Origin of the sequence: Bradyrhizobium sp. S3.3.6, from assembly GCF_040546905.1 — a bacterium.
Classification (GTDB): Bacteria; Pseudomonadota; Alphaproteobacteria; order Rhizobiales; family Xanthobacteraceae; genus Bradyrhizobium; species Bradyrhizobium cytisi.
Window position 1 is genome coordinate 340,744 of record NZ_JBEPOT010000003.1, and the last position, 115,343, is coordinate 456,086.

Here is a 115,343-nt window from a genome sequence, read left to right on the forward strand (position 1 = left end):
AAAGATTTCATGCCGGTTCGACGGCCCCTTCCCTGTAATCATGTCCATCTGGTTATAGCCGTCCAGATGGCACTTGTAGGTGGTGTCACCGATCTGTTTGCCCTTCTTCAGCTCTTCGGGATGTTCGGGTTACCGGCCGCCGCGAGAAACGTCGGAAACCAGTCCAGACCGGAGATGATACCGTTCTCAACCTTGCCCGCCGGCACCTTGCCGGGCCAGCGGATCATGCACGGCACACGGAACCCGCCTTCCAAAACCGTGCCCTTGCTCTGAGCGAATGGCGTCTGTCCGCCGTCCGGCCAAGTGAAGACCTCGGTGCCGTTGTCAGTGGTGAACACCACGATGGTGTTGTCGTCGACGCCCAGGTCTTTGAGTTTCTGCATGACGATTCCGACGTCGTCGTCGAGCTGCGCCATGCCGGCTTCATGGATGGTCCACCCGTTCTTGGAATTGCGCAACGCTTCGTATTTCGGCGACAGATGCGTGACGATGTGCATGCGAGTCGGATTGAGCCACACGAAGAACGGCTTGTTATCGGTCTTGGCCTTGTCGATGAACTTTAGCGCGAGGTCGCGGATTTTATCGTCCACGGTTTCCATTCGTTTGGGATAGAGCGTGCCCGCGTCCTCGATCTTCTGCTTGCCAATTTTGCCCCAGCGCGGATCCACGGTGGGATCGTCAACATTGGTCGCATACGAATGGATCATGTTGCGTGGACCTACGGAATTCAGCAGCTCCTGCGGATAGGCGGGATGTGCTGGGTCCTCCATCGCGTCGAGGTGATAAAGGTAGCCAAAAACTTCATCGAAGCCGTGCACGGTCGGCAGAAATTCGTTTTTGTCGCCAAGATGGTTCTTGCCGAACTGGCCGGTAGCATAGCCCATATCTTTCAGGGCGGTGGCGATGGTCGCGGCCTGTGCGGGTATGCCTGTGGGAGCGCCAGCCTGTCCAACCGTCGTCATGCCAGTGCGGATCGGCAGCTCGCCGGTAATGAAATTGGCGCGGCCCGCCGTGCAGCTGGCTTCGGCATAGTAGTCGGTGAACAGCATGCCCTCGGCCGCGAGCTTATCGAGATTCGGCGTTCGGCCCGCCATCATGCCGCGGTGGTAGGCGCCGAGATTCCACATGCCGATGTCGTCACCCATGATGACAACGATGTTGGGCCGTTGCCCGCCCGACGCGGCCGCCGTTGCTGGTTGCTGTGCTTGTGCAAGACTTGTCAGTCCGGCAGCCGAAAGCGCCGAAGCTGCAACGAGAGAACTACCGCTCAGGAGCAGATCGCGGCGCTTTCAACCCTGAGCTGGATGGCGCAGTGCCGGTGTCGGACTTTTCTGAACTCTTGTCGCTGCCCATGACGCACTCCTTTTTCTGACGATGCAACGGAAACCGACGTGGCTGGCCGACGTATCGATCGGTTCGGCGTGACGCGCGGCCGGACGATAGCGGCGGCAATAGTTTGGAGCGCAAAGATGCGAGCCGCCCTTAAGCACCTTGCGTGGAATCCTGATTTTCGAATCTCGGGGGTCGTAACTTGCCGCCTCGGGACCACCGCGGGGATTTTCCGGAATGCAACACGCCTTCGGCGCATCGGCCTCGTGTCTCGGCGAGTACCAATCGTCGGTCCACTCCCAAACATTGCCGATCATATCGTGCACGCCGTATTGGTTGGCCGGGAACGCTGTAACCGGCGACGTCCGCTCGTATCCGTCAGTGACCAAATTTTCGTGCGGAAAATTGCCTTGCCAGGTGTTCGCCATATGCATGCCACCGGGCATCAGTTCGTCGCCCCACGCGAACTCCGCGCCGTCCAAGCCATTGCGCGCAGCGAATTCCCACTCGGCCTCGGTCGGCATTTCCTTGCCAGCCCATTTTGCGTACGCTTCGACGTCGCAATAGGCGACGTGCACGACCGGATGGTCGTCGAGCCCACGAAGGTTACTGTGCGGTCCGTAGGGACGGCGCCAATTCGCGCCAAATTTGAACGTCCACCATTCGTGCGAGTGGCGCAAATCCACGAAATGCCCCGGCGGCATAAAGACAAGTGAGCCGGCCTTGAGCATGTGGGGCAACGCTCCAGGATAGTCCTTCGCGTCGGGCGTCAGTTCGGCAAAAGTGACATAGCCGGTCGCGTTGATGAACTCACGGAACTGGCGATTCGTGACGGACGTCCGGTCCATCCAGAAGCCGTCCACGGTAACCCGGTGAACCGGCGCCTCCTCCGGATAGTGCTTGTCCGATCCCATGCGAAAGGTCCCGCCGGGAATATAAACCATGCCCTCGTCTGCCGGATGGTCGACGATCGGCTTTGGAAAGCATTTCATGCTGTCGAAGTTCATCTGAGATCTCGGCCGGCTAAGGGAAGTCGTTGTCGCTATCCTGCCGAGTTGCAGGATTTCGCACTATGCAATTTCGGCAAAACTACCTTCCGGGAAAAATGGTTGGCTCAGGCCCGTCGATTTTCGTCCTCACTCGAAGCAAAAATTCGTTTCCAGTCATTCTTCATATCGACCACCGTCCATCCGTTCACTGCCGCGGCGTCCAGCGCCACGTCCAGTTTCCCGAAATGTGATTGCCGGTCGTAGGCATATTCGCGCTCGGCGTCGGTATAGTGGACGATCAGGCCGAACCGGGCGCCGGAGGCGAGCGTCGTCCATTGCAGCATTTCGAGATCTCCATCAGAGTTGCCGAAGGCTGCTATTGGGCGAAGACCGATATGCTCGTTGATATCAATCGGCTTACCGGCTTTGTCATTGACGAAGTTAACTTCGGAAGGCGGAATAGAACAGGGGCGCCGTCACGCATCTCATATCGGGTCTTGATCGAAGATCCGACCACCTGTTCCGGGAGGAACGCCGTAAACGGCCTCCGTCCACGGCCGCATGAACTCGATGCCACCACCTGACACGATAAAAGTCTTGAAGCCGTTCGCCCGCAAGAAGGCGAGCAATTCCAGCATCGGCTGGTACACTAACTCGGTGTAAAGCCGTTTAAAGCGCCGGTCTCGCGCGTTGGCGAGCCAGTCAGTAACGATCTTCTCAAACTCCGCCGTCGTCATGCCGGCATGCGTGACCGCGACCAGTTCGGCCACGCCCTTCTCACCGGAAGCAGCGAGCGCATTCAGATCACCGTCCAGCACTGCTGCGAAGGGCTGCTTGTCCTTCCATTCCGGATGCATCGGAGCCAGGCTTTTCACGCGGTCGAGCACAAAGGCGAGTTGCACATACATTGGTTGCTCGACCCAAAGCGAGCCATCATTGTCAAAGGTTGCAATACGCTGTTGGGGCGGCACGAAATGCGGACCGTCATGATCTGTGACGCGCTTCACGAAATCGAGGATAGATAACTTTGTCGGGCCGTCATTCCAGGATGGCAGGGCATCGAGCTGCGCTTGTGCCAATGCTGGCCCGAAGTGAAGTGAAGCCGAAACCAACGGGAGCGCCGCCAGAGACGAGAGAATGGCGCGGCGATCCAGTCGAAGGGATCCGGTGAAAGGCTTCATGAGCGTCTCCATTTGTTCAGCAAGAACTGGAAGCTCGACCGTTCGCCTTGGAAAAGCATCCGGTGCTGTCGAACAAACCCCGGTCAGCTTGATGGGAGCATGTGACAACGATTGTGCTGGGTAGCGGGCCTGTGCGCTATGCGCTTTCGGCAGCAATCTTTTGTGCTCATCACATTTTGGTTCGGGCGCGGCGCAATGTTGATGACGGCATTTCATGAAATACGGCCCGGTAAGCTACGGCGAAGCGTCCGAGTTCGAGAAAATGATGGTCTCGCGCGATTGCCGCGACACTGGCCGTTTCCGGATCGGCCCGCCGCAACGCCGCGCGCGACCTATTCAAGCGTCGCACGAGGTGATATCGTGTCGGGCTCATGCCTAGAAATTCGGTACAGCATTGTCGCAATGTCCGCTCCGGCACGCCGATCGCTGCGCAGAGCTCAGACAAATTCAGGTGGGGCTCGTTTCGTGCGGCCAAAGCCTCCTCGAACCGGGCCATGACATCGGTGTGACGGCGTATTCGCCTCGGACTATCGCTGATATTGTCGACTGTCAGACAGTTGACAAGCGCATACAAGAGTTCTTGCTCGAGGGCGCGCGCAACCTCCTGATTGCCTATCAGCTCGCGTTTGCTCTCGACGAGACGACCGGCCTTGGAAAAAGCAAGTGTTTTGCGACCCCCAGCGGGGGCCGTATCACCTGACCTTCCAAAGGCGGTCTGATGCTTTGCCCGGTCAGGGCGTTGCTGCAGGCCGCAAGCAGCTCGGGCGGAAGCGATATGAGCCCCCAAATGCCTTCCCCATCTGTCCTTACATGCACCCGCTCGCCGAGACCATGGAAGACGAGATCGCCGAAACGCATGCGAACTCCACAGTATGTCAATGACGCTTCCCTGTTCGCCGCGAACGAGATGATCGCCTGAGCCGGCGGCAGCGCGAGAAAGCCGATACGCGGCAGATTCTCATGGCCGCAAAGCACATGCAGCCCGCCTAAATTCAACCATGTCAACCGCCCGTTGAAGTCTCCGCCAGCCGTGATGAAGAGATCGATTCTCGCAGCTCCGATTGCGGCGCTGAAGTCATCGGGACTAGCAAACGTGGCTGTGCCCTGCTCCGCCATCAAAGCCTACCTCATGTGCTGCACGCCGAAACACGAACAGCTATGACCCAAGACGCAGGTTGGAGGATCGAGGACGAGCCGGCTATGCAACTTCGGAAGCCGGATGGGCGACTGTTGGTATTTGCGGAGGCTCTCTTGTCGCTCCCGGTCCTCGGGGAGCCTTTGCCAATCAGTCGTCTGAACGACTCCAGCATCTCACTGGCACCCTAAGGACCGAAGTGGAAGGGAAGCGGATCCCGGGAGCGGTCATCGCCGTCGCCCACTGGTGCCAACTGGCGTGTTTCGAGGCGGTGGGCTTTCTTGACCCGGACGCCAAAACGCCGATGCCTCGAAATGCGATATTCTGCATTGCTTCGATGACAAAGCCGATGGTTTCCGTCGCCGTCATGATGCTCCACGACGAGGGCAAGCTCTTCATTTCCGATCCGGTCGGCAAATATTTGCCGGCTCAGGCCAAGATGAAGGTCGCCGCAGTCGAGACCGACGGCGCCGGCGAGAAGCGGCTGGCATAAGATCAAATCGCCGATCATCATGGCAAAGCTCGACTATCTCAGTCGCGATGTGCATTTTTATCGGTGGCCCGATGGCGTATAAAACACCGTTCATCGGCGCGGAGTGGGTGCCGACGCGGACCCCGTTCATGCTGCATCTCTACGCTGCCCTGGCGGAGAAGAACGCGCCACGATATCCTGCCGCGCCAACGACGCCTTGGCAGCCCAAGAAGGGTCGAAGCCGTCACGTTAGACGGGCTCAGGGGCTACGCTGCGTAAGCTCTAGCTAGGGCAGAGCGCGCAGCAATTGTGACCCGTGCCCAACGAACTGGCCGGCAAATCTGCGCGGAAGGCTGTCGGGGTGCTCAACGAGCGCAAAATTCCCCCGCTCACCGAAGGGGCTTGGCGTGCCGCGACGGTTATCCGTCTAATGAAGCGGCTTGGGCTGGCCTAATCGATCGGTACCGGCTCATAATCAGCCTTCTCCGACGCCCACTATACCATCGCTCTGGGAACGTCGCTGGTCGCCAACGGCGGATCTACCCTCCGCCAAGCGTTATTGATCTTGCTTCGAAATTCGGTGGATCGGGTGTTTCATCCACGACGTATTCCACGTTGCTTTGCGCGGCTACCCACGAAGCCATTTCGCAGGGCGGCGAAGCACCATCGATACAATCCGCGCTTAGCCTCCTTGCCAATCAATAACGGGGACGGCGATCATGTTGAAAATGCTTTTGGACGCGATTTACGGGGGCGCCATTTCGGCTTCGATTCCGGGCATGAATACCCAGGGCGCAAACAACAGTGCACCCACGAGCACCGCCGTCACGAGTGCTCCTTGGCTACCAGAATTGATTGAAGCGCTGGATAACGTCGCTGCGCTTCCCGCGCCCGGTCAATTCGAGATCGATGCATGTCATGGTCGGTTACGTCGTCAAAGCGCACCCGCTCAGTAAACACTGCATTGAGAGCGGCGAACGCATGCGAGTGTGAACCGGCGGGATTTCTGACAAACAAACGCTCTTGGCCCGGCACGGTTCTCGTGCGGTGATCGCGCGCCGGGCCTAACCATTCCCCGCTTCCCCCGTGAGGTTCGGCTGAGCTGAAGATAACAAGATTCTCGGCGCACCTTATACTTGTTTGTGCAAGCCCCAGAATGCAATCAGCAGAAGGGCGACGGCCCCTATCCCGAGCAACAAGAGAACGGTTTCCAGCATGACGAATCAAGCTCCGTTCGCGCGGAGGGTATACCGGAGGAAACTCGCATCATAGCCGCTCGCGGCGCTCAACGAATTCGGCGAGGGCGAGCCGTAATGGTGCGCCGCACCGGCAGAGGAGCTTGGCGCCGCAGCGAATACGCAATGCGAGCTGGCAGGCAGATAGTATACCGTGTCCACACCGGTGTGCTGCAACGATAGATACCGGTTGTATCGAGATTCACGAAGCCATTCGCACGGCAACTGTCTCCGGAAGCGATCTATTAGCATCACAAACGACGAGGGGCACGCTCATGTCATTGATGTCCATCACGACGGGAGCCGCCGACACTGCGGCGGTGCCCAAGGTCAAATCCCGAAACCCTTCGCTTGATCGCGCCCGGACCTTTCTGACGCTGGTGGTGCTGCTGCACCACGCCGTCATCCCCTATACTTATTACGGTCACACCGACCCGAAGGAATTCTTCGGCTTCGACATGATCGTGCTCGCCACCGACAGTTTCTTCATGGCGATGTTCTTTTTCCTGTCGGGGCTTTTTGTATGGCCGGGTATCGCCCGGAAGGGTCAGCTGAACTATTTGTCAGATCGCCTGCTACGGCTTGGCCTGCCATTCGTGATCTGCGCCTTCACGTTGATTCCGCTTGCTTACTACGCCATCTCGCTGCGGCAGCATCCCGAAATCGGCTTTTCTGAATTCTGGTGGACCACGATCACGAAAGGTCCGTGGCCGAGCGGACCAATCTGGTTCCTCTGGGTCTTGTTCGCTTTCGACCTCATTGCCTGCATGCTGTACCGGCTGTCGCCCAACATGCTCGATCCGATCAATCGCCTCTCGCTGCACGGTCGCCGCCGACCCGCGGTGTTCTTCGCGGTCATGCTTGCTGTCACCGCCGCGTTCTACATTCCGGGACGGATTCACTTCGGAGCAGGCAGCTGGTTCGAGTTCGGGCCGTTCTCGGTGCAGCACGGCCGCGTGTTTCTCTACGCGTCCTACTTTTTCTTCGGCGCCGGCATAGGTGTTCAGCAACTGGATCGCGGATTGCTGGCTGCAGACGGCCGCATGGCAAAGGTCAGTTGGGATTGGATGCTGCTGGCGATCGTCCCTTATTACCTCATGTGGGTGTTGATCTCGATCAAGCGCGACAATCTGGGCAATCCGGAGAGTTTGCCCGACTGGTATGAAGCGACCTATGCCCTCTGCTTCACTGTCTTCAGCGTAGCCATCCTATTCCTGATACTGGCCTACTTCCTAAGGTTCGCCAATTCGGGCAAGAGCATACTCGATTCGATGCAACCTGATGCCTTCGGCATATTCCTGGTGCACTACCCGATCTCGCTATGGCTGCAGTATTGGCTGTTCGACTTCAATGTGCCGGCTACCGTGAAAGCACCCATCGGATTCGTATTGACGGTCGCTTTCAGCTGGGCGCTGACGCGCGCGTTGCGGCGAATCCCGGGCGCGAAGCGCGTGTTGTGAGCAGCAGTGTGGACGGAAGATCGAGACAAACTCGGATGCTCACATTCCGGACTTCCATCACGTTTGCGGTAATGACGTTTATTATCGCGCTGACGGGACTGCTGATCGCCATTCAGCTCCATTCTCGTGGTGGAGGCTCTGGTTGACCAACTGCTGGTAAAACCCAAGAGATACCGTTCAGGATGCGCCGGTCGTCAACACAGGGAACGTCCCGCGGCTTGTCGGAAGTAACGACCTGATGGTAACGCCATCGCCAAAGTTATCATTGTCGTCAAGCATGATATTATCGACATGGATGCCGATGCGAAATTCCATCCTGTCATCGGGCGAAACATCGGCGTTCTTAACCGCAACCCGCGCTGGACTTCCACGGCACAACGGGCCCGCATCTGCGACACTGGCAAGCTCAACCAGCATTCCATCGCCAGTAGTCTTGACGACGCGTCCACGATTAACAGCTATTGTAGGATCGATGAGAATCGTATCCATTCGGCGTAGGCTGCAGGGTTACCGCCTGAGCAGTTCAGGGTTCTCTTTGTAGAACCTGATCATCTCGATGAGACGTTCGATGCCGAAGTCGGTGAACGCCTGGATGCCGTCTTCGCCGACGCCATAGACCCAGATGGCTCCGTCCTCGATCTCCATTTCATTGGCGACGTCTCGCAGCCAATCTTCGTCTTCGCCGAGGTCCCTCGCGACCTGGGTGATGGTGGTGACGTGATGGACCTTGTTGAGGTGGGTGGTCATGCCGCTCGAGCGGAGATTGCTGATGCTGGCGTCCAATTCCAGGGCAGAAGCTCGTTCAGACGGTGAGCCGGATGGGCGGCGATCCGGGCGACGATATCCGCAAGCCACGCCTGCGGGTCGATGCCGTTCATTTTTGCCGTGACTATCAGGCTGTACATCGTCGCGGCACGGTCGCCACCACCGTCTGAGCCGCAGAACAGCCAGGATTTCCGGCCAAGAGCCGTTTACCGTTCATTCTGCCCATGTCGGGGAGGATTTCGAAGTCCACTATCGTTGGCATCCCTATTTTGGCCGGATGGTGAACGTGCGTCGTGTGGAGCAACGCGCGACAGGTCAGTTTTTGCGGATCCGAACCGCATTGGGCACGGTCATCACGATTCCCGGCTGGATGGTAGATCCAATCGCATGCGCGGAGATGACCTCCGGGCCACCACAAGTTGATCTTGCCGCATTGTCAGAGCTGAAGAGACTGGTCACAGCGCTCGCCATTTCCACAAACTCCCCGAGCGATCGAGTCGCATGGGAGAACGCCGATGAAGCAGGAGCGCGTAGCTGTACGGATTTCAGACGGGCAACTGAGCCTGATATTCGCAGGCTGGACAGGATGAACGAGGCGGCGCGGTTGAAGGCGTTACTGACGCTCGCCCAAATCCTCATGCAGGCCGCCGGCCTGGTAGTCGAGGAGCTCGGTGATGCCCGACACTGACCAGATCCCGGAAGCGCTCTTGAAGCGCAAAGCCGTCGTCTATGTGCGGCAGTCAACGCAATCCCAGGTGATGGCCAATCTGGAGAGCCAACGGCGACAGTACGATCTTGTGGATATTGCGCGACGGCACGGCTTCTCCGACGTGGAAGTCATTGATGATGACCCCGGCCGTTCGGCGAGTGGAACGGTGGCCCGGCCCGGCTTTGATCGGCTGGTCGCATGGTTGTGCGCAGGAGCCGTTGGCGCCTTGATTTGCTTCGATGCATCGCGGCTCGCGCGCAACGGCCGCGATTGGCATCATCTGCTTGAGTTATGCGGGCTTGTCGAAGCGAGGGTGATTGATCACGACGCCGCGCCGAACGCTCTGACCGTTGGCCGTAGATTTGATGCTTCAGCTTAGCGATCCGCAGCTTCTGCTGGGCGATCAGCGCCTCGTCGTCCGACGCTTTCGCGCGGGCGACCGCGAGTTCAGCCGCGATCTCCAAACCCTTCGCGCGCTCGGCTGCCAGCGCCGCTTTCAGGGCGGTAACGTCATCCGGAACAGCGTCGCGGTCGGCATCCATGCGACGCAGTGAATCACAGATTGGGCGCGATGTGACTCCCCAAAATGCCCGCAGCCGCAGTTTCTTCGCTCAACCCGCGCTCTGCGGCCGCCAACTCAGTTGCGGATTCCGCCAGTCGATGCCCTCGAGCATGTAAGCCATCTGCGCCGCAGAGATCGACACCGCGTCAGCCGACGCCGACGGCCAGATGAACTTGCCGCGATCCAGACGCTTGGCGTAGAGCGACATGCCCAATCCGTCATGCCAGAGGATCTTGACCAGATCGCCGCGGCGGCCCCGAAAGATGTAGAGATCGCCAGCATGCGCATCGCGCTTTAGAATCTCCTGAATTGTAAGAGCCAGGCTTCGCATGCCGCGACGCATGTCGGTGTGGCCAGTGGCGATCCAAACCCTGACGCCGCTCGGAATCGGGATCATCGTCGCCGCAGCAGCTCAAGAACTCGCTGCAGCGCCTCAACGTCCACGTCACGGTCAACGCGAACGCGACAGCCGCCGCCAAGTTCGATCTCGATGATCCCAGCCCTTGCACGCTGCGCAGGCGGGGAAGACGCCGGTAGTGGCGCGTCGCTCGAGATCGGAGCAGCCACCGGCGTGATCTCGACGGGAACGAGAGCCGGCACGGAGTCTCCGCCCAGTCGACCCTGGCGCGCTTGTCGACGCCAAGTAAAAAGCAAGCTGTGAGCCATCCCGTGCCGGCGCGCGACGCCGCAGACTGTCTCACCAGCCCGCAAGGTCTCTTCGATAAGGCGGACCTTCTCGTCGTAACCCCATCGCCGCCGACGTTCGGCGCCCAACACATTGACCTGCATTCGCCACGCGACCTTAAAGCTAGACTTAAGGTCAAATCCTCGGGCCGCCCCTCAAACTACACAAGGCGGCCGCCGCCGGAGGGATACTGAGAATCTGACGGATTATTCTAAGTTGAGCCAGCGTGCCTTCTTCGTCACAGCCATACCCTGCGATGTCAGCCGCAAGCACCGCCGCGAAGCGAAGGACTTGCATCGACGATGGCCGACCAAGTTGCCCGCGTTACGTCTGGACCGAAAGAAAGAAATCCGTAAGACGGCGCAGATCATCACTAACTTGCGTCAATAAAGCGCTTCATACTGGGGCAGGTAAATTGGCGCGCCAACTGAGCTACGCCTTGTTCTTTCTCATGGCGATGTTCTCCTGGAGATACACCTGAACCCGACATGGCTGGCCGACGTGTCGATCGGCTCGGCATGACGCGCCGCCGGCCGATAACGACGGCAATAGTTGGGCGCGCACAGATGCGAGCCGCCCTTGAGCACCTTCCGGGGAAATCTTGATCTTCGGGTCACGCGGATCATAGCTCGCGCCCTCCGGGCCACCGCGGGGGTTCTCCGGAATGCAACAGGCCTTCGGCGCATCCGCTTCATGCTTCGGCGAATACCAATCGGTCGTCCACTCCCAGACGTTGCCAATCATATCGTACAGACCATAGCCGTTGGCCGGAAATACCGTGACCGGCGAGGTTCGCTCGAAACCGTCGGCCGCGAGATTCTCATGCGGGAAATTGCCCTGCCAGGTGTTCGCCATGTGTTTGCCGGCAGGCGTTAGTTCGTCACCCCATGCGAATTCAGCGTCGTTCAATCCGCCACGCGCGGCGAACTCCCATTCGGCTTCGGTCGGCAATTCCTTGCCGGCCCATCTGGCATAAGCTTCCACGTCACGGTAAGCGACGTGAGCGACGGGATGGTCGTCGAGCTCGCGGATGTTGCTGTGGCGGCCATAAGGCCGGCGCCAGTTGGCGCCGAATGCGAACGTCCACCATTCGCCCCAGTAACGCAGGTCAACAGCCTCCTTGGGCGGAGTGAAGACAAGCGAGCCGGCCTTGAGCATGTGGGGCAAAGCGTTGGTATAATCCTTCGCGTCGGGCGTCACCTCGGCAAAGGTGATGTAGCTGGTCGCAGTGATGAACTCGCGGAACTGGCGGTTGGCGACGGGCGTCCGGTCTATCGAGAAGCCATCTACCGTGACTCGATGGACCGGCGCTTCCTCCGGGTAGTGCCTGTCCGAGCCCATGCGAAACGTGCCGCCCGGCACGTATACCATCCCCGCATCCGCGGGACGCGTGAGCGATTGACCCGGATGGAATTTCGTATCGGTGAAATTCATTTCAAACTCCGGCCGCCCTTTCCAATAAGCGCTTATAATTTCGACGACGATACTGCCCGAGCGGCGGCCCTCGTCACTATGCGAATTCGGCAGAAACGCCGATGGCGCGCTATCGTAGTCGTTTCCCGGGCCCCTGCAAATTATCGATAGAGTCAATTGGTGCCCAGGATGGACTGGGGGGGTGGGTCGCGAGCATCAGACCCGGGATCACTCCGGCAAAATCTTGAAGGAGAAGCCACCAGGTGCTCGACTGCCGAGGCAGCAACGCGATGTTGGTCGTGACGAGAGTCTCCCCCTGCTAGTTATTGACCGGCGGCAATCGCAGCTTTTCTATCGCCTGCTCAACGGAAAACGAGCCTGGTCTTTGCTGCGGCGGAAATTGCACGAAACTCGCAAGGTGCTGGCCCACGGTCGCCTGCGCGGGAACGACTACGAAGGCATGCTCAATGAAGTCGCCGGACTCATGCTGGGCGCGCTCAAACGGATCAGATTTCAGATTGTACAGGATCGGCAAGCGGAGCTGAATCATCGGCTGCTGCCAGACACTCAAGCCCTCAGAATTTTGTTCCAAGAACACCGCCTTCCACGCATCATAGCGCAGGCCGGCGAGATTGCCGTCGTCGGTCCAGTAGAAGAATTCGCGGCGTTTGTCCGGTCCCCTGCGGCTGAGAAGATCGCGCTGGTCATACCCGTCGAGGTGAACCTTGAAAGTCTGCCCGGCTGCATCATAACCCTGCAGAAGCTTCTCCTTGACAGCTGGCTCGCCGGCCGCCGCGACCAGTGTCGTTGCCCAGTCCTCCGCGGAGAAGACGTCGTTGATCTCGGTGTGCGCTGGCACCAGTCCGGGCCAGCGTATCATCGCAGGCATTTCTGCTTTCCCCATGCGCCAAACCGGGCGTCGTCACCGGGCGTGTCGGTGGTGGTCGCGACGCATTTCAAGACCCCACGCGGGCCGAACTGGGCTCTATAAAGGCAGAATTCTTCGGATAATCAGGGTGCTCCGGCTCGTCCTCGGCATTCAAATGGTAGAGGTTGCCAAAGAACTCATCGAAACCGTGGACGGTCGGCAGAAATTCGTTTCGATCGCCGAGATGGTTCTTGCCGAACTGAGCAGTCGCATATCCCTGCCGCTTGAGCAGCTCAGCGATGGTCGGATCTTTGCCCGACAATCCTTCCTTTGCTCCAGGCAGGCCCACTTTCAGAAGCCCCGTCCGCAACGGACTTTGGCCGGTGATGAAAGCAGCCCGGCCGGCGGTGCAGGACTGCTGTCCATAATAATCGGTGAAAATCGCACCTTCGTTGGCAATGAGATCGATGTTGGGCGTCCGGTATCCCATCATCCCACGATTGTAGGCGCTGATGTTCCAATAGCCGATGTCGTCCGCCATAATGACGAGAATGTTCGGCTTCTGCGGCTGTTGCGCCAAAGCGGTGCCGGCGGTCATTGACCCGATCGTGGTCAGTGCGGTCAGACTGAGCAGATCCGATCGAAGCTTGCTTACAAAGCTCATGGAGTGTTCTCCCCTGGATTCCTCACAAGATCGGGATCGTTTCGAGCGTGCATTGTCGAGCGTCACTCGATGCGCAAAAGCCGGCCCGCTACATCTTGCTAAAAGTGGCCGGCCTTTGGGCCGGCCACTGACGTTGGATGTCTGCAGGCGTTCAGTTACTCGCTCTGATGACCGGACTTCTTCATCTCTGCAAGGATACCGTCGAGGTTATAGGTCTCCGGCGCCTGCATCGGAGGGAAGTCCTTGTACGAGAAGAGCTCCTTTTCCCAGAGCAGTTGGCCGAGCGGCAGAATATTCCAGTCATATAGGTAGGCGGTGCTCGGCGAACCAATCGAACCGGCATAGCCCAGCAACGATTTGGCATCGGAGCCGACCGTCTGTTCGAATGGGTCCCGCTTGATGTTGGCAACCTGCGTCCAATGGAAGCTCTGCGCTCCGAACAACCCGCCGGTCCCGGTGTCCGGCACCATAGTGTAGTACATCTTCCAGTTCTTGTAGCGTACAGCCGATGGCTGCGCGCCGGTGTAGTAGAAGAAGACTTCGCGCGCGGATTTATCCGTGCCTTCGAGATAGGCGCGCTGATCGACGCCATCGAGTGTCGTCTTGACGATGCCGGGATAGCTTCCGGCTTCGATCTGCTTCTTCAAGGCGTCGCCCTTCGGGCCGCCGGCGATGTCGACGAGTGTCGGCAGCCAATCAAGTGCCGACATCATCTCGCTCTTGACCGTGCCGGGCTTGATGTGGCCCGGCCAGCGAACGACCAGGGGAGCGCGCATGCCGCCTTCCCAGGTGGTCAGCTTGCCCCCCTTGAAGAGGGTGGTCCCGCCGTCGGGGAAAGTGATGTTCTCGGCGCCGTTGTCGGTCGTGAAGACGATAATGGTATTGTCGAGCTGGCCCATGTCCTCGAGTTTCTTGATGACATAGCCGATATTGTCGTCCATCTGCTTCATGCCGGCCTCGTTGAGGCCCCAGTCCTTGCCACCCGGCTCGCCGATCATCGCCTCGTATTTCGGGGGCAGCACGGTGGTAATGTGCATGCGCGCCGGGTTGTACCAGACGAAGAACGGCTTGTTGGTCTTCTTGGGATCGTTGCGATCAAGATAGTCGATGACCTTGGCCGAGATTTCCTCGTCCACGCCTCGTGATCGGTCGAGCGTCAAGGGACCTTCGTCCCTGCAGGTCTGGTTTGCTTGCGAGCCGTCCGATGATTTGCACGCAAGCACCGGTCGCGGCGGCGTCAGACACGTCGTTGTTCGAGGATCCACGGCACCGGGGACATCGGTGAGGCCCGGGACCGGGGTTGCCCTGCACGGGGGCGCAATGCCTTGCACGGTCGGGCTCTTGTTGATGTCAGGAAAACTCACCCCCTGCATCGCGTCGAGGTGATACAAATAGCCCCAGAACTCCTGGAAACCATGCGCGGTTGGTAGCGCCTCGGGATTGTCACCAAGGTGATTCTTGCCGAACTCGCCGGTGTTATAACCGAGGTCGAGCAAGAACTTGGCAACGGCGGGGGTACCGGGCCGCAGCCAGGACGGGCTGCCCGGCAGCTGCGGAGGTATCATGCCCGTGCGAAGCGGATGCATGCCGGTGAAGAAGGCGTTGCGCCCGGCGGTGCAGCTCTGCTCGGCATAATATGTCATGAAGAGCGCACCATCGTTTCCGATGCGATCGATGTTCGGAGTCTCTCCGACCATCAGACCGCGATGGTAGATGCTCGGTTGCATGATGCCGATGTCGTCACCCATGATGAAAAGAATGTTGGGCTTGCCAGACGCCCCTTGTGCAACGGCTGGCAAAGTAATCGCCGGCAAACTGGCCGCGGCCAGGGCAGCGGTTGAAAACAGCTTATTTCTTAGACTTTTACTCATCTTCATCGCTTCAGCTCCTATCTTCAAAATCGTGATGGGTGAACAGACAGACTTTCGAAGTCCGGCAGGCTGCTGCAAAAAAGAGATGTCATTGGCCGGTAGCCGCGGTTGAGCTCCCCACGATATCAACCTTCCCAAGCTCGCTTTGGGTGCGCTATGCGAATTCGGCAGACCGTCTCCCAACTATTCCGTTTCGATTGAAACGCGGCGCAGTGTTGATGACGGGGTTTCACCAAAAAAGACGCGGTAAGCCACGGCGAAGCGCCCAAGCTCGGTGAACTGATGACCCCGCGCAATCTCGGAAACACTTGCCGTGCTCGGATTGGCGCGCCTCAACGCCGACCGCGCCCTGTTCAACCGCCGCAACAAATGATACCGGCCCGGGCTCACACCCAGAAATTCGGCGCAGCAAAGTCGCAAGGTCCGCTCCGGGACGTCGATCGTGGCGCAGAGTTCCGACAGATTCAAATGGGTCTCACCTCGTACCGCCAGGGCCTCTTCGAAGCGCACCATGATGTCGGCATGGCGTCGCCTCCACTTCAAGGGTCTATCGGCGCTCTCCGTGGATAAGCAATTCACCAACGCATTCAGAAGTTCTTGCTCGAGTGATCGCTCAACTTGAGGGCTCGCAATCAGCTCCTGTTTGGCTTCGGCGAGACGACATGCCTTTGAAAGCAGGCTCAGCAACAATCTGGCTGTGCCGCGTGCCGGCACTATTGCGCAGCTCTCTGATGGCGCCTTGATACTTTTGCCGGTCAATGTCCTGCTGCATGCGGCCAGTTCCTCGGGTGCCAGCGATATGACGCACCAGTCCCCTTCCCCAGCTGTCCGCTGATGCGCTCGCTCGCCGAGCGAATGGAAAATCAGGTCGCCCGGATTCAAACCGATCCCGCAATATATCAAGCCGGGTCGCCCGCTCACCGGAAGCGAGACATGCACATGAGCGGGGGACAATGCAACGAAGGCAATGCGCGGCAGATTCTCCCGTCCCCTCAGCAGATGCAGCCCGCCTAACTTCAACCGGGTAAGGCGTCCTTTGAAGTCTCCGCCTGAAGTGACAAAGAGATCGACCTTCGCGGCCTCAATTGCAGCGCGGTACTCGTCGGGACTGGCAAACGTGGCCGTGCCGTTCTCCACCATCCAAATGTTCTCATTTGAGGCGCGCCGCCGTCGTTGTCGGCCATGCCAAGCACGCAGCATGAAAGATCGGCCACGATCTGCCTATGCAACTTCGGAAGCTGGAGCCCTTCAGACGTCTTGTCGCATCCGGACGGCCCCACGCGGCTCGCCCGGTACACCCTAAGTGTTGCGCGGACACATCAGAGGCGAACAGTTGGAGCCTTTTGCCGTTTTTGCATAGCATCTTCCAGAACTACAGATAGCATGGGGACCGAATTTACCGGGGAGCGGGCAGATGCAACGTGATCGTCTGAACTGGAGCGGCTTGCGGCTTGGCGCCGGCGCGATCGGTACGCTGCTGATCCTCGTTCCCCAGGTTTCTCGCGCCGACGAAAGTGGCGTTTCGTTCTGGCTGCCTGGACAGGTCAGCAGTCTACCAGCAGCCCCACAATCGGCGTCAGGCTGGTCCATGGGTACTGTCTATTATCACACCAGCGTAGCAGCATCCGGCTCCGTCGCTGCGGCGCGAGAGATTCAGATCGGCAGGTTCGCACCGAACGTCAACGTCAGCTTCAACGCAAGCTTGAATGCGCAAGCCGATCTCCTGCTGCTGAACCCGACCTACACATTCGGCACCCCGGTCCTCGGCGGCCAATTGGCGATCGGCGTTACCGGAATATTCGGCCGTTCGGCCGCGACCATCGACGGAACGCTGACAGCCAATGTCGGAGGATTTGCCGCAACCCGGATGGGAAGTATCGGAGATTCGATTACATCCGTCGGCGATCTCTATCCGATGATCACCCTGAAATGGAATTCGGGCGTGAACAACTACATGACCTACGTGACGGGTGATATTCCAGTCGGCGCTTATGATCCGAGCCGTATCGCCAATCTCGGCATCGGCCACGGCGCGATCGATACGGGCGGCGGCTACACTTACTTGAACCCCGCTACGGGCGTAACACTGTCCGGCGTTGCGGGACTCACCTACAATTTCAAGAATCCCGACACGCAAGTTCAAAGCGGGATCGATTTCCATTTTGACTGGAGTGTGGCCCAGTTTCTTTCGAAACAGACCTTCGTTGGTTTCGTCGGATACGCCTATCAGCAGATTTCGGACGACACAGGCGGACATCCTCTCCTCGGCGGCTTCAGATCCCGTGTCTTCGGCATAGGCCCGCAGTTCGGCTATCTCTTTCCCATCGGGGGCATGCAGGGATATCTTAACGTGAAGGCATACGGGGAGTTCAACGCGGCAAATCGGCCGTCCGGTTGGAATACGTGGCTGACATTTGCGATTTCCCCAACCGCAGAAACGGATGCGAAGCCGACCCGGCATCTTGTGACGAAATAGCATTGACGTCCACCGGCTGTGTTCCAGCACCGGGAATGCTTTGCTCATTGTCGAACTGCCCACTTCGAGCATCAGCTGAGTTTGAACGCGCCGGTTAGCCAGGCAAATGCCTCGAACCGGCTGAACTCTATCTCCCCTTTGCCGAAGTTGCATAGCCGGCATCCGGCAATGGTCTAGCATAAACTGTGATGCGCCGCCGAATGGCCGGCCAACTGGCAACGCGGGAGAAACAAATGAAGCCCAGAGCGTGCGTCCTCATTCCGATTCTGGTCGCTAGTTGGATTGCCCTCGAGGTTCCAGCGAATGCGCTCGAAGTAAATGGCCCATGGGCCACTTCTCCTTCCTCCTGCGGCCAAGTGTTCATCAAGAAGGATGGCGCGATTTCTTTCAGGCAGGATTCTGACCAGTACGGCGGGGGGTTCATCCTGGAGGGAGACAAGATTCGGGGACAGATGCAGACCTGTACCATCAACAGGCGAAGGGAAGACGGGAATGTCGTTCATATGATCGCGAAGTGTGCGGATGACATCATGACATCGAATGTTCAATTCAGCGCGAAAATCATCGATGAGAACACTATCGCACGAATTTTTCCGGGAATGCCGGAGTTCACGCTCAGCTATTCGCGCTGCCCAATGTGATTGATTGATTCGAAAGTTGCCTCGCTATTCGAGCGGAGACAATCAGCAGCTCGGAGTGCCCGTCGGTAACTCGCAATTGCGGCAATGGGTGACGTCAGATACCTTCGAGATATCGGCGCAGGGCTGACGCAGTGAATCCGACGGCGACTCGTCAAAGAGGGCTCGATAGGCCACAGAGAAACGCCCAAGCTCCCAGAAACCGTGATCGATCGCAACTCGGGTAACGGTCGTCTTCGAGGGGTCCGCCTGTCGAAGTGCGCGACGGACAAGGTGGAGCCGCCGTATCGCGAGAAAGCGGATCGGCGCTATCCCCAAATGTTTTTCGCAGACGACCCGCAGGGTCCGCTCGGCTACGCCGATCTCCGCGCAAATCTCCGTCAGGTATAATGGCCGGTCAGGATGACGCTCGAGAAATTCCTCGAACCGAGCCATGATCAGGTCATGACGTTGGTCTCCCGCAGTCATCTTCGGTGCTTCACCCTCGGTGATGCACCGGATTAAGGTTAGGGTGATGTCCTCCTCCAACGCACGGACTACGTCGGGGAAAGAAAGAATGTCAGGTGTGGTTCTCGCAAGTTGGACAATCATTGCATGAAGGTTTAGCAGGTGAGACATCAGCTCAGAAGGTGGTCTTACGGGATGTTTCCTCGCTGGTGCGATAAACTCGCGGCCCATGATCGCGTTGTAAAGAGCGCCGAGATCATCCCACGACATCGACATCGCCCCCCAATTGCAGTCGACCTCTGTCCGCCGAAACATCAAGTCGGTGTCGTCAATGACAATGTCGCCCGGCAAAACCTTCATGCCGCAATGCTGCATCGCCGGCTGGTTCGACCTGGTAAGAAAGCCGAAGGCGGCACGACGCAGCTTGGCCGCGCCTATACAGATGCGCGGCAGATCCTCATGCGCCGCGTGAACCCACAGCTTGTTCATGCTGACTTGTGTCAACTCCGCGTAGAAATTGCCTTTCCCGGCAGGAATTAGATCGATATCGATTGATTGAAATGCCGACTGGTACGAAGTGGGGTCGGTAAAGCTAAGTACCCTGCTCCAAGGCATTATCCCCCTCCAGGATTTGCCGACAACAACGATCTGTCGGACGTCAAACAACGCGGGAGCCCCCGTCAAATGGGATTCCCCAACCACCGTCTAGTTGCGTGATGCCAGTTGTGCGACTTGACGTGGGCGGAGCTTGATCTATCTCAAGGAGCCGCGCAACTAAAGAGTTTTCCGGGGAGTAGAGGCATCATCTGCGCTCGCCAACTGGTCCCATAACACATCGTGTGGAAACTTAGCGCAGATCGAATGGAAAGATCACTTTCCAATCTTTCTTCATATCGATCACGGTCCATCTGTTGGTAACGGCCGCATCCAATGCAACGTCGAGACGTCCGAAATGGGACTGCCGATCGTAGGCATATTCGCGCTCGGCGTCCGTGTGATGAACGATAGCACCGAAACGCGCGCCATCGCTGATGGTCGTCCACTGGAGCATATCGAGATCACCGTCAGAGTTTCCGAACGCCGCAATCGGACGGCGGCCGATTGCCTCGTTAATGCCAGCCGGCTTACCGGCCTTGTCGTCGATAAAATTCAAATACGGCACCCGGAATAGAGTGGGGATGCCATCCCGCATCCGGAATTCGGTCTTGATCGACGATCCAATCACCTGCTCAGGGTCAACGCCGTATACTTTCTCGGTCCATGGACGCATGAACTCGACACCGCCACCCGACACAATGAAGGTTTTGAAACCGTTTGCCCGCAGGTAGGAGAGCAATTCGAGCATCGGTTGATAGACCAATTCGGTATAGGGCCGCTTGAAGCGCAGATCGCGTGCCGTGGTGAGCCAGTCCGTCACGATCTTTGAGAATTCATCGTTAGTCATGCCGGCATGGGTCATCATGATCAATTGAACGATATCGTGCTCGTCCATTTTGGCCGAGGCTTCGACGTCACCCTCTAGGACCGATTGAAACGGCTCCATGTACGCCCAGTCAGGATGCAGAGGTGCCATTGCCCTCACCCGATCGAGTGCAAAAGCCAGTTGGACATACATCGGCTGTTCAACCCAAAGTGTGCCATCATTATCGAATGTCGCGATCCGTTCCGTGGGTGCGACAAAATCAGGCCCGCCGGCTGTAGTTACGCGTCCGACGAATTCGACGATGGCTTGCTTCGTCGGCGTGGCATTCCATGAAGGCAAAGGATCGACTTCGGCGAGCGCAGAAAACGAGCAAGTCAAACCCAGCGCCAGCCCAAGGGTCCCGCCAGCTATCATGCTCAGAGATTTGCACTTCATTGCCTAACTCCAGGCGCTACACCAGTTGCTTTCGAACGGTGCTTTCGAACCCGCCGAAAGCGAAGCTTTAACGAATGGGCAGTTAGCGTCTATGCAAATCCGGCAGATTTGGCCCGACGATCGAACGACAGGGATCCGTCATCCGCGCGACGAACAGGCCGGCGTCTCTCGATTTTTCGGCGGTTCTGGCCGTTCTTGCATAGTCAGCACTTTGGTCACTATTTAGAACGGATAACGTCAGTTTCGTCGTATTGGGGCGGTGATGCTTGCCTACTGGCACCACCACGCCGCCGCCGAACCTCTGTCTTTGAAAAGGCCGCGGGGAACAGTTGGATGAATTTGTCTGCGAGAGGTCGGCGATGGCTCATCGGTCTCGGGGCCGCTGCAATCGCCTATCTCTCGCTGGCTTACGTCCTGGCGCCCGCTTTGTGGACGCACCATGAACACGAACCCGGCCTTGCCGATTTGCCCATGGTGACGCGTACCGCTGATGGCATTCCCGGTGATGCGCTTAACGTGGGGTTGGTCGGCGACAAGGAAGACATCACCCGCGCGATGCATGCTGCCGAATGGTTTCCCGCAGACGCCATTACCTTGCGGACCAGCATCGACATCATTGGCAGCGTCGTACTCGATCGACCGTACCACGACGCGCCGGTCAGCCCGCTCTATTACGATGGAAAAAAGCAAGAGCTCGCGTTCGAAAAACCAATTGGTACCAGTGCTGATCGCCGACACCATGTCCGCTTATGGCAGGTCCTTGAAAAAGGAGCGAGTGGCCGACCGGTTTGGCTCGGCTCGATAACATTCGACCGGGGGGTCGGGCTCAGCCGCGACACCGGGCAAGTCACCCATCACATTGGGCCTGATATTGACGCCGAACGCGACTTGCTGATGCATGACTTACGCGCTGCCGATATGGTCGAGGCGTTTTTCACGATATCAGGGATAGGGCCAACCCTGTTCGCGCGGAATGGCGAGGGCGATCCTTACTATACTGATGGAGAAATCGACGTCGCACGTCTTGTCGTCGATGGCACCAAGAGAATCGATCCGCCAGTAACTCTGCCAGCACCACCGCTGATCGCTCTCAAGGATCGGGGCTGGCACAGCGTCAGTTCCGTCATCGCGCAGTGAGATCGGTTGCTCTATAAGAAGCATCCCTTGCCCGTCCGTACGAAGAAGGCAAGCCATTCATGGAAAGCTGACACATTATCCCGTACTGGTATTCGCGGTGGCCTTTGTGTCGCTGTCACTTGCTTCAGTGACAAGCGCACGGGTGCGCAGGCGCCATCTATCATGACCGATGAGCAGAAGGACGATCTGAGCCTCGTCCTTGCAGCATCCCTGACACTGCTCGCCTTGATTATTGGCTTCAGCTTCTCGATGGCGACCAACCGTTACGACCAACGCAAAAATTTCGAGGAGGCGGAAGCCAATGCGATCGGAACCGAATATTTGCGTGCCGACTTTCTGCCACCGGCAGATACCGCAAGGGTGCGGGCGCTTCTGAGCGACTACACAAAGCAACGGATCCTGTTCTTTATCAATGCCGATGACGCGCCGCGACACGAATAGACGAACGGACCAATCAAGAAGAGGCCGATCTCTGGGCTGCGGTCCGAGGACCGGCTGCGGTCCTTCCGGGGCCCGTTGCTTCCCTTGTGCTCGCCGGCATGAACGACGTCATCAACTCGCAAGGCTATACGTAGGCGGCTTACTGGAATCGGATTCCCAAAGCCGCCTGGTATTTACTGGCGGCGATTGCGCTGTGCTGCAACGTGCTGTTCGGTTACCGGATGCAGACCACCGGCAAGCTCGCTCTCGTGCTGCCCCTGGTCGTTTCGATTTCCCTGCTCCTGATTGCCGACATCGATGCGCCGCGACATGGGTTAATACACGTCAGGCCGCAGAACCTGGAAAGCTTGTCGAGATCGTTGGGGCATTGACGTATATCGCTCTCCGATGCGACGGCGGCTCGGGATGGCACGATCCATGCTGACGATCACCCTCAGGCATATTTCTTCGTGCCGGAATCGCATAGCCTCTGTTCAACTCTTCGGGCATTATCGGCGCAGAGACCAACAACGCGCCCGCGGAGATGATTCCCATGACCAGGCGTAGCAAGCCCATCATACTTTTCGTCTTTGCAGCGATGCTCCCGACATTCGCTTCAGCCGAGGCCCCTCGTCGCCCGGTCGGGGCGGCTCACGATACGTACCGCAAGCCATTGCCGGACGTCGGCAGGAAGGGCCAATTAATCCTGCGCCAGGATTTGTTCGACCGCCAGAATCCAACCAACCTGCGGTCAGACTGGCCAAGCCCGCCTGCCCAACCCGGCCAGATCTGAGCGGACGATGCGGTCGGCGGGTCAGGTAACCTGGTCCAACAACGGAGCGTGAGATGAGTATGATCGAAGGCGTCCGGTTCAGCTCGTTGGCGTCGCTTGTCGTGATGACAGTCGCCTTTTCGCCAGTGTTGGCGCAACAGCCAAGGAAGCCCAATATTGTCGTCATGCTCATGGACAATCTGGGCTATGGGGAATTGGGTGTTTACGGCGGTGGCCTTCTTCGCGGTGCGGCCACGCCGCGTATCGACGCACTTGCCGGTGAGGGAACGCGCCTGCTCAACTTCAACGTCGAGGCGCAGTGCACCCCGTCCCGTTCCGCGCTCATGACCGGCCGCTTCGCGATCCGCTCCGGCACCTACGAAGTCCCCATCGGCGGCGTCCCCGACGGATTGACCCAGTGGGAAGTCACGATCGCTCAGTTGTTGTCGGGGCAAGGCTACGCCACCGGCATGTGGGGCAAGTGGCATCTCGGCAGCGCTCAGGCCCGGCTGCCGACCAATCGAGGATTCGACGAGTGGTATGGCATCCCGCGCACTTACGACGAGGCGATGTGGCCGTCGCTGGACGAGACCCGGAGCATGTGGCCATCGGTCGGCAACAAGCAGGGCTGGAGCGCCAGGTTGGTCGAGCCGGAGCCGATTTACGAAGCGCGCAGCGGTGAGACACCCCGGGTTGTCGCGACTCTCAATGTCGACAATCGCCGAACTATGGAAGCCGAGATCACAAGGCGCGCCGTCGATTTTATCAAACGTAACGCAAGCGCCGGCAAGCCGTTCTTTGCCTACGTTCCATTTTCGCTGATGCACATGCCAACACTGCCGAATCCGGAGTTCGCAGGCAAGACCGGCAACGGCGATTGGGCGGACTGCCTCGCCGAGATGGACTACCGAACCGGACAGGTCCTGGATGCCATCAAGCAGGCCGGCGTTGAAGACGATACGCTCGTCATTTTCACCAGCGACAATGGCCCGGAAGCCACCAACCCCTGGGATGGTGATAGCGGGCCCTGGCGCGGGACCTACTTCACCGCGATGGAAGGCTCGCTGCGTGCCCCCTTCATTATTCGGTGGCCGGGCAAGGTGCCCGCAGGCCGTGTGAGCAACGAGATCGTTCACATCGTCGACCTCTTCACGACGATCGCTCACGTCAGCGGCGCAGACGTTCCGAAGGACCGTCCGATTGATGGCGTGGATCAGCTCGACTTTTTCTTCGGCAAGCAGGAGGCCTCCAACCGCGAAGGCTTTCCCGCCTATGTAGCCGACCGGCTCTCGGCTGTGAAATGGCGCAACTGGAAAGTGCACCTGGTCTGGCAGGAGAATATGTATGCGCCGCCACAGAAATTGCCTTTGCCAAAAGTCATCAATCTGCTTACCGACCGAAAGGAGGCGCGCGATGTTGCCGCTTACAACTCGTGGGTCGCTGACCCGGCGATGAAAATCATCGGCGGATTGGAGGAGAGCTTCAAGACATACCCTCCGATCAAACTCGGCAGCCCCGACCCCTACACACCGCCATCGCGGTGACGTCCTTGGGAGACTATATCATCCATGCCGAGACAGTCGCCAGGCTTGTCCGTGGAACGAGGACTTCATCGCGGAAATGGACCGCGCCGGAGGCGAGCGGATTTGATCCGCAAACGCTGAAGCCCTCTAGGCAGCTACCACACTCCGCGATGCGGCGAGCCGCATAGAGCGACCAGCGATGTGGGCCGTCACAGGTTCTGAGCGATGGCAGCGAAATAGACGCGCGACGACGCCGTCTCATTTCGGTTCGTTAAATTGAAATCCGGGTCTGCCGAAATCGCATAGTCTGCCGCCTTCTGCGCAAGTATTGCTACCTTCGAACCGCGTTATGCAGCGGTCAGGGCTTGAAACCAAATGTGGCGGCAGCGGTTCGGGCCGTTTTCGATTCCAGCACGGCGCCTGATGCTCTACCTACTTCTTTTTTGGCGCCGGCATCGGCCTTGCAAATATGGATCGCGGGCTGTTGGCCGCAGACGGCCGGATGGCGAAGATCAGCTGGGATGCAGTCCGATGCCTACGGCATGTTCCTGGTCCACTATCCGATCACGCTGTGGTTGCAGTATTGTGTGTTTGACTTTGACATGCCAGCTACCGTGAAAGTCCCATCGTATTCGTGCTGACGGTCGCATTCAGTTGGGCGCTGACGCGAGCGCTGCGGCAAATCCCGGGCGCGAAGCGGGTGCTTTAGTCCGATGAGCCACCAGCGTGGAACGCGCGCATGATCACCCGATCCAGCTGAGAGAGGTGATGCTGGTCGCTTTTACTTGCGGAACTGATCTGGAATGCAATTGGTCCATCGCTGACTATGTTAGTCTGAAGGACAGCGTATCGACCGATCCGACGAGGGATTTTCGGTACGAGATCGGGCTGGAGGACGTTTCCGGATGATCGCACTATCGATCCGACGAAAGATCATGGGTATCGCCATAGTCCTGATCGTGCTGATGGCGGTGACCGCCCTGCTATCGATGGTGTCTGCGATCCAGCTTGGCAACCAGTTGGCTGAACTTGCACGAAGCTACGTTCCCGCCTACGGCCACCTTGCCCGCGCCGACATTCGTTCGGTGGAACGCGCGCTCGAACTGCGGCGAATCGTATTGTTAAAGTCCGATCGCCCTCGAATGACGTCGCTGTCATTCGCGCCAGCTTTGACGCAAAGGGTGATGAATTCGAGAACGAAATCGGATCGGCGCGCAAGCTTATCGGCGCCCTCGTGCAAAAGCAGGCCGCCGGCGATACGGTTTCGCTGGTGCGACTATAAACCCGGCTGGATGCGGCCGTCGACGATTCCCGGCGCCATCTTAACGATGACATTGGTCGCCTGCTGGATCAGCTCGACACCGGCAACACAGCGGCGATTGACGATAGCCTGACCCGGGTGGATGTCCTCCGCAACGAACTCAACGGCAAGCTGGACGCAATCCGGGCAGAGATGCTGACACTTCTGCGCGCCGATGCGGACTTCGTGACCCAAATGCAACATCGCGTGACATTGATAGCCGCGTTCCTGACGCTGCTTGCTGCGATCCTGGGACTGGTATTTGCGCTGATGGTGAGCGCTGCTGCAATCACTGTTGCTCATCTGCCGAAACCGCATAGCCGGCAGGATCGACTGAATTGATTATGGACCGCATTGAGACCGTGATGCGTGACTTCTCATGGTCATCATCCGCAAGTTGCGCCGCGACGAGACTTACCGGCTGCACCCTTAACGATTGAGGAGCGCACGCGGAATGTTGACATTTCGAACCTCGCTCACCTTCGCGGTGATGGCTTTTATCGTCGCTCTTGCTGTTTTGCTGATCGCCATTCAGGTCCGGGCGCTTCGTTGGGCAACGAAGGAAGCTGCGTCCGCCTATATGGACGCAACCAGCTCGAAGGCCTTGGGACGTCTTCAGACGGAGATCACCGCGATAGCTTCGTTGGCGCATGTGCTGGCGACCAGTTCCAGCGTAGCCGATTCAAATGAGAGAACCGAGACGGGCCCCGCGATCCCCCTGTTCAAGGCCGCACTGCAGGAACTGCCCCAAATGGACAGTATCTATGCCGGTTTCAAAAATGGCGCCTGGTTGCAGGTGCGGCGCATTGGCGACCTCAACGATGAGCAACGCGAGAGGCTACGTGCGACGCCTGGGGCCACCGTTGCGATCAATTTGATCCGCCCTGCGCAGAGTGGCGAACTTCCAATGCGACGAATCTTTGAAGATCGGCAAGGCAACGAAGTCGGACAGCTTGATCTATGGAAATACGGATACGACGCGCGCAAGCGGCCCTGGTATCGCGAGACGATGAAAGCCGACCGTCCGCTGGTCTCGTCGCCGTACCTTGCGTTTAGCATCGGTGCACCCGTGATCACGATCAGCGCACCCTTGCGAGGGAAAGTGCCCGGCGTCCTTGCCGCGGATCTCAAGCTCGACGCCTTCAGCGATTTCGTCCAGGCGCAACGGCCTGGGGAGCACGGTATCGTGCTGATTTTCGACTCAATGGGTTCGCTCATAGCCCATCCCGATTTCGCGCAGTTCGTTGTCGATGCGATGACACATCCGTCCCAACGACAATTGCCAAACGTCAAGGAGATCAACACCGGGGTCGTGGCGGCAGCCTTACGAACGTCGCGCGGTCGCGACCGCTATGAAGGAAGCGTCCGCGACGACCAGGGGCGGGACTATCTGTTCAGGATGGCAAAATTCACTGTGGGCGAGCAGTACAACGCCAACATCTTGCTGCTCGCGGTCCAGGATGACTTTGCTCAAAATGTCCGGAGCCTGCAGTTTACCGGGCTATTGCTCGCAACTATCGTTGGCGCCGCCTTCGTTCCCGTCGTTTGGATATTTAGCAGCAGAATGTCGCGATCCCTGAAAAACATAACGGCTCAGGCGGTCAAGCTTCAGACGCTGGCTGCGCCCGCCCCCTTGCCAGTCGCATCGCGCATTAAGGAAATTCACGAGCTCGGCGGCGCCATGGAGCTCGCGCAGCGCGCCATATGGTCGTTCGCGCACTTCATCCCCAAGGAAATCGTCCGGGGGATCATCGACAATTCCATCTCCACCGAGCTTGGCGGAGTCCGAGCGGAGATTACCGTCGTTTTCACCGACGTTCGGGATTTCACGGCGATCGCAGAGTCCGCCGATCCGGACGTTCTCATGCACCAGATGTCACGTTATTTCTCCGTGCTTACAGAGGCGTTCCTCGCCGAAGCCGGAACGGTCGACAAATTCATTGGTGATGCGGTAATGGTGTTCTGGAACGCACCCAATCCGCAGCCTGACCACGTTGAGCGGGCCTGTCGGGCCGCCCTTGCGGGCGGAGCGGCGTGTGACAAACTCAACTCTCATTTTGAAGCTGAAGGTCTAAAACCATTCTTCACGCGGTTTGGCATTCACGTCGGGGACGCCGTCGTCGGCAATCTTGGCTCGATGGAGCGCATGAACTACACAGCCCTGGGCAATACGGTGAATCTGGCGGCACGCCTCGAAGGCCTGAACAAGCAGTTTGGGACCAATATCCTTGTGAGCGAAGGCGTCTATTTGCGGGCTCAACATTGTTTCCAGTTCAGAGCTTTGGAGTCGGTCCTGGCCAAGGGCATGACCAAGGAAACACGCGTTTTCGAGCTCGTCGGGGCATCGACATGAAGTCAGCTCCGGTCCCGCGAGTTGTCGTTCTTGGATTGCTCGTCTTGCGGTTCCTGCTCGTCGGTCCGACGGTTCGCGCAGACGAAGCCACTATCAAAATCGGCATTTTGCATTCTCTGTCCGGCACCATGGCAATCAGCGAGTCAGTACTTAAAGACACGGTTCTGATGCTGATAGCCGACCAGAACGGGAAAGGTGGGCTGCTCGGACGGAAATTGGAACCGGTCGTCGTTGATCCGGCGTCCGATTGGGATGCCTTTGCCAAGAAAGCTCGGGAATTGCTCACGAAGGAAAAGGTTGCAGTCGTGTTCGGCTGCTGGACTTCCGCCTCCCGCAAATCCGTTCTGCCAATCTTCGAGCAGTTGAACGGCCTGCTCTTCTACCCCGTGCAATACGAGGGCGAAGAGAGCTCGCGCAACATCTTCTACACGGGAGCCGCGCCCAATCAGCAGGCAATTCCGGCGGTTCGATATCTGATGAGCAAGGAAGGAGGCGAAGTTCGCAGGTGGGTTCTGCTTGGTACTGACTACGTTTATCCGCGCACAACAAACCGGATCTTGAGCGCGTATTTGACCGCCGAGGGCGTATCGCCAGAGGATATCACGACGATTTATACGCCGTTCGGCTACTCCGAATGGCGAGGAATCGTCGAGCGGATCAGAGCCATCGGCTTGCAGGGAAAAAGGACCGCGGTCATATCAACCATCAACGGAGATGCAAACACGTACTTCTATAGGGAACTCGCAGCCCAACACGTAGATGCCAAGGTAATTCCAGTCATGGCCTTCTCGATCGGCGAGCGAGAATTACTCGGTGCTGACAATTTCCCCGTCGGGCATCTGGCTGCCTGGAATTACTTCCGGTCTATCCAGTCACCAGAGAACGAGGCTTTCGTGAAAATGTGGGCGGATTTCAACGAGCAACGAGACAAAACTACGAATGATCCGATGGAAGCCACCTTCATTGGCTTCAGGATGTGGGCGCAAGCCGTTGTCCAAGCGGGTACCACCGACGTCGATGCGGTTCGCCAGGCCATGTATGGTCAGAGAATCAAGGCGCCGAGCGGCTTCGAGGTCGTGATGAACACTAATCATCATCTTTCCAAGCCGGTCGTGATAGGCAAAATAAATTCTTCCGGGGCATTTGACATCATTTGGCAGTCACTCAACCCAGTGCGCGCGGACGCCTGGAGCAGGTACCTCCCCGAAAGCGCCAAGCGTACGGCTGATTGGACCTTTCCCTGGGTCTGCGGGGGGTGCACCGAACCGACATTCAAGGAATGGTGAGGGGTCTTTTCGGGCTACCGGACATCAAGCGACAACAATCACGACCTTCTATCAGATTCAGAGGTAGAATTTATGGATGTCTACCGACGACTCGACACCCAGTTTGACGAAGTGTTTCGCGAGCCAGTCGCCCGCACATTTTCGCCCCTGGTCGCGAAGATAAATGAGAAAGTCCCAATCGGCGTTGTACTTGCTTGTGGGACTAAGTGCACCCATGAATTCGTCGTCGGCGATGCTGTGGATCAGCACATGTTTCAGCCCTTCACCGACGAGGCGTTTCTGCGTGGCAAGATTGGTGACGAAACTGACCGCCCGCATCTCCCGCATCAGCGACGAATTGAAGCTGATTTCGTTGATGCGGTTCAAAATATCGACAGCGGTGCGCGGCACCTCATCACGAAACAGCGGATTGATATGAACGATGACAATGTCGGTGCTCTTGCAGTCGTAGATCAGCGGGAAGAGCGCCGGGTTTCCCATATAGCCACCGTCCCAATAAGCTTCGCCGTCGATCTCGACCGCCTGAAACACCGTGGGAAGACATGCCGAAGCCATCACGGCAGAGATTGAAATTTCCTTTCCGGCGAAGACCTTCACCTTGCCAGTACGAACGTTCGTCGCAGAGAGGAAGAGCTTGACCGGGCAGTCCGGGCGCCCCAACACGCCAAAATCGATCGATTGCTCGACCACTTCACGAAGCGGGTTATAGTCTGAAGGGTTGAACTCATATGGCGATAGGACACGTGTCACGAACCCCATAAGGGAGAAAACGGGCGACCAGGTCAGCTTGTGATCCCCCAGCATTTGGTCGATAAAACTTGGCTGCAACGGCCCCGACCTGGCCGCATCGCTCACCCGCTTCCAATAGTCGGTAAGCGCTTTGCGTGCCCCTTCGCGACCGCCGATCGCAAGCCCATAGGCAAAGACCGCCGCATTCATCGCTCCGGCGCTGGTCGCACTGAGCCCCTCGAAGGCGAGGCCTTTCTCGTCCAGAAGTCGGTCGAGTACACCCCAGGTAAACGCACCGTGCGCTCCGCCCCCTTGGAGAGCCAGATTGATGGTCCTGGAGAATGCCGGTTCGTGACCGGCTCTCCCAGTTGCCTCGGGCGTTTCCGCCGACTTCCGCTCTGAAGTAGCCATTGCCGAACCGCAACCCTGGTCGCCCGCATGCACAAGGCATTCAATAACAACGATAGGAATATTCGCAGATGCAGTCCCCACATGTCACTGGGAGAACCTACCGCAGGGTCTTTCCTCGGGCTATGCAAAAACGGCAAACGGCTGCCGCTTGGTATCAGAACGCCGCACTTCCGAATCTGGCCCTTCGCGATAGTTTGCGCAGCGCAGGGGAAAGTCGGGAGTCGAGAGGCAAGCGGAAATCACTCGCCAAGCCTCAGACCGTCACTTTTGACCCAACCGAGACATTGCAAACGAGCAACCGCTTGCGATGCTAAACCCGCAAAAAAGCCCCGGCGAGCCGGGGCTTTGGTTTGCGCAGACTGGCGCGATCAGTATCTCGCCGCGATCGGGGCACCAAAGCCGCCGAAGCGATAGTTCAACCGAACGGTGACCATGTCCACATCCTGGCTAACCCGGTCGCCGAGGATGGTAACGCCACCGGGCGAGACCACGCCTGCGCCTGCGAAGGTGCGGTTGTCATTCCCCATCCAGAGGTGGTCGTATTCCACACCGACCGACCAATTCGGCGTGAAGCCATACTCCCAGCCAACGCCCAAGGCACCTCCCCAACGCGTGTGGCTGGCCGAGTCCAGGCCGACTCCTGTGAGGTTGTTAAAGACATCAAGACGATTATGCGTCACGGCCGCACCACCCTTCACATACAGCAGTGACGCGTTCCACGCCCAACCGAGTTGGGCGGTGAAAAGACCGATGCCGTCGGTTTTGCCTGTGGTCGAAAGCAGCGGATCGATCAGGCTGACGCGCGTGTTCTTAATGTCGGCCCAATCGCCCTGCGCTTCCAATCCCAACACAAACTGATTGGTTTGCCAGCGATACCCGATCTGTCCGCCGACAAGACCACCGGAGCGAGAAGCGCAACCACCCGCGGCTGTTCCTGCGGGCGTGACGAAATCCACGCAACCGCGACTTTGGCCCCATCCGCCGTTGGCGCCGATGTAAAAACCAGTCCAGTCATAGATCGGAGCGGCAATCGGCGGTGGCGCCTTGGTGTACGGACGAGCCGCCAAATCGGCTGCCGACGCGGGGGCGGATAAACCCACTGCCGTCGCACCGGCCGCGACAATCAGAAGCTTTTTCATACGAGGAATCTCCCGGAAAGAATTTCAAAAAGGCACGACGTCCACCTGTGTAGTAAACGCTATCCCGTTCGCCGGCAGGTTGATGTAGCAAAGCCGCAACACTCGGCTCAGATGTTGAACGACAATTCTTCAAAGCTTTTAATCGCTTACGCGGAACAAAGTGCCCGCCAACGTGCATATTGCTGAAGCTGAAAAACTTGACCGCGCCAGTTTGGTTCGTAGATCGCGCTTTAGGTGATGCCCCGATAAGTCCGCCACTTCGCAAGTCGCGCGGCTGTCTAAGTACTTGAAATAATGGTCGGAGTGGCAGGATTCGAACCTGCGACCCCTGCGTCCCGAACGTAAGTAGCAAGCGAAAAGATCAACGAAAACAATAGAGTTTGCTCGCGATTAACCACCTGTATCGCCGCTTGTTCACGCGGTTTCGGTGGTCAATCGGTGGTCAGCTAACCGGGCAAATCTCGGGGCTGTGGTTCGCGGTACTATATAGAGGCGTGAAGTCATTGGCCGCCTTCGCGCCTCCACCCTCCCCACATACTCGCCGCACGACTAACGACAACGGCCCCTACGTAACCCGTCTTAACGCAGGTGGAGGTGCTCGCACGTGAATGTCTACAACCGGTCAATCGCGTCGATTTGCCCCCTGACGTGATGATTTCCGGTCTGACCGGATAAGCGGATAATGTCAGGTCGAACCGGGATCTCTCGAACGGGGCAAGCATAGAGGCTCCCCCGTTTGCAAGATTATGCGGTGGCTTCCGGGGCCACGAGTGATGATGGGCGATTGAGGTGGATCGCAATCTGCTTCGCGGGGCACTTCAAGGTCTGGGACGGCGACTCTCCGAACACGGCGCGATAGGTCACCGCAAAACGGCCAAGCTCGCAAAAGCCATGGTCGGTAGCTATCCGAGTAACGGTTGACGTCGAGGGAACCGCGCTCAGCAACGCCCGATGTACGAGGTGCATTCGACGGAGAGTGAGAAAACGGATCGGTCCCATGCCCAGATGCTCTTCGCAGCAGGCGCGAAGCGTTCGCTCGGCGACCCCTATAGCTGCACAGATCTCGGCAAGATAGAGCGGCCGGTCGGAATTCGCTTCCAGAAACTCTTCGAACCGCGCGATGGTTGCATCTCGGCATCGGCTGCGAGTGCTGGTCTTCTCGTCGGCGGCGTCAGCGAGGCACCTGACCATGATGTACAGAAATTCATTCTCCAGGGCGCGAAGCACCTCCGGCAGTTGCAAAAGATCCGGAGTGTCGTGCGCGAGCTGTCCGATCGTCCGATGTAGCTTCAGCAGTCGTAACATCGAGGTAGGGCGCGGACGAAAAAGGTGCCGTTCTGAGTTTTGCATCGGCTCGCAGCCAGCTATCGCTTCAACTGCAGTATCAAGCTCGTCGATTGGGATGGACATCGCGCCGTAGTCAAGACCAGGGCCGCATCGGCGATGCTCAGCTTCAAGCGTGTTGTCAATGATGTCGCCAGGGATGACCTCAATGCCACAGTGATGGTACGGTGACAAATTGGACTCGGTAAGAAAGCCGATGGATCGCCAACCGGGCTTGCTTGTGGCGGTGCTGACCGTCGGCGAGGATACGTGAGTGCGTTGCAACCAGAGCCGGCTCATGGCGACCTGGGTCAGCTCGATCCGAAAATCTTTCGTAATCGGAAGTATTTCAACGTCAGAATGCGGGAAGGCTGCTTGGCACGCCAGCGGATCGGTAAAGCAAAGAACTCTACTCCACGCCACTTCTTTCTCTCCCCCAAAAAACAAGACTACGATTTGGCGGGCAACAAGCGTGATTGGTCGGACAAAAAGTGTACTGCAACGAGTCTTCGGATCGCAAAGGCGGCGGAGGTGCCGGTGTCCTGGTTGAAATGTAGATCTTAGAACAACCTCAGATCAATGCACTATTTTGTCATAGCGCAATATTGCCGAGCGACGCTCGGTCGCATCTACGTTCTTGGGGGCATTCGTGCGCGAGCTATGCACCGCCTCGCAGCACCGCTGATGTCTCAGATAGGTCCAAAAGCAGACCTGTTCGATTAGTTTCCGTGTGGGAGAAATCAATTTACCTTGCGAAGCACTAGGCGCTTCATAATGGCAAGCGCGCGATAGGCCTCCGCGAGCTTCAATAAGTTCTCTTTGTTGGGTCCGTTTGGGAAGGATGCAGCATCTTGGCATAGCGCTTCTGCCAATTCCTCGCACTCGTCCACGTTTAGCCGGTCTTCGTCTGGCACTATGGCCCCCAAGGCGGTTCAGTTCGTGATCACAACCAACCTTGGGTCCCGGCGTTCCTAATTGTTTGTTGTCGCGCCTCGATTTTCTAAACAACTGACCGGCCGCAGCTAGGTTGTTCCTAGTATTTTCTGACGATGGGTTTTGTTGTTGGAGGCGGTCCGGGCGCGGGCGGCGAGATAGAAAAGGTGACCCAAGTATTCCAGCCTGATGGGCGGTTTTCCGCAGCAAACTCTCCATAAGCCTTGAAATTGAGATAGCCCTGCATGTCGCCGACCGGAAATAAGAAACCGATTTGCGGGCCGATGCCAGCTACCTGCGACTGGAAGCAACCGGCACGATCACCCGAACCGCTGTCACAGCCAAGTTCCCTGTAGACGTAGCCCACGAGGCCAACCATGACCTGCTTCGACAGGAATTGCGATGCACCCCAGTCGAAGTGCATGTCGACGCCGTTTTGATACTGCGTGGCAGTATTTTTGAAGTTGTAGGTGAAGCCGAGCACGCCGGATAATTCGTGTCCGGTCTGCGGATTGAAATAGGTGTAGCCGCCGCCAGCGTCGATCGCGCCGTGTCCGATGCCCAGGTTCGACAAGCGATCAGATTGGTAAGCGCCAACCGGGATGTCACCCGTGATATAGGTCATGTAGTTGTGGACGCCGGCGTTCCAGCGCAACGCGAACTGCGGCGCCAGATCTCCAAAGCCCCACGTCGTGTCGCTGATGGTGTCGGACCGCGCGAAGGGAACATTGCCGAACGGCGTCGTGAGCACGCCCGACAGGGTCCCCGCCAGGCTGGTGCCGACGACTCCATAAGCTGCCAGGAGGGACACTGACGCCTGGCCGCCGAGCACTGGCGTTGCAAATACATAGCTCGGAAGCACAAGGCCAAGATCGCCCGTGGCGTTGACATTCAGATTGAGAGTTGCATTCACGGTAAGGTTGGCCGGAACCCTGCCGAGCGTGAATTCACGCGCCCGCGCGACGTCGGCGCCGGCGGATACGGAGGTGTGGTAGTAGATATTTGCCAGGGACCAACCCGGTTGCTGCGGCGTGGCCGCGAGGCTTCCGAAGAGGCCGGGGATCCAGAAACTGATGCCGTTTTCATCGGCGAACGCAGATTGGGAAAAAAACATCATCGCGGGCGCCACGATTGCTGCAACGGCAAGTCTGCGTCGATGTGCTGAGATTGGCCGCCCGCTTTCCGCCCTGGCCAGTGCAATTGTCGGTGTCATAATTATTCTCCGTAAGGTGTGTCGCCTCCTAATACAACTCGGCGACACTGTATCCCCGGAGCAAGCAGGACTCAGTACGCAAAGTTCGTTCAGGATTGATTTGCCAGAAAAAAGGTGAAAACTGCGACCAAAGAGCAACAGACGCTACACCACGGAAATCGCTGGAGCCTAGGAATGTGCCGCTACTGCTCGAGCATAGCGAAGAGCAAAATCGCTCGACCATGAAGCTCAAGCGCGCTATCTCCACTATCGTTCTACTGAATGCCTTTGCTGCACCTGTCGCCGCTGGCACATTCGAGGATGCGGTTGTTGCGCATGCCAGAGGTGACTACGCAAAGGCCCTGCGTCTTGTTCGTCCGCTGGCCAATGATGGTGACGCTGCAGCCCAATTCAATCTGGGACTTATGTATGTGACGGGCCAGGGCGTGCAGCAGGACAATGCTGCGGCAGCATTGTGGTTTCGGAAAGCTGCGGAGAAAGGCTTGGCCCCTGCCCAAACCAATCTCGCGGTCCTATATCGCGACGGCCGCGGAGTGGCGGAGGACGTTACCGAGGCAGTCATGTTTCAAGGCTGCAGAGCAAGGCGACGCCGTCGCCGAGTTTCTACTCGGAAATCAATACGCATTCGGAAAAGGGGTACCGCAGGACCATAGGGAGGCAATGATCTGGTTTCGGAAGGCTGCGGAGCAAAGCCAAGCTCTTTCTCGGGGGCATGTACGCCGAAGGCCGGGGCGTGCCGCAGGACTATGTCCGTGCCTATATGTGGTTCAGTCTAGTGGCGGCAGGGGTAAGCAAAGCGCGGTCAAGACTCTAGAAATGGCCGAACGGAGGATGACCCCAGCTCAGATAGGAGAAGCGCAGAAGGTCGCACGCGACTGGAAGCCGGCTTCGCAGCCATCTCCTCTTTGGCGGAGCCTGTGGCAGTACTGATGACCGTAAGGGTCATTCGCGCCAGTTTTCTACCCCGGTGAAGGGACATTCTCAGGATAGGCGGGCGTGTCTCAAACGGGCACAGATTCGGACATCGTACAACGCGCATATTGATCAATTCGAAAAAGCCGCTGCAGCAGTCGCGACGACCGCAATAGCAGTCGGCCCTGCTCCGACCGCAACCCCGATCATGCGAATGGGTTAGGGACTGAGCGGCGTGAGAGCGTTGCGAAGTGGCGCGCTGGAAATTTGCATCAAACCCGCAAACGGCTGACCAAGCTCCAAGACCATGTAGATCGCCCCCGCGACCGACAGTGCAAAAACGAACAGCGCGCTGAAAAGGGTTGTGCTGGGTTTGGCAAACAGGCCGAAGCTTCCAAAGATGATGGTGAGCCAGAAGATCAGCACCACCAGGAACGGCATGGGGATCGAGTTGCTCGTCTGTGCGAACAGCAGCAGGCGGCTTTGCGCAATGTCGGTGGCGATCTGCACGGCCCTGGCCTGCAGGGAGCGCTGGGCATCGTTCTGCGGCGAAAGCTGCTGAAGCTTCGTGAAGAATGCCTCGCTTGCGGCGCTCGCCGCGAAGGGGGTGCCGTTGGCGGCCTCGGAACTATTCTCGCGCCACATTCGATTGGCCAAAACAGCGACGCTACGCCGTAACAGATTGCGCACGTCGTTCGTCTCCGGTCCGTACTGCGCCAGCAGATTGTCGAGCACCACCACGCTACTCGTCATATGCGTCACTTGAGTGCTCTGCGTGTCGTAGGAGCCCTTCGCCGAGGCAATCAGCAGGCCGAGGACAAGCGCGGCTATCGTCCCGATGAGGCCCGTGCCCAGCCTGACCACATCCTTCTCATCGGTGCTCAGGTGATGCCCAGGAAGGAACATACCGAACAGGGCGCCGCCTGAGATGCATACAAACGTGATGCCCGATAACGCGATTGCTTTCATGATTCACCAGTGTTGCGAGGCAGCGGGGTCACTCCGTCCATTTTGGGTTCCTGCAATCGCCGTACACGGCATGCCGCGACGTTGCGGTGTCGCCTAGGCTGCGGAAGCAACTGCGGGCCTCTTCGCGAGTAAGGCTCGTCGGTCGTGGATCAAGCCCTCCAGCCGGTGGGCTGCCACGTTCAATGTGGCATCATCCACCGCGCGCTCGTCTCCACCAGCGGATTTGGCGCACTCCGCTCTTAGAATGCCGTCGATTTCTTCTTCGATATCCGAAAGCTCAGCCTCTGTATCGACTTTCCGAATTCGACGCGCCAGGGTGTAGAGAGAGTCGAGCGGGCCTTCAGGTGCGCGGCTGCCGAGCCCCAGGAATTTCCACGCCGCCGCAAGCATAGTGGCGGCGCCACCGAGCACCATCGGCGTTAAATAGATCCAGTTGCCGTATTCATCCATGAAGCTCTGCGTGGTGCTGTTGTAGACAGCGGCCGCACCGGGGTGAAGCGGAAGGTAGGCATCCTGGTCGGTGCTGGGCGCGGTAATCTGGGCGAAAATCGGCTGCTCGCGCAGAAGGCTCCTGCGCGCGCTCATGATCGCCTGCGTGAGTCTGGTCACCAGATCGGTGCCGAGCTTCTTTTGCGCAACCAGGTACAACGACGTCCTCAAGGTCGTCAGATCATCTTCCGGGACCGGCGGCGATCCCCGCAGCGTGCCCTTCGGCACGTCGAAGCTTTCGAAGGCGCGTTCAGTCTCTGCAATTGCCCCCGCTGAATCGACCGGGATCAATACCGGGACCTTTTTATGGTCGAGCTGAAAGAATCCGCGAACGAGTGAGAGGTATTTTTCGGCGAGCGGAATCACGACCAGCAGGGCACTGACCTGTTTTGACTGAATGGCTTGCCGGACGTCCGCCGAAGAAAGATTTTTGAACACAACTTTTGCGTTCGCCAAATCATATTCCTTGGTCAGCACATCGACTATTTTGGCGTTCGCCACCCCACCGACCACACCGACCGCGCGTCCCTTGAGGTTTTCAATGCTGTCAATGCCCGATCCCGGCGGCGCGATGACCAGTACGACCATATGGCTGACGACGACGACGGCTTGCGCCTGCGACAAATCGCCGAGATCGCCGCGAACCACGGCGAGGTCGACCTTACCCGTGGAGAACGCGGCAGCGGCCTCAAGCGCTGTGCCGCTGTCGATGACCTTGAGCCGGACCGGCGCGTTCGTCGAAACGAGTTCGCTCGCCATCGCCGACATTGCCATGGCTGCCTCGCCGTCGATCGAGCCGACCGCCACGGTCAGCGTGACCGGGCGAGCGTAGTAGCGATAGGCAAGGAGACCTGCGCCTGTTGCAAAGATCACGACGCCGATAAGCGCGAAGAAGCGAAGCCAGAGCGGTAATTTCCTCGACATCACTCGCCACTCCAGACGCGTCGTCCGATGGACATCGCTGCACGCCTTAGTTGCAGCGCCCCCGCTCGGTGGCCAGCGCGAAATCCTCAAGTCCTTCGCGCTGCCGCGCAGCGTCATTCGGTCAGATGGCCGACGCCTGTCAGCAGGGTCGGGCAGCAAAGGGTACGGCGATCATCCCGGTCCTGAACCGGTACAAGAGTATCGCGTGCAGTCCTGGTAAACACCGCGACACTGGAACGACGACAAGTTGTTCAAATGACGACAGTCGCGATAGCGTGCACGACAGGTATTTATGCATTGCTGTTTGGCGGTCCGAGCCGCGGCGAGAGTGAGAGTGGAGAGATCGGCGTCGCGCGCATTGAGTGTTCCGGTGCTCGATGACAGAAGCACTGCGAAGAGTACGGAGACGACGGAAAACGACCACTTGCTACATTTCATGGCCCAGCCCCTTTAGGTTAAAAAACACGGCGAACTGTGTAGCGGCGAGCCACAGTGACTGACCCGCCGCTGTCGCCATAGGACCGACTCCCGGTCAGGAAGCTTCTCACTCGCCCTGGTGGCCCTTGATCTTTTCCTCAACCTCCCTTTTTACGGCCTCGAGGTTGAAGCTCGCAGGCGCTTGCATTGGAGGAAATTCGATAGCCGTTTGCGCCAATCTGCCGACCTCCTGTTGAACAACGACGAACCGCCAGAATTCGCGGCCCATGAAATCGTTCATGTAGCCTCCGCCTGCGTTGTTCAGGCTTTCTCCGCGGGTTATCGGCGTCCGCTCAAAGGGGTCCTGTCGGATGTTGATGATGGTCGGCATGTCCGTGGTGTCCTTTTCGCCAGGCCACCCGTATGGCTGCTGGAAGAACTGAAACTTGAAGTCATCGTAGCGAAGGGCACCGAGATGGGGACCGGCGAAATAGAAGATCTCATGGCGAGCGGTGGGCCCCTTGCCCGTCAGAAGATCCATCTGGTTGTAACCATCGAGGTGATTCTTGTAGGTGCGGCCTTCCAAGCTCACGCCCTTGAGAAGTTGCTCGGTAATGTTCGGGTTTCCGGCGGCAGCGGTTAGTGTCGGGAGCCAATCGAGCCCTGAGAAGAGGCCGTTTTCGACCGAGCCCGGTTTGATGCGGCCCGGCCAGCGAATGATGGCCGGTACGCGGAAGCCGCCTTCATAGCTGGTCCCTTTGGTGGCCTTGAACGGGGTCATGCCACCATCCGGCCAGGTGAACACCTCGGCACCGTTGTCCGTCGTGAAGATGACGATGGTGTTGTTGGTCTCGCCGATGTCATCGATATGTTTGAGCAGGGCGCCGACGCTGTCGTCGAGTTGGGCCATGCCGGCTTCCTCAAGACCGTAGTTCGTGTCGTGATTCTGCATCGCGCTGTACTTCTTCTGCAGGAAGGTCCAGACGTGCATGCGCGTCGTGTTGTGCCAGACGAAGAAAGGTTTGCCGTCGCGCTTGGCCTTATCCATGAAGTCGCTGGACGTCTTGACCAACACTTCGTCGAAGGTGGTCATATCGTACTTCGCCTTCAGGAACGGCAGATCGTGCATATTCGGCACGTTCAACATATCGGGAAATGGTGGTAGCGGGCCCTCGTCGACGATCCTTTGCTTGCCGATCCTGCCCCAGCGCGGCATCTCGGTCGGATCGTCCTTGTCCGCCGCGTAACTGTGGATCAGGCTGCGCGGACCGTACTTGTTGTAATAGTCCTGGCTGGTCGGGAACGAGTACCAGTACGGATCAGACATCGCGTCGAGGTGGTATAGATAGCCGAAGAATTCGTCGAACCCGTGCACCGTCGGCAGATATTTATTGAGATCGCCGAGGTGGTTCTTGCCGAACTGTCCCGTTGCATAGCCGAGCGATTTGAGCACGGTGGCAATTGTCACGGCTTGGTCGGGTAAGCCAACATCGGCACCAGCCTGACCGACAGTCGTCAATCCCGTGCGGATCGGCAACTCGCCCGTTATAAAGTTAGCGCGCCCCGCCGTGCAGCTGGCTTCGGCGTAATAGTCGGTGAACATCATTCCTTCAGACGCCAGCTTGTCGAGGTTTGGCGTCTTGCCGGACATCATTCCGCGATGGTAGGCGCCGATGTTGAACCAGCCGACATCGTCTCCCATGATGACGAGGATGTTGGGTCGTTGCGCGGCCGGCGCCGGTGCTGGCTGTTGCGCTTGCGCGGTGCTTGTCAGCCCGACGGCCGAGAGTGCTGAAGCGGCAACGAGAGAGCTACCACTTAACAGCAAATCACGGCGTTTCAACCCAGCGCCGGTTGGCGCCGTGCCGATCTCAGGCTTTTCCGAGATCCTATCATTACTCATGACGTGCTCCTCCTCCTGCTGACGCACCTGAAGCCGACATGGCTTGTCGAGGTGTCGATCGGCTCGGCATGGCGCGCGGCCGGGCGATAGCGGCGGCAATAGTTGGGCGCGCAGAGGTGCGAGCCGCCTTTAAGCACCTTGCGCGGAATCCTGATGTTTGGCTGACACACGTCGTAGCTCGCGGCCTCCGGTCCGCCGCGCGGATTTTCCGGAATGCAACACGCCTTTGGTGCATCGGCTTCGTGCTTCTGCGAATACCAATCGGCCGTCCATTCCCAGACATTGCCGATCATGTCGTGCAGGCCGTAGCCATTAGCAGGGAATGCGGTAACCGGCGACGTGCGCTCGAATCCGTCTGCGCAAAGGTTCTGGCGTGGAAATTCGCCCTGCCAAGTATTGGCCATGTGCTTGCCGCTGGGCGTAAACTCGTCACCCCAGGCGAACTCCGCGCCATCGAGCCCGCCGCGCGCAGCGAATTCCCACTCGGCCTCGGTCGGCAATTGCTTCCCGGCCCATGTCGCAAAGGCTTCGGCGTCCTGGTAAGCGACGTGAACGACCGGGTGATCGTCGAGCCCGTTAATATCGCTGTTCGGCCCGTAGGGGTGGCGCCAGTCCGCGCCCTTGAGGAAGGTCCACCATTCACTCCAGTTGCGCAGATCGACCGGCCGCGCCGGTGGAGAGAAGACGAGCGATCCGGCATAGAGCATGTGCGGTAGCGCGCCCGGATAGTCTCTCGGATCGGGCGGAATTTCGGCAAAGGTGACATAGCCGGTCGAATTGACGAACTCGCAGAATTGGCGATTGGTGACCGGCGTACTATCCATCCAGAACGGATCCACGGTGACGCGGTGGACTGGCGCTTCCTCCGGATAATGCCGATCCGAACCCATGCCAAAGGTGCCACCCGGCACATACAGCATTTCCTCACCTGCTGGATGATCGAACGATTGGCCGTAGTCAGACGAAGATTGCGTTACCGCGAGATTCATCACGATCTCCGGACCACTCATCAATAAATCTGCATTGATTGATGAATCACACCCTTGAAGGGCAGTGCACTATGCGATTTCGGCACAAATGGTTTTCATCAAGTGTTTTTGATCAGGGTGCGCCGCAGCGTGGACGAAGGCATTTCCCCGAAGATGGCGCGGTAGGTCACGGCGAAGCGCCCCGGCTCCAGGAATTGATGCTCTCGGGCAACCTCTGCGACGCTCCCCGTTGCAGGGTCGGCGCGCCGCAAGGCCGAGCGCGCCATGTTCAATCGTCGCAGCAAAAGGTACCGGGTAGGACTCATGCCCAAGAATTCGGTGCAGCACAATCGCAAGGTTCGTTCCGGCACACCCACCGCCGAGCAAAGCGCGAGCATGTTCGACTGTCGTCCACTATGCGCGGCCAATGCATCCTCGAACCGTACCATGTTCTCGGCGTGACGCAGCTGCGTTTTTCGATTGCCGTTGGCACCGTCGGCCGTCAGGCAATTGACAAGCGCATGCAGTAATTCCTGCTCGAGTGCCCGCGCGACTTCCGGATTCGCTATCAGTTCATGTCTCTTTTCGGCCAGACGACAGGCCTTTGAATGTAGCCGTAGCAAGCGCGTTGCGGCACTCCGCGACGGTCGCAGCGCTCGCCCGGCAGGCGGCGAAGTTATCTTCCGTCCAATCAGGGCCGTACCGCAGGCCGCGAGCTGCTCGGGCGGCAACGATATGAGGCCCCACTGGCTTTCGCCATTGGCCCGCTGATGCATTCGCTCGCCGCGGCTGTGGAACACGACGTCACCGAACTGCACTCCAAGTCCGCCATATGTTAAGGGTGGACTCTCGCTCGATGGAAAGGAAATAAACACCCGCGCCGGCGAGAACGAGATAAAGGCAATGCGTGGCAGATTTTCAGAAGCACGAAGCACGCGCAAACGGCGCAAGTTCAACCACGTCAAGCACGCATTGAACTCTCCGCCGCCGGTGACGATGAAATTCACACTCGCGTCTCGAATACCGGCTTGGTAGTCGTCCGGATTGGCAAACCTGGCGGTGCCGTTCTCCACCATCCGCTCCATCTCATTGGACGGCCGACGCCATTGGAACCGCAATAGCTAACAGGCAGGATCGGGCACCGGCTCCGACTTCGCTATGCGACTCCGGCAGCTGGCGAACAATTTCGGTTCCGAATTCCCACTTTGTTGGACGGGGAACGGGATGGGCCGCGCCGCACCATCGCAATTGCCAGTGATTTCGCGCCATCCATTCTGCGCTGCTTGGCGCAGCGCGAATGTAGATTTTACTTGGTTGAAATCACGGCGCGCTATCCGCCATCAGTCCCCACCATACTCTCCTGGCCAGAAGTGCCTGCCTGAGATGCTGGACAGCCGAACTGTGAAGCCTCCGCTCCGCCTGAACCGAGCCAATGCGACGTGCGGCTACGGTTGGCTGGCCGGGCCGATAAGCGGTGTGCGCACCGGTTTCGCCATGCCGTAAAACACCACTACGCCTTGACCCGCACCGAGCGTCGAGAGTGCCTCTGGGTATCCGGGGAACACTGCTTTCAGTCCTGCCAATTGTTGGTGATACAAACATCTCCGGCTGGACCGATGCCTACATCGACCTGGTACTGCATTCCCCCGCCCACGTAGCCGCCCGGTGGTGAGATCGCGTCACCCGTCTTCACTCCAGGCGGACAGTTTTCCGTTTGGAAACCACCCATATGAATGCCACGGGCCACAGCAATCCCGCAGTCGCGATCCCGACCCAGCTCATGGCGTTGATCGCGCCGGCCTGCGGATGATTCCATTTGTGCGCGAGCTGACCTGGAAGTTTGCCCAGGTTGACCACGACGATGATGGCAACAAAGATCAGAACAGCGAACACGACAAACGCGAACGCATCCAACGCGCCGAATGAAGAATCCACCGCCAGCACTCCATCTAAAGCTGCGCGTTCTTATTTCGCGCAGGTTCCCGCAGCTCAGTCAATTCCATCTGGGGGTGAACCCTTTTGCCTGGCAAATTAATTCGCCCCCCGCGAGAACTGACATTCGCCGGCCATCGCGCGCGGGCCATTGCGGCATGTCCGTTTCGGCCAAAGGCGACATCCACCGCACCCGATGCGCCGGTCATCGCCGATGTTTCTCAATCCCTCGCTCTTTCAAGTGCGTGACGCATCGCCTTCTGCTCGTCGCTCGAGACCTGCGTCGGTCCGAGGTTGAAGGTCAGCTTGTCGATGCTCCCAGTGAACTGGAACGGCAGTTTGTAGCTGTCGTCCACCCCGGTGCGGCTGTCGAGGCCGACATCGAAGGACTCGTCGATCGCCATCAGGAACGCGATCGAGTGCGGGATCGACTGGCGGGAAACCTCCTTACCGTCCGCCGAGAGCACGCCGGTGCCGCCTTTGCCGAAGCCGGGTCCGTCATATTTGAAATCGAACACGATGGTGTGCTTGCCGGGCTTGAGCGCAGAGCCCAACCAGTCGCGCGCCCCCACGCCGGCTTCCCAGCGGTAGCGTTTCAGATCAAGCATGTTGTAGACGAAGACCGGCTTGCCTTTCAGCAGATAGAGGCCATAGCCGCTGAAGCGGCCGCCGAGCGTTGCGATCATCCCCTCAGCCCCGCCCTGCGGGACCGTTATTTCGGCGGTGATCTTGTAGTCCTTATTCATTATGCTGGGCGCGTTCTCGGCGGGAATACCGGGATTAATGCCGGTATAGGTGAAAACAGTTCGCCCGGCAGTCGCACTCGGCCGGGACGTGACGAGCCGCGGCAGGACGGAATTGTCCAGCGGTAAGACCTGGTATTTGGCCGCTTCGCTCAGGAACAGCTTCTGCAGCTCCTTCAGCTTGTCGGGATTGCTGGCCGCGAGGTCGTTGGCCTGGGAGAAGTCTTCGGCGATGTTGTAAAGCTCCCATTTGTACTCGCTTATTTCGGGCAGTTTGGCCGTTCCGAGCAGCCAGGGAGGCGCTGGCGGCGTCGTACATGCATACCAGCCATCGTGATAGATGCCGCGGTTGGCGAACATCTCGAAATACTGCGTATCGCGCTTAGACGGCGCGTTGGCGTTGGCCTGGTCAAACGTATAGGCCATGCTGACGCCCTCGATGGGCTTTTGCGCTATTCCACTCACCGTCGCGGGCGCCGGGATGCCCGTGGCCTCCAGGATCGTCGGCACGATGTCGATGATGTGGTGGAATTGGCTGCGGATGCCGCCGACGTCCTTGATGTGGCCGGGCCATGACATGACCATGCCTTGCCGGGTGCCGCCGAAGTGCGACGCCACCTGCTTGGTCCACTTGAATGGCGTATCGAAGGCCCACGACCACGCCACTGACATGTGCGGGTAGGTTTTATCGGAACCCCAATTCTCATAGTGCAGCATCAGCTCGGCTTCGGGAAGTTTTAGGACGCCGTTGTAGGCCGTCATTTGGTTCGGGGTGCCCTCCAGCGTGCCTTCGGCGCTGGTGCCGTTGTCGCCGCTGATATAGATGATCAGCGTATTGTCGAGTTTGCCCATGTCCCTAACCGACTGCACGACGCGGCCGATCTCATAGTCGGTGTAGGCCGCGTAAGCGGCAAACACCTCCGCCTCCCGCGCATAGAGTTTCTTTTGCACGAATGAAAGCGAGTCCCACTTCGGCAGGGTATCTGGCCATAGGGTGAGCTGGGTGTTCGCCGGAACGACCCCGAGCCGCTTCTGGTTAGCGAAGATCTGCTCGCGCAGCTTCTCCCAGCCCATGTCGAACTTGCCCTTGAACTTGTCGATCCATTCCTTCTTCGGCTGGTGCGGTGAATGGGTGCCACCCGGCACGTAATAGACGAAGAAAGGCTTTTCCGGCGCGGCCGCGTTCAGACTGTTCATGTACCTGATGGCGTCGTCCGCCATATCGGTAATGAGGTTATAGCCGGGCTTGCCAATCCACGGAGAAACCTGCGTCGTGTTGCGGAAGAGATACGGCGTCCACTGGTCGGTCTCGCCGCCCATAAATCCATAGAAATATTGAAATCCCATGCCGACCGGCCATTGATCGAAGGGGCCCGCGGAGCTGTACAGGTAGCTCGGGGTGTTGTGGTTCTTGCCAAACCAGGAGGTGGCATATCCGTTGTCGCGGAGAATGGTCCCGATCGTCGCACTCTCGGGACCAATGATGGAGTCATAGCCCGGATAGCCCGTGGACATTTCGCCGATGACGCCAAATCCGACCGAATGGTGGTTCCGGCCGGTGATCAGTGCGGCCCGTGTGGGCGAGCAAAGTGCGGTGGAGTGAAACTGGGTATAGCGCAACCCCGTCTCGGCGAGGCGATCCATGGTCGGAGTCGGAATAACACCACCAAAGGTGCCGGATACGCCGTAACCCTGGTCGTCGGTCATGATCAGCAGCACGTTTGGTGCACCTTTGGGGGGCACGACGGAAGGTGGCCAGTACGCCTCGGAATCCTTGGCATCTTCCTTGATCACGCCGCCGAATTTTGGAGGCTGGGGCGGTAGCTGCTTGCCATCAATTGTCGTCGTAGCGGCGGGCGTACCGGGCGCGCCTGTGATCTGCTGGGCCAATGCGCCCGATGCGACAGACATGTAGAGAAGGATGCTGGATGATGATAGCAGGCGCTTAACGTTGGCCATGATCTCTCCTGCAGTCGCGGGGAAGGCTTTACCAAGCCGTTCCTTCGAGACAAGCCTCGGGGTTCGTCAGGATGGCGGTGGTTGTTTAGCCTTGGCTATGCAATTTCGGCCGACCTGATAAAAAATCGCCGCGTTCTAAGAGCTAATTTCCGTTTTGGGTCTTGGTTGTGTGGAAACGGGTAGCTCAGAGGCGGCCGTGGTCGACGATCGTTCCAGGCCGCCAGTGTTTTCGCGTTGGAACGTCTAAGTAGCCGGCCAAGGTGGTTATAGACGCGCGGCGTCGCCTTTGGACGCACTTTCCCCGCTGTTAAGTGGCGCGGATGGCTGCAATCAGGCCCGGTTTGCCGACGATGTTCATCGCCCTTGTGAGGTTATAGGCGAGAACATGCAGCGCCATCTCAGCGGCGACATTCCCTAGGCGCTTCATCAGGAAGTGTGTCGCACCCATACGGGCTTTGATCGTGCCGAAGGGATGCTGGACCGTCTCGCGCCGCGTCCGCATGGCATCGGGATTGGAATCGAGCCGTCTCTGGACCTCCTCGACCACATGCTCATGCTCCCAGCGCGTGATGCGGCGTTCCTTTGACGGCGTGCATTGGCTCTTGATCGCGCAGCCTTGGCACGCTGCTGTGAGCGCAGGCCCCGGCTGATGTAATCCCGGGAGATCACGAGATCGGCCCCATCCTTATCGACGCCCCGAACGAGAAGTTGGACGTGAGGGTTGTCCGTGTTCCAGTGATCGACGGCCACCCAGTCGAGCCGCGTGCCAAGATCAGCCTCCATCTGCCTGGCGAGATCTCGGCTGAAAGCTTTGAGGTCGGTCATGTCGCCGGCATCCTCTGGTGAGACGATGAACCTGAAATGATGCCGGTCGTCCTTGCACCGCTCTACAAAGGCCGCGCTATCGGCGCGGTCGCAGCCCTCATCGAACATCTCGGCTCTCTCACCGCTTCGAGTCACGCCGTCGCGCTTCAGATATGAAAGGTGGGCGGTCAGGGGGGCTGAACAGAAGGCTCGCCCTTTGTGCCGAACCACGCGCGCCTTCATCACAACGCGCCGTGTCGGGCTGAACAATCTGGCGCGCCTGAAACCGAGTCTGCCGCGGCCAAAGGTCGAGCGCCCGTAGACCGCAGAGCGCCTACCAACCGCAGAGAGACTCGAGGTGTGCCCGGCTTTTTTCGCGGCGCGCAGCACCTGGTTGATGAAGCTCTTGGGCTTCGGCGCGCGGGTGTTGCGGATGCGCCCGGGCCGAATACGCAGATCGTTGTCGCCCGCGGTCACAGCCGGACCTCCAAACGGGTGAAGGCGCGTACAGTGCCGAAAGCATCCTTGATCTCATTGTTTAAAATCCAAGGCGCGGCACGCGCCCCGACCGACCGGCACGCCCGAACCCAAGCCATGCCAATGGCTTGCGGTTCGACCGGCGAGCCCCTTTTATCTCGCCTTCCTAATCGGGCGGGCGTAAGCGTCCGGTTTCTGCACATCTTCCTCCTCGTGCGATGTCGTTCCATTTCGGGTTCTCTGCTGCTGTGGAGATTCTCCGGTGGGACCGAAACACTTCCAGAACAAAGCGCGACGTGAATGGTGGTCGCTGCACATCGAGGCATGGCGCCGAAGCGATCTCGGAATCCGTAATTATTGCCTTCAGCAACGCCTCACCGAGAACACGTTTCGGCGCTGGCTGAAGCGGCTCGCCGGCGACGCGACTGCGCTTAAGCTCGAGAAATATCAGACGGAATTGCGTCGCGAGCGCTGCCGGGACGAACGCGAAAAGGCGCTGCGAAAGCAGAAGCAGCGCAGGTTCATGGTCACCGCGGACGTCCGCAATCGGGCCTCTCAGGCGTTCTGGGCAATGCATGTGGAGGCGATGAATTGGAGCGGAATGGGCCTGCGCGCCTACGCCGCCGCAATGCAGCTGTCGCCGCATTCGTTGCGCAAATGGCGTGACCGACTGGACGCCGGCGAACTCGCAATCGACTGGCGCGCGCATCTTCACCCCTCCGCTCGCCCGGCCGTTAGCACTAGTGCTAGGAACTCGGCCCCCGAACGTCGCTTGACAGCCGCGGAAATCGGCGATCCGACGGCGCCTCGAGCACCCGTTCGGCGCTTCTTCAGCGATGAGGAGAAGCTCGCGATCGCGAAGGAAACCGAGCAGCCGGGCGCCAAGGTCTCTGCCGTTGCGCGCAAGCACGGGATCGTCACCGGGCTGCTGTTCCGCTGGCGTTCGCAATTTGGCATCGCGCAAAAGACGCGCTCGAAGCTCGCCCGAGTGGTGATCACCGACGACTCTCCAGCAGCGCATGTTCTGCGCGATCTCGTGCGTCCGCCGGAGGGCATGATGGTCGTTGGTCTCGCCGATGGAAGTCGCATCTTCGCTCCGGCCGGAATCGATCCGGATGCCGTGCGAGCACAGATCGAAAGCGGAGAAATGGCGCCATGATGTTGGTTCCAGCAGGCGTGAAAGTGCACCTGGCGCTCGGTTACACCGACATGCGGAAAGGCATGGACGGGCTCGCGATGCTGGTTCAGGACGTGCTGAAGAAGGACCCGTTCTCCGGTCATCTCTTTGCCTTCCGAGGCAAAAAGGCATCGGTGCTGAAGGTCCTGTTCTGGGACGGCAACGGGCTCTGCCTGTTCACCAAACGCATCGACCAGGGCGGCTTCGTGTGGCCGGTGATGGCAGGCTACGACGGTTCGATCACACTCACACCGGCGCAGCTCGCGATGCTGATCGAAGGCATCGATTGGCGCGCGCCAGAGCGTGTTTGGAAGCCTGCAATTGCAGGCTGATCCGCAAAAACAAGTGCTGAACTGAGTTGTGATTCTTCTTCGAATCAGCGTGTTCGAGTACCATTTGACATGCGGTTCGATCTCAACAATCTGCCTGCCGATCCAGAGCTTTTGCGGTGTCTGGTGCGCGACATCGCCACCACCATCGACCACCGCGACAGTGAGATCGAGCGCCTCAAATCGATCATCAAACAGCTGCAACGAATGCAGTTCGGACGCCGCTCCGAGCGCATCGATCCCGACCAGCTGGCGCTGGGATTGGAAGATGTCGACGGCGACATTGCGCGCATCGAGGAAGAGCACCCAACCGGCTCCTCGGAGGCCGCGGCAACGCAGCCGCGACGCAGAGCTTTGCCAGACCACCTGCCGCGTGAAGACGTTCTGCTCGACGTCCAAGGCGACGTTTGCAGCTGCTGTGGAAGCGCTCTTCACCTGGTCGGCGAGAGCGTCAGTGAGATGTTGGACTGGGTGCCAGCTCAGCTCCGTGTCATCCGAACCACCCGTCCTAAATACGCTTGCCGATCCTGCAACAAGGTGATGCAGGTGGCCGCGCCGGAACGAGTGATAGCCGGTGGCCTGGCAACACCGGCGCTGCTCGCGCACGTACTGATCAGTAAATATTGCGATCACACTCCGCTCTATCGGCAGTCGCAGATCTTTGCTCGCCACGACGTCGATCTCTCCCGCTCGACACTCGCGAGCTGGGTCGGCGGCGCCTGCTGGTGGCTCGAAGCATTGCACGAACGGCTGTGCAAAAACGTGTTCGCCTCCGACCATCTGTTTGCAGATGACACGCCGGTCCCGGTGCTCGATCCCGGTCGAGGTCGTACCAAAACTGGACGGCTCTGGGTCTACGCCCGTGAGCAGCGGCCGTGGGCTGGACCTGAGCCTCCGGCTGCAGTCTATCTGTTCGAGCCGGATCGCAAGGCCGTGCGCCCAGCCACACATCTGGCGAACTTCAAAGGCATCCTGCACGTCGACGGCTACGCCGGCTTTGAGCAGCTCGGCGACAGAGACGGCGTTGTTCTCGCTGCCTGCTGGAGCCACTCGCGGCGCAAATTTTATGAGGTTGCCGAGGCCACCGATTCGCCTGTGGCAACAGAAGCTTTGCGTCGGATCGGCGAACTCTACGCGATCGAAGCGCGTGTTCGCGGACAATCGTCCGCTCACCGGCTTGCTGAGCGCAGATCGTTCTCGAAGCCGATTGTTGAGGCTCTGCATGCATGGCTCGAGTTGCAGCTTCCGCTCGTCTCCGGCCGCAGCACCCTTGCTGAAGCAACCCGCTATATGCTCTCGCGCTGGCATGGACTGACGCGCTTCCTTCATGATGGCCGCATTGAGCTCGACACCAACCCGGTTGAACGCGCGATCCGGCCCGTTGCTCTTGGCAGGAAAAACCATCTGTTCGCCGGTAGCGATGGCGGCGGGCATCGTTGGGCAATCGCCTGTTCCCTGATCACGACGTGCAAGCTCAATGACGTCGAACCCTACGCCTACCTGCGTGACGTGCTGCAGCGAATGGTCGACGGACACCCCGTCAACCGCCTCGACGAACTGCTGCCCTGGAGCTGGAAACCAGTCGATCATGTCAAGACCTGACCTCACGTGCACCGGCCGGACGCTTACGGGCGGGCAAAGTCAACGTAAGCGTCCGAATCCTGCACGACTTTCCGAAAGTGCGTTGTCGTTCCATATCGGGTTCCTTGCTGCATTGGAGGATCTCCGGTGGGTACGGAATATTTCAAGAACGAAGCGCGCCGTTCTTTTTGGTCGGTGCACGTTGAAGCGTGGCGACGGAGCGGTCTCAGCAAACGCAAATATTGTCGTCAGCATCGTCTCTCCGGCGGCACATTCGATCGCTGGCTGCGACATCTGATTGACGCCGAAGCTCTGAAAACACGTGCGGAATTGCGTCGAGAGGAACGTCGGGAGCGGCTCCGCAAAAAGCGGAGTCCGGTGTCGACGGACCAGCGCTGCAGAGCCGTGCAAGCGTTCTGGGCGATGCACGTCGAAGCGATGAGATGGTGCGGAATGAACATGCAAGCGTATGCTAGGGCACATGGCATCTCGCAGCACAGCCTGAGGCGGTGGCGCGATCTGATCGACGCCAATGAAGCGGAAATCGACTGGCGGACCCATCTTCATCCGAGTGCCCGCCCCCTGGTAAGCACTAGTGCTAGCAGCGCTGCTAAAGAGTCCGTCGCGGGAACGCGCTTGACAGATGCACCGACAGCGGATCCGCCGAGCGATGGACGTGCCAATCGACGTTGCTTCAGTGACGAGGAAAAGCGGCGATCGTGCACGAGTCCGAGCACCCCGGCGCCAGTTCCGCCGAGGTTTGCCGGCGCCACGGCATCGTCAGCAGCATGCTGTTCCGATGGCGGGTACCGTTTGGGTTTGGCAAACGAGCACGGGCGAAGTTGGTGGCTGTGAAAGTTACCGGAGCGCAATCGGGAACGCTCGTCCTGAACGATCTGTTGCAGCCGCCCGACGGCATGGCGGTTGTCCAATTGGACGATGGGCGACGTGTCTTTGCACCGATGGGCAGCGATCCAGATGCAGTCCGTCGACACGTCATCGAGCAGGAGACGGCGCGATGATGATCGTGCCGACCGGGGTGAAGGTGCATCTGGCCTTGGGATATACCGACATGCGCAAGGGCCTGGATGGGCTGGCTACGCTGGTTCAGGAACACCTCAAGAAGGATCCGTTCTCCGGCCATCTGTTTGCCTTCCGCGGCAGGAATGCGAGCAGACTGAAGATCCTGTTCTGCTCTGCTTGTTCACCAAGCGCATCGATCAAGGTGGCTTCATCTGGCCCAGAATGAGCGAACCAGGTGGCACCGTGACGCTGTCTCCAGCGCAACTTGCGATGCTGATCGAAGGCATCGATTGGCGCACACCCGAGCGTCGATGGCGCCCCGCGATCGCGGGCTGACTCGCAGAAACCCGCATAGAATAAAGCGAAGTTGCTTCTTCGAATCGGCATGTTCGAGTAGAATCGGACATGCAGCTCGATCTCAACAATCTGCCGTCGGACACGACACTTCTGCAAAGCTTGGTGCGCGACATCGCCACGACAATTGAGCATCGAGACAGCGAGATCGAGCGTCTTCAGGCAATCATCAAGCAGCTTCAGCGCGCGCAGTTCGGACGTCGCTCCGAACGCCTTGATCCCGACCAGCTCGCGCTCACCCTGGAAGATATCGACAGCGATATCGGCAGCACTCAGGAAAGCCGGCCGGCCATTGTAACGGAGCCGCCCGAGGCACCATCGCGGCGCAAGGCGCTTCCCGATCACCTGCCGCGCGAGGACATTCTGCTTGACGTCGATGGTGAGGCTTACAGCTGCTGCGGTGGCGCGCTGCATGCGATCGGCGAGAGCGTCAGCGAGATGCTGGACTGGGTACCGGCGCAGCTTCGCGTGGTACGCATCACGCGCCCTAAATACGGCTGCCGAGCCTGCGGTAAGGTTGCCCAGGTACCTGCGCCGGAGCGGCCGATCGCCGGTGGATTGGCGACTCCAACCCTGCTCGCCCACGTGCTGGTCAGCAAGTATTGCGATCACATGCCGCTCTATCGGCAGTCGCAAATCTTCGCCCGGCACGGCGTCGATCTCGGCCGCTCGACGCTGGCCGGATGGGTCGGCGGCGCATGCTGGTGGTTGGAAGTTCTGCACGAGCGATTGTGCAAGAACGTGTTTGCCTCCAACCATCTGTTCGCCGACGACACGCCGATCCCGATCCTCGATCCGGGAAGAGGACGCACCAAGACCGGACGCCTGTGGGTCTACGCCCGCGAGCAGCGGCCCTGGAGCGGACCTGAACCGCCAGCGGCGGTCTATTTGTTCGCACCCGACCGAAAGGCCGAACGTCCGGTATCTCACCTGGTGGGCTTCAAAGGTGTCCTGCATGTCGACGGCTATGCGGGCGTCGAGCAGCTGACCAGCAACGGCGACGTCATGCTCGCGGCATGTTGGGCCCATACAAGACGCAAGTTCTACGAGGTTGCCGAGGCCACCGGTTCGCCCATAGCGACGGAAGCGTTGCGCCGGATCGGCGAACTCTATGCCATTGAAGCTCGCGTCCGTGGGCAGTCGTCCGCACATCGGCTCGCTGAGCGGCGCTCCTTCTCCAAGCCGGTCGCGCAGGCCCTCCATACCTGGTTCGAGGTGCAGCTCGCTCGCGTGCCCGGCAGCAGCACGCTTGCCGAGGCGATCCGTTACGCGCTCTCGCGGTGGGACGGCCTGACACGCTTCCTGCAGGATGGCCGTATTGAACTCGACACCAACCCGGTGGAGCGCGCGATTAGGCCGGTAGCGCTCGGCCGCAAGAACCACCTCTTCGCCGGCAGTGATGGCGGCGGACATCGTTGGGCAGTCACCTGCTCTCTCATCGAGACCTGCAAGCTCAACGACGTCGAACCCTATGCCTATCTGCGTGACGTGCTGCAGCGGATGGTCAAGGGACAACCAGTCAATCGTCTCGATGAACTGCTGCCGTGGAACTGGAGCTCCGCAGGGCCTGCCACAGCCTGAGCAAAGCCAGACTCTAGCCAAGCGGCGAACATGAGACCGCGGGCAATTGCAATAGTCGTCCTTTGTAGTGATACTACTTGACGGTCCATAATTGCGATGTGATGGGGATAAAGAGGTGCAGTCTTCCCAAACGGAGCGGATGCCGTGTTGCTCTCCGAGGCCATTGCGGCGCTTCGTGAGTTGGTCTCACGCGCGCAAGACGCCACAGACGAGTCGTTCGACGACGGCCATTCGGTTGATACTTGGAAGAGCGAGGAATTCCGTGCCGCGATAGAGCGTGCTGAAGCGGTGATCGCGAAGGCGGAAGCTGCCATAGCTGAGCCCGGTAGAGAGTAGGAGCTCGTTGCTGTCGGCGCTCTCACATGCCGGCTATGCGGAAGAAAAGCATGACCTATGTTTTGATTGTCGTCAGCTGGCTCGGCGTTGCCAATGGCGCCGTGATATCGACGCAAGAATTTTCGAGCGCGGAGCGTTGCGAAACAGCCCGGACGGCTCTGATGGAATACGCGAAGGCACGCAGCACCGACGAGACGCTGAGGCCCCTCTGCGTGCAGAAGTAAAAGAGCCGAGCGGACTGACGCGCGTGCCCGAATTCGGCTGAAAGCGTCTTCGCGTTTAGCCCACGCTTACCAGCTGCACGATTTTTTTCGGTTCTTTGACCTTGATCAATGGTCCGAGCACCGGTCCATGGAGCGATCTAAATTCACTCTCACAGGACGGAGACTATCATGAAGTGCGACATGCTCACAAAAATATCACTCGCGGTTGCCGTGGTCGCCGTCGGAGTGTCTGGTTCAATTGGCTGGTCGGCCGACGAAGGCCTTTCGCTCTCGCTACGCCGGGCAGAAGCACGGGTCGGGCGCCCCTTGACACCCGTGTCAGTCGCCGGCGTTGCACGCCGCACCACCAGACGCGCGGTCGTGGGAGGCGCCGCCGTCGGCGCGGCCGCAGTCGGCACGGCGTGTGTCCGCGTGCTGGTCAACGGCAGTTATGTCTGCCGCTGATAGCGGTCATTCCGGCTTAACACGACATCCTGCAGCAATCCGCAGGCGCGGTTCCGGATCGCGTGCTGTTGGTTGAGGCCAACTATGTACGACCGAGCCGGGATCACAGCCTACAGCGGCTCTGGCTTTGCTTGAGCCGCAACGGGGCGATTGTGGAGACCGGAACGGTATCGGCTCTGCCAGCTGCCGAGGAGCCTGCTGTTTTATTTTTGCGAGCTAATACCGAGCGTCATCTTGTTGGTATTTCTGTTGGTATCGGCAGCAATTGGCGACAGAAATTATTTCAAATTCAATTAGTTATGGCATTATGCGATTGTCGGCCAGGGACAGCTCTCGGCATAAGAGCCAAGACAATTCCAGGAGCTGGTTCGAGATAAGTGCGACCGGAATCGAACCGCCGACGCTCGCTCGAATCGAATAGCAATGCCCGGCGGTGATCGCCCACCGTCCGAACCGGCAACCGCACCAGTTTCGCACCAGAAACGACCTCACCGAAGCGTAACAAACACGATCGAAGGGAGCTGAAACCGGAGCAAAATCAACGAAGCTGATCGGTAGTCTGCCGCTCATAACGGTCTGGTTGCCGGTTCGAGTCCTGCCCCACATATCGGGACATCGCCCGCGCTAGATCTTTGACTAGTCTCCTTCACCCTGCGGCTCTGAAGGCGCCATTACTTCGTACGTTGAACGCCGCGCAATTGCTCGCAACTGGGTGGGCTTCTTTCCTGCTCAACCTTCGAGGAGGTTCTTTTAGTCATCCGCCAACTGCGGCTGCCCAGCTGGAGTCATAATGAGCGCTCAGAAACTTCATTGCGACGACAGCGACGAGAACGCAGATGATTTGCAACAACGTTCTGGTCGAGAACACTTTATTGAAGAGCGTCATGATGCCGCCTTCTAGCGCTGGTGACCGAGCCGGATTCCAAGCTTGAGCGCCTTTTGGCGGAGCGAGCCTTCGGAGCGTTTTATGAGCTTCGCAATTTCTGCAACCGGGGTCTTCGCTTTCGAATGAGCGCGCAGTTCCTTCACGTCAGCCTTTGTGTTTTCGCGTCGCACAGGTTTCTTCTTCGTCGCCGTCTTCTTTACCGTCTTCGCCACTTTTCGCTCCTCAAATCGAGAGTGGGCGTACTAGCACAGCCGCATTGAGGCGCAACCGATCAGTTGGCTCTATCTACTGGTCCGATGTGTGTGCCTCTCTCAGCAGATGCGGTCGATATTTCCAGCCGCCGAATTCTGAGAGGGCACGATGATGCGGTGGTGGCAGGACGAGTTCGATCGCCCGAGGGAGCGCTGTCGTGCCATCAAAATGAGCGCCTGAGGGAAAGCGTTCGAAGTGGGTTATCTGGCTAACAATTGCCTTCGCCAACGTGCTTTTGCCGAGCTCATTCGGCACGATACTTGATATTCAGCGCCCCTTCGGCGATTTCGATTGTTGCGTTGTCGATCCTGTTGCAGTTCGATATCTTGACTAACAATCCGGATAGATCAGCGCTCTACAGAGGGAGAGGCTTTCCGGTCCGAGTCTCAGACGGATACCAAGGCGTTACCTAGACTCTTCGAGCCCTTAGGTCGCTATTCTTGCGGTGGGCGCACCAGGGCTCGGACCTGGGACCCGCTGATTAAGAGACGGCTCCCAGCCATTACCGCTTCACCACTGCTCGCACGGCTCCGAGGTCATAGCCAGCCCGTCGCCGCTACCGCGCAGATACTGCGAGCAACACGTTATCGATCAGACGCGTCGAGCCGATGTAGGCTGCGGCGCACAAGGCGGCAGGCCGATGTAGCAGACTTTCAGCTGGCTCGAGCGTATCGGCGTCGACAAGCTCAAGATATTGCAGCCGGTCAACGTCCTCCAAATGCCGCTTGGCGATCGCAAGCAGCTCTTTCGCATTGCGCGCTCCCGCCTGAAACTCAGCCACCGCGGCGAAGAGACCACGACTGATGGCAAGGGCGCGCCGACGTTCTTCCTCGCTGAGATAGCGGTTGCGACTACTCATCGCCAGTCCGTCGCTTTCGCGAATCGTAGGGACCGTGACGATCTCAATCGGAAAATTGAGATCAATCACCATGCGACGCACGACCGCACATTGCTGAAAATCCTTCTGTCCAAAAACGGCCACGTCAGGCTGCACCATGTTGAACAGCTTGGACACCACAGTCGCTACACCACGAAAATGACCCGGCCTGAAGGAGCCGCACAGAGGTTTCGCGAGCTCGCCAAGTTCGACAAAAGTGTGGAATCCCGGCGGATAGACCTCCTGCGCTTCCGGTGCGAAGAGGATCGCGGCACGGCATCGTGGCACAGCTTCTCATCTCGCGGGAAGTCGCGCGGGTAGACGCTGAGGTCTTCATTTGGGCCGAACTGGGGGGGATTGACGAAAATGCTTACGACTGTGATATCGCATTGCATCTGGCTTGCTCGGACAAGCGTCAGATGGCCATCGTGCAGATAACCCATTGTTGGCACGAAACCGAAGCGCTTTCCACCTGAGCGCGCCTCGTTGATGGCGCGGCGAAGCTCAGCGACTTTTGTGATCGTTTGCATCGTTGCTTCAGGCCTTCACGCTGGGCGGCGCCCAATTTGCGATTGGTTCGGCAAGGGCCTCGGGAAGACGGTAAGATTCCTGCGATCTCGGGAATGCTCCGCTACGCACATCTGCTGCCCAGTGTGAGAGCGCGTCCTGCAACAATTGAAACCCGTCGGTATAGGCACGAACGAATTTGGGACGATGCACCCGAGTTAGCCCCAGCACATCATGGAATACGAGCACCTGGCCCGAGCAGCCAGAACCTGCGCCGATCCCGATGGTCGGTATTTCGAGGGTCTCGGTCGCCCGCGCGGCGAGCTCGGCAGGAATACCCTCCAGAACCAAAGCGAAGCATCCCGCTTCCTGCAGTCGGTAAGCGTCATCGAGCAGGCGTAGAGCGTCATCGGCGCTCCGTCCCTGCACTTTGAAACCACCCATAACATTGACGCTTTGGGGGGTAAGACCCAGATGGCCCATCACAGGAATTTCGCAATCGACCAGGGCGCGCACTATTTCGATGCGTTTGGCGCCGCCCTCGAGTTTGACCGCAGCTGCGCCACGCTGCAGGAATCCGCCGGCATTGCGTATCGTTTCCTCGATACCGAGGTGAAAACTGAGAAACGGCATATCGGCGACCAGCAAAGTACGTGGCCTAGTGCGGGCAACCGCTTCTAGGTGATGGTTCATCATCGCCATGCTGACCGGCAGCGTGTTGTCGAATCCAAGGCAAACGTTGCCGACACTGTCGCCGACTAGAGTGATATCGACGACGGAATCGGCAATGCGTGCTGTTACCGCATCATAGGCGGTGGTCATGACGAGACGCCGCCCCTCCCGCCTCCACCGCTGCAGCATTGGAATCGTCACGCACTCAACAGGCTGGCCGGAAACGTGGCTCACTTTAGATCTCCGATCTGCTGACGACCTCAATTCGATTCTGCGGCGCGAAGCGGTATGGCTTTGATATCGCCTGAGTCGCCCACGATCTCGAAGCGGTAACGCCCCGAAGGCTCTGGAGTGACCACGTATGTCAGGCGATCGGTAATCTGGTTGCTGCGATCAAAAGTGAGAATCTTCGGCCTGAGCTGAACCATCCGCGTCTCGTCCAGGTAAGTTGAACTACAGACGATGATCTGGTCGCCTTCTTGGCAGGTGCGTGCGGCGGCCCCGTTCAGGATGCAACAACGCGAGCCGCGTGGCCCAAGAATCACATAGGTCGATATACGTGCCCCGGAATTCTTGTTCCAAATCTCCACGAATTCCATCGGCAGAATGCCAGCTTCATGACAATGATCCGGATCGAGTGTGATTGAACCGTGATAGTGAAGATTGGCTTCCGTAACATGGATACCATGCAGCTTGGCCGCGAGCACTTTCCTCATTTGAGAATACCCATTGAGCTTGCACGCATCGGCAGGAAACGACGCCCTCTAAAAGGGCGGCAAGCAAACGCTGTCAACATGTCGCAGAAAAAAGAAACGTTCGGCTAGAGAATGGCGTTTCGACGCATCGAAATCTCTAATGATCGCGCCATCATTAATTGGAATCCCTCGGCGGCAAAATCCATCATGGGAAAGCTGAGCAAGGGCCCCGTTTGCTCCCTTCCCGGCCCATCAAGTACGGCGACAAGCGCTGACAGCCCACATCTCGCTGTTGTACGCTGGGCTATGCTCTTTCACGACTTGACTGCTGTTGTCGTTCCGCTGCCTTGAGGCATTTTATCGCGCCTGTCTCGGATTGTTCCGTTGCGGGAGACAGGACTTGATCCAGGGACGTTAAGTTTATGGGTCTGAACGTCGAGCCTCACCCATACCAGCTTCTCACCAGAAACAGCGCGAACGAAACGCACTAGCTAATCGATAGCCCCTGATTGGGGTCTGGTTGCAGGCTTGCAGAAAGCGGGCAAAGATGCCTCTTTCATCCCATTTGCGCTCCAGGCTAGCCGAATCTTCTATGAGGGGCACATGCCCTATTCACCTTTGATTTCGTCTGCTCCCATACCAACGACATCGGTGAAAGGAGCAAGAAGCGATGCGGCGTTGCGCGATGCCAAATAGTTCAAGGGAGATGCTTGCACCCTACTCCTCGACAGAGGTTGCATTCGCGATAGGCGTCTCACTGGACGTATTCTATCGCACACGCCAAATTCGGCACGAGCGCGACGGCTTGCCAGCACCGATCAGCGAACGTGGGCCCCTCAAATGGGAACGTACTGGGTTCGATGCGTGGTTGACACGCCATCACCCCATGCGCCCCAAGACGATCGCCAATGACGCATTCCTGCCACCGCCGGCGGCAAGCGACCAAGAACATCGCGAGCGGCTGAGAATGGCCTACGGAGATCATGGCGCTTGACATTCAATATGGTGCTGATTCCAATGCGTGTCTTCCCCCACTTCGGCACCGAGGCTTTCTATGGCCGATCCGAAATTTCCCTATGTCAAGTGGCGTGACGGCCGGCCGCGCTCGTCGCATGGCGCTTACGCCAGGGCGCTCGGCTTTGTCGATTCCGACCTGCGCCATCTGCCGCACGACGAAAAGGGCCGCCCGGTCGGCGCGTGGTTCAATCTTCAGGAGGCCTCCGATTTTTCTGACAAGCGAAGGGCAGAGATCGAAGCGGCGCGGCGCGCTGGCAAGCTTCCGAAAAAGGTTACCGTTCGGAAGCGTACCACGATCGAGGACCTTCTGGACGACTGGAGCAAATCGGCCGAGTTCAAAGCGCTGTCGGCGGCCTCGCAATCATCCTATCGCAAATCGATCTCTGCCATCCTGTACCGGCCGCAGACGCGCGAGGCCGCTGCGAAAATGCGCGCCAAGATACGCGCCGCTAAGCTGCTCGGATTAGCCGAGCCCGCGCGCGAACTCGAACCGATTGCCACCGCCACGCCATCGTCAATTGGCAAGCCGGAGCTACGTGCGTTTTATAACTACGCAAAATCGGCGCGGGGGCACCACATGGCGCTGGCGATGATCGCCACGCTTTCGTCCGCGTTCACGTGGGGACAGGAAAGCATCCTTTGGCGTCTCGGATCCAACCCTCGGGAGGGCATGGAGTTTGATCATCCGGAGGGCCGGATCGTACTCGTCACGATGCCGGAGTTCTCTGCGTGGGTTGCCGCTGCCGATGCAATCGAACGTTCTTCGATCGGCGACAGCTTCTATCTCGCACTATTCACCGGGCAACGTCAGACAGATCGCCTGATCATGCGCAACGAAAGCGACGTCGAAGGACGACATGCCTTCCGGCAGAGCAAGACTGGCGAACTCGTCGATATTAAGGAGGCTCCTCAGCTTACTACACGGCTAAATGCGGCGCGGGCGCGGGTGAAGGCGCTCAAGCTTCGGCTTCAACTTGATGCGGTTCCGGCCGAACTCGTCGTCAACGAGGATAATGGCGAGCCATATGACGAGAGTACCTATCGACATTGGGCGTCGACGGCACGTGCCGTTGCCGTATTCGGCTTCCTTTCACGTGATACCGTACGCCAAGCGATCGTTCGCTCGGAGCGATTGACCACCGAACTGAGCAGAATCGTCGAAGGACTATTCGCACCTTTCCCGCTTGATGAAGGGAACAAGGCGCAGCGCGCACGCGCGGTCGATCAGCGCGCGCGAGTGCTGGCGGAATGGTTGGATGCGCAGGCAACGCGCGACTGCAAGGGTGACGATACGGCCTGGTTTCTGAAGCCATGCCCATCGCTCATGTTCATCAATGGTGCCGGCGAGCTCGATCAAAAGCATGATCAGGACCTGCGCGATACCTGCGTTATGTTACTCGATCGTGCCGGCTGCGACCTGCTGACGATCTGCGACATCACCGGGCACTCGTACCGAAGCGCGCAGACTATTGTGAAGCATTACCGTGCCCGGAATGCCAAGCGCGCCGATGCTGGCATCGACCGGCTCGAGTTGCAGGTGCGCAAAGAAGGGATGAAGGGCTGATCGCAGAAGTGCCGAATCTTCGTTCGTACAGTCTGGATGGCTCAGCGTAGTCGATACCGCCCGCCGTTCTGGCGATCGGCTGCCGAGCGTTGCAGCGCGGTTCTATTTCTAGTTAGCTATAGTGGTTGAGAAGAACATCGAAGACTCGTCGCACGCCGTGCGACGTTCGACCACAAGAAACGTCGCACGAGACCCATTTTGTTCTCGGCGACTTCTCCGCGAAGGGCTTAGAAAATAAGGGTTTTCCAATGGTGGGCGCACCAGGGCTCGAACCTGGGACCCGCTGATTAAGAGTCAGCTGCTCTACCAACTGAGCTATGCGCCCGAAAGGCGGTCAATGCCTTGCGAGGCCGGTCGTTTAGCAAAGCGATCCGGGTCTGGCAAGCGATGTGGCGCATGTTTTCCAAGGTTCTTCCACAGCCCCGGAAATGCGAAAAGCCGCCGGATTCCAGCGGCTTCTCAGAGGTTAATACCCGGGGAATCCCGGTGCGCTCACAGGCGCCCTTCCCGATCCGGGCCGCCGTCGCGGTCGCCGCCGCGGAAGTGGTCCATGCCACGCTCCATCATGCGGTCCATGCCGCGTTCCATGAAGCGGTGGGGCGGGCCGTCCTCGCCGCCGCCGAACGGGCCGCGGTGGCGGGTCAGCAGGGCGAGGCGCCGCTTCTGGCCGTCATCCAGGGTCTTGTAGAGCGGATCGGCGGCATCGGCGATCTTCTTCAGGGCCGCGGAGGTGGCGCCCATGTCCTCGGCGCGCTGGCGCAGGCGGGCGACCGGATCCTCCGGCTTGTCGGCATCCTTCGAAGCATCGCCGGGGCCGGCATTCATCCGCGCATTGGCGCGGTCGATGCGCAGCTTGGCGAAGTCGCGCACGGCGGCCTCGACTGGCGGCCACAGCTTCTCCTGGTCGGCGTTGAGCTTCAGCCCGGCATGGACGGCGGCGATCCGCGCGTCGACGAAGGCGGCGCGGTCTTCGGGGTTCATGCGGATGTGGCGGAAGTGCTCCATCCACGGGCGATGAAATTGGGCATAGACCGCGCCCGACCCGGCGATGCTGAGCACGGCGATGGCGGCGATGGTGAACTTCCTCATGACGTACCTCCTCTGGAAGGATGTCCCGAAGATGAGGGTCGCGAGGCCAAGGTGCAACTTACAACTTGGACAGGGAGGGCGTTCTTTCAGAGGTATAATTCACTTGAACGTCCGTTCAGCCACCGCCGGACATCATTCGCAACAAAAAAGGGCCTCCGTGCAGCCCGCACGGAGGCCCACCTTCATATTTCGTTTGGATTCGCTCGACGTGCGCTCGGTTCGTCGTGCTAGTTCGTCGTGCTCTTCGATTCCTTCAGGAACTCATCGATCAGCGGCTGGCCGACGCGGCTCGCCGCATCCTTGTAGACCGGCTCCATCGCCTTGCGCATCGCCTCGTCCTGCTCCGGCGTCAGCTTGATGATCTCGCTCTTGCCGCTCTTCTTGATCTCGGCGAACGCGTCATCGTTCTCCTTCTGCGACTGCGCGTTGTTGAAGTCGGTCGCTTCCTTCATCGCCTTCGACAGCTGGTCGCGGATGTCGGCCGGCAGATCGTCCCAGAACTTCTTGTTCACGATCACGACGTAGCCGATGTAGCCGTGATTGGTCTCGGTGATGTACTTCTGCACCTCGTGCATCTTCTGGGTATAGATGTTCGACCAGGTGTTCTCCTGGCCGTCGACCACGCCGGTCTGCAGTGCCTGGTAGACTTCCGAGAACGCCATCACCTGCGGTAGCGAGCCGAGCGCCTTGAACTGCGCCTGCAGCACGCGCGAGGACTGGATGCGGAACTTGACGCCCTGATAATCGGCCGGCGTCACCAGCTTCTTGTTGGCGCTCATCTGCTTGAAGCCGTTGTCCCAATAGGCAAGGCCGGTGATGCCCTTGGAGTCCAGCAGCTTGAGCAGTCTTGCGCCGAGCGGGCCTTCCGTCACCTTCCGCAGCGTCTTCAGGTCGGGAAGGATGTACGGGAGATCGAACACCTCGAACTCACGGATGCCGAGCGGGCCGAACTTGGAGTTGGACGGCGCCAGCATCTGCACGCTGCCGAGCTGAAGCGCCTCGAGCTCTTCCTTGTCCTTGTAGAGCGACGAGTTCGGATAGACCTCGATCTTGACCTTGCCGCCGGTGTACTTCTCGGCGAGCTCCTTGAATTTCTCGGACGCCTTGCCCTTCGGGGTGTCGGTCGCGACGACATGGCTGAACTTGATGATGATCGGGTCGGCGCTGGCGGGGCCGGCAAAGGTCAAGGCCAATGCCGCGACGGATGCCGCGATCGCGAAGGTGCGCATAATCTCTCCCTGTTGTTTTTGGGCCGCCCGGCGCGCGGGTGGCCTGTCCTCATGCCGGGAGCATCAATACAGGCCGCCGCCCATGCGTGCTATTGGCCGTTAGCAGGGCAGCTATTCATAGAGAACGCCGTAAGCGCCGCTGTGCTCCCTCTCCCGCTTGCGGGAGAGGGGCGGGGAGAGGGTGTCTCCGCGAGCGAGAGCCCCCAAGAGGAGAGAACCCCCACCCGCCACGCTTCGCGTGTCGGCCTCTCCCGCAAGCGGGAGAGGCGAAGACAGCAGCATCAGCTTGCCGCGGCCGTCGTCACGGTGTCGCGCTGGCGCTTCATGACGATCTTGTTGAGCGCGCCGAGATAGGCTTTTGCGGACGCCACCAGCGTATCCGGATCCGCCGCCCGCGCCGTCATCGCACGTCCCTCATGCGACAGCCGCACCGACACTTCCGCCTGCGCGTCGGTGCCTTCGGTCACCGCGTGGACCTGGTACAGCTCGAGCTTGGCTTCGTGCGGCACCAGGCGCTTGATGCAGTTGAACACGGCATCGACAGGACCGTTGCCCTCGGCCTCCTCGATCTTGATCTGGCCGTCGACGTCGAGCTTCATGGTCGCGCGCTGCGGGCCATGGGTGCCGGCGATCACGGTCAGCGAGGTCAGCTTAATGCGGTCGTGCGACGCCGCCATCTCCTCGTCGACCAGCGCCTCGATGTCCTCGTCGTAGATGTCCTTCTTGCGGTCGGCGAGCGCCTTCATCCGCGTGAACGCATCTTCCAGCTGGTTCGGACCGAGCTTGTAGCCCATCTCCTCCAGCTTGTGCACGAAGGCATGGCGTCCGGAATGCTTGCCGAGCACCAGCGAGGATTGCTTCAGGCCGACCATTTCGGGCCGCATGATCTCGTAGGTCGAGGCGTCCTTCAGCACGCCGTCCTGGTGAATGCCGCTCTCATGCGCGAACGCGTTCCGGCCGACGATGGCCTTGTTGTACTGCACCGGGAACGAGGTCGCCGCCGACACCACCTTCGAGGCGCGGGTCAGCTGCGTAGTGTCGATCTTGTTCCAGAACGGGAATTTGTCGTTGCGGACGTTGATCGCCATCACGATCTCTTCGAGCGCCGCGTTGCCGGCGCGCTCGCCGATGCCGTTGATGGTGCACTCGACCTGGCGCGCGCCGCCGACCACGCCGGCCAGCGAGTTCGCCACGGCCATGCCGAGGTCGTTATGGCAGTGCACGGAGAACACCGCCTTGTCGGAGTTCGGCACGCGCTCGATCAGCGTCTTCATGAAGTGGGTGTATTCGTCGGGCGTGGTGTAACCGACGGTATCGGGGATGTTCACCGTGGTGGCGCCGGCCTTGATGACGGCTTCGACGATGCGGCACAGATAATCCATCTCGCTGCGGGTGCCGTCCTCGGCCGACCATTCGACGTCGTCGATCTGGTTGCGGGCGCGCGCGACCATCGCGACCGAGGTCTCGAGCACCTGCTCCGGGGTCTTGTTCAACTTCACCCGCATATGCAAAGGCGAGGTCGCGATCACGGTGTGAACGCGGCCGCGTTTCGCAAATTTCACGGCTTCAGCGCAGCGGTCGATGTCGGCCGGGTGCGCACGCGACAGGCCGGCGATCACGGCGTTCTTGGAGCGGCGGGCGATCTCGCTCACCGCCTGGAAGTCGCCTTCGGAGGTGATGGGGAAGCCGGCTTCGATGACGTCGACGCCCATATCATCCAGCAGCTCCGCGACCTCGAGCTTCTCCTCGAAGGTCATGGTGGCGCCGGGGCACTGCTCGCCGTCGCGCAGTGTGGTGTCGAAAATGATGACGCGGTCCTTATCGGACTTGTTCGCGGGGGCCATTATCAAATTTCCTTTTGAGCTTTCGCGCCGACAGTCTGCTGGGCGCTTGAGGTGTCCGGTGATCTCGACCAACCCCTGAGCGCCCAGGCGCGTGGCGCCCAGCCGGCCCTCAGGGGCAAGTAAGAAGAAGCCCGCCGATCAGGAGGGTGGGCAGCAGCGCGGCCGGGATCGTGGCGGCGGCCAGAGCCACCTCCCTCGAAATCCCATCGATTTGGCCGCGAATCAGCATTGCCAGACCCTTTTGAGCCCCAAATCCTCGGGCAAAACCGTTGACGGTTGGTTGCCGGGAGGCTCAGTGCGTCGTTTCTAGACGAGAAATGACCGCAACTGCAACGCCAAAAGATGGTCAGCATGGGTGACCCACCGCTTCACGGTGTCATCCCGGCGAAAGCCAGGAACATGCCGCGAAGGTCTATCGATGGCTGACGGTCTGAACGACCGGTCTTCACCAAACTTCTGCCTTGGATAGTCAGTCCTGCTTTCGGGAGGACGACGATAGGAGGTGTTGCGCGCAACTTCCTCAACGTCATTGCGAGCGAAGCGAAGCAATCCAGAGTCTTTCCGCGACGGGCGGTCTGGATTGCCTCGCTTCGCTCGCAATGCCGGAATTGCTTTTGTGAGTGCGGGCCATGCTCACCATCATCGTTAGGGCGCATACCTCCAGCGACAACCGCGTCGCGGTCACGCAAGGATGACGGTCGAGCTTGTTGTCTCTGGAAAGCTACCCCGTACGACGCGAGCGGGCCCTGCTTTCCCAGCGATCCAGCATCTGGCCGAGTTCACCGAGGGCGGGGGACGGAGTTTCGTTGGTGTTGGCGGGAACGGTGGGGCTAAGCCAGTCCGGTTGCCTATAGCCGCCCGAGCGGCGAGCCGATGCACGCCGTTTGCGGGACTGGAAATCGCGCGTGAAATAGCCGGCCGCATACGCGATCCCGAGCAACACGATCAATGTAATGATACCCTGCACCATTTGCTGCGGCCTTTCTCCCAAGGTTTTCTGCGCAGCAATAGAGGCGACGTCAAGGCTTGACGGGGCCCAAACTGGGGCTCGGTTAATTCCCCGAAGGCACGCGAATTGTCGCGTCACACCGGGCCGAACAGCGGTTCACACATATTCCTGGCCGCCCTCGCAACCGGGGATGAATGGGACTAACCTTGCACTTGCTCGGCCGGATCAACCGGCTAGCTGAACATGACCCGGGAGGACGCGAATGACACGCCAACAGCAGCGTGAGCAGGATGTTGCGCTTTCACGACGAACGCTGGTGCAGGGACTTGCGCTCGGTGCCGCGGCCACGATCGCCGGAACGGGCGCCGCGCTGGCCCAGACCGGACCTGCCGCCCCGCCGACGACGATCACCACACCGCCGCGCGACTTCGGCCCCCGCGGCGCACCGACCACCTATTTCTGGGACCCCGATATCATCGCGGTCGATCCGTCCTTCAACGATCTCGCGCAACCCAACACCGCGATCAAGCGGCTCTACACCGGCGTGCTCTGGGCTGAAGGTCCGGCATGGAGCGCGCAAGGCCGCTATCTGCTCTGGAGCGACATTCCCAACAACAGGCAGATGCGCTGGAGCGAGGACGACGGCCGCGTCAGCGTATTCCGGGCGCCCTCCAACAATTCCAACGGCAACTCGTTCGACTTCCAGGGCCGTCAGCTCTCCTGCGAGCATCTGACCCGGCGGGTGACGCGCTACGAGCATGACGGCACCGCCACCGTGCTGTGCGACAATTACAACGGCAAGAGGCTGAACTCGCCGAACGATGTCGTCGCGCATCCCGACGGCAGCTACTGGTTCACCGATCCGCCCTATGGCGGCCAGCTCTATGAAGGTGAGCCCGATGCGGCGGGCGGACCGAGCAATGCGCCCGGCAAGCTCAACCCGCGGATCGGACAGCCGGCCGGCTTTACACCTGGCAAGCGCGAGCTGCCGACCAATTGCTATCGCATCGATCCAAGCGGCCGTGTCGATCTCGTCGTCACCGAGGAGCAGGTGCCCGATCCGAACGGCCTGTGCTTCTCGCCCGACTTCAAGAAGCTCTACGTCGTGTCGACCGGCAAGGGACCGGGCGACACCGGCCCCGGCGGCAAGGGCGAGATTTTCGTGTTCGATGTCGGCAGCGACAACAAGCTGTCCAACCTGAAGAGCTTCTCCGATTGCGTGATCGACGGCGTGAAGTGCGGACCCGACGGCGTGCGGTGCGACGTCAACGGCAATGTCTGGGCTTCCAGCAATGCCGGTCGCGCGGTCGGCTATAACGGCGTGACGGTGTGGTCGCCGGAGGGCAAGCTGCTCGGCCGCATTCGACTGCCGGAAGTCTGCGGCAACATCTGCTTCGGCGGACCGAAGCGCAACCGCCTGTTCATGGCCGCGAGCCAGTCGCTCTACGCGGTGTTCACCGCGACGCAAGGTGCGGGGCCGGGCTGAGCAGGCGTGAGCTGAATTGCGACGAGGCGCCAGCGTGCCCGCTGGCGCCTCAAACATGCGCGCTACGTTGCCCATTCAGGAAGCGGAAGGTTTCGATGCGTCCGATCGTGATCATACCCACCCGGCTCGGTTCGACCAGGCTCCCAGGCAAGGCGCTGACGGATATCAACGGTCAGCCAATGATCGTCCACGTCTGGCGAAGAGGTCTCGAGGCCGATATCGGCCCCGTCGTCGTTGCCTGCGGCGATCAAGCCATCCTGGAGGTCATCGACGATTTGGGCGGCCGGGCCGTCCTGACCGACCCAACCCTCCCGACGGGGTCGGATCGTGCGCACGCGGCACTGCAGTTGATCGACGCGGAAGCGGCATACGATGTCGTCGTTGTCCTTCAGGGTGACCTGCCGACCATTGATCCGGCGACGATACGTGCGACCATGGAGCCGTTGGCCCGGCATGCCGATTGTTCAATTGCCACGCTGGCCACCGAGATCGAGGATCCGATCGAGCTTCAGGCACCGAGCGTTGTGAAGATCGCCCTTGCGATCCACCCGGGAGAAACCATCGGTCGCGCGGTTTACTTCAGCCGGGCCGTGATCCCCTCAGGAGCGGGGAAGCACTATCATCACGTCGGCATGTACACCTATCGACGCGAGGCGCTGACGAAATATGTCAGCCTCGCACGCGGCGCCCTCGAGCAGCGCGAAAGCCTTGAACAGCTCAGAGCGATCGAGCACGGCATGCGGATGGATGCGAAGGTGATCCAGACGGAGCCGTTGGGTGTGGACACGCTGGCCGATCTCGATCGCGCCCGAGAACTTTTGGCATCCAGGTCGATCTAGTCTCCGCAGGCAACACGTGACTTCCAGACAGGGCGCGTGATAATTGAGCCATGGCAGACAAAATTCGCGTCGTTGTTCTCTATGGCGGCAGGTCCGGTGAGCATGAGGTCTCGCTGAAATCGGCGGCCTCCGTGCTCAGGCATCTCGACCGCGCGCGCTTCGAGGTGATCCCGGTCTCCATCGACAAGACCGGCCGGTGGCAGTGGAACGATCTTGCTGGAATCGATCCGGCGCAGGCGGCCTTGCCGATCCTGCCCGATGCGCCCGAGATGCGGCTCGCCCGAGGAGCCGATGGACGCGGCGTTCTCATGCCGATTGCCGAAGGCGCAACCGGCCCGATCGAGATCGACGTCGTGTTTCCGGTCATGCACGGTCCGCTTTGCGAGGACGGCACCATGCAGGGCCTTTTGGAGCTGGCCGAGGTCGCCTATGTCGGGTCGGGCGTTCTCGCCTCCGCCGTCAGCATGGACAAGGACGTCGCCAAGCGGCTCGCGGAATTCGCCGGCGTTCCGGTCGCGCCCTATCGCGTGCTCACCCGCAGGGCCTTCGCTGCGGACCGCGCGGCGTCTCTCGCCAAGGCGGTCGAGGGGCTGAGCCTCCCGGTGTTCGTCAAGCCGTGCAACATGGGCTCCAGTGTCGGCATTCACAAGGTCAAGACCTGGGATGAACTCGGCACGGCGCTCGATGATGCGTTTCGCTATGACGTCAAGGTGCTGGTCGAACAGGGCATCGACGCGCGCGAAATCGAGGTCGCGGTGCTCGATGGCGAGACGCTGTTTGCGAGCGTCGCCAGCGAGCTCAATCCGAACGCCCATCACGAATTCTATTCGTACGAGGCCAAATATCTCGACCCCGACGGCGCCCGCGTCGATCTTCCGGCCAGGCTCGACCCGGCGCAGATGGAGCGCGTGCGCGCGCTCGCGGTGCAAGTGTTCGCGGCCCTCGAATGCAGCGACCTCGCGCGGGTCGATTTCTTTCTCGACCGGCAAACCGGCGAATTCTGCTTCAACGAGATCAACACCCTGCCCGGCTTCACGTCGATCAGCATGTATCCGAAGATGATGGAGGCCTCGGGCGTGCCGTATGGAGAGCTGCTGACGCGCCTCGTCCATCTGGCGCTGGAGCGATACCAGCAGTGTCATGCCCTGGAACGCGGCTATTCGAGCTAGGTTGTCTCCTCAACGGTAGGCCCCAGGTCAGGGATAAAGCCATGCGCGTTGTGATCTGCGGCGGCGGCGTGATCGGGGTCTGCACAGCTTATTTCCTCCGCCGCCTCGGCGTCGATGTCATCGTCGTCGAACGGACGGAAGTGGCGGCCGCGGCCTCCGGCAAGGCCGGCGGTTTTCTGGCATGTGACTGGTGTGCGGGCACGCCGCTCGATGCGCTGGCGCGGCGCAGCTTTGCGCTTCACGCGCAACTGCCGGAAGAGATCGCGGGCGATTGGGGCTACCGCCCGATGAGCGCATATGGCGGCTACGTGGCGTCCGATGGCGATCCGCGGCGGACTGCGCCATCCGCACTCGGCTGGCTCAGCGATGGCGTCGTGATCGCACAGCGCATCGGCACGACCGAGACGACCGCGATCGTTCACCCGCAAAAGTTCACGTCGGCCGTGATGACGGCGGCGCTCGCGCAAGGCGCCGAGCTTCGCCCCGGCCGCGTCACCGGCATCGTTCGCGATCCGCATGGGACGCGCGCGAAAGGTGTCGAGGTCGAAGGCAGCATCATCGAAGCGGATGCCGTCGTGATCGCGATGGGACCATGGTCGCTGCTCGCGGCGCAATGGATGAGCCTGCCCGCTGTCTATGGCCAGCGCAGCCCGAGCATCGTCTACGACCTCGGCTCCAACGTGCCGGCCGATGCGTTGTTCCTGGAATGCGAGACGGATGGCGGCGCCGTGTCGATCGAGGTCTTTCCACGCGCCGACGGCAGCACGCATATCACGGCGCTGTCCGACATCGCGCCGCTGCCGCTCGATCCGGCGGCCGTGACGCCGGACCGCGATGCGATTGCGCGCCTGCAAGCCATGTCGGAGCGGCTGTCGCCGCTGTTTCGCCCTGACAAGATCATCGCTCAGCAGGCCTGCTTCCGTCCGGTGACCGAGGACGGCCTTCCGCTGATCGGCCCAGTGCCGCAGAGCGACGGTCTCTACGTCGCGACCGGACATAATGTGTGGGGCATCCTGAATGCGCCCGCGACCGCCGAGGCCATGGCGCAGCTCATCGCCGAAGGCGGAACGCGTCAGGTGGATCTCGCGCCGTTCGATCCCGCCCGGCTCGTGCCGCTCGATCCATCGCTGCTGCAAGCGCGCTAAGCAGCTCAGCTACCCTTTCTTGTAGCCTCGAATGCTCATGCATGCCCGCCGCCGAAATCTGCATGCCTGCGTGCGGAATATCGATCCGCTCTGCCCGATATTTGCGCAAGCGCTAGACTTTAGTCCCCAACGTACAATCCTGAATACAGTTTCACTTGCCGGGGATTCTCTCGTCGTTATAGTCCCGCCCAATAGCTCAAAGAAGCTTGGTTCAAGGGAGAGAACAACATGAATAAAGCACTCTCTGGTGCATTGCGAAGTGCACTTGGTGCGGTCGCCATCGGCGCATTATTGGCAGCGTCAGGCCCGGCTTTTGCGGCCGATCCGATCAGGATCGGCGTGATCGCGGAAGCGCAGGCGATCGCCGGCGCATCGATCCCGCAGGCGGCGCAGCTCGCCGCCGACGAGATCAACGCCAATGGCGGCGTCGACGGCCGCAAGATCGAGATCATCGGCTACGACAATCACTCCTCCTCGGCAGATTCGGTGCGCGCGTTCCAGCGCGCGGTGAACGAGGACAAGGTCAACGCGGTCATCGCCAGCTATATCAGCGAAGTGGTGCTGGCGCTGGAGCCCTGGGCTTCGCGGCTGAAGACGCCGTTCGTCACGCCGGGTGCCGCCTCCAACGAGATCAGCAAGAGCGTCCACGCCGACTACGAGAAGAACAAGTACACCTTCCACGGCTATCTGACCTCGGCGGCATTGGCGCTCTCGGTCTGCGACGGCGCCAAGGACCTGCTCGTCGACAAGATGCACATGAAGACGGCGGTCATCATGAGCGAGGACGCCGCCTGGACCAAGCCGCTCGATGTCGGCTACGAGGAATGCCTGCCCAAGATCGGGCTGAAGGTGCTCGACCACATCCGCTTCTCGCCCGATACCACCGACTTCACGCCGATCTTCAACAAGATCGAGGGCGCCAAGCCCGACGTGATCATCACCGGCATCTCGCATGTCGGGGTGCAGCCGACGGTGCAATGGAAGAATCAGCAGGTGCCGATCCCGATGTTCGGCATCTCCTCGCAGGCGACCAACGAAACCTTCGGCAAGGACACCAACCAGGCCGCCGAAGGCGTGCTCTATCAGGGTGTCTCCGGGCCCGGCGTCGCGGTGACGCCGAAGTCGGTGCCGTTCGCGGAGAACTTCAAGAAGAAGTTCGGCAACTATCCCTCCTATGCCGGCTACACCGCCTATGACGAGGTCTATTACATCGCCGACGCCGTGAAGCGCGCCGGCTCGACCGATGCCGACAAGCTGGTCGAGGCGCTGGAGAAGACCGACTGGGAAGGTACGATCGGCCGCGTCCAGTTCTACGGCAAGGACGATCCGTTCACGCATTCGATCAAATACGGCAAGGGCCTTATCACCGGTCTGATGCTGCAATGGCAGGACGGCAAGCAGAGCGCGGTCTGGCCCAAGGACGTCGCCAAGGTCGACATCAAGTTCCCGAGCTTCATCAAGCTCAGCAACTGATCCGACATGCTCCCGGGATCACTTCCCGGGAGCTTCCACTTGCGGCCCTCCGCAGCACCTTTTCCTCTAGTGAGACTCCTGGCCAATCATAGATGCGAGCTTTCCAGATTCTGATCGATGGCTTTGCCATCAGCGCTCTCTACGCTCTCGGCGCCACCGGCTTCACACTGATCTTCGGCGTCTCGGGCGTGCTCAATCTCTCCCACGGTGCCATCATGGTGGCGGCAGCGGTGGCGGCCTGGGCCGCCGCCAGCGTGCTCAATGTCGGCACCTATGCCGGCGCGCTGATCGGGGTGGGCGTCGCCCTGCTCGCGGCGTTCGCCACCTACTTTGCGGTGGTGAAGCCGATCCAGGATTCCCGGCGCATCCCGAACGAGGAGAAGGAGATCTTCGTCCTCACGGGAACGCTGCTCTGGGGCATCATGATCCAGGAGCTGATCGCCTATTTCTTCACCAACAACGCCAAGACCGTGCTGCCGATCGTCGAGGGCGTCGTCGAGATCCTCGGCGTCCGCACGCCGAAGAACGAGATCTTTACCGCGATCGTGTGCTGCCTCGTCATCGCGCTGCTGTGGCTGCTGGTGAACCGCACCCGCACTGGCAAGGCGGTGCTGGCGGCCTCGATGAACCCGCGCGGCGTCACCCTGCTCGGGCTCGAGCTCACCAACATCTACATCGTGGTGTGGGCGATCTACGGCATCCTCGCCGGCATCGCCGGCGTGCTGCTAGGCATGTTCTTAGGGGTGAGCTCCTACAGCGTGGGTCCGCTGACCGCGAGCGCATTCTCGATCGTCGTGCTCGGCGGCCTCGGCAGCGTCTCCGGCTCGCTGATCGCGGCCTTCGTGGTCGGCTATCTCGAGACGCTGACGGCCTATCTGGTCTCGCCGGCCTACCGCACCATTCCGGCGCTGCTGCTGCTCGTGTTCGTGATGTATATCCGGCCCCAGGGCCTGCTGGGGAGGCGCTGAGATGGCGGGCTTCTTTACCTCGCGCCTGTTCTTCGTCTCGCTGGCGCTCGTGATCATCGCAGCCACGCTGCCGCTCTATGTCTCCGGCTACGTGCTCGGGCTCCTCACCGTCGCATTTTATTTCGGGGTGTTCGCGATGGCCTGGGACCTGCTGTTCGGCTTCGCGGGCGAGGTCAATTTCGGACCGACCTTCCTGATCGGCGTCGGCGCCTACACTGCCGGCATCCTCAATGCCCAGTTCGGCTGGTCGGTCTATCTCTGCATCGTGCTGGGCGCGCTCGCCTCCGTCATCGCCGGCCTCGTGCTGGCGCTGCCGGCGCTGCGCGTGCGCGGGCCGTATTTCGGCCTGACCACGCTGGTCGCGGTCCTGATGCTGCAGAACTTCATCGTCGTGTTCGCCGACCTCACCGGCGGCGAGATCGGGCTGACCATCCCCGACGTCATCACCATCAGCGCCGGCGCCAATTACTGGATCGCGCTCGGCTTCATGACGATCTCGGCGGCGATCCTCTATGGCCTGTCGCAATCGCCGGTTGGGCTCGTGCTGCAAGCCAGCGGTCAGGATCCGGTGCAGGCCGGCGCGCTCGGTTTCAACATCGTCAAGCACAAGCTCGCCGCCTTCATCGTCAGCGCGTTCTTCTCAGGCCTGTCAGGCGCGTTGCTGGTGTTCTACTTCGGCACCGCCTCGGTCGGCACCGTCGTCGACGTCGCGGTCGGCGTCAACGTGATCGTGTCGGCTGTGCTCGGCGGCCGCCGCACCGTGCTCGGCGCCGCACTCGGCGCGATCTTCCTGATCGTCGCCGGCGAATTCCTGCGCCCGACCGGCGAGCTCGCGACCTTCATCGTCTCGGCGGTGGCGCTGCTCGTCGTGCTGTTCTTCCCCGGCGGCTTCCTCGGAGCAGCCCTCTCGCGCGAGGCTCGCTCGTAATGGACCAGAGGCTTTCAAACCGGCCCGTGCTCGAAGTCCGCGGCCTGACCAAACGCTTCGGCGGATTGACGGCGGTGAAGAACCTCGGCTTCGAGGTCAACAGCGGCGAGATCTTTGGCCTGATCGGGCCGAACGGCTCGGGCAAATCCACCGCGATGAAGAGCGTGATGGGCATCGAGCGCCCGACCGCGGGCGAAGTCGTGTTCGAGGGCGAGAATGTCGCCGGCCTGCCCGCGCACAGGATCGCGCGCAAAGGCTTCGGCATGGTGTTCCAGCATTCGCGGCCGCTGAACCGGCAGACGGTGCTGGAGAACATCATGGTGGCGCTGTTGCCGGACAGCCTGTTCATGCTGTTTCCGGACAAGGCGCTGCTCGATCGCGCCAAATGGATCGCCGATCGCGTCGGGCTCGGCAACGTCATGAACCGCCGGCCGCCGACGCTGCCCTTCGCCGATTTGCGCCGGCTCGAACTCGCCAAGGCAATCGCGCGTGACCCAAAAGTGGTGCTGGTCGACGAGCCCTTCGCCGGATTGACCCGCGCCGAGGTCGATGTCTTCTCCGACCTGATCCGCAGCTTTCGCGACGAGGGCCGCGCGGTGATGCTGGTCGACCACAACGTCAAGAGCGTCGCGGCGCTGGTCGACCGCGTGCTCGCGATGTATCTCGGCGAGGAAATCGTCACCGGCAAGGCCGACGACGTCATGAAGAATGAGACCGTGCGCCGGGTCTATCTCGGCGGCGCCATCGCGACCCATGCACGGCCCGAGACCGGCTTCAAGGACAAGGTGCCGCTGCTCCAGGTCGAGAATGTCAGCGTCCATTACGGCAAGGCGCAGGCGCTGGAGAATGTCTCGATCCACATCCATGAAGGCGAGTTCGTCTCGGTTGTCGGCCTCAACGGCGCCGGCAAGACCACGCTGTTCAACACCATCTCCGGCTTCTTGCCCTATAGCGGCGAGATCATCCGCGGCGGCGAAAAGCTCCGCGGCACCAGCCCGGCCAAGATCGCCCGCAGCGGCCTCGTGCAATGTCCGGAATCACGCGAACTGTTCGGCGAGATGAGTGTGCGCGAAAACCTCGATCTCGGCGGGCAACATCTCACCGATGACAAGCGCGCCGCGCAGCTCGCCTGGCTGTTCGAGCTATTCCCGATCCTGAAGGAGCGCCAGGGCCAGCTGGCGCAGACGCTGTCCGGCGGCGAGCAGCAGATGCTCGCGATCGGACGCGCGCTGATGATGCAGCCGCAGATCCTGATCCTGGACGAGCCGACGCTGGGCCTCGCACCCGTCATCCTCGAGCTGTTGTCCAAGGCGCTGGAAAAGCTGCGGCAGACCACGTCGATCACGGTGCTGCTCGGTGAGCAGAATGTGACCTTCGCGCTGCCTCATGCCGACCGCGTCTATGTGCTGGAGCACGCAAGGATCGTCTGGGAGGGCGATCCCGGCCGCTTCGCCGCCGAGGCCGGCGCCGATTTTCTTTAGCTCGCGCATATCAACAACAAACAAGCGAAAGGGAAACGACCATGCGATCATCGAGCATCTTGAGCTCTGGCCTCCTCACCTCCACGCTGGCGCTCTGCCTCGCCGCCCCCGCCTATGCGCAATCGGGCGACCCGATCAAGATTGGCGTCATCGCCGAGGTGCAGTCGATCGCGGGTGCTGCGACACCGGGCGGCGCGCAGATCGCCGCCGACGAGATCAACGCCAAGGGTGGCATCCTCGGCCGCAAGGTCGAGATCGTCACCTATGACAACAAGAGCTCCTCGGCCGACTCGGTACGAGCCTTCCAGCGCGCGGTGAGCGAGGACAAGGTCTCCGCGGTGATCGCGAGCTATATCAGCGAGGTCGTGCTGGCGCTCGAGCCCTGGGCGGCGCGCCTGAAGATGCCGCTGATCACGCCCGGCGCCGCCTCGAACGAGATCACCAAGGCGATCCACAACGACTATGAGAAGAACAAGTACACCTTCCATGGTTATCTGACCTCGGCCGCGCAAGCGCAGATCGTCTGCGACGCGGCGAAGGATCTCCTCGTCGACAAGCTCAAGTTCAAGACGGTCGCGATCATGAGCGAGGACGCCGCCTGGACCAAGCCGCTCGATGTCGGCTACGAGGCCTGCCTGCCCAAGGCCGGGCTGAAGGTGGTCGAGCATGTGCGCTTCTCGCCCGATACCACCGACTTCACGCCGATCTTCAACAACATCGAAGGCAAGAAGCCTGATGTGATCGTCACCGGCATCTCGCATGTCGGCGTGCAGCCGACGGTGCAGTGGAAGAACCAGCAGGTGCCGATCCCGATGTTCGGCATCAGCGCGCAGGCGCTGAGCCCGACCTTCTGGAAGGATACCAATGGTGCTGCCGACGGCGTGCCGTCACTGGCCGTCGCAACGCCCGATGTTGCCGTCACATCCAAGACGAAGCCGTTCGCGGCGGCCTTCGCCGCCAAGTTCGGCACGCCGCCGGCCTATACCGGCTACACCGCCTATGACGAGGTCTACATCATCACCGACGCCATCAAGCGCGCCGGCTCGACCGATCCCGACAAGATGGTCGCCGAGATGGAGAAGACCGACTTCGAGGGCACGATCGGCCAGATCAAGTTCTACGGCAAGGACGACGAGTTCACCCACGGTATCAAGTCCGGCGCGGGCGCCGTGACCGGCCTCGTCTTCCAATGGCAGGACCAGAAGCAGGTCGTGGTCTGGCCGGAGAAGATCGCGGAAGGCAAGCTGAAGTTTCCGAATTTTGTGAAGCTGTCGCAGTAAGAAAGCGGAACAAGGCCACCGCAACGATGTGATGCCCGGGCAGAAGCGCGTCTTCGCGCTAGATGTCCCGGGCATTTCATCTCTCGCTCGATGCGCCCCTGAAGTGAAGCCCGCTTGCAAATTCGGCAGGGTCGCTCACAGTAAGGGTGCACGCAGGCAACTCCAAGAATCTGCGGCCATCAAGGAGGACCCATGCTCCCTTATGTCGCGCACGACCTTCGCTTCGAGCGGCTCGTCATCGGCCATGTCAATCTCGAGAAACTCACCAGCGGTTGCCGCTGGGCCGAAGGCCCCGCCTATTTTCCGGCCGGGCGCTACCTGATCTGGTCCGACATTCCGAACAACCGGATGATGCGTTTCGACGAGACCGACGGATCGGTGTCGGTGTTCCGCGCGCCGAGCTTCAATTCAAACGGCAACACCACCGATCGCCAGGGGCGGCTGGTCAGTTGCGAGCATTTCATGCGGCGCGTCACCCGCACCGAGCACGATGGCTCGATCACCGTGCTGGCGGATGCGTTCGAGGGCCGCCGGCTGAATTCGCCCAACGACGTCGTGGTGAAGTCAGATCATTCGATCTGGTTCTCCGATCCGACTTACGGCATCGACAGCGACTATGAAGGGCAGCAAAGTCCGTCCGAGATCGGCGCCTCCAACGTCTACCGGATCGACGGCAGCTCCGGCGTCATCACGCGCGTCGTCTCCGACCGGGTGCAGCCCAACGGGCTAGCCTTCTCGCCGGACGAAACCCGACTCTATGTCGCCGACACCGGCGCGACTCATGTCCGCGGGCTGCCGCCGACGATCTGGTCTTATCAGGTCAAGGGGCAAACAGTCGGGGAAGCCTCGCTGTTTGCCACCTGCCCGGACGGGCTCTATGACGGCTTCCGCTGCGACATCCATGGCAACATCTGGACGTCGGCGGGGCGCAGCGTGTTCTGCTATGCGCCGGATGGCACGCATCTCGGTACGGTCCCGATCGGCGAGATCGTCGCCAATGTCTGCTTCGGCGGCCCGCGCCGCAACCGCCTCTACATCTGCGGACAGACCTCGCTGTATTCGATCTACCTCAATACACGGGCGGCGGTGTAGGGGCGCGATCGCAACCAAAGAGGCGCGCCGCGTCAACTCGTAACGCGTTCGCCGCGCCCATAGACCAGCAGCATGAAGATGATGACGAGGCCGTAGATCACCTGGCGGCCGGCCTCGGGCATGTCCATGATCGACAGCACGCTGTTGAGAAGCACGATCAGCACGACGCCGATCAGCGTCCCGAGATAGCGGCCGCGGCCGCCGAGGATGTTGGTGCCGCCGATCACGACCGCCGCGATCGACGGCAGCAAATAGGCATCCCCCATGCCCTGATACGCCTTGGTGGAGTAGCCGGCGAGCAGAACGCCGGCGAGCGCGGCTGCGACACCGCACAGAACGAAGCAGATCACGGTGATGCGGCGGGTGTCGACGCCGGCCAGATACGCGGCCGCCTCCTTGTTGCCGATGGCATAGACGTAGCGGCCGAGCGTCGTGCGCTGCAGAACAATCGTGACGAGCACCGACACGGCGATCCAGACGAACAAGGCGTTGGGAATGCCGAGCGTGCGGTCGCCGGCGAGCATCCGCATCAGGTCGGTGGCGCCGGTCTGCGGCGCGTAGCCGCCGGTATGGGCGACCATCAGGCCGCGCATCACCGCGTTGACGCCAAGCGTGAAGATCATCGAGGGCACGCGCAGGTAAGCAACCCCGATGCCGTTGACGAGACCGACCACGAGTCCGACCCCGAGCCCGACCGGAATTGCGAGCGGCCCGCCGATCGTTGTCGCCATCATCGCGGCCGCGGCGAGCGTCCACGGCACCGACAGGTCGATCTGGGCGATCAGGATCACCAGCATCATCCCGGCGGCCACGATGCCGAGGAAGGCGCCGATCTGGAGCTGCTGCAGCAAATAGGCCGGTGACAGCAGCGGCGCACTGCCGAAGCGCGCAAAAGTATAGATCGTCCCCGCCACCAGGATGACGAGGATGAACAGCGCCGCGATCAGGATCGGGCGGTCATCGCGAGAGAGACTGAGGGAGGCCGAACTCATCGGAACAGCTCCAGCGTATTCTTGACGCGCAGGACGCCGAGCGCGCCGATGCTGACCGCCGCCAGCAGGATCAGGCCCTCGAACAGCGGTTGCAACAGCGGGGCGATGTCGAAGATGCGGAAGAAGAACGAGATGACGCGCAGCACCATCGCACCGAAGATCGAGCCGATCGCGCTGCCGGTCCCGCCGAGCAGCGAGGTCCCTCCGATAACGACGGAGGCGATCGAGTTGAGCGTGTAGGCGCCGGCCTGCGGGATGTCGGCATTGCCTGAGGACGTCTGGATGGCGAGGAACAGGCCGCCACAGCCAGCGAAGAAGCCGGCGAGCGTGAAGGCCGCGATCTTGGCACGCTCGATCGGAAGGCCGGACATGTAGGCTGCGCCTTCGGCCGAGCCGACCGCATAGACGGCCCGGCCAAGCACGGAGCGGCGGAACGGCACCCAGACCAGGAGCGCGATCAGGACGAGCAGCACGAACGGCACCGGGATCCAAGCCACCGGCGCAAACCAGCCGGCTCCGCCATCATCGAAGATATGGACGGTCGCGGCGAAATCCCCGAGCGAGTTGGTCAGCGCCCAGTTGAGATCCTCGTCGATCTTGCCGCCCGGCGTCGGCCGCAGGAACAGCGCGATGCCGATATAGACCGCCCCGGTCGCAAGCGTCGCAATGATCGGCTGGATGCGCCCATAAACGACGACGCAGCCATTGACGAAGCCGGCCAGTGCGCCGGTCGCAAGGCAGATGACGATCCCGAGCAGGATGCCGCTCACGCCGCCGGGAAAGATACCAAGGCCGAGATGCAGGCCGAAGATCTCGAGATGCAACGGGCTGCCGCCCGCAGCCCCCGTGAGCAGATAGCTCGCGAAACACCCCACCATGGTCATGACGGCGCCCACGGAGAGATCCAGCCCCGACGCCAGCACCGGCACGGTCTGCGCCATCGCCAGCATGGCGAGTGCAAAGATCTCGTCGCCGTTCTGCACCAGAACCGCCGACGAGAAGCCCTTGGGGTGGGCGAGGTTGTAGAGCAGATAAAGGATGGAGAACAACAGGACGGCGGTGACGATGCCGATGTTCTGGCGAATCCTGATGGCGACATCGTCAAGCATGGACGGCTCCGGATGTGTCCGGCGTCGCGGCGTCGATGTTCAACGCGCTGGCAATGATGTTGGTCTCGGTGAGCTCATCACCTTCAAGCTCGCGCACGATGCGCCCGTCATACATGATCGCCACCCGGTCGCAGCAGCCGATGAGCTCGTCATAGTCGGTCGAGTAGAACAGGATGGCAGCGCCCTGGTCGGCGAGCTCGCGCATCAGCCGGTAAAGCTCCTGCTTGGTGCCGACGTCGATGCCGCGCGTGGGATCATTGAGCAGGATGAGCTTGGGATCGGTCATCAGCCATTTGGCGAGAACGACCTTCTGCTGGTTGCCGCCGGAGAGCGTGGCGACGGCGTCGCCGGGCGCGCCGATCTTGATCTGCAGCCGCGCGATGGCGCGCTTGATCGCATCGGTCTCGCGCGCGCGGTCGACCAGAGGTCCGGTCGAGATCGCGTCGAGCGAGGCGATCACCAGATTGTCCGATATCGACATCGGCAGCATCAGGCCTTCGGTCTTGCGGTCCTCCGGCACGAGCGCGATGCCGACCGACTTCGCCGCCGCCGGCGAGCCCGGACGCACCTCGCGGCCTTCGACGGTGATTTGCCCGGAGACGCCACGCAGCACGCCGAACAGCGCGAGCAGCAAGGATTTTTGCCCTTGGCCATCCAGCCCGCCGAGGCCGATGATCTCGCCGGCGCCGACGCGGAGCGAGATGCGATCCAGGCGCTTGTCCCAGCTCAGGTTCTCGATGGTCAGCACCGGCTTCGTCGATCCGCGTGCGGGCTTGGGCGGATACTGGGTGGCGATGTCGCGCCCGATCATGAGCTGAACGATATCGGCGGTCGACCTCCTGCCCTGGTCGAAGGTCTCGATATGACGACCGTTGCGGAACACGGAAGCACGGTCGGCCAGCGCCTCGACCTCGTGCATCCGGTGCGAGATGTAGAGAATGGCAACGCCCTCGGCCTTGAGCCGTGCCAGCATGGCATACACCTTCTCGACGTCGGCACTGGTGAGGGCCGATGTGGCTTCGTCGAGGATCAAGAGCTGCGGCTTCTTGCCGAGCGCCTTGGCGATCTCCACCACCTGGCGGCGCGACAGCGGCAGGTCGCGCACGCGCATCAGGGGATTGACGTCCTCGCATCCGATCTCGGCCAGCAGCTCCTCGGCGCGGCGGCGCTGCGCCCGCGCGTCGATGAGGCCGAAGCGGCGCGGCGGCGACGCGATCGAGATGTTGTCCGCGACCGAGAGGTCGGGCATCAGCGACAATTCCTGGAAGATGCAGACGACGCCGGCTGCATTGGCGGCGGACGGTGTCGCGAAGCTCACATCGTGTCCGCCGAGCCGCATAGTGCCGGTGTCGGGCTGGACGACGCCGGCGATGATCTTGATCAGCGTCGACTTGCCGGCGCCGTTCTCGCCCAGCACCGCGTGGATCTTGCCGCGCTCGCATGCGAAGTCGACGCCTTCGAGCGCCCGCACACCGGCGTAGCGCTTGGAGATTCCGGACAGGGTGAGGAAGGCGGATTGGCTTAGAGTAGCGTCCGGCATGGCGGGCTCACGCAGCAGCGGCCCGGCCAAGGCCGGGCCGCAACCGGAACATCTCCGGTGCGCTCACTGGGTGTTCTTCTCGCTCTGCGACATGATCTCCGGCGCCGTGAAATTGACGCCGCAGGGCGCGAACTGGTTCGGTGCGAAGAAGTTTGCGTTGAGGTCCGGCCAGTAGTTGGTGCCGGGCTTCAGATCCTTGTAGGTCGCGACCGGGATCGGGATCGAGATGAGCTGCGGCATCACATTGCCCTGCAGCGCTGAGATCGCCGCCTTGGTGGCAATGGCGACCAGCGCCGGAGACTGGCCATAGGACATGCCTTTGAGCCCGTCCTTGGCGTGATCGGCGATCTGCTTGCGGTACTCGTTCTCGCCCTCGCCCGACATCGGGACGAACGGGTGCTTTGCCGACATCATCGCCTGCACGGTGCCGTCGGAGCCGCCTTGCGTGAACACGCCGTCGAAATGGCCGTGCACCGCGAGCGCGTCCGCCGTCACCTTCTGCGAGGTGCCGGTATCCCAATTGCCGACCACTTCGGTGATCTTGAAGCTGTTGCCCGGCGCTTCCATGACCTCGCGGAAGCCGAGATGGCGGTCCCGGTCGACCGAATTGCCCGGCAGGCCGCGGACCTCGAGGATGTCGCCCGCCTTCTTGCCGCTCTCATCGATGAGCCACTTCGCCGACATGCGGCCCATTTCCTTCTGGTCCTCGTTGACCATCATCACCTTGTCGGTGTCGAGGACGTTGTCGAAGGGCACCACGACCACATTGTTCTTGTCGGCGAGGCGGATAATACGGTCGAAGCCATCGGGGGCCACCGCGATGGTGACGATGGCGTCAAAACCCTGATTGATGAAGTCCTCCATCGCGCCGAGTTGCGCTGCAACATCGGTTCCGGTCGAGACGACCTTGAACTCCTTGATGTTCTCCTTGATGCCCGGCTGCGAGGCGAAGGCCTTTGCAGTCTTCACCATCTGGATGCGCCAGGTGTTGCCGACGAAGCCGTTGACGAGCGCGATCTTGTAGGGACCAGGCTTCTTGTCCCACTGGAAGAACTTGGTTTGGGCGGACCAGGGCTTGAAGCAACCCGGATCGGCGCCCGGACCGGACACGACCTTCGGCCCTGCCAAGGCACTGACCGGGGACAGCAACAGGCCAACGCAAGCGAGCCCCGCAAAACGAAGCGTCCACACCATGTCTCTTCTCCCTGAGCTTTTGTTTCGACCCTTAACGCGGCACGATGGCCAAGCCGGGAATTGGGCTTCCCGTGCACTTTACCCCGCTAGGATGGCACGCAATCTCCGATGCGCACAAGCCGAATGCCGGTCGTAAGCCTGGCCTGCGGCGAGCGCGCGGGAGCGAGACCATCACGATTGCGGGAGACGACGTCGCGTCGGGCCGAAGCTGAAAGCACACGCGCGACAAGCGGATGTTCGCGTCCGCGCATGATGCAGGCAACGGAACGATCCGTGGTGAGGGACAGCGGAGCGGTCTCTTCCTGAGCGCTCCACAAAAAGAATGATACTCAGGGAAAAATGCCGATCTGATCCACGCACGGCCGCGATCTGCCTGGTGCGGTGCATGTTGACTTTCACGAGCGCCCTCCAAATACTCGCCAAAAAACATAAAACCAGTCGCAAACGACGGTTCGGAGGGAGGGATAGGATGCCGACTTCACGCAGGCAGCTGCTGAAGGGTACGGCGGCTGCCGCCGCCACACTCAGCCTCGATTGGACCCGGGCCCAGGCGCAAGCCGAGAATTTGCGCATCGGCCTGATCTACGATCTTACCGGACCATTTGCCGCCGGCGGCTCGGTCGCCTCCTCGGTCGGCGCCCAGATCGCCATCGATCTCGTCAACGAGAAGGGCGGCATCGGCGGCAAGACCAAGATCGTGCCGGTTGCGGCCGACTCCCAGAGCAAGGCTGATGTCGCCATCAACGAAGCCGAACGGCTGATCAGCCAGGAGAAGATCGACATCATCAACGGCGTCTATTCCAGCGCGCATGCGGTGCCAATGGCCGCGAAGGTCGAGCAGCAGAAGAAAATCCTCTGGATCACAACCGCGGTCTCGACGGCCGTGTTCAAGGACAAGAACCTGCAATATGTGTTTCGCGCGCAAATCCACTCGGACCAGTACGGCCAGGCCTTTGCCGGCTTCATGAGCGAGCACGCCAAGGCGAAGCTCGGCATGGAGCCGAAGGACGTCCGGATCGCACTGATCCACGAGGATGGCCCTTACGGCGTCGGAGTCGCCGCCGCGGACGAGGCCTATGCCAGGGAGGCCGGGCTCCAGATCGTGTTGAAGGAAGGCTATTCGGCCGCGGCGCCCGATCTCTCGGTGCTCGTGACCAAGATCAAGCGCGCCAAAGCCGACGTGATCTCGCATGCCGGCTACAACCCTGACATCACCCTGTTCCTGCGCCAGGCGCGCGAGAGCGGTCTGCGCTTCAAGATGCTGTTCGGCGCCGGCGCCGGTTACAGCCAGCTGGACAAGCTGCGCGCGACCTTCGGCGCCGACATCGACAATTTCTGCAACATCGATCCGGTGCCGGCACAACTGCTCGATCCGTCGAAGCTCGCGCCTGGCATAGGCGATCTCATCAAGACCATGGTTACGCGCTACCAGGCCAAGACCGGCGCGACCGACGTGCCGCCGCACTGCTCGATGGGCTTCAACCAGACCTGGGTGCTGCTCAACAACGTGCTGCCGGTGGCGAAAGAGAAGTACGGCAGCTTCGAGCCCGAAGCGATCCGCAAGGCCGCGCTCGACGTCGACATCCCCGCCGGCGGCACTATCCAGGGATACGGCGTCAAGTTCTTCCCGCCGGGCACGCCGCTCTCCGGCCAGAACGAACGCTCAACGCCGGTGGTGATGCAGAACGCGGGCGAGCACATCTCGGTGGTGTGGCCGACCAACATCCGCACCCAGGATCCGGTGTTTCCGCTGCCGAAGGGCTCGACCTACGGGACGTAGCACTGAATGTGCTGAAACAGCTCGCGGCACTTCGGCGCCGTCTTCCCCTCTCCCCTTGTGGGAGAGGGTGGCTCGCCGCGATAGCGGCGAGACGGGTGAGGGGTCTCTCTCCGCACGTGAATCTCTCACGCTCGAATTCGCGGAGACAACCCCTCATCCGGCATCGCGCCACCTTCTCCCACAAGGGGAGAAGGATCGCAGTGTACATTGCAGCTAGTTCAGCGAACCAATCGCTACAACACCACGCGCCGTCCCTCTTCCGCCGCCCAATAGCCGGCATAGTTCACCTTGATCGTCTCATAGGCCAGCGCGAGGTCCGACAGCGGCTGGCGTCCCGTGGCGGCGCATTCCATGAAATCCTGAATCTCCTGGAGATAGCCACGCGTCCATTCCTCCTCGAGGCAGACATACTGCCAGCCGGTTTTGCGGTCGACCTTCTCGGTGATGTAGACGCCTGCGAGTTTCTCCTCGGAGGTCTGGTAACTCATCAGATGCGTGTTGGGGGTGATGTTGGCGAACAACGAGCCGCCGCTGGTGTAGGTCTCGATCAGATTGCGCACGCCGCCCATGATCATGTCGCCGGAGAACACCGTGGCCTTGGTTCCGTCGGAGAAGGTCGCCGTCAGCGTGCCCCAATCCTCGACATCGACCGGATTGGCCTTGATGTAGGTCCGCTCCTCCGGCTTGAGACCAGCCGTGACGTTGCCGACATCGCCGGTGACGCTTGCAACCTTGATGGTCTCGCCACGCGCCTTCGCTTCGACCTGCTTGAGATAGAGCACGGCCGAGAGCGGATGGCAGCCCATCCGGATCAGCGAGCCGCCGCCGGTCATCGCCCATTGCGCGGCATGCGCCGCGTGCGAGCCGGAATGGCTCTCCTCGCCCTTCATGAACAGGATCTTGTCCTTGGTCGCCTTGAGAATCTCGGCGGTCTTGGTCACGGCCGGCGCGTAGATCCAGTCCTCGGCATACATGAAGAGCTTTCCGGTGCGCTCGATCGCGGCCCGGGTGGCGTCCATCTCCTCCAGCACGCGTTCGTACATCAGCGCCTTCGGCACGTGCTTGCCGATCGGCTGCTGGTCGCCCTCACGGCCGAAATAGCCGGCAAACGGCTTTTCGCAGATGACGTGCTTGCCGGCTTGCATGCTGGCGACGATCATCTCGGCATGAAGATTGGGCGGCGTGCAGATGTCGATGACTTCGAGCGCGCGATCAGCGATCAATTCCGCGAAACTGCGATAGGCCCGCGGGATGTTATGACGCCGGGCAAACTCGACGACGCGATCGCCGCGCGCGGCGACCGCCGCAACCTCGACGTCGACGCCGTAGACGCGCCGGAACGCATGCATATGCAGCTCCGACACGAAGCCGCAGCCGACGAGTCCGACCTTGATCCTTGCCATAGCGCTCCCCGCCCCTTGCTTTGGGCGGCACTATAGCGCGCTTGCAAGCCTATTCCACCGAGACCCGCACCACGCCTGCGCTCATCATGCCGAGCGCGCGGGCGGCGGGCACCGAGAGATCGACGATGCGGCCGCGGATGAAGGGACCGCGATCATTGACGCGGCATTGAATCGTCCGCCCGCTGTAGGACACCCTGAGCACGCTGCCGAACGGACGCGTCCGGTGCGCGCAGGTCAGCTCGCCATTCCTCGCGGCCTTCCCGTATCCGTAATATGAGGCAAGTCCGCTTTCGGCGTGGGCGATGGAAAATGCAGAAAGCGAGAAAGTGGTCAGACAATACAATAGTGTCGGCTGCGCTCGCACGGCACCGCTCCCGATTGGCCCTGGCCCGCGCGCCAACGCCGCCCGGTTCCACTTGGTTCCGGGAACTGCCGGGCGATGCCCGGCAGTGCCATCACACATTGTTACTGTTTGTGAAAGACCAGCGTGCGCACCTCGATGCTCTCGCGGGGCGCAGCATCGGCCGGCGTGGTCGGATCGACGAAGGCGGTGTGCGGAGCGAAACGGGTGCGGCCGTCGGTTGCTGAATCATAGCATTTGAGCAGCAGCGCCTCATCCGCCGTCATCTCCGGAAAATAGAACCAGCGATGGTTCGGATTGTATTTTACCGAATAGGTTTCGCCGCGACGATTGGGATAGATCAGGTCTGAGGCGACGAGATCGTCGGGAGAAACCGTGGTGCCATCGACCATCGCGAGCGGTGAATCGCGCAAGGGACCGCGGATCGGCCGCCAGAGATTGATCACCTGGACGCGGCCCTTGAGCAGCTCCTCGGCTTCGTCGGGCAGATGCTCGCGTACACGGTTGGCGCCGGAGACGGCGGTCTGGTCGACATGGACGCGCGTCGCGGGCTGGCGTGGGCCACCGTCGCGAATATCCGGAGCACCCTCGACGCGCTTGCGCACGGTGTGGTCGAAGATGAAAACGCGATCGGCCTTCAGTGTCGCGCGCAGGAAGGCCTCGACGGCGGGGTAGTAGACGGTGCGGATTTCCTCGTCGTTGTAAAAGTCCTTCACCTGGTTGGGATGGCGTACCAGCGCAAAACCTTCGCGATCGAGCGAGACATTGTCCGCAATCAGCCGCGCATCGAAAATCGGGACCTGATGCGGCTCCGGCAGCGAGGTGCTCTTCGGCTCGCCCGGCGGCGGATCGAAGGCATAAGTGCGCGGCTTGCCGGATACCGGCGCGAGGTAGTTGAGTTCAGCTGTGACGAAGGGAAGCGATTCGATTTTTGTTTCTTGCAGGCCCATGGCCGGTCTCCCGATGTGGTCGTCTGAGTGATTTTTGACGGAGTGGGGCGCGGCGCAAGGGAGGTGGTGCAAATAGAAATGTCGATGTTGCTGCGTCTGTGAAATGCAGAACGAACATTTCGAGGAAGGCTCTGCGTGCGTTGCTTCCCTTCTCCCCTTTTGGGAGAAGGTGGAGCGCCGGATGAGGGGTATGCATCCGCGAGTTCAAGATGTCAGAAACGTGATTGCGGACAGAACCCCTCACCCGTCTCGCCGCTGCGCGGCGAGCCACCCTCTCCCACAAGGGGAGAGGGAAAGTGCTCGCTACAACCCCGCCTTCGCGATGGCATCCGCAAAAGATCGGTCGACGATCTCGGCAGCAACGAGCTTCTGCTTGATCAGGCCCCAGCGGAAGTAGAGATCAATCGTGCTCTGCTCGTCCGCGACCACGCCGTCGTCGATCGGCGCGATGCGGATCTTTGCGCGCGAGAGCCAGTTCTGCGGGACCGCGGTCGGGATGTTCATCAGCTTGCCCCAGGTCTCGGCATAACCGTTGGCATTGGTCAGCGACCACGCCCGCGCTACGGTGAGGCGGCGGATGAAGTCGGTCAGCTCTGCGCGCTTGTCGCGGATCGCGTCGGGCCGCGCCACCTGGAAGCTCAGGCCCGGCGTCAGGCCTTCCGCCGTGATGACGCGGCGTGACTTGAACAGCACCTCCTCCTGGCTGACGTAAGGCTCCCAGGTCGACCACGCATCGACGGAGCCTTGCGTGTAGGCGATCTTGGCGTCCGACGGCGCCAGGAACGCGATCTGCACGTCGCTCGCAGCCCAGCCGTTCTTTTCGAGCGCGGCCAAAATCAGCTGATGCCCGATCGAGCCGCGTCCGGTTGCTATCTTCTCGCCGCGGAGATCGGCGAAGCTCTTGATCGGCGAATTTTCGGGCACGAGAATCGCGAGCCCCTCGCGCGTCTGCCGGATCGCGGCGATCGCCTTCACGGGCGCGCCGGAGGCGGCGGCGAAGGTGAAGGGAGCATCGCCCACGAGCCCGGTCTCGATCGCACCGGCGCTGAGCGCTTCCAGCAGCGGCGCGGCCGCCGGAAATTCCTTCCACTCGATCTTGTAGGGCACATCCTTCAATACGCCTGCCGCTTCCATCACGGCCTGCGAATTGCCCTTCTGGTCGCCAACGCGCAGCGTGGTCTGCGCAGCTGCGAGATCGGCACCCGCAAATGCGAGCGCTGCAGCAATGATGAACCGGATCATTCCGCCGCGATCCCCCGCTGCTGGTCGCGTTCGGCGATCAGCTTGCGCGTCAGCGGGATCAGCTCGCGGCCATAGTCGATGGCATCGGGAAGCGGATCGAAGCCGCGGATCAGGAAATGGCTGACGCCGAGATCGTAATAGTCGGCGAAGACCTCGGCGACCTGCTCGGGCGTGCCGACCAGCGCGGTGGTGTTGCTGTTGGCACCGGTGAGTTTTGCGATCTCGGTCCACAGCCGCTTGTCGATGCGCGCGCCCTGGTCGGCCGCTGCCAGCAGCCGCTTGGCGCCCTCGGTGGCGTGATTGGGCCGGCGATAGCCGGTCTGGTCCTGCAGCGCGGTGGCGCGATCGAGAATCGCCTCGGCCTTCTGCCAGGCCTTTTCCTCGGTGTCGGCGAGGATCGGCCGTACCGAGAGGCTGAAGCGGGGGCTCGGCCGCCCGTGCTTCGCGGCTGCCGCACGCACGCGCGCAGTGACGTCGCGCACCTGCGCATAGGATTCACCCCACAACGCAAAAGTGTCGGCATGCTTGCCCGAGACCTCGATCGCGGCATCGGAGCCGCCGCCGACGAAGGTGTAGATGCCGCCCTTCTGCAGCGGCTTCACCTGCGAAAAGCCGTTCTCGACGGCGTAGTACTTGCCGCTGTAGTTGAACGGCTTCTCGCTGGTCCATTCCAGCCGCACGACGTCGAGGAATTCGCTGGTGCGGGCATAGCGCTCGTCCTTGTCGTCGAGCGTGTTGCCGTCCTGCCTGAGCTCGATCGCGTTGCCGCCGGTGATGACGTGCAGCGAGACGCGGCCGCCATAGAGCTGATCGAGCGTGGCAAGCTGGCGCGCCAGCAGCGTCGGCGCGGTGAAGCCCGGGCGCTGCGCGATCATCACCTTGAGATTCTTGGTGATGGTCAGCACGTGCTGGGCGATCTGGAGCGCGTCAGGCGTGGTCGAATGAAACGCGAGCAGCGCGCGGTCGAAACCGGCAAGCTCATGCGCCTTCGCCACCGTCTCGATATAATGCGGATCGAGCACCGGCCCCTGGCGCACGATGGTCTCGGAAGCGTTGCTGTTTGCGACAAAGCCGATGAACTCGACCGACATCAGGGAACTCCATATGTTGATTGAACAGGTTGATTGGTCAGATGCCGAGCGCGATGCGCCCGGCGGAGCTTTTCGTGCTGTCGTCCTGTGGCGTGTGGACGCGGCCGCAGAGCACGTCACGGTAATGCCGCTCCAGCGGATTTTTGCGCGACAGGCCATGATTGCTGGTCAGCGACAAGGCGTCCTCCACTGCGGCCACGGCATTATTGGTCACCGTCAGCTTGATGATGTTGGACTCGACCGCGCTGACCTGCAAGCCGTCGTCGAAATCGGAGGCGAAACTCCCGATCAAACGTGCGTTGACCGCAAGCCGCGCCTCGATGCCGCCGAGGATCTCCTGGGCGCGCGGCAAGGTCGCCAGCGCTGCGCCGAGACTGGCCGGCGCCCGCGTCTTCAGGAAGGTCACCAGCCAGTCGCGCGCCGCACGCGCAATGCCGTCATAGATCGCGGCAACGAAGATGGTGTGGACGGTCGCCTGCGCAACGTCCGGCGCGCGCCAGTCTGCGGGCTTGCGGACATCGACCTCGGCATCGAGCGGGATCACGACGTCGTCGAAGATGACGTCATGGCTGCCACTGGCGCGCAGCCCGTGGTGATCCCAGGTCTCGACGATGCGGGTGCCCGGCAGGCCCGCCGGCACCAGGAACTGGCCGACACGCGGCTCGGCCTCGTCGGTCCGGGCCCAGACCAGATACCATTTCAGGATCGGCGAGCCGGTCGAATAGATCTTGTGGCCGGTGAGGCGCCAACCGGTCTCGGTGCGCCGCGCGATCGTCGCCGGCAAGCCGCCGCGCGCGGGTGAGCCAAGCTCGGGCTCGACGCGGAGCGCATTGACGAGCGCGAGCCCTTCGACGGTTTCCTGTGCGAGCTTGCGCGACAGCCGTATCGGCCAGGTCGGGCTTCGCGCCATCACCAGATGATTGATGTAATGCATCGACAGCACCAGCGCCGTCGACGAACAGGCTTTGCCGACGATGCCGAGCACGCGCGCGGTATATCGCGCGCCCGCGCCGGCACCGCCGAACGCCGCAGGCACGGTCAGCGACAGCAGGCCTGCTTCCGAGAGCTCGCGAAAGTTCTCGAACGGAAAACTGCCGGTGCGGTCATGCTCGGCCGCACGCGCAGCAAAGCCTTCGGCCAGGGCCTCAGCACGCGCGATGTAGTCGGGTTCGCTATGGGCTGTGCGCCCTTTGGCTGCGGACGTCACCATGTGGCATCCAATCCCAGGAGGCCAAGAATCTGGCGGCGCAGATCGGCCAGATACGGGTCGCCGCGATGACGCGGATAGGGCCGGTCGACGCGGATGTCGGCCTTCACGCGCGCGGGACGCTCGCTGAAGACGATGACGCGGTTGGCGAGCACCAGCGCCTCCTCGGCATCATGCGTGACAAGGAGCGTGGTAAAACCCTTGCGCTGCCACAGCGACACCAGCTCGGCCTGCATGGTGATGCGGGTCAGCGAGTCCAATTTTCCCAGCGGCTCGTCCAGGATCAGGATTTTGGGATCGTTGACCAGCGCACGCGCCAGCGCGACGCGCTGCGCCATGCCGCCGGAGAGCTGATGCGGATAGGCGGTGCGGAAGTCCGATAGCCCGACGAGATCGAGCGCGGCATCGACGCGGTGGCGCTGGCTCTTCAAAATGCCCTGGGCATCCAGCCCCAGCGCCACATTGTCCCAGACCGTGCGCCAGGGAAACAGCGTCGGGTCCTGGAACACAACGACGCGTGACGGATGCGGACTTCTGATGCGGACCTCGTCCTCGCGCAGCGTTCCCGCTTTGGGTTTGTCCAGGCCGGCGACAAGCCGCAGCAAGGTCGACTTGCCGCAGCCGGACGGCCCGAGCAGCGCGACGAACTCGCCGGGCTCGACGGCGATGCTGACCTCGCTGAGCACGGGGAGCTCGGCGCCGTCGATGTCGAAGGCGTGGCTGACCTGCTCGATGTCGAGGGCGGCGCCTGCGGCCGCATGCGCGATCGCTTCGGCGAAAGCAGCTTCTACCATTTCACGGTCCCCTTCTGCCAGACCAGCAGGCGGTCGCGGATCGCAAACAGCAGCGTGATCGCGCCGGAGCAGAGCAGCGACATCACGATCAGCGCCGCATACATGTTGGCGTAGGCCGCCCAGCCCTGCGCCCATTGCAGGTACCAGCCGAGCCCGGCCTTGACGCCGATCATCTCGGCAACGACCAGCACGGCAAAGGACGCGCCGAGCCCCATGAACAGACCGACGAAGACATGCGGCAGCGCCGCGGGGATCGCGACCTTCAGCACCAGGAAGGACGGTTTTGCGCCGAGCGTGCGCGCGACGTCGTAATAGGCCGTGCTGACGCTCGCGACGCCCGACCAGGTCAGCACCGTGACGGGGAATCCGGTGGCCAGCGCGATCAGGAAGGTCGAAGCACTCCAGCTCGACGGAAAGGTGAAGAAGGCAATCGGCAGCCAGGCGGTCGCCGGCAGCGGGCCGATGAAGCGCAGCACCGGATGCACCCAATAGCCGACAGCACGCGACCAGCCGATCGAGACGCCGGTCAAAAAGCCGATTGTGGCGCCGATGAGATAACCGCCGAGCTGAAGCTTGACCGAGGCGAACACGCTGTCGAGCAGCTTTGGCAGATCGTCGGTATAGACCTCGATGATGGATTGCGGCGGCGGAAAGAACGGCAGCGGCAGCCACGCCAATTTGGCGGTCGCGACCTCCCACAAGGTCAGGAAAGCTCCGAGCGCGATAAGCCACGGCGCGCGCTGGCGCAGGGCCCGGCCGGCCGGGCCGAGATAGTCCGCGCCGACGGTCCCGAACAGGGCGATGGCGGCGATGACGAAGGCGGCGATGCCGAGCGAATGCGTGCGCGACCAGTCGCCGACGTCCTTCCACCACAGGCAGGAGAGACCGAAGGCGATCCAGGCGGCGCTGGCGGCCACGCCCGCACCGGATTCCTGGACCCAGGTCGCAAGCCACGGCGCGTGCGAGGTGCGCGGCGCGCCGGACGCGAGCCCGTCAGACAGAGAATACGTCGACATAGATGCGCTCCGCAAATTTGGTCGTGTCGGTGCTCTGCTTGAAGACCTGCACGCTCTTGAGATCGTCGGCATAGGCCTTGAGCTCGCGCTTCAGCACCTCCCCCGTGGGGTGATGATGATGCGTGTGGTAGCGCACCATGCCCTCGATGTCGGCGAGCGTTGCCGCCTTCGGTGCGTAGGGCTGGAACGACTTGGCCGCCAGCGACGGGTTCTGCGAGGTGAACATCGCGGCGTCGAGCAGCGCCTGGGTGATGGCGCGGGCGACCTGCGGCTCCTCGCGCACCAGGCTGCCGCGCAGGCCCACGATGCAGCAGCTCTTGTCGCGATAGTCGCCGTCGAGATTGGAGGCGACCTCCTTGTACTGGGTGTCCTTCAGCCAGAGATAGGCCAGCGGATCGCCTGACAGGAAGGCCTGCACCTCGCCCTTCTCCACCGCGACGTTGAGGAGGTTGCCGGGATAGGCACGCCAGTCGACGTCCTTGTTCGGGTCGATGCCGAGTTTTGCAAGCTGGATCGAGAAGAAATTCTTGTCGGGCCCGGCGAGATCGCCGACGGCGACGCTTCTGCCCTTGAGATCGGCAAGCTTGGTCACGCCGGAATCGGCGCGGCTCAGCACGCGCATGCAGCCGCCATGGGTGCCGGCGGCGATCTTGACGTCAAAGCCCTGCTCCAGCGGCTTCAGCCAGCGCAGCGCCATGCCGAGACCGGCGTCGCTCTTTCCGGTGGCGATCGCCTCGAGCAGCTGATCGGTCGAGCCGGAATAGTTGACGAGCTCGACGTCGAGATTCTGCTTCTGGAAGAAGCCGTGCTCGATCGCGACCGGCAGCGGCGCGAGGCAGACCGCGCCGGCATTCCACGACAGTTTCAGCTTGCGCGGCGCGCCTGACAGCACCGGGCCATCCGACGCCGTCCGGCACAGCGGGAACTCCGAGAAGTCGACGCCGGATCCGATCGCCTGCGGCGCAAAGGCCTGCGCGCCTAGCGCACCGAGCGGCGCGGCGAAGGCCGCCGCAAGCCCCGCCTGGAGCAAGTGGCGCCGGTCGAGCCTCGATCCGCCGCGCTTGTTGTCGTTGTTCATCGGCCTCTGGCTCCTGCGCTGGCATGGCTCCGCCGCATGTACAACGGTTCGCGTTGCGCACATTTCCTGCGGAGCTGCGTTGAGAGAAAATCTTTCCGTCGGCGCTTCGCGCGCCGCGTTGATGCGATGCGCAAATCATGCGGCGCGTTCCTCGCACCGTCAATGAAATGGAATTTCGAATGTTGCGCGAAGCGAAGACATTCTCTCCACCGGCGCGCGCGAGAACGATGAAACGATTTTCGCCGAAGCACCGGCCCGCGCTTCGTATCACGACTCCGTCACCCGCATCATTTTCGCGCGATTTCGTGCGCGTGCACGGCGTGTTCTCGAAAGCGGTCATTCGCTGAAACGTCCTTGCCCGGCGCGCGCGCAATACGGTTGGCCATTTCATTGACTGCGCATCGCGCGCTCATAGACTTGATCGTCCAGCTGCATCGTTCGCTCGCGCGTCGTGAGCAGGGCAAAAAAGACAGATCAACAAGACAGGCCACATGAGCATCAATTCCCACGATCGTTCCATCACGCGCCGGTTGGCATTCTCGCTGTTTGCTGCCGCCGTCACCTTGTCGACGGCGGCGTCGTCGTTCGCGGCCGACAGGGCCGTGCTCCGCGTCGGCGACCAGAAGGGCGGCAACCGCTCGCTGCTGGAGATTTCAGGCTTTGCGAAAGACCTGCCCTACAAGATCGAATGGTCGGAATTCCCGGCGGCCGCGCCGATACTGGAAGCGCTCAACGCCGGCGCGCTCGACGTCGGCTACACCGGCGATCTCTCGTTCCTGACGGTCTATGCCGCCGGTGCGCCGATCAAGGCGATCGGCGGCACCAGGTCGGACGCGAAAACGCAAGCGATCCTGGTGCGCCAGGATTCACCGATCAAATCGGCCGCCGACCTCAAGGGAAAACGCCTCGCCGGCACGCGCGGCGGCTGGGGACAGTTCCTGATCGACGCGACGCTGGAGAAAGCACAGATCAGGATCGAGGATGCGACCTTCGCGCCGCTCGGCCCCGTCGATGCCAAGGTCGCGCTGGTGGCCGGCTCGATCGACGCATGGGCGGTGTGGGAGCCCTATGTCTCGTTCGCAACGCTAAAGGACAAGGCGCGCGTGATAGCCGACGGCGAAGGCCTGACGCCGACCATCACCTTCATCGTCGCCTCCGACAGCGCCATCGCCACCAAGCGCGCGGCGGTGCAGGACCTCGTGCAGCGGCTGAACAAGGCGCGGCTCTGGTCGCTGGATCACCTCGACGAATATGCCAGGAGCACGGCCGAGCTGACCAAGCTGCCCGAGGACGTGCTACTGTCGGCCTACGCTGCACAGCGCACCAGCCCGATTCCGATCGACGAAAACGTCGTGAAGGAGGTGCAGGAAGCATCCGACCGTTCGACGCGCTACGGCATCCTGCCGAAGACGCTCGACGTCAGCAAAGCCGTCGACCGCAGCTTCACCGCCGCGGCCGCAGGATCGAACTAGCGCGGAGGCGGCGAGATGCGCAGGCTGCGTCTCAAAGCCGGCCCGCTGCATCTCGCCGCAATCGTGCTCGCCCATCTCGCCTGCATGAGCTTGATCGTGTGGCTGTCGCTCTAGAGCATGATCCGGAAGACTGTGAAGCGGTTTTCCGAACGATCATATGCTCAAGCAAAAAGCTCTTACCAGTACCCGCCGTAATACGGGCGCGGCCGGTAGTAGCCGTAATACGAACGGTAGGGGCGATAGTATCGCGGGTAGGCCGGCCCGTAGCCGTAACCGTAATAGGCCGGCGCATAGCCGTAGCCCGGTCCCGGATATCCATAGCCATAGTACGGCCCGCCGCCGTAATAGCCGTAGGGACCGCCGCTGGCGATGGCGCCGCCGATGATCGCGCCGGCAGCGAGGCCGCCGAGCCCCCATCCAAAGCCTCGGCCACGCCAGTAGACCGGCGTGACGTCATCGCCGGCCGCGGCCTTCATGGTCGCGACATTGGTCGGCAGCGGGGCCGCTGTCGCCTGCCCCAAATGGCCAGCCACGACCGCAGCCGTGAGCGAACAGGCAATTGCCGTTTTCCAGATCGTCATCGTCTCACCTCCTGACTGACGTTTCGGTTTGGAAAGTGATCCGGGCGCCATGATTCAGGCATCCCAGCGTTAAGTCAAAGCCTCGAGCTTGCGTGCAGCGCACAAGATGCCGCACCTGCCTGAAATGTGATCATCCGCGATGCCGAGATGACACCGGGACGACGGCGCGGGAGAGTTGAGATCGGCGGCAAAGCGTTAAGCTTTCCATGTGTTCGCAACCAACAAGCACCTTCCCGATTTACTATTCGTACCGTTACTATCGGTTCCAATGGTGCGCGGCCGGAAGGCACTTCGCGAGAGCCCGAGCTTGCGCCGGACGAGTGGGAGGATGACATGAGTGCCGCCGGAAATGAGCCGCTTGCCCGCCAGGCTTTGGCGTTTGTCCTGGCCGGTGGTCGCGGCAGCCGGCTGCTGGAATTGACCGACCGGCGCGCCAAGCCCGCGGTCTATTTCGGCGGCAAATCCCGCATCATCGATTTCGCGCTGTCGAATGCGGTCAACTCCGGCATCCGCCGCATCGCGGTCGCCACCCAGTACAAGGCGCACAGCCTGATCCGGCATCTTCAGATGGGCTGGAACTTCTTCCGTCCCGAGCGCAACGAGAGTTTTGACATCCTGCCTGCGAGCCAGCGCGTCTCGGAGAGCATGTGGTATGTCGGCACGGCGGACGCGATCTACCAGAACATCGACATCATCGAGTCGCACAACGCTCGCTTCATCGTGGTGCTCGCCGGCGATCATATCTATAAGATGGATTACGAGGTGATGCTGCGGCAGCATGTCGACAGCGGCGCCGACGTCACGGTCGGCTGCCTCGAAATGCCCCGCGCGGAATCAAGCGGCTTCGGCATCATGCATATCGACGAGAACGGCTGGATCCAGCAGTTCCTCGAGAAGCCCAAGGATCCGCCGCCGATGCCGGGCAAGCCGGATGTCTCGCTCGCCAGCATGGGCATCTACGTATTCGACTCGAAATTCCTGTTCGACCAGCTCAAGCGCGACGCCGAGGATCCGCACTCCAACCACGATTTCGGCAAGGACATCATCCCCTACATCGTCAAGAACGGCCGCGCCATCGCGCATCAGTTCTCGACCTCCTGCGTGCGCACCGGCACCGAACCGCGCTCCTACTGGCGCGATGTCGGAACGGTTGATGCATACTGGGCCGCCAATATCGACCTCACCGACGTGGTGCCGGAGCTCGATCTGTTCGACCGCGCCTGGCCGATCTGGTCCTATTCGGAGATCACGCCGCCCGCGAAATTCGTCCACGACGAGGAGAGCCGGCGCGGTTACGCCGTCAGCTCGCTGGTTTCTGGCGGCTGCATCATCTCGGGCGCCTCGCTGCGCCGCTCGCTGCTGTTCACCGGCGTGCGCATCAACTCCTATGCCAATGTCGAGAACGCCGTGATCATGCCTTACGTCCATGTCGGGCGCGGCGCGCGGCTGAAGAACGTCGTGATCGACCGCGGCATCGAGATTCCGGAAGGACTTGTCGTCGGCGAGGATCCCGAGCTCGACGCCAAGCGCTTCCGGACCACCGAGCAGGGCATCACGCTGATCACCCAGCCGATGATCGACAGGCTCAATACATGATGCCTGTTCGCGTCCTCGCGGTCGCTTCTGAAGTCTACCCCATCGTCAAGACCGGCGGCCTCGCGGATGTCGCCGGCGCGCTGCCGATCGCGCTGAAGGCGCACGGCGTCGAGATGCGCACGCTGATGCCGGGCTACCCGGACGTGATGCGGCTGCTCGCGGGCGCGGATGAAATCCGGCGCTGGCCGGATTATTTCGGCGGGCCGGGCCGGTTGCTTGCCAGCTCGCACGAGGGGCTCGACCTGTTCGTGCTCGATGTGCCGCATCTCTACGCGCGGCCGGGCAACCCCTACGTCACCGCCGAAGGCACCGACTGGCCGGACAACGGCATACGCTTCGCCGCGCTGTCGCGCATTGCAGCCGATATCGGCCACGGTCTCGTCGCAAGCTTCGTGCCCGATGTCGTGCATGCCCATGACTGGCAGGCCGGGCTGGCACCGGCCTATCTGCACTACGATGGCGGGGCGCGCCCCGGCACCGTCATGACCATTCACAACATGGCCTATCAAGGCAAGTTCGACCGCACGCTCGCGGACGCGATCGGCTTGCCCCAGCATGCGTCGTTCGACGTCCACGGCCTCGAATATTTCGGCGGCGTCAGCTTTTTGAAAGCCGGCCTGCAGCTGGCCGATCGCATCACCACGGTGTCGCCGACCTACGCGCATGAAATCCAGAGCGACGAAGGCGGCATGGGGCTCGGCGGCTTGCTGCGCGAGCGTGCCAGCGTGCTGAGCGGCATCCTCAACGGCATCGACATCGAAGTGTGGAATCCGCAAACCGATCCGCATATCGCCTATCGGTTCGGCGCCGAGGAGCTGTCGTTTCGTTCGGCCAACAAGGCGGCGCTGCAGCAGCGGCTCGGCCTCGATCCGCGGCCGGATGCGCTGCTGCTCGGCGTCATCAGCCGCCTGTCGTGGCAGAAGGGGCTCGATCTGCTGCTGGAGTCCATGCCCACCATCCTGGGCGATGGGATGCAATTGGCGCTGCTCGGCAGCGGCGATGCTGAACTGCAGGATCGCTACCAGGGAACCGCACGCGGACATCCGGGCCGGATTGCGGCCGTGATCGGCTATGACGAGGCGCTCGCGCATCTGATCCAGGCCGGCTCTGACGCCCTGATTGTGCCGTCGCGGTTTGAGCCGTGCGGGCTAACCCAGCTCTGCGCCCTGCGCTATGGTGCCGTGCCGATCGTGTCGCGTGTGGGCGGCCTCGCGGATACCGTGAACGAGACGACCGGCTTCACATTCGGGCCCGTGACATCGGCAAATCTCTCGGCAGCGCTGGGGCGCGCGAGCTTCACCTTCCATGACAAGTCCGCGTGGCGGCAATTGCAGCTCGCGGGCCTTGCGACCGACGTCTCCTGGCGCAACCGGGCGGGCGAGTACGCGACGCTCTATCGCAACCTGGTGGCATCCCGCGGGCGCAATGCGTAGGCCGGATTAGCGAAGCGTAATCCGCCCTGCGAAAATCATCCAAACACATACGACGCCATCGCGACGCTTGCGACCTCGTCGACGAAGACGCGCTTGCCGACGTCGCTGCCGGCGGCGCCTGCCGCGACCATCAGCGGCAGCAGATGGTCCTCGCGCGGGTGGGCGAGACGTGCGCTCGGCGCGTTCTCCCAGTCGACCAGCATCGCGTTGCGGCGGGCCGCATCCGGGTTGCTGATCGCCTCGTTCAGGTAGGCTTCGAAATCATACGAGACGGGCTTGGACTCCGCGCGGCCAAAACCGCGCATGTTGTGATAGGTGAGCCCGCTGCCGACGATCAGAATGCCCTCGTCGCGGAGCGAGGCGATCGCCTGCCCGACCCTGATGTGCTCGGCCGCGTCGTAGCTCGACTTCAGCGACAGCAGCACGATCGGCATGTCGGCGTTCGGATACATCAGGCCGAGCGGCACGAAAGTGCCGTGGTCAAACCCCTGATTGGGATCTTCCCGGCAATGGAGGCCGGCGTGCTTGAGCAGCGCGCTCACCTCCGCAGCGAGCTCGGGCTGGCCCGGCGCCGGATATGTGATGTGATAGGTATGCTCGGGGAAACCGTAATAGTCGTACACCATCGGCGGATGCGCCGACGTCGACACGGTGAAGGCGTCGGCCTCCCAATGGCCGGTGATGACGAGCACCGCCTTCGGCCGCTCGGGAAGAAGCTGCGGCAAACGGCCGAACTCAGCAGCCGTCTTGGCATATTGCACTCGCCTGTCTTCCATAAACGGCCAAGGGCCGCCGCCGTGCGACAAAAACAAGGTCGGTAATCGCGTCATGGATGTCGGCTCGCCTGTTTCACAACATGCGCGTGCGAACGGCCCGCGCGAACGGCGGCGAGCATAGGCAAACCGGTATGGTTAGCAAGCCGTTAACGATTTACCGCCCACAATCCAACCGTGGCCGAAGGAACGGCCAGAAGACAAGTGAGACGTGAGATGAGGAAGTTTGCGCTGGGGGACGTCGTCAACAGTGACAAGGGACGCCGCGGCATCGTTCGCGCCGCCTACCGGTCCAGGGAAGGCCAGCAGTTCTATGCCGTCGAGAAGGACGGCGCGATGGACTATCTGGAAGAAGACCGGCTGAGCCCGGCGCCGCGCGTCGAGCTCGCGGCCTAAGTCCAACTCATTTTTTGCTTTCGCCTGCGAGCCGGTCCAGACGCTCCCCCCAAGGGTCGTCGCCGCTCGCGGTACGATCATTCGCGATCAGCAACAGATGGTCGCGATCCGCGGCAGCATCCCAATGCGGCAGCTCTGCGCCGTTGGGGTCGCCACTCCTGGCGAAGTTGATCCAGTAGGCCCGCATGCGGTTTGCGACCTCGCGGTCGCGTCGCGAGAAGATGCCCGCACCGGGCACGCCCTCCACGCCGAAGATGAACTGCAACTCGCGCCCATGGCCTTCGTCGGGATTGCCGCGCCTGCCTTCCGGCACATAGGCAAAGCGGTAGCGGAAGGTCGGCGCGCCGGTCGCGGCATGAAGCCGGGCGAGCATTCGCACCGGCTCGGAGAAGACCTTGTCGGTGTAGAAGCTCGCCGCAACGTCTGAGGACCTTGCGGCATCGGGATAGAGCTTGCGCAGCTCGTCGATGCTCTCGCCCGACGCGGACAGCATCTCCTTGATCTCGAGCTCGCTGTCGTAACGCGTCTCGTCGTCGTTCGAGCCGATGATCAGGGGAATGCGGCTCTCATGTCCTGCCGCAAATCCCGCGGCAATGTCTTCTGTCACCAGATCTCCATCCATCGCCGGCATAAAGCTGCGCGGCGATTTCTCCAGCAGACGCTTCTCACCAGCAAGCAGACGCGCCGGTTCGGCGGCACGCAGATCCGCCTGTTGCCCGAGCGCGGTGACAAATTGCCGGCCTGCGGCTTCGGCCTCCTGCGACGACGGCAGGCGCGTGCGGCCGGGCACCGATTGCAGAATGGCTTTCTGGAAGAGATTGCGGGATTGCGCGCACAGCATCAGCAGTGCGATCGATGTGGCGCCGGCGCCGTTGCCGAACAGCGTGACGTTGTTCGCATCGCCGCCGAAGGCCGCGATGTTCTCATGCACCCAGCGCAGCGCCGCGATCTGGTCCATCAGGCCGAAATTGCCGGAGCCGCCGTCCGACAGCGCGGGATGCGTCAGCCAGCCGAGCGCACCGAGACGATAATTCACGGTGACCACGATGAGCCCGGCCTGCGCGAGCCTCGCACCATCGAACAGTGGATCATTGGCGGTGCCCTTAACGAAACCACCACCATGGATGAACACCATCACCGGCAGCGGTCCGTCGACGCCGAAGGGACGAAACACGTTGAGCGTGAGGCAATTTTCGCGTCCGGCCGGCAGCGATGGCTGGAGACAGGGCGCGCCATATTCGTAGGCCATGCTCATCTCCGAACTCTCGGGCAAGGCTTGCGGCGGACGCCAGCGCAGGCTGCCTGCCGGCGGCGCTGCATAGGCAAGCCCCTTGAACGATGCCACCTCGCCTTCGACGGCGCCGAGCATCTGGCCTTCGCGCGTCAACGCAAATGGAAATTGCCCAACCGGCTGGGCCACGGCCCTGCCGGTGCAGAGCAATGCAAAGGCTGCAATGAACGCAAGCAGGGACCGCATCTTCAGGGGATCTCGATGCGCGAATTGTTCCCCGGCAGGTTACGTCCGAGCCCCGCAGTGAGGCAAGCGCTGTGGCGGGAGCTAGTCGCCCCTGGCAATAATCTCCGCCAGCGCGCGCCGTGCGATGATGCCGAGCTCGCCGAGCGTGGAGTGGCCGGATCGCGCCGCCTCGATCAGGCGCTCGGCGATGAACCTGCGGCTGTCGTGATCGCCGCCATGCGGCAATTGGCGGCACGTCTCCTCCAGGACGACGTCCATGTTGGCTTTGGTTCGCTCACTCAACTCTGTCATGACGCCCTGGCTTGTAGCCGCAAGCATACACAGACGGATCGTGCATGATTATCCGGGCAATCACGGCCATGGTGCATCGCGATGCGTGCATTGACGCAAGCTTCGCGCCGCCACGATGACGCCGCAAACGGGACTACCGAAGATTGCACCTGCTCTGATGACAAGCCGGGCCTGCGGCGCTAGCCTGCCGGCAAAATAAAATACACGGGAGGAATACCATGCCGGACGCAATGGTCGCCGCACGTGAGTCCAAGGCGGCGAGTGGAACAGCTCAACAGGTCGATGTTGCCGTGGTTGGCGCCGGATTTGCCGGCCTCTATCTACTCCATCGCCTGCGCAAGGCCGGCCTCTCCGCCGCCGGTCTCGACGAAGCCGGCGACGTCGGCGGCACCTGGTACTGGAACCGCTATCCCGGTGCGCGCTGCGATATCCAGACCATCGACTACAGCTACACGTTCGATCCGGAACTCGACAAGGTCTGGACCTGGTCGGAGAAATACGCCACCCAGCCCGAGATCCTGCGCTATCTCGGCTTCGTCGCGGACCGCTACGACCTGCGCCGCGACATCCGCTTCAAGACCAAGGTCACCGAAGCCAAGTGGGACGAGACGGCCGAGCGCTGGCAGCTCACCACCGACAATGGCGCACCGGTCTCCTGCCGCCATTACATCATGGCCACCGGCTGCCTCTCCGCGCCAAAACCGCCGGAGATCGACGGCGTCGGGGATTTCAAGGGCGAGGTCTATTTCACCGGACGCTGGCCGCATGACGGCGTCAATCTCGCCGGAAAACGCGTCGCCGTGATCGGCACGGGATCGTCGGCCATCCAGTCGATCCCGCTAATTGCCGAACAGGCCGCGCTTCTGACCGTGTTCCAGCGCACGCCGAATTTCGCGCTGCCTGCGCATAACGGCCCCTCGCCGGCCGATCGCAGGGACCTGTTCCAGAGCGACCGCGCGGCCTATCGCGAGCAGGCGCGCCAGTCGATGGCCGGCGTGCCCTACCCGCAGCAGACGGCGGTGAGCTGGCAGCTCAGCGACGCCGAGCGGCGCGAACGCTTCGAGGTGGCCTGGGGCAAGGGTGACCTCGTCTATATCCTCACGCAGCTCTGGGCCGACCAGGGCGTCGACTTCGACGGCAACAAGCTGATCTGCGATCTCATTCGCGAGAAGATCTCGGCGGCCGTGAAGGATCCGGAGACGGCGGCAGCGCTGATGCCGCACGATCATCCCTTCGGCGCCAAACGTCCCTGCCTCGATACCAACTACTACGCGACCTACAACCGGCCGAACGTCACGCTGGTCAATCTGCGCCAGGAGCCGATCAAGGCGATCACCGCAGGTGGCATCACCACCGGCAAACGCAACGTCGACGTCGACGTCATCGTGTTTGCGACCGGCTTCGACGCCATGACCGGCGCGATCCGCGCCGTGCATCCGATCACTGGTCGCAACGGCAAGTCGCTCAGCGATGTCTGGGCGCAGGGGCCGCAGAGCTATCTCGGTCTCACGGTCGAGGGTTTCCCGAACTTCTTCATGATCACCGGACCCGGCAGCCCGTCGGTGCTGTCGAACATGGCGGTCTCGATCGAGCAGCATGTCGACTGGGTCGTCGACCGCCTCGCCGCATTGCGCGACGCCGGCTTCACCACGATCGAGCCGACCGTGACGGCGCAAGCCGGCTGGGGCCGGCACATGGCCGACTGCTCGATGGTGACGCTGCACCGGCTCGCCAACACCTGGTACACGGGCGCCAACGTGCCCGGCAAGGTGCAGGGCCTGATGCCCTACACCGGCGGCGTCGGCCCCTATCGCAGCATCTGCGACGAGGTCGCGAGCCGCGGCATGCTCGGCTTCAGGCTCACCGGCCCCAACGTCGCCGCGCAATGCAATGACGGCGAGGTGGTGCGGCTGCAGCCGGACGTGCGGCTGGTGCTGAACCTGCTGGCGTCGCTGAACCTGCCGCCGATCGAGTCGATGGGCGCGATCGGCGCGCGTGCCTTCGTCAACGAGTTCAACAAGGGCCGGCCCGCGGGACGGCCGATCGGCGACGTCGTCGACGGCACCCTGCCCGGCGCGGATGGCCCGCTGCCTTATCGCCTCTACAAGCCGGCCACACCGGGCCCGCATCAGATCGTGGTCTATTTCCACGGCGGCGGCTGGGTGCTCGGCGACGAGCAGTCGGACGAGCCGTTCTGTCGTGACATGGTGCGGCGAACCGGCATGAGCTTTGTCAGCGTCGGCTATCGCCACGCGCCGGAGCATCGCTTCCCCACCGCGGCCGAGGACGGCTATGCGGCGACGCGCTGGATCGCCGGGCATCTGGCCGAGCTCGGCGGCAAGCCGGATCCGGTGCTGGTGGCAGGCTGGAGCGCCGGCGGCAACATCGCTGCCGTCACCTGCCAGCTCGCGCGCGACCGCGGCGGGCCCGAGATCGCCGGCCAGCTGCTGGTGTGTCCGGTCACCGACTGCAGCTTCGACCGGCCCTCCTACAACGACAATGCGACCGGCTACTTCCTGACGCGATCGCTGATGGACTGGTTCTGGGACCTCTACTGCTCGCCGGCCGACCGCACCGATCCGCGTGTCTCGCCGCTGCGCGGCAAGGTCGCCGGCCTGCCGCCGGCCTTCGTCGTCACCTGCGAGTTCGATCCATTGCGCGACGAGGGGATCGCCTATGCGGAAGCGATGGGGGCCGCCGGCGTCCCGGTCGAGCAGCTGAAAGCCCGCGGCCATTTCCACTCGTCCTTTCCGATGGTCGACGTGGTGATCACCGGCGTCCAGGGCCGGATGCAGATGGCTCAAGCCTTGCGGCGCTTTGCCGGGCTGCCGCCGGAGGTCAGTCGCGGCGACGAGACCGGCCACAGCCATGAAAGCCCGGGGCACAAAATCGCAGCTGCCGCGAGTTAAGCCGCCATCGGCCGGGAACCTTTTCCCGGCCGCCGCATTACCGATGCGTGGCATTGAGATGCAGCGATGGGTATGGGCCCCGGCACGGCAGATTGCGTGCTGGGGCTCTTGTTGCGTGAGGCGGGGACGATGGGTGGCGTATCAGTTGAGTCAAAAATCGATTTCAGCGCGCGCGCCGTGCTGCACAAATGGCCGTCACTCGGAAACCAGCGCCGGCCGGACCGCGCGTCCTATCAGGTGAGCGAAGGCACGCTCGACGAGTGCATCTCGGCCTTCATGGAAAAGCCCGCGCCGACCCGGCATCTCTATGAGATCCACACCGCGCCGCAGCCGCCGCTGGTCACGGACATCCTCTCGCCCGAACACATCGCAGAGCTGTCGCGGCTGCGGGAATTTCTCTGATTGCCGGTGGGCGAGCGGCTGCACGCGCACGACGAACGTCTTAGCCGCTTCCGCCGGCTTGGGTAGGAACCTTCTTCCGGTTTTTCCTGTTAATAGGATCGGAAGCCAATCCAAAGCCAAGACGTGAGCAACTCACATGCTTGAAGCTGGCGCGCAAGTCCCGGTCGTGCCCTTTGGCGCAGATCAAACGCTGTTCGTGGTGATCGATCGTCTCGACGAAGCGACTGAAATCCGGGTCGAACGAAGCGATCTCGACGCTACGATCAGCGAGCTCGTCGCGGGCTGCTTTAACGACCCCATCAAGGTGATCTCGTTCAACACGCTCGAGCACTGGATGAAGGACATCTCGACCGATGTCGCTGATGAGATCCAGGCACGGTGCGGCGTCGATGGCGTGACGCTGCCCGACTATCTCAGCGATTTCGTCGAGAGCCATAGATGACCCGCCTGCCGGCGATGACCTCGATCTCGCGGCGGCGCTCGCCGGCGAAGGTCAGCAGCTTCTCGATCGTCGGCGTATCCGTGATCCGTTTGGCAAGCCGCTCGGCGCGCGCTGCCTGATCTTCGAGATACTGGATCGTGTTCAAGCGCCGTCCCCCCAAAGCCCCGAATTGCCGGGCACCCATGGTGCGGGAGAGCAGCTAACAGCCGGTTAAACGCGGCACGCCGACGGCGATCAACAACGCTCTATCGCACGACGTCGAGCCGGACATTGGTGATGCCCTTGTCGACCATGCCGAGCGCCTCGGCCGCGGAGGGCGAGATGTCGACCACGCGGCCGCGAACGAAGGGCCCGCGATCGTTGACCCTGACGGTCACGGCGCGGCCGGAGGAGACGTCGGTGACGCGCAGCCTGGTGCCGAACGGCAGGCTCGGGTGAGCCGCGGTCAATTCGTTCTTGTCGAACTTCTCGCCGCTCGCAGTTTCCGTGTCCGAATAGAAGCTCGCAACGCCACGCGAGGCCGTAGGCCTTGCGTCCGCGGTCTCGCTGGGAACCCGCACCCGGCTGATCGGCCGCGGATGCAGCGCCGCCACGCGGTGCGGCCGCTCGATCGCGACCTGCCGGCCGGTGCTGGCAAGGTCAGCCTTCTGGCGGCCAACCGGTGATTGCGCGCACGCGGCAAGCGAGGCGGCGCCGATAATGGCGAGCAACAACCGGCTCGAGGTTGCCGGCGAAATCCGGGCCGTTTCGGCAGTAGTTTCTGCACTTGCAAAGCGAGACATGATGCGCCCTCCGAACAACCCCAAGTTTCGGTGGGCAATGAGGGCAGAACCTTGGCTGAACAAAAGCGGCCTTGCGACCGCCAGCGTTTCGCGCCGGCTGTGATGAATCCACCACAGTTAGCTGTCCTGAATCGAAACAGGCTTGCGAAAAATCACCCCGATGCGGCGCGCCAGATGATCGGGCGCGTCTCCGGCCGCGCTTCGCCGCTCGCGACCTCACCGCTGATGAGCCGCATCAACTCGCGCCGATAGAGCAGCCGCCAGCCGGTTTTCAGGCTGGCGAGAAAGTCGAGCTCCCGTTGCGTCAGCATGTACATCATGAACCCGGTCAGCTTGCGAGGGCCGCGCCGAATTCGCGGGGGCCCGCTACCTAACGTAGTGTTACGTATCGTAACGCTCGCGGCGCTCGTGTGCAAGCCGCGATTGGCGCAAACGCGGCGCCGTCCCGCCGCGCCGCTAGAAATTCGGCCCCAGCGCGATCTTGGTGATCGTTCCGTTCCTGACGCCGATGCGCCATTCCGCAGAGCCTTTGGCGAACTGGGCGACATAGATGTCGCTGTCGAGCGCGGTGACGCCGCGGAACGAGACCGCCCGCAACGCCCCGAGCCGCGCCACGATGGCCTGGTCGAACGGAAGCTGCTGACGCGTGATGTTGGCGACCTCGGTGGTCATATGGTCGTAGTCGGGCTGCCCCTTGCCGATGCCCTCGATATAGTGCCGCAGCATCGCCTCGCCATTGGCGATCGGGACGGCGCGACGCGACGCACGCCCCGGCCTGGCACTGACGTTCGAGGCCTCGACATTATGGAAGCGCGTCTGCCGGCCCGGCACCAGGATCTCCATGCACTTCCCTGACTTGTCGGCAATGACCCATGGGCTGTTCACGGTGGTCAGCGCGGCCCAGGTCATGTCCGACCTGACGACGCTCTGCGCCTTGCGCTCGCCGTCAGCGCCGAGATTGAAGACGTTAATATCGGCATCCGTCTCGTTGTAGAGCATGATCCTGATCGGCGAGGTGCCGGCGTGGCCGCGCACATTCGCCTCTTCCGAGCAGGAGACGATGCCGCCAAGCTCGTCATTGCCGTCGGGCCGGAAGATCACGTCGCCGGCCTTGCCGTCCGGCTCGAGCAGCACGCGGAATTCCGCCGTGCCGTTCTCGAACTTGGCGCCATAGATGTCGTAGCCGCCGGGCCCGACGCCGCGGAAGAAGATCGTCTCGATCGCACCGAGCGCCACGAAGGTCGCGCGCAATTCGTCGAGCCGACGATGGATGCTGGCGGCGAGCGGCGCGCTCATGCGATCATAGTTCGGCGTGCCGCGGCGCAAATCCTCGATCCCCGTGAGGATCGCCTCCTTGCTGCGCGCAGCCGGGACCTGCTCCCTGAACCTGTCAGGGACTTCCGCCAGGCGGCGCGCGAAGTCGGCCTCGATCGCCTGAGCCGCTGCTGCATCGATCCGCTGCGCGAGGCGGGCGCCGGAGGTGGCGTTCTGGACCAGCACGCGCGAGACGCCGGCCGCGTCATCGCGCAGGAAGATCAGGAGATGATCGCCGTGGACGGAGAACGCGCCAGTGCCCTCGGCAAGAACCGGCGCTCGGCCCTGCCCGGTCTCCTGCACTTGCAGACTATCGCCATCGCGCCGCACGGTGAGCACGCGGCCCGGCGCGATCCTGTACCAGCCGACATATTGATCGAGCGACACCGGGTCCGTAGCCGGCGCCGGCATCTCGGCAACGCGAACGGCGCGCACGTCGCGGCCATTCATGCGCAGCGTCAATTCGGACGAGCGACGCTCCGCATCAACAGGGAACGTGATCTCGCCGAACGACGCCGCATAGGACGCCGTGCCGTCGCTGGCGACGGTCAGGCGCAGCCTGCGTTGTCCGGTGAGCTGCCCGTAGATTTCGTCGCCCTCGCGGAAGATGGCGAACACCGAGGCAGGGCCCATGACGTTGAAATTGACGGCGTAGAAATTGACGAACGGATGATAATGCTCGGCCGGCACCTGGCCGAGATCTGCGCCGGCGGGCACCGGATCCGGCGTGCGATAGGCGATCATGCCGGCCGACACGATCACGACAGGCACGATCGCGGCCGCGATCCACAGCCGCTTGCGCCAACCGACCGCTGCGGGCATGGCGGCGGCTGCGATAATGCGTTCGACCCGCGCGCGCACGGTCGAAGCCCGCGCCATCGCAAGCTCCATCGGCCGCGGCTTCACGGAGGTCGCGACGTCGAGCAGGATTTCGGCGTAGGACAGCCGGTCGTCGATCATCTCGATCGCGCGGGCATCGCTGATGATCTCGGCAAGCTCTGCAAGGCGCGCCAGCTGCCACCAGGAGAACGGGCTGAACCAGAACACCGCGCGGTTGAGCGAGGCGAGCAAGAGGACGTAGAAATCGCCATTGGCGACATGCGCGCCCTCATGGGCGAGCACGGCGAGGCGCTTCTTCGCGTCCCAGCCGAAAAACTGCGGCGGCACCAGGATGGTCGAGCCGAAGGTGACGGGGCCGCCGACGTCGCGGCTGACGCGCACATCGGCATCGATCATCTCACGGCTTTTCACCGGCTTCGCCGCGCGCGCCAGACGCCAGGTCAGGCAGAGGCCGATGGCCAGCCGCAGCAGCATCAGGCCGGCGACGCAGGCATAGACGGTGGTGGCGACCATCCACCAGTCGATCGAGACACCTCGCTTCAGCATCGGCGCGATGGCCGCAGCGGGCGCGATCGGCAGGGACGGCTGCGGTCGCTCCAGCATCGAGAAGTCGGCCGGCCACGCTTCGTCCGGCACCGGCACCGACAACGGCATCCGGTCGATGGTGAGCGTCGGCCAATGCATCACGAACGGCATCGCCAGCGATGCCAGCAGCACGACCACCCACGCCGTCATCTGGACGTGCGGGTTGCGCACGCGAAACAGGATGAGACCGATCCAGACGACGCCTCCCAGCGCGAAGGAGCGTAACGCCGCCTCAGCCAGAGCCGCGATCATTCTTTTTTCACTCCCCTCGCCTTCTTCGCCTTAGCCACCTGGTCGGCCAGCGCACGCAATTGCTGCTGGTCGAGCATCGCATTGTCCACCATGCCGACGAGGACCTCCTCCATCGAGCCGTTGCAGAACCAGTCGACGATGCGCTGCACCGCCTTGGCCGCAACCCGCGCCCGCTCTTCGGCGGCGTGATAGACGTAGGTGCGCCCGTCCACGGTGTGGCGAGCATAGCCCTTTTCTTCCAGCCGGCGCAGCACCGTCCGCACCGTCGATTCCTTCAGGCGTCGCGATAGCCGCTCGCGCACGATTTCGGCCGTGACCGGCCCATGGGCCCATACCAATTGCATGACCTCGTGCTCGAGATCGCCCAGGTCGGGCAAACGATCGTCCATGTGGCTTACCTAACAGCTTGAGATTCTTGTAACGCTACGCAGCGTCGCACATAAGGCACGGGCAGACAACGGCGATTCCGGCTGAGCCGGGGTCGGCGTGCCGGGCTGTCGCATATGCGAAAGGGCAGGCGGCTTGCCTGCGGCCATCCTTCGAGACGCCCGCCTGCGGCGGGCCCTCAGGATGAGGACGCGTCTGCTGCGAGATACCAGACCCTCATGGTGAGGAGCCCGCCAAAGCGGGCGTCTCGAACCATGCAGGCCGAACTCTCCCGGCAGTATTCAACCGTCATAAGCGACAGGCTTGGACTGGTTCAATACTTCGGCTCGTACATCTGCGACTGGACCAGGCCCTTGACGTCGTTGGGCGCGGGTCCGTCGGCGAGCCCGCGCTGATAGGCGACATCGGCGACGGCCACCGCGATGCGGGCCGAGACCTCCCGGATGCGGGGCAGCGCAGGATAGAGGCTGCCCTGATCGAGGTCCTCCTTGCCGACGCAATTGGCGAGCGTATGCGCGGCCGCCATGAACATCTCGTCGGTCACGAGCCGCGAGCGGCTGGCGATGACGCCGAGGCCGACGCCGGGGAAGATGTAGGAGTTGTTGCCCTGGCGCGGCACGAAGGTGCGGCCATTGAGCGTGACCGGATCATAGGGGCTGCCGCAGGCGAACAGCGCGCGGCCCTCGGTGTAGCGATAGGCATCCTCCGCCGAGCACTCGGCCTTCGAGGTCGGGTTGGACAGCGCGAACACGATCGGCTGCTCGTTCAACTCGGCCATCGCCTTGAGCACCTCGGGCGTGAAGGCGCCACCCACCGCGGCGACGCCGATGATCGCCGTCGGCTTCAGCGTCTTGATCGCGGTGAGGAAGTCGGCGATCGGCGCCTGGTCCTTGTGCGCATAACGGAGCTTGTGGCCGGAGAGGCCTTCGCGACCGCCGACGACGAGGCCGCGGGAATCCACCAGCCAGTTGCGCCGGAGCGCCTCGGCTTCCGTTGCGCCCTCCGCGATCATGGCGGAGACGACGAGATCGGCGATGCCGGTCGCAGCCTCGCCTGCACCTAGGAACAGGATGCGCTGATCCCGGAGCTTGCCGCCATTGACGCGCAGCGCCGAGAACAGGCCGGCGAGCGCAACCGCTGCGGTGCCCTGGATGTCGTCGTTGAAGACGCAGGCTTCGTCGCGATATTTGTGCAGCAGCTTGAACGCGGAATGGTTGGCGAAGTCCTCGAACTGGATCAGCACATCGGGAAACGTCTTGCGCGCTGCGACCATGAATTCGTCGACGAAGCTGTCGTAAGCGTCTCCGGTGAGCCGCCGCTCGCGCAGGCCGAGATAGTAGGGATCGCTGAGGAGCTCCTCGTTGTTGGTCCCGACGTCGAGCACGATCGGCAGGCACTGCTCGGGATGCACGCCGGCGCAGGCCGAATAGAGCGAGAGTTTTCCAACGGGAATGCCCATGCCGTTGGCGCCGAGATCGCCAAGCCCCAAAATGCGCTCGCCGTCAGTGACGACGATGAGTTTTGCGGCATTGGGCCAGTTCTTCAGGATTTCCGCGATCTGGCCGCGATCGCGCGAGGAGATGAACATGCCGCGCGGCCGCTGGTAGATCAGGCCATATTTCTGGCAAGCGAGCCCGACCGTCGGCGTGTAGATGATCGGCTGGATCTCGTCGATATTGTCGACCACGACGCGAAAGAACAGCGCCTCATTGCGGTCATGCAGCGCGTTCAGCGCGACGAATTTTTCCAGGTCGGTCGGCAGCGTGCGCAGATTGGTCAGCACGCGCTCGACCTGCGTCTCCATTGTCAGCACGCAAGGCGGCAGCAGGCCACGCAGGCCGAGCGCTGTGCGCTCCGCTTCCGTGAAGGCCGTGCCCCTGTTGAGCAAGGGATCGCGCAGCAAGGCCATGCCGTGCGCGGAATCGGACGATGTCGAATGGGTGTCGACCCGAGCAGGTCTATTCACGAATTCCCCCAGGGAGTTTCTTATTGAAGGGCAAGCATTGTCGGCCAGCGTTCCATCGAGATCAAGGACGTTGCTCCTTGGGCCACGATTGTGATCTCGCACCGCAGCGAGATTTTCGCGAGAGAGCGCAGTTGCACGCGGCGAAAAAGTTAACGGCGCGGGGCAACTCGCGCTCCTCATGGTGAGGAGCGCGTCTTCGCGCGTCTCGAACCATGAAGGCCCCTATCTCGCCCGCGTCCATCCTTCGAGACGCCCGCTGCGCGGCCTCCTCAGGATAAGGAAAGCCCCTATTCCGCCTTGATATCCGCGGCCTTCACGACCGGCCACCATTTCTCGGTCTCGGCCTTCTGGAAGGTGCCGAGGGCTGCGGGCGATTGCTGGTCCACTGGCGGAATCTCCTGGCCCAGTTCGGCAAAGCGTTGCTTGACGGAAGCGTCGGCAAGTGCTGCGACGATGGCCGTGTTGAGCTTTGTGACGATCTCCTTCGGCGTGTTCTTCGGTGCCCAGATGCCGTGCCAATAGGAGATGTACAGGCCAGGCAGGCCCGCCTCGTCGACGGTCGGAATGTCGGGCGCGGACGCGAGCCGGGTCGCCGCCGTCACCGCGAACGCCTTGATCGCACCGTTTCTGTATTGCGGCAGCGAGTTCGAGGCCTGGTCGAACATGATGTCGATCTGTCCGGCGACGAGATCGATCATGGCGGGCCCGGCACCGCGGTAAGGCACGAACTGGAAGTCGGTGCCGGTCTTCTCCTTGAAGAAGACGCCGGCGACATGCGCGCCGGTGCCGGCGCCGGCCGTCCCCGCGGTGGCCTTGCCGGGATTGGCCTTGAGCCACGCGATCATCTCTTTCAGATTGTTGGCCTCGAGCGACTTTCGGCCGACGATCAGCTGCGTACCCATCGCGACCAGCGCGACCGGCTCGAAATCGGCGACCACGTCATAAGGCAGCTTGAAGATCCCGCCGTTGAGCACATGCGTGCCCCAATGGCCGATGGTGATGGTGGTGCCATCTGGCGTGGCGCGTGCAACGCGCGCGCCCGCGATGCTGCCGGAGGCGCCGGCGACGTTCTCGACCACGATGGTCGCATGCAGTTCGGTGGCAATCCGCTCGGACAGGATCCGCGCCAGCGTATCGGTGGGCCCGCCGGCCGCGAACGGGACCACCAGCGTGATCGGACGGGACGGAAACGGCTGGGCGTCGACGGGCGCGCTCCACGCCACGGATTCGATCAACGCGCAAATGACGATTACATGACCGCGCAATGCAGCCCACAGCCCCCGCATCGTTCTCTCCCACCCTTTTTGCCGCCCGCATGTCGTCAGCGGGCTGAAGCCGGAGTGAACGCTGCCGTACGGGCAGAGGCAAGCTGGAAATGATGCCGGGCCGCTTAGGGCGTGGACTCATAAACTCGAGCTGCACTTCGTGTGAGGTCCGAGTTGGGCCACAAGGCGACATCGCGCGCCAGAACTGCTACGACAGCGGCCACCCAATGATGAAGCTCTATAATCGGTGATTGGTGCGCTGCCATGCGTTACGACCTCGATCTTGTTAACCAGCTATGCCGAGAAGTCGGCCTGGTAGTGCGACTAGGTAACGATTATCGTATAGAGGTCGATCTTGGCCGTGACGCAATTCTGTGCGTTGAGAACGCCGAACGCGAGGAAGACTGCCTGATCGGTTTTCTTGGCATGCCCTGGCATGCGCACGATAATCTTATGTTCGCCGATGCTCGCGGTAACTACATCGAACTCGACTACCTCGATCTGCTCACTGGCTTGAAGGAGGGGCGCGTCCTCGTTTGCGAGCGGGAGGTGAACGGGCGAACGGTAGACATCTGGCTGGTCCACAGCGAGTACAACGACGAGCTCAAGTATCTTGAAGAAGGCGAGCGGATCATCGTGCGTCGCGCAACGGTCCAACTCGCATAATTGGACGGAGCCGACTCTTTGTGTCGGCTCTGGGTCACGAGCTGCGGTCAGCACGAGCGCGAGTCTGGTCCGGTCTACCCTCGACAGCCGACGTGTTTGCAGGCCACGCATAGTTCGGCTTAGGGCCAAAAGCTGACGATAGTGCGGACGTCAATGTTAGCTACAAGTGCCAAATTGCGCGATCGCAACAATTGATGCCGTGCGTCGTGCCGCACCCCATTAGCGTTGCCGACACGATGTCTTCGTCGCGATTAGCTTTGTGCTCTTGTGCTGCGGCGCCGCGTGCCAACGATCGCCGGCGGAACGTCACCCGGTCGGGCCAAAGTAGATACAGTCCGGATCGTCCTTCGGACAGTTGCAACGGCCCATTCGATCCGACAGTTCGGCCAATTGGGGTTTGCTGTCGACGAACTGCTTGATGCTCTTCAGGCCGGTTCGCCGCACTCTAACGAATGTCCCGGCTTTGCCCACGTGCTTATTGAACTCTTCAGTCAAGCCTGCCGTCTTCACTGCATTCAGAATGTGAGCCAAACCATGGGCTCCGAATTCAACGTGCGAAGCGTCGCCCGGCCTCGGTTTCTTCTTCCGATCTGCCTTTGCTTTCGTCGCAGTCTTTCGCACGACCTTCTTTGCCATGAGTATTCTCCCTACTGAGCAACAACGATCGTTGGCTTGAAGATCTTAAGGGCAAGGAACTGCTCAACAGCGGCCGCAGCTCCCCGCTCCGCAGGTCCGCCAGAGTAAGTGATGAATTGGCCGGGATGTGGAACACCAACGGCCGCAGCCCGTGTTACTGGCAGCCTGTGGGGCAGATAGGGCTCCGCGTCCAACTTTTGGGCCGCCGCTTGATCCAGGTAGATGCCCACTGTGAGTAGATGGGTGTCCGTTCGCGAAGCGGCGACGCCGAAGCTCGCATCAGCCACCTGGAAGGCGCGGCCGGCAGGCGCGAACACGATCTTGGGCGTAGCTGTGCCACCGATCTTTGTCACGAACTGTAGTTGATCGACCATGGTTGGCGGCCCTTTAACATTGACCGTACCCTTGGGCTTGTCGTTCTCTGCGACCAGATTCCCAAAAATCGTAAGGTTGAGAAAATCGTCGACTACCTTGTCGATGCCCACCCTTCCAGCAATCGGATAAATGTAATTCTCGTCGACCGGGCGCGTGCAAGTCGGGTGTTTGGTGTTCGCGATCAATTCGCCAAGAGTATCGGTGATCGTGAAAATGCGCTCGTTCTGTCGCGACCGATCAAAGCTCCCGCTCACGCCCATCGACACGACGGAACCTATCGGCAGGGGACGAATGAAGTTTATCTGAGGGTCGAAGTTATTCATCTCCAACCCGGTCAGATCAAAATTGTACGCAATACCCGTGCTGTAGAGGATATCAACGATATGTCTGGCTCTCCCCTTCAATTGTCTGGGATCAAATTTGGCAACGGCTTCCGGGTCGTTCTTAGCTCTCTGGAGGAGA

At 61.3% G+C, this 115,343-nt stretch carries 97 protein-coding genes, 1 tRNA gene and 15 pseudogenes (2 of these 113 only partly in view); 49 read left to right on the plus strand and 64 right to left on the minus strand.

Annotated features, from left to right (window positions below; translation table 11 throughout):
• The 5 genes and pseudogenes from ABID59_RS10475 to ABID59_RS10495 all read right to left on the minus strand — a co-directional run.
• Positions 1-1,277: pseudogene (locus tag ABID59_RS10475) on the minus strand (arylsulfatase); it reaches 357 nt to the left of the window's first position.
• Between the two features lie 12 nt (positions 1,278-1,289).
• Positions 1,290-2,336, minus strand: a complete 1,047-nt coding sequence (locus ABID59_RS10480) for a formylglycine-generating enzyme family protein (RefSeq protein WP_502916790.1) — start codon at positions 2,334-2,336, stop codon at positions 1,290-1,292.
• Between the two features lie 107 nt (positions 2,337-2,443).
• Positions 2,444-3,499: pseudogene (locus ABID59_RS10485) on the minus strand (HAD family hydrolase).
• A 169-nt stretch (positions 3,500-3,668) separates the two neighbouring features.
• Positions 3,669-3,995: a helix-turn-helix domain-containing protein gene (locus ABID59_RS10490; protein WP_354083602.1), complete on the minus strand. Its 327-nt coding sequence runs from the start codon at positions 3,993-3,995 to the stop codon at positions 3,669-3,671.
• Positions 3,996-4,114: 119 nt separating this feature from the next.
• Positions 4,115-4,615, minus strand: coding sequence for a hypothetical protein (locus tag ABID59_RS10495; protein ID WP_354083335.1), 501 nt, complete (start codon positions 4,613-4,615; stop codon positions 4,115-4,117).
• Between the two features lie 59 nt (positions 4,616-4,674).
• On the opposite strand from ABID59_RS10495, the gene ABID59_RS10500 reads away from it, so the two are divergent.
• The 4 genes from ABID59_RS10500 to ABID59_RS10515 all read left to right on the plus strand — a co-directional run bounded on the left by ABID59_RS10500 (position 4,675) and on the right by ABID59_RS10515 (position 8,299).
• Positions 4,675-5,127: a serine hydrolase domain-containing protein gene (locus tag ABID59_RS10500; RefSeq protein ID WP_354083336.1), complete on the plus strand. Its 453-nt coding sequence runs from the start codon at positions 4,675-4,677 to the stop codon at positions 5,125-5,127.
• 698 nt (positions 5,128-5,825) lie between these two features.
• A complete protein-coding gene (locus ABID59_RS10505) occupies positions 5,826-6,062 on the plus strand; it encodes a hypothetical protein (RefSeq protein WP_354083337.1) in 237 nt (78 codons plus the stop codon).
• A 554-nt stretch (positions 6,063-6,616) separates the two neighbouring features.
• Positions 6,617-7,801 carry an acyltransferase family protein gene (locus ABID59_RS10510; protein WP_502916791.1) on the plus strand — a complete coding sequence of 395 codons (1,185 nt, stop codon included), beginning with the start codon at positions 6,617-6,619 and terminating at the stop codon, positions 7,799-7,801.
• Between the two features lie 291 nt (positions 7,802-8,092).
• Complete coding sequence (locus tag ABID59_RS10515) at positions 8,093-8,299, plus strand: hypothetical protein (protein ID WP_354083338.1); 207 nt, start codon at positions 8,093-8,095, stop codon at positions 8,297-8,299.
• A gap of 9 nt (positions 8,300-8,308) precedes the next feature.
• Here ABID59_RS10515 and ABID59_RS10520 read toward each other — a convergent pair whose 3' ends face one another.
• Together ABID59_RS10520 and ABID59_RS10525 are read right to left on the minus strand one after the other, a co-directional pair.
• On the minus strand, positions 8,309-8,548 hold the full coding sequence (locus tag ABID59_RS10520) for a hypothetical protein (protein ID WP_354083339.1): 240 nt from the start codon (positions 8,546-8,548) through the stop codon (positions 8,309-8,311).
• A pseudogene (locus ABID59_RS10525) lies at positions 8,545-8,769 on the minus strand (transposase domain-containing protein); the annotation flags it as partial. The pseudogene ABID59_RS10525 and the gene ABID59_RS10520, both read right to left, overlap by 4 nt.
• Before the next feature lie 83 nt (positions 8,770-8,852).
• Here ABID59_RS10525 and ABID59_RS10530 point away from each other — a divergent pair.
• Both ABID59_RS10530 and ABID59_RS10535 read left to right on the plus strand, forming a co-directional pair.
• Positions 8,853-9,254, plus strand: coding sequence for a hypothetical protein (locus ABID59_RS10530; protein ID WP_354083340.1), 402 nt, complete (start codon positions 8,853-8,855; stop codon positions 9,252-9,254).
• A pseudogene (locus ABID59_RS10535) lies at positions 9,241-9,615 on the plus strand (recombinase family protein); the annotation flags it as partial. The gene ABID59_RS10530 and the pseudogene ABID59_RS10535, both read left to right, overlap by 14 nt.
• Here the strand turns inward: ABID59_RS10535 and ABID59_RS10540 are convergent.
• The 7 genes and pseudogenes from ABID59_RS10540 to ABID59_RS10570 form a co-directional block, all read right to left on the minus strand.
• A pseudogene (locus ABID59_RS10540) lies at positions 9,593-9,817 on the minus strand (IS66 family transposase); the annotation flags it as partial. The pseudogenes ABID59_RS10535 and ABID59_RS10540 sit on opposite strands and share 23 nt — an antisense overlap.
• Positions 9,818-9,886: 69 nt before the next feature.
• Positions 9,887-10,234 carry an IS66 family insertion sequence element accessory protein TnpB gene (gene tnpB, locus ABID59_RS10545; RefSeq protein ID WP_354083341.1) on the minus strand — a complete coding sequence of 116 codons (348 nt, stop codon included), beginning with the start codon at positions 10,232-10,234 and terminating at the stop codon, positions 9,887-9,889.
• Positions 10,231-10,626 (minus strand): IS66-like element accessory protein TnpA, encoded by a 396-nt coding sequence (gene tnpA / locus ABID59_RS10550; protein ID WP_354083343.1) that lies wholly within the window; start codon positions 10,624-10,626, stop codon positions 10,231-10,233. The genes tnpB (ABID59_RS10545) and tnpA (ABID59_RS10550) overlap by 4 nt, the downstream gene beginning before the upstream one ends.
• A gap of 345 nt (positions 10,627-10,971) precedes the next feature.
• Positions 10,972-11,893 (minus strand): annotated as a pseudogene (locus tag ABID59_RS10555) (formylglycine-generating enzyme family protein).
• Positions 11,894-12,254: 361 nt separating this feature from the next.
• Positions 12,255-13,467: pseudogene (locus ABID59_RS10560) on the minus strand (sulfatase-like hydrolase/transferase).
• Between the two features lie 155 nt (positions 13,468-13,622).
• On the minus strand, positions 13,623-15,344 hold the full coding sequence (locus ABID59_RS10565) for an arylsulfatase (protein WP_502916792.1): 1,722 nt from the start codon (positions 15,342-15,344) through the stop codon (positions 13,623-13,625).
• Between the two features lie 177 nt (positions 15,345-15,521).
• Complete coding sequence (locus ABID59_RS10570; protein ID WP_354083344.1) at positions 15,522-16,478, minus strand: helix-turn-helix domain-containing protein; 957 nt, start codon at positions 16,476-16,478, stop codon at positions 15,522-15,524.
• 274 nt (positions 16,479-16,752) lie between these two features.
• Here ABID59_RS10570 and ABID59_RS10575 point away from each other — a divergent pair, with 274 nt between their 5' ends.
• Positions 16,753-17,814, plus strand: coding sequence for a SphA family protein (locus tag ABID59_RS10575; RefSeq protein WP_354083345.1), 1,062 nt, complete (start codon positions 16,753-16,755; stop codon positions 17,812-17,814).
• Positions 17,815-18,047: 233 nt separating this feature from the next.
• Positions 18,048-18,455, plus strand: coding sequence for a hypothetical protein (locus ABID59_RS10580; protein ID WP_354083346.1), 408 nt, complete (start codon positions 18,048-18,050; stop codon positions 18,453-18,455).
• A gap of 42 nt (positions 18,456-18,497) precedes the next feature.
• Here the strand turns inward: ABID59_RS10580 and ABID59_RS10585 are convergent, their stop codons facing one another.
• Together ABID59_RS10585 and ABID59_RS10590 are read right to left on the minus strand one after the other, a co-directional pair.
• The gene (locus ABID59_RS10585) at positions 18,498-19,514 is read right to left on the minus strand and encodes an AraC family transcriptional regulator (RefSeq protein WP_354083347.1); all 1,017 of its coding nucleotides are present in this window, start codon (positions 19,512-19,514) and stop codon (positions 18,498-18,500) included.
• A gap of 232 nt (positions 19,515-19,746) precedes the next feature.
• A complete protein-coding gene (locus tag ABID59_RS10590; protein ID WP_354083605.1) occupies positions 19,747-20,736 on the minus strand; it encodes an HAD family hydrolase in 990 nt (329 codons plus the stop codon).
• 354 nt (positions 20,737-21,090) lie between these two features.
• Here ABID59_RS10590 and ABID59_RS10595 point away from each other — a divergent pair, with 354 nt between their 5' ends.
• Entirely contained in the window at positions 21,091-21,894 is an 804-nt protein-coding gene (locus ABID59_RS10595) for an LssY C-terminal domain-containing protein (protein ID WP_354083348.1), read from the plus strand.
• A gap of 162 nt (positions 21,895-22,056) precedes the next feature.
• On the plus strand, positions 22,057-22,335 hold the full coding sequence (locus ABID59_RS10600) for a hypothetical protein (RefSeq protein WP_354083349.1): 279 nt from the start codon (positions 22,057-22,059) through the stop codon (positions 22,333-22,335).
• A gap of 173 nt (positions 22,336-22,508) precedes the next feature.
• On the opposite strand, the gene ABID59_RS10605 is transcribed toward ABID59_RS10600, so the two are convergent.
• Positions 22,509-22,646 carry a hypothetical protein gene (locus ABID59_RS10605; protein ID WP_354083350.1) on the minus strand — a complete coding sequence of 46 codons (138 nt, stop codon included), beginning with the start codon at positions 22,644-22,646 and terminating at the stop codon, positions 22,509-22,511.
• 514 nt (positions 22,647-23,160) lie between these two features.
• Between ABID59_RS10605 and ABID59_RS10610 the strand changes: the two genes are divergently transcribed.
• From ABID59_RS10610 to urtA, 6 genes and pseudogenes are all read left to right on the plus strand, one after another.
• Positions 23,161-24,630 carry an arylsulfatase gene (locus tag ABID59_RS10610; RefSeq protein ID WP_354083351.1) on the plus strand — a complete coding sequence of 490 codons (1,470 nt, stop codon included), beginning with the start codon at positions 23,161-23,163 and terminating at the stop codon, positions 24,628-24,630.
• 369 nt (positions 24,631-24,999) lie between these two features.
• Positions 25,000-25,318: pseudogene (locus tag ABID59_RS10615) on the plus strand (acyltransferase family protein); the annotation flags it as partial.
• A 196-nt stretch (positions 25,319-25,514) separates the two neighbouring features.
• The gene (locus ABID59_RS10620) at positions 25,515-26,003 is read left to right on the plus strand and encodes a hypothetical protein (RefSeq protein ID WP_354083352.1); all 489 of its coding nucleotides are present in this window, start codon (positions 25,515-25,517) and stop codon (positions 26,001-26,003) included.
• A gap of 5 nt (positions 26,004-26,008) precedes the next feature.
• Complete coding sequence (locus tag ABID59_RS10625) at positions 26,009-26,251, plus strand: hypothetical protein (RefSeq protein ID WP_354083353.1); 243 nt, start codon at positions 26,009-26,011, stop codon at positions 26,249-26,251.
• Positions 26,252-26,363: 112 nt separating this feature from the next.
• Positions 26,364-28,262 carry an adenylate/guanylate cyclase domain-containing protein gene (locus ABID59_RS10630; RefSeq protein ID WP_354083354.1) on the plus strand — a complete coding sequence of 633 codons (1,899 nt, stop codon included), beginning with the start codon at positions 26,364-26,366 and terminating at the stop codon, positions 28,260-28,262.
• Positions 28,259-29,548 carry an urea ABC transporter substrate-binding protein gene (gene urtA / locus ABID59_RS10635; RefSeq protein WP_354083355.1) on the plus strand — a complete coding sequence of 430 codons (1,290 nt, stop codon included), beginning with the start codon at positions 28,259-28,261 and terminating at the stop codon, positions 29,546-29,548. Before ABID59_RS10630 ends, urtA begins: the two co-directional genes overlap by 4 nt.
• 57 nt (positions 29,549-29,605) lie before the next feature.
• Here the strand turns inward: urtA and ABID59_RS10640 are convergent, their stop codons facing one another.
• The 4 genes from ABID59_RS10640 to ABID59_RS10655 form a co-directional block, all read right to left on the minus strand.
• Positions 29,606-30,688, minus strand: a complete 1,083-nt coding sequence (locus ABID59_RS10640) for a patatin-like phospholipase family protein (RefSeq protein ID WP_354083356.1) — start codon at positions 30,686-30,688, stop codon at positions 29,606-29,608.
• A gap of 368 nt (positions 30,689-31,056) precedes the next feature.
• Positions 31,057-31,827: an outer membrane protein gene (locus ABID59_RS10645; RefSeq protein ID WP_354083357.1), complete on the minus strand. Its 771-nt coding sequence runs from the start codon at positions 31,825-31,827 to the stop codon at positions 31,057-31,059.
• 744 nt (positions 31,828-32,571) lie between these two features.
• The gene (locus tag ABID59_RS10650; RefSeq protein ID WP_354083358.1) at positions 32,572-33,573 is read right to left on the minus strand and encodes an AraC family transcriptional regulator; all 1,002 of its coding nucleotides are present in this window, start codon (positions 33,571-33,573) and stop codon (positions 32,572-32,574) included.
• Positions 33,574-34,183: 610 nt separating this feature from the next.
• A complete protein-coding gene (locus tag ABID59_RS10655) occupies positions 34,184-35,197 on the minus strand; it encodes a SphA family protein (protein WP_354083606.1) in 1,014 nt (337 codons plus the stop codon).
• Positions 35,198-35,517: 320 nt separating this feature from the next.
• On the opposite strand from ABID59_RS10655, the pseudogene ABID59_RS10660 reads away from it, so the two are divergent.
• Both ABID59_RS10660 and ABID59_RS10665 read left to right on the plus strand, forming a co-directional pair.
• Positions 35,518-35,766: pseudogene (locus ABID59_RS10660) on the plus strand (trypsin-like serine protease); the annotation flags it as partial.
• A complete protein-coding gene (locus tag ABID59_RS10665) occupies positions 35,735-36,226 on the plus strand; it encodes a tetratricopeptide repeat protein (RefSeq protein ID WP_354083359.1) in 492 nt (163 codons plus the stop codon). The pseudogene ABID59_RS10660 and the gene ABID59_RS10665, both read left to right, overlap by 32 nt.
• A 201-nt stretch (positions 36,227-36,427) precedes the next feature.
• Here ABID59_RS10665 and ABID59_RS10670 read toward each other — a convergent pair whose 3' ends face one another.
• The 9 genes and pseudogenes from ABID59_RS10670 to ABID59_RS10710 all read right to left on the minus strand — a co-directional run.
• The gene (locus ABID59_RS10670; RefSeq protein WP_354083360.1) at positions 36,428-37,177 is read right to left on the minus strand and encodes a bestrophin-like domain; all 750 of its coding nucleotides are present in this window, start codon (positions 37,175-37,177) and stop codon (positions 36,428-36,430) included.
• Positions 37,178-37,270: 93 nt separating this feature from the next.
• Positions 37,271-38,593, minus strand: coding sequence for a TAXI family TRAP transporter solute-binding subunit (locus tag ABID59_RS10675; RefSeq protein WP_354083361.1), 1,323 nt, complete (start codon positions 38,591-38,593; stop codon positions 37,271-37,273).
• A gap of 541 nt (positions 38,594-39,134) precedes the next feature.
• Positions 39,135-40,910: an arylsulfatase gene (locus tag ABID59_RS10680; RefSeq protein WP_354083362.1), complete on the minus strand. Its 1,776-nt coding sequence runs from the start codon at positions 40,908-40,910 to the stop codon at positions 39,135-39,137.
• Positions 40,907-41,899: a formylglycine-generating enzyme family protein gene (locus ABID59_RS10685; protein ID WP_354083363.1), complete on the minus strand. Its 993-nt coding sequence runs from the start codon at positions 41,897-41,899 to the stop codon at positions 40,907-40,909. Before ABID59_RS10685 ends, ABID59_RS10680 begins: the two co-directional genes overlap by 4 nt.
• A gap of 98 nt (positions 41,900-41,997) precedes the next feature.
• Positions 41,998-42,954 carry an AraC family transcriptional regulator gene (locus ABID59_RS10690; protein ID WP_354083364.1) on the minus strand — a complete coding sequence of 319 codons (957 nt, stop codon included), beginning with the start codon at positions 42,952-42,954 and terminating at the stop codon, positions 41,998-42,000.
• 613 nt (positions 42,955-43,567) lie between these two features.
• Positions 43,568-43,813 (minus strand): DUF3302 domain-containing protein, encoded by a 246-nt coding sequence (locus tag ABID59_RS10695; protein WP_354083365.1) that lies wholly within the window; start codon positions 43,811-43,813, stop codon positions 43,568-43,570.
• A gap of 218 nt (positions 43,814-44,031) precedes the next feature.
• The gene (locus ABID59_RS10700; RefSeq protein ID WP_354083607.1) at positions 44,032-46,464 is read right to left on the minus strand and encodes an arylsulfatase; all 2,433 of its coding nucleotides are present in this window, start codon (positions 46,462-46,464) and stop codon (positions 44,032-44,034) included.
• Positions 46,465-46,819: 355 nt separating this feature from the next.
• A pseudogene (locus tag ABID59_RS10705) lies at positions 46,820-47,137 on the minus strand (transposase); the annotation flags it as partial.
• 1 nt (position 47,138) lies between these two features.
• A pseudogene (locus ABID59_RS10710) lies at positions 47,139-47,793 on the minus strand (type VI secretion protein); the annotation flags it as partial.
• 262 nt (positions 47,794-48,055) lie between these two features.
• Here ABID59_RS10710 and tnpA (ABID59_RS37420) point away from each other — a divergent pair.
• The 11 genes and pseudogenes from tnpA (ABID59_RS37420) to ABID59_RS10755 form a co-directional block, all read left to right on the plus strand.
• Positions 48,056-48,211 (plus strand): annotated as a pseudogene (gene tnpA, locus ABID59_RS37420) (IS66 family insertion sequence element accessory protein TnpA); the annotation flags it as partial.
• A gap of 105 nt (positions 48,212-48,316) precedes the next feature.
• On the plus strand, positions 48,317-48,952 hold the full coding sequence (gene tnpA / locus ABID59_RS10715) for an IS66-like element accessory protein TnpA (RefSeq protein WP_354083366.1): 636 nt from the start codon (positions 48,317-48,319) through the stop codon (positions 48,950-48,952).
• Positions 48,949-49,302: an IS66 family insertion sequence element accessory protein TnpB gene (tnpB, locus tag ABID59_RS10720; RefSeq protein WP_354083367.1), complete on the plus strand. Its 354-nt coding sequence runs from the start codon at positions 48,949-48,951 to the stop codon at positions 49,300-49,302. The genes tnpA (ABID59_RS10715) and tnpB (ABID59_RS10720) overlap by 4 nt, the downstream gene beginning before the upstream one ends.
• 69 nt (positions 49,303-49,371) lie before the next feature.
• Entirely contained in the window at positions 49,372-50,901 is a 1,530-nt protein-coding gene (tnpC, locus tag ABID59_RS10725) for an IS66 family transposase (RefSeq protein WP_354083368.1), read from the plus strand.
• 174 nt (positions 50,902-51,075) lie between these two features.
• Positions 51,076-51,390, plus strand: a pseudogene (gene tnpA / locus ABID59_RS37425) (IS66 family insertion sequence element accessory protein TnpA); the annotation flags it as partial.
• Between the two features lie 209 nt (positions 51,391-51,599).
• Entirely contained in the window at positions 51,600-51,902 is a 303-nt protein-coding gene (locus tag ABID59_RS10730) for a transposase (RefSeq protein ID WP_354083369.1), read from the plus strand.
• Between the two features lie 50 nt (positions 51,903-51,952).
• Positions 51,953-52,239 (plus strand): annotated as a pseudogene (gene tnpB / locus ABID59_RS10735) (IS66 family insertion sequence element accessory protein TnpB).
• Positions 52,240-52,308: 69 nt separating this feature from the next.
• Entirely contained in the window at positions 52,309-53,838 is a 1,530-nt protein-coding gene (gene tnpC / locus ABID59_RS10740) for an IS66 family transposase (protein ID WP_354083370.1), read from the plus strand.
• A gap of 144 nt (positions 53,839-53,982) precedes the next feature.
• Positions 53,983-54,174: a hypothetical protein gene (locus ABID59_RS10745; RefSeq protein ID WP_354083371.1), complete on the plus strand. Its 192-nt coding sequence runs from the start codon at positions 53,983-53,985 to the stop codon at positions 54,172-54,174.
• A gap of 50 nt (positions 54,175-54,224) precedes the next feature.
• Positions 54,225-54,398 (plus strand): hypothetical protein, encoded by a 174-nt coding sequence (locus tag ABID59_RS10750; RefSeq protein WP_354083372.1) that lies wholly within the window; start codon positions 54,225-54,227, stop codon positions 54,396-54,398.
• Between the two features lie 168 nt (positions 54,399-54,566).
• On the plus strand, positions 54,567-54,842 hold the full coding sequence (locus tag ABID59_RS10755; protein WP_354083373.1) for a hypothetical protein: 276 nt from the start codon (positions 54,567-54,569) through the stop codon (positions 54,840-54,842).
• 897 nt (positions 54,843-55,739) lie between these two features.
• Here ABID59_RS10755 and ABID59_RS10760 read toward each other — a convergent pair.
• The 4 genes and pseudogenes from ABID59_RS10760 to panD form a co-directional block, all read right to left on the minus strand.
• Positions 55,740-55,940: a hypothetical protein gene (locus tag ABID59_RS10760; protein WP_354083374.1), complete on the minus strand. Its 201-nt coding sequence runs from the start codon at positions 55,938-55,940 to the stop codon at positions 55,740-55,742.
• 596 nt (positions 55,941-56,536) lie between these two features.
• Positions 56,537-57,387, minus strand: a pseudogene (gene panC, locus ABID59_RS10765) (pantoate--beta-alanine ligase).
• Positions 57,388-57,394: 7 nt separating this feature from the next.
• The gene (gene panB, locus ABID59_RS10770) at positions 57,395-58,225 is read right to left on the minus strand and encodes a 3-methyl-2-oxobutanoate hydroxymethyltransferase (protein ID WP_354083608.1); all 831 of its coding nucleotides are present in this window, start codon (positions 58,223-58,225) and stop codon (positions 57,395-57,397) included.
• 71 nt (positions 58,226-58,296) lie between these two features.
• Positions 58,297-58,752 carry an aspartate 1-decarboxylase gene (panD, locus tag ABID59_RS10775; protein WP_354083375.1) on the minus strand — a complete coding sequence of 152 codons (456 nt, stop codon included), beginning with the start codon at positions 58,750-58,752 and terminating at the stop codon, positions 58,297-58,299.
• A 1,033-nt stretch (positions 58,753-59,785) separates the two neighbouring features.
• On the opposite strand from panD, the gene ABID59_RS10780 reads away from it, so the two are divergent.
• Positions 59,786-61,312: a site-specific integrase gene (locus tag ABID59_RS10780; RefSeq protein ID WP_354083376.1), complete on the plus strand. Its 1,527-nt coding sequence runs from the start codon at positions 59,786-59,788 to the stop codon at positions 61,310-61,312.
• 249 nt (positions 61,313-61,561) lie between these two features.
• Here the strand turns inward: ABID59_RS10780 and ABID59_RS10785 are convergent.
• From ABID59_RS10785 to ABID59_RS10800, 4 genes are all read right to left on the minus strand, one after another.
• Positions 61,562-61,637: transfer RNA gene (locus ABID59_RS10785), tRNA-Lys, on the minus strand.
• Positions 61,638-61,804: 167 nt separating this feature from the next.
• Positions 61,805-62,401 (minus strand): Spy/CpxP family protein refolding chaperone, encoded by a 597-nt coding sequence (locus tag ABID59_RS10790; RefSeq protein WP_354083377.1) that lies wholly within the window; start codon positions 62,399-62,401, stop codon positions 61,805-61,807.
• A 227-nt stretch (positions 62,402-62,628) separates the two neighbouring features.
• The gene (locus ABID59_RS10795; protein WP_354035340.1) at positions 62,629-63,630 is read right to left on the minus strand and encodes a TRAP transporter substrate-binding protein; all 1,002 of its coding nucleotides are present in this window, start codon (positions 63,628-63,630) and stop codon (positions 62,629-62,631) included.
• Positions 63,631-63,911: 281 nt separating this feature from the next.
• A complete protein-coding gene (locus tag ABID59_RS10800) occupies positions 63,912-65,474 on the minus strand; it encodes a 2-isopropylmalate synthase (protein ID WP_148755988.1) in 1,563 nt (520 codons plus the stop codon).
• A gap of 1,211 nt (positions 65,475-66,685) precedes the next feature.
• Here ABID59_RS10800 and ABID59_RS10805 point away from each other — a divergent pair.
• From ABID59_RS10805 to ABID59_RS10850, 10 genes are all read left to right on the plus strand, one after another.
• A complete protein-coding gene (locus ABID59_RS10805) occupies positions 66,686-67,909 on the plus strand; it encodes an SMP-30/gluconolactonase/LRE family protein (RefSeq protein ID WP_354083378.1) in 1,224 nt (407 codons plus the stop codon).
• 95 nt (positions 67,910-68,004) lie between these two features.
• Positions 68,005-68,748, plus strand: a complete 744-nt coding sequence (locus ABID59_RS10810) for a 3-deoxy-manno-octulosonate cytidylyltransferase (protein ID WP_354083379.1) — start codon at positions 68,005-68,007, stop codon at positions 68,746-68,748.
• 50 nt (positions 68,749-68,798) lie between these two features.
• Entirely contained in the window at positions 68,799-69,917 is a 1,119-nt protein-coding gene (locus tag ABID59_RS10815) for a D-alanine--D-alanine ligase family protein (RefSeq protein ID WP_354083380.1), read from the plus strand.
• Positions 69,884-71,062, plus strand: coding sequence for an NAD(P)/FAD-dependent oxidoreductase (locus ABID59_RS10820; protein WP_354083381.1), 1,179 nt, complete (start codon positions 69,884-69,886; stop codon positions 71,060-71,062). The genes ABID59_RS10815 and ABID59_RS10820 overlap by 34 nt, the downstream gene beginning before the upstream one ends.
• 228 nt (positions 71,063-71,290) lie before the next feature.
• Positions 71,291-72,535: an ABC transporter substrate-binding protein gene (locus ABID59_RS10825; RefSeq protein ID WP_354035332.1), complete on the plus strand. Its 1,245-nt coding sequence runs from the start codon at positions 71,291-71,293 to the stop codon at positions 72,533-72,535.
• Between the two features lie 92 nt (positions 72,536-72,627).
• Positions 72,628-73,503 (plus strand): branched-chain amino acid ABC transporter permease, encoded by an 876-nt coding sequence (locus ABID59_RS10830; protein ID WP_354035330.1) that lies wholly within the window; start codon positions 72,628-72,630, stop codon positions 73,501-73,503.
• A gap of 1 nt (position 73,504) precedes the next feature.
• Positions 73,505-74,431: a branched-chain amino acid ABC transporter permease gene (locus tag ABID59_RS10835; RefSeq protein ID WP_148755981.1), complete on the plus strand. Its 927-nt coding sequence runs from the start codon at positions 73,505-73,507 to the stop codon at positions 74,429-74,431.
• The gene (locus ABID59_RS10840) at positions 74,431-75,912 is read left to right on the plus strand and encodes an ATP-binding cassette domain-containing protein (protein ID WP_148755980.1); all 1,482 of its coding nucleotides are present in this window, start codon (positions 74,431-74,433) and stop codon (positions 75,910-75,912) included. Before ABID59_RS10835 ends, ABID59_RS10840 begins: the two co-directional genes overlap by 1 nt.
• 41 nt (positions 75,913-75,953) lie before the next feature.
• Positions 75,954-77,192, plus strand: a complete 1,239-nt coding sequence (locus tag ABID59_RS10845; RefSeq protein WP_354083382.1) for an ABC transporter substrate-binding protein — start codon at positions 75,954-75,956, stop codon at positions 77,190-77,192.
• Positions 77,193-77,384: 192 nt separating this feature from the next.
• Positions 77,385-78,284, plus strand: coding sequence for an SMP-30/gluconolactonase/LRE family protein (locus ABID59_RS10850; RefSeq protein ID WP_354083383.1), 900 nt, complete (start codon positions 77,385-77,387; stop codon positions 78,282-78,284).
• A gap of 32 nt (positions 78,285-78,316) precedes the next feature.
• Here ABID59_RS10850 and ABID59_RS10855 read toward each other — a convergent pair whose 3' ends face one another.
• From ABID59_RS10855 to ABID59_RS10870, 4 genes are all read right to left on the minus strand, one after another.
• Positions 78,317-79,276 (minus strand): ABC transporter permease, encoded by a 960-nt coding sequence (locus ABID59_RS10855; RefSeq protein ID WP_354083384.1) that lies wholly within the window; start codon positions 79,274-79,276, stop codon positions 78,317-78,319.
• Positions 79,273-80,385 carry an ABC transporter permease gene (locus ABID59_RS10860; protein WP_148755976.1) on the minus strand — a complete coding sequence of 371 codons (1,113 nt, stop codon included), beginning with the start codon at positions 80,383-80,385 and terminating at the stop codon, positions 79,273-79,275. The genes ABID59_RS10855 and ABID59_RS10860 overlap by 4 nt, the downstream gene beginning before the upstream one ends.
• Positions 80,378-81,925 (minus strand): sugar ABC transporter ATP-binding protein, encoded by a 1,548-nt coding sequence (locus ABID59_RS10865; RefSeq protein ID WP_354083385.1) that lies wholly within the window; start codon positions 81,923-81,925, stop codon positions 80,378-80,380. Before ABID59_RS10865 ends, ABID59_RS10860 begins: the two co-directional genes overlap by 8 nt.
• 63 nt (positions 81,926-81,988) lie before the next feature.
• The gene (locus ABID59_RS10870) at positions 81,989-83,119 is read right to left on the minus strand and encodes a sugar ABC transporter substrate-binding protein (RefSeq protein WP_148755974.1); all 1,131 of its coding nucleotides are present in this window, start codon (positions 83,117-83,119) and stop codon (positions 81,989-81,991) included.
• Between the two features lie 469 nt (positions 83,120-83,588).
• On the opposite strand from ABID59_RS10870, the gene ABID59_RS10875 reads away from it, so the two are divergent.
• Complete coding sequence (locus ABID59_RS10875) at positions 83,589-84,899, plus strand: ABC transporter substrate-binding protein (protein ID WP_354083386.1); 1,311 nt, start codon at positions 83,589-83,591, stop codon at positions 84,897-84,899.
• A 233-nt stretch (positions 84,900-85,132) separates the two neighbouring features.
• Here ABID59_RS10875 and ABID59_RS10880 read toward each other — a convergent pair whose 3' ends face one another.
• From ABID59_RS10880 to ABID59_RS10920, 9 genes are all read right to left on the minus strand, one after another.
• On the minus strand, positions 85,133-86,302 hold the full coding sequence (locus ABID59_RS10880; RefSeq protein WP_354083387.1) for a Gfo/Idh/MocA family protein: 1,170 nt from the start codon (positions 86,300-86,302) through the stop codon (positions 85,133-85,135).
• A gap of 49 nt (positions 86,303-86,351) precedes the next feature.
• Entirely contained in the window at positions 86,352-86,666 is a 315-nt protein-coding gene (locus tag ABID59_RS10885) for a septal ring lytic transglycosylase RlpA family protein (RefSeq protein WP_148753077.1), read from the minus strand.
• A gap of 101 nt (positions 86,667-86,767) precedes the next feature.
• Positions 86,768-87,613 carry a CmcJ/NvfI family oxidoreductase gene (locus tag ABID59_RS10890; protein WP_148753078.1) on the minus strand — a complete coding sequence of 282 codons (846 nt, stop codon included), beginning with the start codon at positions 87,611-87,613 and terminating at the stop codon, positions 86,768-86,770.
• 303 nt (positions 87,614-87,916) lie between these two features.
• Positions 87,917-88,855: an ABC transporter substrate-binding protein gene (locus tag ABID59_RS10895; protein WP_354083388.1), complete on the minus strand. Its 939-nt coding sequence runs from the start codon at positions 88,853-88,855 to the stop codon at positions 87,917-87,919.
• Complete coding sequence (locus ABID59_RS10900) at positions 88,852-89,946, minus strand: LLM class flavin-dependent oxidoreductase (RefSeq protein WP_354083389.1); 1,095 nt, start codon at positions 89,944-89,946, stop codon at positions 88,852-88,854. Before ABID59_RS10900 ends, ABID59_RS10895 begins: the two co-directional genes overlap by 4 nt.
• A gap of 37 nt (positions 89,947-89,983) precedes the next feature.
• Positions 89,984-91,156: an acyl-CoA dehydrogenase family protein gene (locus tag ABID59_RS10905; RefSeq protein WP_354083390.1), complete on the minus strand. Its 1,173-nt coding sequence runs from the start codon at positions 91,154-91,156 to the stop codon at positions 89,984-89,986.
• Positions 91,150-91,947 (minus strand): ABC transporter ATP-binding protein, encoded by a 798-nt coding sequence (locus ABID59_RS10910; protein ID WP_354083391.1) that lies wholly within the window; start codon positions 91,945-91,947, stop codon positions 91,150-91,152. The genes ABID59_RS10905 and ABID59_RS10910 overlap by 7 nt, the downstream gene beginning before the upstream one ends.
• Positions 91,941-92,963, minus strand: a complete 1,023-nt coding sequence (locus tag ABID59_RS10915) for an ABC transporter permease (RefSeq protein WP_354083392.1) — start codon at positions 92,961-92,963, stop codon at positions 91,941-91,943. Before ABID59_RS10915 ends, ABID59_RS10910 begins: the two co-directional genes overlap by 7 nt.
• Complete coding sequence (locus ABID59_RS10920; protein WP_354083393.1) at positions 92,941-94,041, minus strand: ABC transporter substrate-binding protein; 1,101 nt, start codon at positions 94,039-94,041, stop codon at positions 92,941-92,943. The genes ABID59_RS10915 and ABID59_RS10920 overlap by 23 nt, the downstream gene beginning before the upstream one ends.
• Before the next feature lie 491 nt (positions 94,042-94,532).
• Here ABID59_RS10920 and ABID59_RS10925 point away from each other — a divergent pair, with 491 nt between their 5' ends.
• Positions 94,533-95,513 (plus strand): ABC transporter substrate-binding protein, encoded by a 981-nt coding sequence (locus ABID59_RS10925; RefSeq protein WP_354083394.1) that lies wholly within the window; start codon positions 94,533-94,535, stop codon positions 95,511-95,513.
• A gap of 176 nt (positions 95,514-95,689) precedes the next feature.
• On the opposite strand, the gene ABID59_RS10930 is transcribed toward ABID59_RS10925, so the two are convergent.
• Entirely contained in the window at positions 95,690-96,094 is a 405-nt protein-coding gene (locus ABID59_RS10930) for a hypothetical protein (RefSeq protein WP_354034112.1), read from the minus strand.
• A 333-nt stretch (positions 96,095-96,427) separates the two neighbouring features.
• Between ABID59_RS10930 and glgC the strand changes: the two genes are divergently transcribed.
• A complete protein-coding gene (glgC, locus tag ABID59_RS10935) occupies positions 96,428-97,690 on the plus strand; it encodes a glucose-1-phosphate adenylyltransferase (RefSeq protein WP_148753087.1) in 1,263 nt (420 codons plus the stop codon).
• Entirely contained in the window at positions 97,687-99,123 is a 1,437-nt protein-coding gene (glgA, locus tag ABID59_RS10940; RefSeq protein WP_354083395.1) for a glycogen synthase GlgA, read from the plus strand. The genes glgC and glgA overlap by 4 nt, the downstream gene beginning before the upstream one ends.
• A gap of 35 nt (positions 99,124-99,158) precedes the next feature.
• Here the strand turns inward: glgA and ABID59_RS10945 are convergent, their stop codons facing one another.
• Entirely contained in the window at positions 99,159-99,953 is a 795-nt protein-coding gene (locus ABID59_RS10945) for a DODA-type extradiol aromatic ring-opening family dioxygenase (protein WP_354083396.1), read from the minus strand.
• A gap of 159 nt (positions 99,954-100,112) precedes the next feature.
• Here ABID59_RS10945 and ABID59_RS10950 point away from each other — a divergent pair, with 159 nt between their 5' ends.
• Positions 100,113-100,292: a hypothetical protein gene (locus tag ABID59_RS10950; protein ID WP_354034117.1), complete on the plus strand. Its 180-nt coding sequence runs from the start codon at positions 100,113-100,115 to the stop codon at positions 100,290-100,292.
• Between the two features lie 7 nt (positions 100,293-100,299).
• Here the strand turns inward: ABID59_RS10950 and ABID59_RS10955 are convergent, their stop codons facing one another.
• Together ABID59_RS10955 and ABID59_RS10960 are read right to left on the minus strand one after the other, a co-directional pair.
• Positions 100,300-101,769 carry a carboxylesterase/lipase family protein gene (locus ABID59_RS10955; protein WP_354083397.1) on the minus strand — a complete coding sequence of 490 codons (1,470 nt, stop codon included), beginning with the start codon at positions 101,767-101,769 and terminating at the stop codon, positions 100,300-100,302.
• An 81-nt stretch (positions 101,770-101,850) separates the two neighbouring features.
• Positions 101,851-102,087, minus strand: a complete 237-nt coding sequence (locus ABID59_RS10960; RefSeq protein WP_148753092.1) for a hypothetical protein — start codon at positions 102,085-102,087, stop codon at positions 101,851-101,853.
• Positions 102,088-102,278: 191 nt separating this feature from the next.
• Here ABID59_RS10960 and ABID59_RS10965 point away from each other — a divergent pair, with 191 nt between their 5' ends.
• The 3 genes from ABID59_RS10965 (at position 102,279) to ABID59_RS10975 (ending at position 105,813) form a co-directional block, all read left to right on the plus strand.
• Positions 102,279-104,969 (plus strand): flavin-containing monooxygenase, encoded by a 2,691-nt coding sequence (locus ABID59_RS10965; RefSeq protein ID WP_354083398.1) that lies wholly within the window; start codon positions 102,279-102,281, stop codon positions 104,967-104,969.
• Positions 104,970-105,098: 129 nt separating this feature from the next.
• A complete protein-coding gene (locus ABID59_RS10970; RefSeq protein ID WP_354083609.1) occupies positions 105,099-105,371 on the plus strand; it encodes a hypothetical protein in 273 nt (90 codons plus the stop codon).
• Between the two features lie 136 nt (positions 105,372-105,507).
• Positions 105,508-105,813, plus strand: coding sequence for a hypothetical protein (locus tag ABID59_RS10975; RefSeq protein WP_354034124.1), 306 nt, complete (start codon positions 105,508-105,510; stop codon positions 105,811-105,813).
• Here ABID59_RS10975 and ABID59_RS10980 read toward each other — a convergent pair.
• The 7 genes from ABID59_RS10980 to ABID59_RS11010 all read right to left on the minus strand — a co-directional run bounded on the left by ABID59_RS10980 (position 105,785) and on the right by ABID59_RS11010 (position 113,225).
• Positions 105,785-105,958 carry a hypothetical protein gene (locus ABID59_RS10980; RefSeq protein ID WP_354083399.1) on the minus strand — a complete coding sequence of 58 codons (174 nt, stop codon included), beginning with the start codon at positions 105,956-105,958 and terminating at the stop codon, positions 105,785-105,787. The two genes, ABID59_RS10975 and ABID59_RS10980, sit on opposite strands and share 29 nt — an antisense overlap.
• A 100-nt stretch (positions 105,959-106,058) precedes the next feature.
• Complete coding sequence (locus ABID59_RS10985; protein WP_354083400.1) at positions 106,059-106,595, minus strand: septal ring lytic transglycosylase RlpA family protein; 537 nt, start codon at positions 106,593-106,595, stop codon at positions 106,059-106,061.
• Positions 106,596-106,747: 152 nt separating this feature from the next.
• On the minus strand, positions 106,748-106,915 hold the full coding sequence (locus ABID59_RS10990; RefSeq protein WP_354083401.1) for a hypothetical protein: 168 nt from the start codon (positions 106,913-106,915) through the stop codon (positions 106,748-106,750).
• 136 nt (positions 106,916-107,051) lie between these two features.
• Positions 107,052-109,586, minus strand: coding sequence for a M56 family metallopeptidase (locus tag ABID59_RS10995; protein WP_354083402.1), 2,535 nt, complete (start codon positions 109,584-109,586; stop codon positions 107,052-107,054).
• Complete coding sequence (locus tag ABID59_RS11000; protein ID WP_148753097.1) at positions 109,583-109,975, minus strand: BlaI/MecI/CopY family transcriptional regulator; 393 nt, start codon at positions 109,973-109,975, stop codon at positions 109,583-109,585. The genes ABID59_RS10995 and ABID59_RS11000 overlap by 4 nt, the downstream gene beginning before the upstream one ends.
• Before the next feature lie 311 nt (positions 109,976-110,286).
• Positions 110,287-111,939 (minus strand): NAD-dependent malic enzyme, encoded by a 1,653-nt coding sequence (locus ABID59_RS11005; RefSeq protein WP_354083403.1) that lies wholly within the window; start codon positions 111,937-111,939, stop codon positions 110,287-110,289.
• A 287-nt stretch (positions 111,940-112,226) separates the two neighbouring features.
• The gene (locus tag ABID59_RS11010) at positions 112,227-113,225 is read right to left on the minus strand and encodes a tripartite tricarboxylate transporter substrate-binding protein (protein ID WP_354083404.1); all 999 of its coding nucleotides are present in this window, start codon (positions 113,223-113,225) and stop codon (positions 112,227-112,229) included.
• A gap of 243 nt (positions 113,226-113,468) precedes the next feature.
• On the opposite strand from ABID59_RS11010, the gene ABID59_RS11015 reads away from it, so the two are divergent.
• Positions 113,469-113,870, plus strand: coding sequence for a hypothetical protein (locus tag ABID59_RS11015; protein ID WP_354083405.1), 402 nt, complete (start codon positions 113,469-113,471; stop codon positions 113,868-113,870).
• Positions 113,871-114,176: 306 nt separating this feature from the next.
• Here ABID59_RS11015 and ABID59_RS11020 read toward each other — a convergent pair whose 3' ends face one another.
• Together ABID59_RS11020 and ABID59_RS11025 are read right to left on the minus strand one after the other, a co-directional pair.
• Entirely contained in the window at positions 114,177-114,506 is a 330-nt protein-coding gene (locus ABID59_RS11020) for a hypothetical protein (RefSeq protein WP_354034137.1), read from the minus strand.
• Positions 114,507-114,517: 11 nt separating this feature from the next.
• Positions 114,518-115,343, minus strand: partial view of a Y4kA family protein gene (locus tag ABID59_RS11025; protein ID WP_354083406.1) — the 3' portion only. 248 nt of this gene lie beyond the right edge of the window; the window shows 826 of its 1,074 coding nt (coding positions 249-1,074); its start codon lies beyond the right edge, outside the window — the gene reads right to left on this strand; its stop codon occupies positions 114,518-114,520.

Coding starts and splice junctions, on each gene's coding strand:
- ABID59_RS10480 (WP_502916790.1), bottom strand. CDS start 2,336: ATGAACTTCGACAGCATGAAATGCTTTCCAAAGCCGATCGTCGACCAT.
- ABID59_RS10490 (WP_354083602.1), bottom strand. CDS start 3,995: ATGGCCCGGTTCGAGGAGGCTTTGGCCGCACGAAACGAGCCCCACCTG.
- ABID59_RS10495 (WP_354083335.1), bottom strand. CDS start 4,615: ATGGCGGAGCAGGGCACAGCCACGTTTGCTAGTCCCGATGACTTCAGC.
- ABID59_RS10505 (WP_354083337.1), top strand. CDS start 5,826: ATGTTGAAAATGCTTTTGGACGCGATTTACGGGGGCGCCATTTCGGCT.
- ABID59_RS10510 (WP_502916791.1), top strand. CDS start 6,617: ATGTCATTGATGTCCATCACGACGGGAGCCGCCGACACTGCGGCGGTG.
- ABID59_RS10515 (WP_354083338.1), top strand. CDS start 8,093: ATGGATGCCGATGCGAAATTCCATCCTGTCATCGGGCGAAACATCGGC.
- ABID59_RS10520 (WP_354083339.1), bottom strand. CDS start 8,548: ATGACCACCCACCTCAACAAGGTCCATCACGTCACCACCATCACCCAG.
- tnpB (WP_354083341.1), bottom strand. CDS start 10,234: ATGATCCCGATTCCGAGCGGCGTCAGGGTTTGGATCGCCACTGGCCAC.
- tnpA (WP_354083343.1), bottom strand. CDS start 10,626: ATGCAGGTCAATGTGTTGGGCGCCGAACGTCGGCGGCGATGGGGTTAC.
- ABID59_RS10565 (WP_502916792.1), bottom strand. CDS start 15,344: ATGAAGATGAGTAAAAGTCTAAGAAATAAGCTGTTTTCAACCGCTGCC.
- ABID59_RS10570 (WP_354083344.1), bottom strand. CDS start 16,478: ATGGTGGAGAACGGCACGGCCACGTTTGCCAGTCCCGACGAGTACCGC.
- ABID59_RS10575 (WP_354083345.1), top strand. CDS start 16,753: ATGCAACGTGATCGTCTGAACTGGAGCGGCTTGCGGCTTGGCGCCGGC.
- ABID59_RS10580 (WP_354083346.1), top strand. CDS start 18,048: ATGAAGCCCAGAGCGTGCGTCCTCATTCCGATTCTGGTCGCTAGTTGG.
- ABID59_RS10585 (WP_354083347.1), bottom strand. CDS start 19,514: ATGCCTTGGAGCAGGGTACTTAGCTTTACCGACCCCACTTCGTACCAG.
- ABID59_RS10590 (WP_354083605.1), bottom strand. CDS start 20,736: ATGATAGCTGGCGGGACCCTTGGGCTGGCGCTGGGTTTGACTTGCTCG.
- ABID59_RS10595 (WP_354083348.1), top strand. CDS start 21,091: ATGAATTTGTCTGCGAGAGGTCGGCGATGGCTCATCGGTCTCGGGGCC.
- ABID59_RS10600 (WP_354083349.1), top strand. CDS start 22,057: ATGACCGATGAGCAGAAGGACGATCTGAGCCTCGTCCTTGCAGCATCC.
- ABID59_RS10605 (WP_354083350.1), bottom strand. CDS start 22,646: ATGTCGCGGCGCATCGATGTCGGCAATCAGGAGCAGGGAAATCGAAAC.
- ABID59_RS10610 (WP_354083351.1), top strand. CDS start 23,161: ATGAGTATGATCGAAGGCGTCCGGTTCAGCTCGTTGGCGTCGCTTGTC.
- ABID59_RS10620 (WP_354083352.1), top strand. CDS start 25,515: ATGATCGCACTATCGATCCGACGAAAGATCATGGGTATCGCCATAGTC.
- ABID59_RS10630 (WP_354083354.1), top strand. CDS start 26,364: ATGTTGACATTTCGAACCTCGCTCACCTTCGCGGTGATGGCTTTTATC.
- urtA (WP_354083355.1), top strand. CDS start 28,259: ATGAAGTCAGCTCCGGTCCCGCGAGTTGTCGTTCTTGGATTGCTCGTC.
- ABID59_RS10640 (WP_354083356.1), bottom strand. CDS start 30,688: ATGGCTACTTCAGAGCGGAAGTCGGCGGAAACGCCCGAGGCAACTGGG.
- ABID59_RS10645 (WP_354083357.1), bottom strand. CDS start 31,827: ATGAAAAAGCTTCTGATTGTCGCGGCCGGTGCGACGGCAGTGGGTTTA.
- ABID59_RS10655 (WP_354083606.1), bottom strand. CDS start 35,197: ATGTTTTTTTCCCAATCTGCGTTCGCCGATGAAAACGGCATCAGTTTC.
- ABID59_RS10665 (WP_354083359.1), top strand. CDS start 35,735: ATGCTGCGGCAGCATTGTGGTTTCGGAAAGCTGCGGAGAAAGGCTTGG.
- ABID59_RS10670 (WP_354083360.1), bottom strand. CDS start 37,177: ATGAAAGCAATCGCGTTATCGGGCATCACGTTTGTATGCATCTCAGGC.
- ABID59_RS10680 (WP_354083362.1), bottom strand. CDS start 40,910: ATGAGTAATGATAGGATCTCGGAAAAGCCTGAGATCGGCACGGCGCCA.
- ABID59_RS10685 (WP_354083363.1), bottom strand. CDS start 41,899: ATGAATCTCGCGGTAACGCAATCTTCGTCTGACTACGGCCAATCGTTC.
- ABID59_RS10690 (WP_354083364.1), bottom strand. CDS start 42,954: ATGGTGGAGAACGGCACCGCCAGGTTTGCCAATCCGGACGACTACCAA.
- ABID59_RS10700 (WP_354083607.1), bottom strand. CDS start 46,464: ATGTCTGTCGCATCGGGCGCATTGGCCCAGCAGATCACAGGCGCGCCC.
- tnpA (WP_354083366.1), top strand. CDS start 48,317: ATGGTCACCGCGGACGTCCGCAATCGGGCCTCTCAGGCGTTCTGGGCA.
- tnpB (WP_354083367.1), top strand. CDS start 48,949: ATGATGTTGGTTCCAGCAGGCGTGAAAGTGCACCTGGCGCTCGGTTAC.
- tnpC (WP_354083368.1), top strand. CDS start 49,372: ATGCGGTTCGATCTCAACAATCTGCCTGCCGATCCAGAGCTTTTGCGG.
- tnpC (WP_354083370.1), top strand. CDS start 52,309: ATGCAGCTCGATCTCAACAATCTGCCGTCGGACACGACACTTCTGCAA.
- ABID59_RS10750 (WP_354083372.1), top strand. CDS start 54,225: ATGACCTATGTTTTGATTGTCGTCAGCTGGCTCGGCGTTGCCAATGGC.
- ABID59_RS10755 (WP_354083373.1), top strand. CDS start 54,567: ATGAAGTGCGACATGCTCACAAAAATATCACTCGCGGTTGCCGTGGTC.
- panB (WP_354083608.1), bottom strand. CDS start 58,225: ATGCTGCAGCGGTGGAGGCGGGAGGGGCGGCGTCTCGTCATGACCACC.
- panD (WP_354083375.1), bottom strand. CDS start 58,752: ATGAGGAAAGTGCTCGCGGCCAAGCTGCATGGTATCCATGTTACGGAA.
- ABID59_RS10780 (WP_354083376.1), top strand. CDS start 59,786: ATGGCCGATCCGAAATTTCCCTATGTCAAGTGGCGTGACGGCCGGCCG.
- ABID59_RS10790 (WP_354083377.1), bottom strand. CDS start 62,401: ATGAGGAAGTTCACCATCGCCGCCATCGCCGTGCTCAGCATCGCCGGG.
- ABID59_RS10795 (WP_354035340.1), bottom strand. CDS start 63,630: ATGCGCACCTTCGCGATCGCGGCATCCGTCGCGGCATTGGCCTTGACC.
- ABID59_RS10800 (WP_148755988.1), bottom strand. CDS start 65,474: ATGGCCCCCGCGAACAAGTCCGATAAGGACCGCGTCATCATTTTCGAC.
- ABID59_RS10805 (WP_354083378.1), top strand. CDS start 66,686: ATGACACGCCAACAGCAGCGTGAGCAGGATGTTGCGCTTTCACGACGA.
- ABID59_RS10810 (WP_354083379.1), top strand. CDS start 68,005: ATGCGTCCGATCGTGATCATACCCACCCGGCTCGGTTCGACCAGGCTC.
- ABID59_RS10815 (WP_354083380.1), top strand. CDS start 68,799: ATGGCAGACAAAATTCGCGTCGTTGTTCTCTATGGCGGCAGGTCCGGT.
- ABID59_RS10825 (WP_354035332.1), top strand. CDS start 71,291: ATGAATAAAGCACTCTCTGGTGCATTGCGAAGTGCACTTGGTGCGGTC.
- ABID59_RS10830 (WP_354035330.1), top strand. CDS start 72,628: ATGCGAGCTTTCCAGATTCTGATCGATGGCTTTGCCATCAGCGCTCTC.
- ABID59_RS10835 (WP_148755981.1), top strand. CDS start 73,505: ATGGCGGGCTTCTTTACCTCGCGCCTGTTCTTCGTCTCGCTGGCGCTC.
- ABID59_RS10840 (WP_148755980.1), top strand. CDS start 74,431: ATGGACCAGAGGCTTTCAAACCGGCCCGTGCTCGAAGTCCGCGGCCTG.
- ABID59_RS10845 (WP_354083382.1), top strand. CDS start 75,954: ATGCGATCATCGAGCATCTTGAGCTCTGGCCTCCTCACCTCCACGCTG.
- ABID59_RS10850 (WP_354083383.1), top strand. CDS start 77,385: ATGCTCCCTTATGTCGCGCACGACCTTCGCTTCGAGCGGCTCGTCATC.
- ABID59_RS10855 (WP_354083384.1), bottom strand. CDS start 79,276: ATGAGTTCGGCCTCCCTCAGTCTCTCTCGCGATGACCGCCCGATCCTG.
- ABID59_RS10860 (WP_148755976.1), bottom strand. CDS start 80,385: ATGCTTGACGATGTCGCCATCAGGATTCGCCAGAACATCGGCATCGTC.
- ABID59_RS10865 (WP_354083385.1), bottom strand. CDS start 81,925: ATGCCGGACGCTACTCTAAGCCAATCCGCCTTCCTCACCCTGTCCGGA.
- ABID59_RS10870 (WP_148755974.1), bottom strand. CDS start 83,119: ATGGTGTGGACGCTTCGTTTTGCGGGGCTCGCTTGCGTTGGCCTGTTG.
- ABID59_RS10875 (WP_354083386.1), top strand. CDS start 83,589: ATGCCGACTTCACGCAGGCAGCTGCTGAAGGGTACGGCGGCTGCCGCC.
- ABID59_RS10880 (WP_354083387.1), bottom strand. CDS start 86,302: ATGGCAAGGATCAAGGTCGGACTCGTCGGCTGCGGCTTCGTGTCGGAG.
- ABID59_RS10890 (WP_148753078.1), bottom strand. CDS start 87,613: ATGGGCCTGCAAGAAACAAAAATCGAATCGCTTCCCTTCGTCACAGCT.
- ABID59_RS10895 (WP_354083388.1), bottom strand. CDS start 88,855: ATGATCCGGTTCATCATTGCTGCAGCGCTCGCATTTGCGGGTGCCGAT.
- ABID59_RS10900 (WP_354083389.1), bottom strand. CDS start 89,946: ATGTCGGTCGAGTTCATCGGCTTTGTCGCAAACAGCAACGCTTCCGAG.
- ABID59_RS10905 (WP_354083390.1), bottom strand. CDS start 91,156: ATGGTGACGTCCGCAGCCAAAGGGCGCACAGCCCATAGCGAACCCGAC.
- ABID59_RS10910 (WP_354083391.1), bottom strand. CDS start 91,947: ATGGTAGAAGCTGCTTTCGCCGAAGCGATCGCGCATGCGGCCGCAGGC.
- ABID59_RS10915 (WP_354083392.1), bottom strand. CDS start 92,963: ATGTCGACGTATTCTCTGTCTGACGGGCTCGCGTCCGGCGCGCCGCGC.
- ABID59_RS10920 (WP_354083393.1), bottom strand. CDS start 94,041: ATGAACAACGACAACAAGCGCGGCGGATCGAGGCTCGACCGGCGCCAC.
- ABID59_RS10925 (WP_354083394.1), top strand. CDS start 94,533: ATGAGCATCAATTCCCACGATCGTTCCATCACGCGCCGGTTGGCATTC.
- ABID59_RS10930 (WP_354034112.1), bottom strand. CDS start 96,094: ATGACGATCTGGAAAACGGCAATTGCCTGTTCGCTCACGGCTGCGGTC.
- glgC (WP_148753087.1), top strand. CDS start 96,428: ATGAGTGCCGCCGGAAATGAGCCGCTTGCCCGCCAGGCTTTGGCGTTT.
- glgA (WP_354083395.1), top strand. CDS start 97,687: ATGATGCCTGTTCGCGTCCTCGCGGTCGCTTCTGAAGTCTACCCCATC.
- ABID59_RS10945 (WP_354083396.1), bottom strand. CDS start 99,953: ATGACGCGATTACCGACCTTGTTTTTGTCGCACGGCGGCGGCCCTTGG.
- ABID59_RS10950 (WP_354034117.1), top strand. CDS start 100,113: ATGAGGAAGTTTGCGCTGGGGGACGTCGTCAACAGTGACAAGGGACGC.
- ABID59_RS10955 (WP_354083397.1), bottom strand. CDS start 101,769: ATGCGGTCCCTGCTTGCGTTCATTGCAGCCTTTGCATTGCTCTGCACC.
- ABID59_RS10960 (WP_148753092.1), bottom strand. CDS start 102,087: ATGCTTGCGGCTACAAGCCAGGGCGTCATGACAGAGTTGAGTGAGCGA.
- ABID59_RS10965 (WP_354083398.1), top strand. CDS start 102,279: ATGCCGGACGCAATGGTCGCCGCACGTGAGTCCAAGGCGGCGAGTGGA.
- ABID59_RS10970 (WP_354083609.1), top strand. CDS start 105,099: ATGGGTGGCGTATCAGTTGAGTCAAAAATCGATTTCAGCGCGCGCGCC.
- ABID59_RS10975 (WP_354034124.1), top strand. CDS start 105,508: ATGCTTGAAGCTGGCGCGCAAGTCCCGGTCGTGCCCTTTGGCGCAGAT.
- ABID59_RS10985 (WP_354083400.1), bottom strand. CDS start 106,595: ATGTCTCGCTTTGCAAGTGCAGAAACTACTGCCGAAACGGCCCGGATT.
- ABID59_RS10990 (WP_354083401.1), bottom strand. CDS start 106,915: ATGATGTACATGCTGACGCAACGGGAGCTCGACTTTCTCGCCAGCCTG.
- ABID59_RS10995 (WP_354083402.1), bottom strand. CDS start 109,586: ATGATCGCGGCTCTGGCTGAGGCGGCGTTACGCTCCTTCGCGCTGGGA.
- ABID59_RS11000 (WP_148753097.1), bottom strand. CDS start 109,975: ATGGACGATCGTTTGCCCGACCTGGGCGATCTCGAGCACGAGGTCATG.
- ABID59_RS11010 (WP_354083404.1), bottom strand. CDS start 113,225: ATGCGGGGGCTGTGGGCTGCATTGCGCGGTCATGTAATCGTCATTTGC.
- ABID59_RS11015 (WP_354083405.1), top strand. CDS start 113,469: ATGCGTTACGACCTCGATCTTGTTAACCAGCTATGCCGAGAAGTCGGC.
- ABID59_RS11020 (WP_354034137.1), bottom strand. CDS start 114,506: ATGGCAAAGAAGGTCGTGCGAAAGACTGCGACGAAAGCAAAGGCAGAT.